This is a genomic window from Mesorhizobium sp. B3-1-9, assembly GCF_006439595.1.
GTDB lineage: Bacteria > Pseudomonadota > Alphaproteobacteria > Rhizobiales > Rhizobiaceae > Mesorhizobium.
The window spans coordinates 1-112,795 of sequence record NZ_VFTJ01000015.1 but is presented as its reverse complement, the minus strand read 5'-3'; the positions used below and the strand labels follow the sequence as shown (position 1 = coordinate 112,795).

The following is a 112,795-nucleotide window of genomic DNA, read 5'->3' as shown; positions in this document are numbered from 1 at the left end:
CGACGCATGGAAGGAAGCTGAAGTCGGCGGCAAGAAGATCTATACCGACGCCAAAGGCATGACGCTTTACACGTTCGACAAGGACAAGAAGGGTAAATCCAGCTGCTACGACAAATGCGCCGCCAACTGGCCGCCGCTGAAGGCCGAGGCCGGCGCCAAGGCCGACGATGAATGGACGATCGTCGACCGCACCGATGGCAGCAAGATGTGGGCCTATGACGGCAAGCCGGTCTATACCTTCGTCAAGGACAAGAAGGCCGGCGACATGACCGGCGAAGGCGTTGCCGGCGCCTGGCACGTCGTCAAGGCAGATTGAGTTTCTCCCACCGCTGGCATGCGGAAGACTGCCTGGCCGCCGAATTGGTTTGATTTGGCGGCCAGGGATCTTTCCGGGCGGGGCCAGCGCCTCGTCACTGTCCCTCGACTCGACTGGCCGGCACAGGCCGTCCCGGCGTGATACGAGGCGCGCACGCCTCCATCCCCAAAAAATGTGATCTTTGCCATACACTCTAAGAGTGTATTGCCGGCGGCCGCTTCCCAAATTGCCCGCCTCCCCTTGACCGATTGCAAAAGCGCGGCCATGTGAGCGACGAAAAGAGTGGGATTTCGTCGTGCATCGCGGAGTTCTTCCGCCACCTCACAGCTGATTAAGAGACCTCATGGACGTCGTCGTCGTCGAATCGCCGGCCAAGGCGAAGACAATCAACAAATATCTGGGCAAGAACTATAAGGTCCTGGCCTCCTTCGGCCATGTCCGCGATCTGCCGGCCAAGGACGGCTCGGTCCGCCCTGACGAGGACTTCGCCATGTCCTGGTCGGTCGACACCGCGTCGGGCAAGCGCCTCGCCGACATCGCCAAGGCGGTCAAGGATGCCGACGGGCTGATCCTCGCCACCGACCCGGATCGCGAGGGCGAGGCGATTTCCTGGCATGTGCTGGAAGTCCTGAAGCAGAAGCGCGCGCTGAAGGACAAGCCGGTCAGCCGCGTCGTCTTCAACGCCATCACCAAGGCCTCGGTGCTCGATGCCATGGCCAATCCGCGCCAGATCGACGCGCCGCTGGTCGACGCCTATCTCGCTCGCCGTGCGCTCGATTATCTCGTCGGCTTCACGCTCTCGCCGGTGCTGTGGCGCAAGCTGCCGGGCGCCCGCTCGGCCGGCCGCGTGCAGTCGGTGGCGCTGCGCCTGGTCTGCGACCGCGAATCCGAGATCGAACGCTTCATCCGCGAGGAATACTGGCAGATCGCTGCCATCCTCGACACGCCGCGCACGGACAGTTTCGAAGCGCGGCTGACCGCCTTTGCCGGCAAGAAGCTGCAGAAGCTCGACATCGCCAACAAGGCTCAGGCCGACGACATCAAGGCGATGCTGGAGGGCGCGACCTTCAAGGCGTTGTCGGTCGAGGCCAAGCCCACCAAGCGCAATCCCGGCCCGCCCTTCACCACCTCGACGCTGCAGCAGGCCGCCTCCTCCGGGCTCGGCTTCTCGGCCACGCGCACCATGCAGGTGGCGCAAAAGCTCTATGAAGGCATGGATGTCGGCGGCGAGACCGCCGGCCTCATCACCTATATGCGAACCGACGGCGTGCAGATGGCGCCCGAGGCGATCGAGGCTGCCCGCAGCGCCATCGTCAGCGAGTTCGGCGCGAAATACCTGCCGGAAAAGCCGCGTTACTACACCACCAAGGCCAAGAACGCCCAGGAAGCGCACGAGGCGATCCGCCCGACCGATTTCAACCGCACGCCTCAATCGGTCAGGCAGTATCTCGACGCCGACCAGGCCCGCCTCTATGAGCTGATCTGGAAGCGCGCCATCGCCAGCCAGATGCAGCCGGCCGAGATCGAACGCACCACGGTCGAGATCGAGGCGGTCAATGGCGCTCGCACTGCTGAGCTTCGCGCCGTCGGTTCAGTTATCCGCTTCGACGGCTTCATCGCCGCCTATACCGACCAGAAGGACGAGGACGCGGAGGACGAGGAGAGCCGCCGTCTGCCCGAGATCCGCTCCGGCGAGCAGCTCGCCCGCCAGGCGATCAACGCCACCCAGCACACCACCGAGCCGCCGCCGCGCTACTCCGAGGCGTCGCTGATCAAGAAGCTGGAAGAGCTGGGCATTGGCCGGCCGTCGACCTACACCGCGATCCTGAAGACGCTCGAGGATCGCGACTACGTCACCATCGACCGGCGCAGGCTGGTGCCGCAGGCCAAGGGCCGGCTGCTCTCTGCTTTCCTCGAAAGCTTCTTCGAGCGTTATGTCGAGTATGATTTCACCGCTTCGCTCGAGGAAAAGCTCGACGAGATTTCCGACGGCAAGCTCGCCTGGAAGGACGTGCTGCGCGACTTCTGGAAGGATTTTTCCGGCGCCGTCGACGACATCAAGGAACTGCGCGTCACGGACGTGCTCGATGCGCTCAACGAAGAACTGGCGCCGCTTGTCTTCCCGGAACGCGAGGACGGCTCCAACCCGCGCATTTGCCCGAAATGCGGCTCAGGCAACCTTTCGCTGAAACTCGGCAAGTTCGGCGCCTTCGTCGGCTGCTCGAATTATCCGGAGTGTTCCTACACCCGCCAGCTCGGCGACGCCGCCAACCCCAATGGCGAGAACGGCAATGGCGACGACGGCGTCAAGCTGCTCGGCAAGGATCCTTACACCGCCGAGGAAATCACGCTGAGGAGCGGCCGTTTCGGGCCCTATATCCAGCGTGGCGAAGGCAAGGAGGCCAAGCGCTCGAGCCTGCCCAAGGGCTGGACGCCCGAGTCGATCGACCACGAAAAGGCGCTGGCGCTGCTGGCCCTGCCGCGTGACGTCGGAAAACATCCCGAAACCGGCAAGATGATCTCGGCCGGCCTCGGGCGCTACGGCCCGTTCGTGCTGCATGACGGCACCTATGCCAATCTGGAAAGCATCGAGGACGTGTTCTCGATCGGTCTGAACCGCGCCGTCTCGGTGATTGCCGAGAAGCAGCAGAAGGGCAAGGGCGGCCGCAATGGCGGCACCGCCGCGGCGCTCAAGGAGCTTGGCGACCATCCCGACGGCGGCGGCAAGATCGTCGTGCGCGACGGCAAATACGGGCCCTATGTCAACTACGGCAAGGTCAATGCGACGCTGCCCAAGGGCAAGGATCCGCAATCGGTGACGATGGAAGAGGCGCTCACCCTGATTGCCGAAAGGGAGGCCAAGGGCGGAGGCGGCAAAAAACCCTTCCGCAGGGCGGCGAAGAAGGGATAGCGGGACGTGGCGCGCAGGATCTCCGGAAGAAGCCACGGCGATCCGCGCCACGCCGACACCAGGGCCAAGGTCAAAGACGACTACCGTCCCTCGCGTGACGAGGTCCTGCGCTACATCGCCGAAAATCCCGACCGCTCCGGCAAGCGCGAGATCGCCAAGGCCTTCGCGCTGCGCGGCGAGGACCGCATCTGGCTGAAAGACCTGTTGCGCGACCTGCAGGACGAGGGCCTCCTCAACAAGGAGCGCAAGCGACTCACCCGCGCGGGCGCCGTGCCTCATGTCGCGGTGCTCGACATTTTCGGCCGCGACGATGACGGCATGCTTCTGGCGCATCCGAACGAATACACTGGCAACGGCTCGCCGCCCGTCATCGCCATTCGCATTTCGCGCGGCGCCAACGGCCCGGTGCCCGGCATCGGCGACCGCGTGCTTGCCAAGACCTTCCCGACCGACGATCCGTCAGGCCCCGCCTATACCGGGCGGGTGATGAAGATCTTCGAGAAGCGCAGCGACGCGGTGCTCGGTGTCTTCCGCGTGCTGAAAGACGGCACTTTCCGCATCGAGCCGGTCGAACGGCGCCAGCCAGAGCTGATCGTCGACAAGGAATTCCAGAACGGCGCCAAAAACGGCGACCTGGTCGAGGTCGAGCCGGCGCGGGCATCCCGTTACGGACTGCCCAGGGCGAAAGTGCTGGCGGTGCTGGGATCGCTGAGCAGCGAGAAGGCTGTCTCGATGATCGCCATCCACGCCCACGACATTCCCCATGTCTTTCCGGCGGACGTGATTGCCGAGGCCGAAGCGGTGAAGCCGGCGACGCTCGATCACCGCGAGGATTGGCGCAACCTGCCGCTGGTGACCATCGATCCGGCCGACGCGAAGGACCATGACGACGCCGTCTTCGCCACGCCCGATGCGGACGAGAAGAATCCCGGAGGCGTCGTCGTCACCGTGGCGATCGCCGATGTCGCCGCCTATGTGCGCTATGGCACGCCGCTCGACCGCGAAGCCTTGAAGCGCGGCAATTCGGTCTATTTTCCGGACCGCGTCGTGCCGATGCTGCCCGAACGCATCTCCAACGATCTCTGCTCGCTGCGCGAAGGCGAGGACAGGCCGGCCATCGCCGTGCGCATGACCTTCTCCTCGGAAGGCCGCAAGCTCAGGCACTCCTTCCACCGCGTCATGATGAAGTCGGCCGCCAAGCTCGCCTATCCGCAGGCGCAGGCCGCGATCGACGGCGTGCCCGACGACAAGACGCGGCCGATCCTCGATGGCGTGCTGAAGCCGCTCTGGGACGCCTACGCGGTGCTGAAGCGCGGCCGCGACGCCCGCCAGCCGCTGGAGCTCGACCTGCCGGAGCGCAAGATCCTGTTGAAGCCCGACGGCACGGTCGACCGGGTCACCGTGCCGGAGCGACTCGATGCGCATAAGCTGATCGAAGAGTTCATGATCCAGGCCAATGTTGCCGCCGCCGAAACCCTGGAGGGCAGGAAAGAGCCGCTCGTCTATCGCATCCATGACGCGCCGTCGCTCGCCAAACAGGAATCGCTGCGCGAGTTCCTGCAGACGCTCAGCCTGTCCTTGGCGCGCGGCGCGCAGATGCGGCCTAGCCAATTCAACGGCATCCTGGAGCGGGTGCGCGGCGCCGACAACGAGGCGCTGGTCAACGAAGTGGTGCTGCGCTCGCAGAGCCAGGCCGAGTATTCGCCGAAGAATATCGGCCATTTCGGCCTCAACCTCAGGCGCTACGCGCATTTCACCTCGCCGATCCGCCGCTATGCAGATCTGATCGTGCACCGCGGATTGATCGCGGCGCTTGGTCTGGGTCCCGGCGGCTTGACGCAGCAGGAGGCGGACAGGCTGGAAGAGGCCGCCGCCCTGATCTCGGCCACGGAACGCCGCGCCATGGCCGCCGAGCGCGATACGGTCGACCGGCTGATCGCCGCCTATCTCGCCGAGCGCGTCAACGACACGTTCGACGCGCGCATTTCCGGCGTCACCAAGGCGGGCCTCTTTGTCCAATTGCCGCAGTACGGCGCCGACGGCTTTATTCCGGTGTCAACTCTGGGCGGCGACTACTATATCTATGACGAAACCGCCCGATCGCTGTTCGGGGAACGCACCGGCAAGGGCTTTCAGCTTGCCGACCGCGTCGAAGTCCGGTTGGTCGAGGTCGCGCCGATGGCCGGTGCGATGCGTTTCGAGATGCTGACCGACCCGAAGCCCCTGCCCGGCTCAAAGCGGTCGTTCCACAAGGCCAAAGGCCGCGCCCGCGCGTCGCAATCGCGCGTCGGTCCGCGCGGCAGGAGAAGATGATGCCAGGCGATTTGCGGGTGGAAGAACAGGTTTTCGGCGGCGAGCACCACTCAGGCCGCGGCGCGCGCCCGCTGTGGGCGGCGATCAAGCGCGGCATGCTCGGCCGTTGCCCGCATTGCGGCAAGGGAAAGTTGTTCCACGCTTTCGTGAAGCCCGTGGACAAGTGCGAGGTCTGCGGCGAGGAACTGCACCACCATCGCGCGGACGACCTGCCTGCCTATCTGGTCATCGTCATCGTCGGCCATATCGTGGTTGGCTCATTCATGGCGGTGGAGGCCGCCACCACGCTCTCGACCTGGCAGCACGCGCTGATCTGGGTGCCGTTGACCATCATTCTCGCGCTCGTGCTGCTGCAGCCGGTCAAGGGCGCCGTCATCGGCCTGCAATGGGCGCTTTATATGCACGGCTTCGGCGACGAGAAAGACGAATTCGAGAGCCATTGATAAGCCAGGTCGCGCCGCTGCCGGCCCTGGTGCAAAGGCCGCGACGCGCAAGCCACTTTCGCATCCGGGAAGTTTCCGCTAGGTCGAGCGCATGGAACGAATGACCAAGGCGGATGTCGACAAGCTCGATAAGGGCCTGGCCGTGCGCAACGGCCGGGCGCTGCGTCCGCGCGATGCCGCGACCCTCATTCTGCTCGATCGCCGGGGCAAGGACGTTCTGGTGCTGATGGGCCGGCGCCATGCCGGGCACGCCTTCATGCCCGGGAAATTCGTCTTCCCCGGCGGCCGCACCGATCCCACCGACAGCCGCATTCCCGTCGCCGCCCCTCTGCGCGGCGAAGAGGAGGAAAAGCTGGTCTCAGGCCCTGGCCGCGCGAGCGCGGCGCGGGCGCGGGCAATCGCCCTGTCGGCGATTCGCGAGACCTATGAGGAAGCCGGCCTGCTGATCGGCCGCAAGGGCGCCTTCTCGACCGCGAAGCACGACTGGCAGGGTTTCGCCGAACATGGCGTGGTCCCCTCGCTGGACGTGCTCCGCTTCATCGCCCGCGCCATCACTCCGCCCAATCGCGTGCGCCGTTTCGATACGCGTTTCTTCAGCGCCTGGCGCCACGACGTTGCCGTGGAATTGCCCGGCGGCGGCCCGACCAACGAGCTCGAAGAACTCGTCTGGCTGCCGCTTGCCGATGCCCGCAAGGCCGACATCCCAGACATTACCGGCATGATCCTGGAAGAACTGGAAAGTCGGCTTGCCGACGATCCCTTGCTTCGGCCGGGGGGCGCCGTGCCGTTCTTCCGGCTCGTCCGCAACCGCTTTGTCCGCGAAGTCCTTTAGAAGCAGAGCATTTTGATCCCATGACGGTCGATACCCAAGAACAGGGCGACGAACGCGTACACTGGCTGCCGATGATCGCGGCGATCTCCTCGATCAGCGTCGTCGGCATCGCCATCGGCCTCGGCATGCCGCTGCTCAGCGTCATTCTGGAAAGCCGCGGCCATTCCGCTTCGATGATCGGCCTCAACACGGCCGTCGCCGGTCTCGCCTCGATTGCCGGCGCGCCGCTCGCCACCCCGCTTGCCATGCGGCTCGGCGTCGCCTGGACCATGCTGTTGATGATTGCCATCGGCGCGCTCGCCTTTGTCGGCTTCCATTTCGCGCCGGATTTCTGGATGTGGTTTCCGCTCCGCGTCGCCCTGCACATCTCGCTGACGGTGCTGTTCATCCTGTCGGAATTCTGGATCAGCACCTCCGCCCCGCCGAACCGGCGCGGCCTTGTGCTTGGCATCTACGCCACCGTGCTGTCGCTCGGCTTTGCCGCCGGACCCTGGCTGTTCGCCCATCTCGGCAGCACGGGCTTCCTGCCGTTCGGCGTCACCATAGCGCTGGTGACGCTTGCCGCTATTCCGGTGCTGGCGGCCCGCAACGAGAGTCCGACCATCGTCGCCGACAGCGAGACCAGCCACTTCCTGCGCTATATCTGGCTGGTGCCGACCGCGACCTTCGCCGTGCTTGTTTTCGGCGCCGTCGAGACCGGCGGTTTCTCGCTCTTCCCCGTCTATGGCAGCCGTATCGGCTATTCGGAAGCCGACGCCGCGCTGCTCCTGACAATGATCGGGCTCGGCAATGTGCTTCTGCAGATCCCGATCGGCATGATCAGCGACCGCGTTTCCGACCGGCGCTACCTGCTGCTGGCCTGCGCCACGGTCGGCCTCATCGGCACGGTCTTCATGCCGTTCTTCGCACAGAACTGGCATCTGATGGCGGCCCTCCTGTTCGTCTGGGGCGGCGTCGTCGCCGCCATGTACACGATCGGCCTTGCCCATCTCGGCTCGCAGCTGTCCGGCCATGAACTGGCATCCGCCAATGCTGCCTTCGTGCTTTGCTATGGCGTCGGCATGGTGCTGGGTCCGCAGGCGATCGGCATCGGCATGGATGCCTTCGGTCCATCCGGCTTCGGCTGGTCGCTGGCCTTTTTCTTCGCTGCCTACATGGCTCTGATCCTGGTCAGGCTGGTGCGCAAGATTCTGTAGGCAAATGCCGCTGAAGCGTCGGGCATCCTGACATCACCGTGTCAGCAGCACCCCTGCTATACCCTGTTTCCAGCGCGAAGTAGGAGAATTGCGATGATCGACAGCGGCTTTGAAACCAAATCCCTCAGGATGGAACTGCTTCTGCTCGTCACATTCCAGGCGCCGGCCGCCGATGTCGAGCGCATCATGGAGGCGGTGGTGGCGATCACGCCGCTGCGCATGGGCAAATATGACAGCAACGCCTATCAGTCGGCGCAAGGCGTCGAGCGCTATCGGCCGCTCGAGGGCGCCGCCGCGGGCGCCGAGACGGAATTGCGCCGGCGGCCCGGCACCGTTGAAGTGTCGTTCGAGATCGCCGACGACCAGCCGCTCGCCGCTCGTGTCGTCGAGGCGATATTCCAGGCCCACTCCTATCAGGAGCCCGTCATCCGCATCCAACCGCTACTCGCCAGCCGTTCCAAGGGTCTTGACGACCATGCCAATCCCAACCGTTGGTGGAACACCACGGGCGACTGGAAAAAAACGGCTCAGCGGGTCGGCGAGAACGCCTGAAGCGGCGAGATCGGCCATGTCCAAATGGGGCAGGGAAGGCGCCCGGGCTTGACTTTCCGGGCGCGTTCTTTATGTGTCGCGCCAAGTTTCCCGCGTCCGGGTGTTTTCCCCGTGCTCCAGCGGCCAAAACTCCACGAACATTAACGGACGAAAATCATGGCCAAAGCCGCAAACATCAAGATCAAGCTTCTGTCGACCGCCGACACCGGGTTCTTCTACGTCACCAGCAAGAACAGCCGTACCAAGACGGACAAGCTCTCGTTCCGCAAGTACGACCCGGTCGCCAAGAAGCACGTCGAGTTCAAGGAAACCAAGATCAAGTAATCTGGTTATCCCGAGAAATCAAAACGCCGCCCCTCGGGCGGCGTTTTTGTTTTGGAGCAATTCCAGGAAAAGTCCGACACGGTTTCCCGGCAGACGGAAAGACCGAACGGCTGGGGAGCCTGCACGACTGTCTGCGCAAGCTTCCGATGTCGGTTTTTGAAAAAAGGGGGCCGGTCGGCGTTTGGCAGCGGTACGAGGAGGCCACTATGCGCCAGCGCCGGCCGGCCGACCCCACGGACCCAGGAGATGCGGCGGACCTGAGCATCATGGGGTATTTTTTGGATCGAGCCGGCTCGTCTACCCTCGCGCCGGCCTCGGCTTCTGTCTATGCATCGCAGATTTGCGCAAGACCTTATAAAAATCAACCATTTCTTAACCACCGCTCGCGAATCGCTTGGGTTAAGGTAAATTCGTAACCCTGTTGAGACGGCCGAGAATCGTCGCCTTTTTGCCGAGCATGTCTCCCGAGAGTGGAAACCGGTTTCGGGACAAAGACAGGCGCGTGCCGGGTGTGAAAGATCGCGACGCGTTTTTGGGATGTGTTGAGATTCAGGTCAGGCCGAGCCGAGAACGTTGGTTTCCGAGAACCGGAGCGGAGCGTACTTAAAGTACGTGAGCACCGGAAGCGCAGGAAACCATCGTTCGCAGGCCGGCATCACCTGAATATCAACACAGCCTAGGCGGCCTTGGCGACCACCCGGTTGCGGCCGCCGCTTTTGGCCTCGTAGAGCGCCAGGTCGGCGCGCTTCATCAGCGCGGCGACGCTGTCCGTCCCTTTCAAGACCGACGACACCCCGACGCTGACCGTGACCTCGATCATCTTGCCGTCGTTGCCGATCGCGAAAGGCGCCTGCGCGATCTCGGCGCGGATGCGCTCGGCGACCTTCTCGGCGACCGCGCCGTCGGTGTCCGGCATCACCACGACGAACTCCTCGCCGCCGAAGCGGCAGGCGAGATCGATGCCGCGCACATTCTTGCGCAGCCGCCGGGCGAACTCGCGCAGCACGTCGTCACCGCCGTCATGGCCATGGGTGTCGTTGATCGACTTGAAGCGATCGAGATCGGTGATCATCACCGACAGTGGCCGCCGCCGCGCCACGGCGCGGTCGAACAGCGTCTGCAGATGGCTGTCGAGGTAGCGCCGGTTGTGCAGCCCGGTCAGCCCGTCGATCACCGCCATCTCGATCGTCTGGGCGACGCTGGCCCGCAATTGGTCGTTGTAGCGCTTGCGCCGCACCTGCGTGCGCAGTCTCGCTGTCAGCTCGTGCTGGTCGATCGGCCGGATCAGGTAGTCGTTGATGCCGAGTTCCAGCCCGCGCAGGATGCGGCCCTCCTCGCCCTCGTCGGCGAGCAGCATGATCGGCAGGAAGCGGGTGCGGTCGAGCGAACGCAGCTGCGAGCAGAGCCTCAGCGCATCGAAATTCGAGAAGGCGGTCGACACCAGCACACATTCATACGCCGCCTCGGCCGCCTGGAAGAACCCGGCATTCGGATCGGTCGCGACATCCAGCTCGGCGCTGTTGCGCAGCATCTTCTGGATGCGTTCGACGGAAGATTTGCGCTCGTCGACAAGCAGCACCCTCGGCTTGGTGTCCTCGGTCGCGAAATCGCGGCTCAGAAGCTCTTCGATGCCGATATTGCGCGTCGTCGAGGCGCGCAGCCGTAATTCGTCGGTCAGCGACTTCAGCCTGACCAGGCTCTTCACGCGCGTCATCAGTTGCAGGTCGTTGACCGGCTTGGTCAGGAAATCGTCCGCGCCCGCCTCGAGGCCGCGCACCCGGTCCGACACCTGGTCGAGCGCGGTGATCATGACGACGGGGATATGCGAGGTCGCCGGATCGCTCTTCAGGCGCTTGCAGACCTCGAACCCGTCCATGTCCGGCATCATGACATCGAGCAGCACCACGTCGACCTTGCCGTTCTCGCAGGTCTCGATCGCATCCAGGCCGTTGCTGGCCGTCAGCACCTCGAAATACTCGGCAAGCAGCCGAACCTCCAGCAGCCGCACATTGGCGGGGATATCGTCGACGACGAGGATCCGCGCGGTCATCTCAACAAACTCCGGCTCTGCTGGTCTCGGGCATCAGGCGTCGCCCAGATAGGATTTGATCGTCTCGATGAAGCGCGGCACCGAGATCGGCTTGGAGATATAGGCCTCGCAGCCGCCCTGGCGGATGCGCTCCTCATCGCCCTTCATGGCGAAGGCGGTGACGGCGATGACCGGGATCGAATGCAATTCGTCGTCTTCCTTAAGCCATTTCGTCACTTCCAGGCCGGAGACTTCGGGCAACTGGATGTCCATCAGAATCAGGTCCGGCCGATGCTGGCGCGCGAGATCCAGCGCCTCCAGCCCGTTACGCGTGCGAACCGTCTCGTAACCGCTGGCTTCGATGAGGTCCCGAAAGAGCTTCATGTTAAGCTCATTGTCCTCGACGATCATGACCTTCTTAGCCATCAGTTTCCCGTCCCGACCGCCCTCGAAACCGAAGGCCGTCGCAATGCGTCCCCTACGGACCGCACCCAACCCTTTTCCACTCTAGCCCAATATGATTGACGAAACGGAAACCGGAGGTTGGAAAGCTGCACCAATTCCACCTTCGGACGTTGTACGGGAAAGAGCGGAGGCTTGCCGCAAGCGACGCTTGCCGTTACTGCGGAAGGAGACTCGAAAAAAAAATCCACCATTCCAAAGGTAATGATGGCGAACGCAGCGTCAATGCGCGAGGAAGCGGAAACCATTGCCGTCAGGGCTCTGGGCTTCGTCGCCGCCGATCCCGAACTTCTGCCCCGCTTCCTGGCGATCACAGGCATCGAGGCGAACTCGATCCGGAGGGCCGCCGCGGAGCCCGGCTTCCTTGCCGGCGTCCTGCAATTCATCCTCGCCCACGAGCCGACGCTGCTGCGCTTCGCCGAGGAGACCGGCACGCCGCCAGCCGCCGTCAGCAAGGCGCTGCGCGCGCTCCCGCTCGGCAACGACGACCACGAGCGTTCTACATGAGCGACGATCCCGAGACGGCGCGGCAGATCGAAGAGCTTGCCGCCGATGACCGGCCGCTGCTGGTGCTCGACGTCGACGACGTCGTGCTGGAATTCATCCGGCCGTTTCCGCACTACCTGAAGTCGCGCGGTTTCGGCCTGACGCTCGCTTCCTTCCGATTGACCGGCAACATCGCCGAGACGGCAACCGGCCGGCTGATCGAGCAACCCGAGGTGACGGCGCTCCTCGGCGAATTCTTCGATGCCCAGGCGGATTGGCAAAGCATCGCCGACGGCGCCGCGGATGCGCTGGCGATGCTCGGCCGAAGCGCCGAGATCGTCATGCTGACCGCCATGCCGCACAAGCACCGCGACGTGCGCCGCGCGCATCTCGATGCGCTGGGGCTCAATTATCCGCTGCTGACGACGGAAATGGCCAAGGGACCGGCAATCGCGAAACTGCGCGGCGTCAAGGGCCGGCCCGTCGCCTTCGTCGACGACCAGCCCTCCAACCTGATCTCGGCGCGCAATTCCGTCGCGGATGCGCACCTCTTCCATTTGATGGCCGACAACGCGCTGCGCGCCTTCTTGCCGCCAACGCCGCAAGACATCATCTCGGTCGAGGACTGGCGTGAGGCGGCGCCAAAAATCGCCAGCGCTCTCGGGCTTTAACCCAAGCGCTCAGGGCTGCAGCTTCGCTCCGGCCCCGCCATTGTCGCCGCCATCCGTATCGTCGCCCCCACTCGAATTGTCGGTTCCGTTCGAGCCGTCATCACCACCCGAGTCGTCCTGACCCGCGCTGTCGTCCTGGGCGGCATCCGGCCCCTTCAGCATGGCGCCGTTAACCTTGACCGAGCCGTCGGCTTTCGTGTCGATCACCCACTCCAGGCGGCCATCCGGCAATGTCTTGCCAAATCCCTTGACGGCCAGCGCAAATGGGAAGGCTTGCGCCATCTGCTCATCGCTCTTGGCCGCTTCCTTCAGGGCATCGACGATCTTGTCGTAGCCGGCGACGTCGATGGTCATGGTCGCGTCGGGCTTCTCGCCGGGAAAAGTCATCTCACCTTCCAGCGCGACCTCGATATCGCCGTTCTTCACCGTGCTGTGCCCGATCACGACCTTCGGATTCTTGGCCTTGAAATCGGCGACCAGAGCCTTGCCGAATTCATCCGACAGCGGCGGATTCTTATTGAGATCAAAGGCTTCGATCGCCTTTTTCGCCATCGTATCGAGATCGATATTGGTGCCGCCGAAGTTCAGATCGATGTCGGTTGGCAGCAATGGGACGGTCCATTCCGGCAGGGTCTGTCGCGGAATTGTCAGGCCGGCAGCCTTGATCTTGTAGTCGACCTTGCCGTTCTGGGAGACGCCGTCCATGCCGAATGCGGTGCTGAATTGCGCGGCCCCGAACTTGCCGACAGGGCTCTCCACCTCGAAATCCTTGAAGCCGTAGTTGCCGTCGACCCTTTCCCAGATGGGCAGCGCGGCCAGCATGAGCGATTTGAGCTCAGCCTGGTTCGCCTTGAGTTTGGCTTCGTCCTCGTTGGCCACGGCAAAGGCAAGCAGGTCGAGCAGTGGCTTCGTCCGCACGCCTTTGCCCTTTGCATCCACCGAAAGTTCCGGCGTTTTCAAGGTGAGCGGGAAATTCATTCCGCTGTTGGGATCGTCGATCTTGATCTTCTCGACGAAGTCCGAAACTTTCTGGGTGGCCGTGAAGTCGACGCCGCCATTGGCGGATTTGGTCGCCGTAACGGTGGCGGTGCCGGCGCCGGTCGAGACATCGGCCTGCTGCTTGGCTTCCCGGGACGTCATGGTCATCCCGGCCAACGAGCTGGTGGCATTGGTGAAGGCGGCAAGCGCCGGATCGTAGACGCTGGTCAGCTTACCGTCCTTGATCGTGAACTCCATGCTCTGACGGCCTTCCGGCCCATCGAACTCGAGGGACGCACCCTGCGAGAAATTCGACGAGACGTCCCAGGATCCGTCGCTGCGCGGCTTCACCATCAAGGCATATGGCGCCATGTCGAATTTGAGGAGCTTCTGCTCCGGCAGCGCATTGACGAGCGATTTGACGTCAAACGCGATCTTGTAGGCGTCGCCCTCGACCGAAACCTTGAGCACGCCCTTGTCGAACGCCTGCTTGCCGAAATAACGCGCCAGATTGTCGGACAGCTCCTTGGCGCCTTGATTGTCGACAGTCTGGGCAAAAGCCGGCGCGCTGAGCGCAAGGGCAAAGGCAAGTGGCAAAATACGCTTCACGTCGGTTCTCCGTGATCTCGGAAAGATGTGCTTCTGGTAGGCAAGAAGCGTTACAGCCGCAAGACGCCGACTGTAAGCCAAAAGCGCATCCGGCTAAAGCACCAGCCGCATCAGCGGCCGGCCGGGCTTGCGTTCGACAAGCCTCTGGAAGCCGGCCTTCTCGAACACCCGCGACGAGCCGACGAAAAGCCCGATCGAGCGCGAATCGCGCGACAGGTCGATCGGGCAGGCCTCCAGCAGCCGCGCGCCGTTCTCGCGCGCGAAGGCGATGCCGCCCTCGACGAGACGATGCGTGACACCCCTTCCCCTCGCCTTGACGCGAATAAAGAAGCACGAGATCGCCCACACGTCCGGATCGCCGGCATCGGCCGGATCGACCGGCGCCGAGCCCCTGCCCTGGTTGTTCCATTCGGGCACGTCGGCGCGCGGCCCGATCTGCATCCAGCCGACGGCCTTGCCGTCCTCGAGCGCCAAAAGCCCCGGCGGTGGGCCCGTTTCGATTCGCGCCTTGATGAGATCCTTGTTGCGCTCCTTGTCGCTGGCGCGCCGTTGCGCCGGCGCCAGCCGGAAATGCGTGCACCAGCACCCGTAACAGGCGCCCTGCTTGCCGAAGAGGTCCTCGAAATCGGGCCAGCGCTCGGGGGTCAGCGGTGCTATGGTCGTGCTCATGCGTTCTCCCCAGGCCAAGCTTGTTGCCAGCCTTGCGCTGTCGTACCATTGCATCTGTTCTCTTTATGTTCGCAGCGATGGCGGCTCCTGTCAACAATCCCGAACACGGTTTTTGCCGTGACTGCCTGGCTTTCCAGCGCTCCGAGACGCGTCGCTGCGATCGCTGCGGCAGCCCGCGCCTTGTCCGCCACGCCGAGCTCTACCGGCTCAAGATCGCCCATATCGACTGCGACGCCTTCTACGCGGCGATCGAAAAGCGCGACAACCCGGCACTGAAGGATAGGCCAGTGATCGTCGGCGGCGGCCGGCGCGGCGTCGTCTCCACTGCCTGCTACATCGCCCGCATCCAGGGCGTGCGCTCGGCCATGCCGATGTTCAAGGCGCTCGAACTGTGCCCCGAAGCGGTGGTGATCCCGCCCAACATGGAAAAATATGTCGGCATCGGGCGCGAGGTCCGCGCGCTGATGCTGGCGCTGACGCCGCAGGTCGAGCCGCTGTCGATCGACGAGGCCTTTCTCGACCTGGCTGGCACCGAGCGGCTGCACGGCATGCCGCCGGCGCTGGTGTTGGCGCGCTTCGCGCAGACGGTGGAAAAGGAGCTTGGCATCACCGTTTCGGCAGGCCTCTCCTACTGCAAATTCCTGGCCAAGATCGCCTCGGATTTCCGCAAGCCGCGCGGTTTTTCGGTGATCGGCGAAGCCGGGGCGCCAAGCTTCCTCGCCGCGCAGCCGGTGACGATGATCTGGGGCGTCGGCAAGGCGCTTGCCGCGACGCTGGAGCGCGACGGGATCCGCATGATAGCGCAACTGCAGCGCATGGAGCGCGGCGACCTGATGCGCCGCTACGGCGTGATGGGCGACCGGCTCTATCGCCTGTCGCGTGGCGAGGACGATCGCCCGGTCGACCCCGGCGGCGATGCCAAGAGCGTCTCTGCCGAAACCACCTTCGACGCCGATATCGCCGCCTTGGCGGAACTGGTGCCGGTGCTTCGCGGCCTGTCGGAAAAGGTCTCGGCGCGGTTGAAGAAATCAGGCATTGCCGGGCGCACCGTGGTGCTGAAGCTGAAGACGCAGGATTTCAAGCTCCGCACCCGCAACCGCCAGCTCGGCGACCCGACCCGCCTGGCCGACCGCATTTTCCAGACCGGGCTCGATCTGTTGCGCCGCGAGGCCGACGGAACAAAATTCCGCCTGCTCGGCATCGGCGTCAGCGACCTCTCCGACGACGAAAAGGCCGATCCGCCGGACCTGGTCGACATGCAGTCGCGCAAGCGCGCGCTGGCGGAAGGCGCGATGGACACGCTGCGCGACAAGTTCGGCAGGAAAGCCGTCGAGACCGGCTACACATTCGGCAAGGGCCGCGCCGCCAATCCGCCCGAGCCGCTGGAGGATTGAGGGGTCAGGTCCGCTTGAGGTCGATCCGGCTCGTCACCACCATCTTGCCGGTTGCCGGATCCATGTCGGTCACCGTCATGCGCATATTGTCCGGCCCGGTCTTCTCGACCGTCAGCTCCGCGTCGCGGTCGCCATTGACGATTTTCGCCCAATGGATGTCGAGGTTGATCGCATCGCCCTTGCGGCTTCCGCTGAGCCCGGCACGCCCGCTGCGCGAGCCGATATAGCTGCCGGTGTAGCTCTCCCCGCTGACCTTCAGGTCGGCGCGGATTTCGCGCGACATGATCAGCAGCGCGCGGCAGGTGCCGTCAAGCGACAGCGAGTCCGCCGTCGCGTCCGAGGTGAAGGTGCAATTGATGTTCATCACCGGCGTGTTCGTCCTGATCCTGACCGTTCCCTTGCCGGAGAACTTTCCCTGCAGCGAGCGCAGGAAAGCCGCCTCGTCTGCATGCGCGCCCGTCGAGCAGAAAAGACAGGCGGCGGCCAGCAAAGCAGCAGTCGATTTCATCAAGACGTCCCCTCTTGCGATCATAGCCTTCCGATGAAGCGTGGACTTAACGGGTGCCCAGGCGCCAGGTTCCGCCGCGGCGATGACGGTTTTTTTCACACCCGATCCGCTGGCCCAGTGGAATGACGCCACTAACGGTTGCGGCCCGGGTCCGGGCTTGCGACATAGGGCCCCAAATGGCGCCCGCTCCCTCGATCCCAAAAGCCGCGTTCTGGATGGCTCTGTCAATCGCCTCGATGCTGGCGATGTCGGTTGCCGGCCGCGAAACGACAGCCGAGCTCAACGTCTTCCAGGTGCTGGAGCTGCGCTCGGTGATCGGTTTCTTCATCCTTTTGCCGCTGGTGATGATGAGCGGCGGTTTTGCCGCGATGCGCACCGAGCGTCCGTTCGCCCATATCGCCCGCAACATGATCCACTATACCGGCCAGGCCGCCTGGCTCTACGCGCTGACGCTCATTCCGCTCGCCGTGCTGATCTCGATCGAGTTCACCACGCCGATCTGGACAGCGATCCTCGCCGTCAGCTTTCTGGGGGAAAGACTGTCCCGGTCGAAGCTCACGGCGATCGTGCTTGGTCTGATCGGCGTGGTCGTCATCGTGCGCCCAAGCGCCGGTTCGATGGACCCCGGCCACGTCGTCGTCCTGGGCGCCGCAGTCTGCTTCGGCATCTCGATGGTGCTGGTGAAGTCGATGACCAAAACCGAAAGCGTGGTGCGCATCATCTTCTGGATGCTGATCATCCAGTCGGTGGTTGGCTTGATCCCCGCTCTCTATAGCTGGCACAACCCTTCGCCAGGGCTCTGGCCGTGGATCTTCGTCATCGCCTTCACCGGCATGTCGTCGCATTTCTGCCTGGCGCGCGCTCTCACCCACGCTGACGCCACGATCATCTCGCCGATGGATTTTTTGCGCGTGCCGCTGACGGCGCTGGTCGGCTGGCTGCTCTATCACGAGCAGATCGACGTCTTCACCGCCGGCGGCGCCGCCCTGATCCTCGCCGGCAACTTGCTCAATTTGCAGCGCAAGACACCGCAAGTGGCAGAGGCGGAGGCGGCAACGCCCTGAGCTAGACCAACTCCACTTCCACCACGCCCTGCACCGCGCGCATGGCAGAGGCGATTTGCGGCGAGACGCGATAATTACCCAAGCCGATCTCAACCTCGCCCTGCGCCTCTCCCTTGAGAACGATGATGCTGACTTGACTGTCGCCACGCTGTTTGAGCTGCGATTGAATGATCGATGATGGTCCATCGTCTCTGACAAAAATGCGTAGCGCTTTCTGGATGCGGCTGGCTTCGTCGTCCAGTGATTGCACCGAGTTAATGCGCAGATTTACGCCCTCAGGCCTGTCTTCGGCTGCAACCATAATCACCACCGAACTGCCGGGCTCCAGCATGTCGCGATACTGCGCCAGGCCCTCGGAAAACAGCACCGCCTCATACTGTCCCGTCGTGTCGGAAAACTGCACGACGCCCATCTTGTTTCCGGTGCGGGTCTTGCGCTCCTGCTTGGAGGTGACCGTGCCGGCGAGGCGTCCGGCCGCGGCGCCACGTTTGACCGCAGCCGAGAATTCCGCCCAGTTCTGCACCCGCATCTTCTGGAGTGCCGCCTTGTACTCGTCGAGCGGATGAGCCGAGAGGTAGAAGCCCACCACCTGGAACTCGCGGTGCAGACGGTCCGCGGCAAGCCACGGATCGGTCGCCGGCAGGTTGAGCGCCTGCGATTGGCTTCCAAGCGATGCGCCGAAAATGTCGGCCTGGCCGGAAATGGCGTTCTGCTGCGCCAGCGAGGCCAGGCCCATCATGCGCTCGACTCCGGCCATCATCTGGGCGCGGTCGTGGCCGAAGCAATCGAGCGCGCCTGCCATGATCAGGCTTTCGAAAACGCGCTTGCCGACGATCTTCGGATCGACGCGCTCGCAAAAATCGGCAAGGTTCTTGAACGGCTTCTGGCCACGCTTCTCGACGATGTGCTCGACCGCCGCATCGCCGACGCCTTTGAGCGCCGCCAGCGAATAGAAGATCTTGTTTTCGCCGACCTCGAAGGGACGGAAACTCGACATCACCGACGGCGCCACCACCTCGATGCCGAGGCGCATGGCGTCCTGGCGGAAATCGGCCAGCTTGTCGGTGTTGCTCATGTCGAGCGTCATCGACGCCGCCAGGAACTCGACCGGGTAATGCGCCTTCAGGTAGGCGGTCTGGTAGGAAACGACCGCGTAGGCCGCCGCGTGCGACTTGTTGAAGCCGTAGTCGGCGAACTTGGCCAGGAGGTCGAAGATGAAATCGGCCTGCGGCTTTGAGACGCCGCGCTCGACCGCGCCGGAGACAAAGCGCTCGCGCTGCTTGTCCATCTCGGCGCGGATCTTCTTGCCCATGGCGCGGCGCAAAAGATCGGCTTCGCCGAGCGAATAGCCGGACAGCTCCTGCGCGATCTGCATCACCTGTTCCTGGTAGACGATGACGCCTTGGGTCTCCTTCACCAGATGGTCGATCTTGGGATGGATCGAGGCCATCTCCTCCTCGCCATGCTTTCTGGCGTTGTAGGTCGGGATGTTCTCCATCGGACCGGGGCGATAGAGCGCCACCAGCGCGATGATGTCCTCGATGCAGTCCGGCCGCATGCCGATCAGCGCCTTGCGCATGCCGGCACTTTCAACCTGGAACACGCCGACCACCTCGCCGCGCGACAGCATGGCGTAGGTGTCTGGGTCGTCGAGCGGGATCGTCGCGAGATCGATGTCGACGCCGCGCCGGCGGATCAGCTTCACCGCGGTCTCCAGCACGGTCAGCGTCTTCAGGCCGAGGAAGTCGAACTTCACCAGGCCGGCCTGCTCGACATATTTCATGTTGAACTGGGTGACCGGCATGTCCGAGCGCGGATCGCGATACATCGGCACCAGTTCCGACAAAGGCCGATCGCCGATGACGATGCCCGCGGCATGCGTCGAGGCGTGGCGGTAAAGGCCTTCGAGCTTCTGCGCCGTGTCGAGCAGCGTCTGCACGATCGGTTCCTTCTCCGCCTCCTCCGCAAAGCGCGGCTCGTTGGCGATGGCATCCGCCAGCTTGACCGGGTTGGCCGGGTTCTGCGGCACCATTTTGGAGAGCTTGTCGACCTGGCCGTAGGGCATTTGGAGCACACGGCCGACGTCGCGCAGCACGGCGCGCGCCTGCAGCGTACCGAAGGTGATGATCTGCCCGACCTGGTCGCGGCCGTATTTCTGCTGGACGTAGCGGATCACCTCCTCGCGCCGGTCCTGGCAGAAGTCGATGTCGAAGTCCGGCATCGAGACGCGGTCCGGATTGAGGAAGCGCTCGAACAGCAGCGAGAAACGCAGTGGGTCGATGTCGGTGATGGTGGTTGAATAGGCGACCAGCGAGCCGGCGCCCGAACCGCGGCCCGGCCCGACCGGAATGCCTTGCGCCTTCGCCCATTTGATGAAGTCGGCAACGATCAGGAAGTAGCCCGGGAACTTCATCTTCTCGATGATGCCAAGCTCGAATTCGAGCCGTTCGCGATATTGCTCGACCGTGTAGCCGGGCGTCGGCCCGTGCGCGGCAAGCCGCGCCTCCAGCCCTTCGCGCGCCTGGCGGGCGAGCTCGACCGCCTCCGCCTTCTCGGCCGCGTCCTTGTCTGCGGCGTCGGCGCCGGTGAAGCGCGGCAGGATCGGGCTGCGGTTCTTCGGGTAGTAGGAGCAGCGCATGGCGATCTCGACCGTGTTGTCGATCGCTTCCGGCAGGTCCGAGAAGAGCCGCGCCATATCGGCCTGGCTGCGCAGGAAATTGTCCGCGGCGAGCCGCCGGCGGTTGTCGGCGGCCACCACCGAGCCCTCGGCGATGGCGATCAAAGCGTCATGCGCCTCATAATCGTCGCGCTTGGAGAAGAACGCCTCGTTGGTGGCGACCAGCGGCAGTTCATGCGTGTAGGCAAGGTCGACCGTCGACTTCTCGACCATGCGGTCATAGCCGGCGACCCGTTCCAGTTCGACATAGAGCCTGTCGCCGAACAGGTCTTTGAGGAAGAGCAGCCGCTGTTCGGCGAGATCGCGCCGGTCGGCCTTCAGAGCGGTGCCGATCGGGCCGCGCGGCCCGCCGGTGAGGCAGATCAGGCCATCGCTTCTGCCTTCCAGCATCGTGCTGGTCAGGTGCACCGGCTCGCCGGGCGGCGTCTCCAGATAGACCTTGCTGATCAGCCGCACGAGATTGGCATAGCCGGCCTCGCTGGCCGCGATCAGCACGACAGGCGACATTTCCGGTCCATGCCGGCGGCGGTCTCGCTGGCCGTCGCTCGCCTCGCCGGAAAACGCGAGATCGACCTGGCAGCCGATGATCGGCTGGATGCCGTCCTTGACCGCCTTCTGGGCGAATTCGAGCGCCCCGAACAAATTGTTGGTGTCGGTGACCGCGATCGCCGGCGCCTCGTCCTTGACGGCATGGCCGACGATCGCGCCAAGCTGCAAGGCGCCTTCCAGCAGCGAATAGGCCGAATGCACGCGCAAATGGATGAAGGTCCGCGCCGGCGCTTCCGGCCGCGCGGCCTTCACGGCAGCTTCGCGCTGCAACGGGTCGCGAGGAAGTCGTTCATCCGCCATATTTTTTCGCGCCGTCCCAAAGACTCAAATCCATGCAGATGTATTGTCCCGGACGGGGCCATGCCAGTCCAGCACAATCGACCCACAGACCACAGGCTTGCGGCCCCGTATCGCCTCGTCTCAGGCGAACTCCATGATCACCGCATCGACCGCCAGGCTGTCACCCGGCTTAGCGTTGAGCTTGGCAATGGTGAGGTCGCGTTCGGCGCGCAGCACGTTCTCCATTTTCATGGCCTCGACCACGGCCAGCGTCTCGCCGGCCTTGACCTCCTGGCCCTCGGCCACGGCGATCGAGACGACGAGCCCAGGCATCGGGCAGAGCAGCATCTTCGAGGTGTCGGGCGGCAGCTTTTCCGGCATCAGCCTTTCGAGCTCCGCGGTGCGCGGCAGCATGGCTTGAGCCGTCACCGACATGCCTTTCCAGGCGATGCGCAAACCGTTCAGCATCGGGCGGATCTGGGCGGCGATGTTCTTGCCGCCAACCGTGCCCTGCCAGATCGCGTCGCCCGGCCGCCAGTCCGAAGCGACGGTCAGCGGCCTGCCGCCATCGATCGACAGATCGACCTCCATCGGGATGGAAACCATGCCGTCGACGATTTCGACCGGAAGATAGTCAGCGTCGATCTTCGCCACCCAATCGCGCTTGAGATGGCCGGAATGCGGCGCCAGCCGGCCGCTCAGGCGGTCGAGCCGGTCGCGGCGCAGCAGTTCGATCGCGGTTGCAACGGCGGCAAACACCGCCCTCTCCCCGCCATCGGGCTCGACCGGCGCGAAGCCGTCCGGATATTCCTCCGCGATGAAGCCGGTCGACAGCCGCCCCTCGCGCCAGCGCGGGTGCTGCATCAGCGCCGAAAGGAAAGGGATGTTGTGTTCGATGCCGTCGACGACGAAACTGTCCAGCGCCTCCGACATGGCGTCGATCGCCTCAAGCCTGGTCGGCGCCCAGGTGCAGAGCTTGGCCACCATGGGGTCGTAGAACATCGAAATTTCCGACCCTTCGGCGACGCCGGTATCGTTGCGGACCACGACATCGCCGAACGTGCCCTCCTCCGGCGGCCGGTAACGGGTCAGCCGGCCGATCGAGGGCAGGAAGTTGCGGAAAGGATCCTCAGCGTAAAGGCGGCTTTCCACCGCCCAGCCGTTGAGCTTCACGTCGCTCTGCTTGATGTCGAGCTTTTCGCCGGCGGCGACGCGGATCATCTGTTCGACCAGGTCGATGCCGGTCACGAGCTCGGTCACCGGGTGCTCGACCTGCAACCGCGTATTCATTTCAAGGAAATAGAAGTTCTTGTCCTTGTCGACGATGAACTCGACCGTGCCGGCGCTCTGGTAGTCGACGGCCTTGGCCAGTGCCACCGCCTGCTCGCCCATCGCCTTTCTGGTCTTGGCATCGAGGAATGGCGACGGCGCCTCTTCGACCACTTTCTGGTTGCGGCGCTGGATCGAGCATTCGCGCTCGCCGAGATAGAGCGCGGTGCCATGCGCGTCGGCCAGCACCTGGATCTCGATGTGGCGCGGGTCGACGACGAACTTCTCGATGAAGACGCGGTCGTCGCCAAAGGAGCTTTTCGCTTCCGAACGCGCCCGGTCGAAACCGTCGCGCACTTCGGCCTTGCTCCAGGCGATGCGCATGCCCTTGCCGCCACCGCCGGCGGAGGCCTTGATCATCACCGGATAGCCGATCTCGCCGGCAATCCGTTCGGCATGGTCGGCGTCTTCGATGACGCCCAGCCATCCAGGCACCGTCGAGACCTTGGCCTCGCTGGCGAACTTCTTCGATTCGATCTTGTCGCCCATCGCCTTGATGGCCTCGGGCTTCGGTCCGATGAAAGCGATGCCTTCCCTCTCCAGCGCCTCGCAGAAAGAGGCACGCTCGGACAGGAAGCCATAACCCGGATGCACGGCTTCCGCGCCGGTCTCCTTGCAGGCGGAGATGATCTTCTCAGGGACCAGATAGCTGTGTGCCGCCGGCGAAGATCCGATATGCACCGCTTCGTCGGCCATCTCGACATGCACGGCATCGCGGTCGGCATCCGAATAGACCGCGACGGTGGCGATCCCCATCTTTCGCGCCGTCTTGATCACACGGCAGGCGATCTCGCCGCGATTGGCGATCAGGATTTTCTTGAACATTCGGATGTCGTTCCTCCGGCGAAGCGGTCCTGTTCTATGGACAATTCCGGCCCGCCTCAAGTGCCCGGGGGCCACCTCCCACCGCTGGCGCCGATTGCGGAAACCGCGCCGAAAAACGTCGCAACAGACGTTGGCCGCCAGCGCGGAACTCGCTAAGCTTGCCCGTGACGCCGAACGGATGGCAGGCTGCCATTCGCCACGAACAGCTTGCCGTTAGCTGAAACTTACAGTTTGCCCTGGGAGGACTGCCTCATGAAAACGCGTGCCGCCGTTGCCGTTGCCGCCGGAAAGCCGCTTGAGATCATGGAGGTGGACCTCGAAGGGCCGCGCGACGGCGAGGTGCTGGTCGAGGTCAAGGCGACCGGCATCTGCCATACCGACGAGTTCACGCTCTCGGGCGCCGACCCGGAAGGGCTGTTTCCGGCGATCCTCGGCCATGAGGGCGCCGGCATCGTCGTCGATGTCGGCAAGGGCGTCACCTCGGTCAGGAAGGGCGACCATGTCATCCCGCTCTATACGCCCGAATGCCGGCAGTGCCCGTCCTGCCTGTCGCGCAAGACCAATCTGTGCACCGCCATCCGCGCCACGCAGGGCCAGGGCTTGATGCCCGACGGCACCTCGCGCTTTTCGATGGGCAAGGACAAGCTGTTTCACTATATGGGCTGCTCGACCTTTTCCAACTTCACCGTGCTGCCCGAGATCGCGGTGGCCAAGGTCAATCCCGACGCCCCCTTCGACAAGATCTGCTACATCGGCTGCGGCGTGACGACCGGCATCGGCGCCGTCATCAACACCGCCAAGGTCGAGCAGGGGGCGACGGCGGTCGTCTTCGGCCTCGGCGGCATCGGCCTGAATGTCATCCAGGGGCTTCGCCTTGCCGGCGCCGACATGATCATCGGCGTCGATCTGAACAACGACAAGAAGGCCTGGGGCGAGAAGTTCGGCATGACGCATTTCGTCAATCCGAAGGAGATCGACGGCGACGTCGTGCCTTACCTGGTCAACCTGACCAAGCGCGGCGCCGACCAGATCGGCGGCGCCGACTACACGTTCGACTGCACCGGCAACACCAAGGTGATGCGCCAGGCGCTGGAGGCCTCGCATCGCGGCTGGGGCAAGTCGGTCGTCATCGGCGTCGCCGGCGCCGGCCAGGAGATCTCGACCAGGCCGTTCCAGCTGGTCACCGGGCGCAGCTGGATGGGCACCGCCTTCGGCGGCGCGCGCGGCCGCACCGACGTGCCAAAAATCGTCGACTGGTACATGGAAAAGAAGATCCAGATCGATCCGATGATCACCCACACGCTGAAGCTGGAGGACATCAACAAGGGCTTCGACCTCATGCATGAGGGCAAGTCGATCCGCAGCGTCGTGGTTTACTGAGGAAAAACAAGCCGCCGACCTATGGCCAGCGACTGAAGTTGCACAGGTTCAACAAGGGAGGAACTCATGCCTGAAAAACTGCATCCAAAGATCGACAATGGCTTGCCGAGGGAGAGCGCGAGCTTTGCCGGCGGCACGCTGGTCTGCCTGTGCACCAGCAATCCGGTGAAGGTGAAGGTCAAGGGCCAGATCGCCCACAACCACGCCTGCGGCTGCACCAAATGCTGGAAGCCGGACGGCGCCATCTTCTCGGTGGTTGCCGTTGCCGGCAGCGGCGACGTCACGGTCACCGAGAATGGCGACAAGCTGAAGGTGGTCGATCCCTCAGCCCTCATCCAGCGCCATGCCTGCACAAGCTGCGGCGTCCACATGTACGGCCCGGTCGAGCGCGACCATCCCTTCAAGGGCCTGTCCTTCATCCATCCCGAGCGCTTCGAGGAGGACGGCTGGTCGCCGCCGGGCTTCACCGCCTTCGTCTCCTCGATCATCGAATCCGGTGTCGATCCGAGCCGCATGGACGGCATCCGCGCCCAGCTGAAGTCGATCGGGCTCGAGCCCTATGACTGCCTCAGCCCCGGCCTGATGGACTATATCGCCACCTGGACCGCCAAGAAGTCGGGCGCCTTGGCGGCCTGACAAATCCTGCGATTTCTGCCATGGGGCTGGCTGACACGCCGGCCCCATGTTTGTTTGGAAGTAACGATGCCCGCACCCGTTGTCTACGTCGATGCCGACGCCTGCCCGGTCAAGGCCGAGGTCGAGAAGGTCGCGGAGCGCCATGGCGTCATCGTCACCTATGTCTCCAATGGCGGCCTGCGGCCGTCGCGCGATCCGATGGTCCGCAACGTCGTCGTCTCCAAGGGCGCGGACGCGGCGGACGACTGGATCGTCGAGAATGCCAAGGCCAACGACGTCGTGGTGACGGCCGACATTCCACTTGCCGCGCGCACGGTGGCGCTCGGCGCGCATGTGCTTGGCCCCACCGGCCGCCCCTTCACGCCGGAAACCATAGGCATGGCGGTGGCGATGCGCGACCTCAAGCAGCATCTGCGCGAAACCGGCGAGAGCCGGGGGTTCAACGCCAGCTTCACGCAGAAGGACCGCTCGCAGTTTCTCGGCGAGCTCGACCGCATCTTGCGGCGGGCTTTGAAATCCGTCACACCGGACTGATCCAACGTCTTCAGGGGCCTCGGGCCATGGGTGAGGATCGCAACACGCCGATGCATCGGCACATGCAGTTCGCCCTCGCCGCGGCCATCGGCATCGTCGCGCTGCTTCTTGCCTTGTTGCTGCGCGCGCCGCTGCCCTACTCGATCGGCGCCAATGTGTTCTTCGCCAGCTATATCGCCCTGGTGCTGGCCCTGATGCCCAGCCTTACCGGGCGCTATCTCAGCAAGAACGCGCGCGCGACCGACCTGCCCGTCTTTCTGATCTTCGCTGTCACGCTCTTTGTCGTCGGCGCCGCCATCGTGTCGCTGTTCCTGCTCATCAACCAGAAGGATGCCGCTCATCCCCTGCAGCTCGCCTTCGCCATGCTGTCGATCCCGCTCGGCTGGTTCACCATCCACGCTATGGCGTCGCTGCACTATGCGCATGTCTATTGGAAGGATGGCGACGAGCTCGACGAGAAAACCCAGAAGAAGATGCCGGTCGGCGGCCTCGATTTTCCGGGCGGCAAAAGACCGGAAGGCTGGGACTTCCTCTATTTCGCGACGGTCATCGGCATGACGGCACAGACGGCGGACACGGCCATCACCACCTCGCAGATGCGGCTGGTCGTGCTCGTCCATTCGGTCCTGACCTTTTTCTTCAACACGGTGATCGTTGCCGCGGCGGTCAATCTCGCCGTCAGCCTGGGTTCTCCGTAATAAATCCGTGATCGCATGAAACAACGCTTTGCCTGACGGCGTATTGGGAGGAAGAACGCAAGCCGGTAAGCGGTGAGCGATGCAGGGCCGGAGACGAAGATGGAAGCCATTGCCAGGAACGAGCCGGTAGCAGAGGCCGATAAACCTGCGCCGAAAAATGGGCCGCTCATTTACCGGCAGTCGGGCTGGACCCGCCTTACCCATTGGCTCTGGGCTTTCTCGCTGTTCTTCATGCTGCTTTCCGGTCTGCAGATCTTCAATGCGCGACCGCAGCTCTATGTCGGCAAGCAGTCCGGCTTCGAGTTCAACAACACCATCCTCCAGATCGGCGCCGAGAATACCGCCAACGGACCGCGCGGTTTCACCGAAATCTTCGGCCATCGCTTCGACACCACGGGCGTGCTCGGCTGGTCGGGGCGGCCGGGACAAGAGACGCCGCGCGCCTTCCCGGCCTGGGCGACAATTCCATCCTATTACGATCTCGGCACCGCCCGCGTCGTGCATTTCTTCTTCGCCTGGATCCTGACCACAACGCTGCTCGTCTGGCTGATCGCCGGCCTGGTCAACGGCCATATCCGTCGCGATCTCGCCCCTCGCGTGTCGGACCTTCGCAAGCTGCCGCGCGACATCGTCGATCACGCCAAGATGAAGTTCCATCACACGCGCGAATACAACACGCTGCAGAAGATGGCCTATGGCGGCGTGCTCTTCGTGCTGCTGCCGCTGATGATCATCACCGGCCTGGCCATGTCGCCGAGCATGAATTCGGTGTTGCCCTGGCTGAATGAGATACTCGGCGGCAGGCAGACGGCGCGGACCATCCATTTCACCGTCATGGTGCTGCTCGTCCTTTTCTTCGTCATCCACATCCTGATGATTCTCGCCGCCGGCCCGATCAACGAGCTGCGCTCGATCATCACCGGCTGGTACCGCACCGACCCGCCCACGAAGCACGCCGAGCCGAGCGAGAGGAGCGCCTGACATGGCAAAATTCCAAATCAGCCGCCGCAAGTTCTTGACCGCCAGCAGCCTCGGACTGTCCGGGATCGCGCTGTCGGGTTGCGATGCCTTCGACAGCGGCCTCGGCATCGGTGGCGGCCTGCGCAGCTTCCTTGAGAACGCCAACGGCCTCACCTGGCGCGCGCAGCGCCTGCTTGCCGGCCGCGACGCGCTGGCGCCGGAATTCACCGAGGCCGATATCCGCCAGCCGCAGCGGCCGAATGGCATCACGGCGCCCGATGACGACACCTACAAGGGTCTGCTCGCCAACAATTTCGCCGACTGGCGCCTGGAGGTTTCAGGCCTCGTCGAAAAACCGCTGTCGCTGACTCGCGAGCAGCTCCAGAACATGCCGAGCCGCACCCAGATCACGCGCCACGACTGCGTCGAAGGCTGGAGCTGCATCGCCAAATGGACCGGCACGCCGCTGTCGTTGGTGCTGGACCAGGCGGTGGTCAAGCCGCAGGCCCGCTACGTCATGTTCCACTGCCTCGACACCATTGAGCAAAGCCTGTCCGGCAACATCAAATATTACGGCACCATCGACCTGATCGACGCCCGCCATCCACAGACGATTCTGGCCCATGGCCTGAACGGCAAGCCCTTGCCGGTCGAGAACGGCGCGCCGCTTCGCGTGCGGGTCGAGCGCCAGCTTGGCTACAAGATGCCCAAATACATCTACAAGATCGAGCTGGTCGACAGTTTTGCCAATGTCGGCGGCGGCCGCGGCGGCTACTGGGAGGACAATGGCTACGACTGGTATGGCGGGATTTGATGGTCCCTCGCCTGCAGGCCGAGCACGATCTGTCGCCCGTCGAATTGGCTGCCCTCGAGGAATGTCTCAACGGCGACAACCGACGCAAAACCGGCTGCGATGATGATCGGGGGTTGATCTTCGTGATCCGCGACGAGACCGGAGGCGTGATCGGCATTGCCGCCGGCTACTCGTGGGCAGGAACCGCCGAACTCAAATTGATGTGGGTCGATGAAGCCTATCGAGGCCGCGGCTACGGCAAGAAGCTGCTCGATGCTTTCACAGCCGAGGCCGCCAGCCGGGGCGTCGGGCGGGTATGGGTTTCGAGCCACGACTTCCAGGCGCCGGGCCTTTACGAAAAAGCCGGCTTCGAGCGCATGGCCGAGTTGCCGCAATGGCCCGAAGGCCATTCCAACGTCATCCTTTGCAAGACGATAGCCGCCCGGCATCGGCCGGGCGCGACGGAGGCTTAAGCAACCTTGTCGAGCAGCGGCCCCAGCGCCGGATGGATTTCCGGCGAAGCATGCTTGATCAGCGTCAGCAGCGCGCGCTCGTTGTCGCGCAGCGGCCGCCGGCCGCCGCCGACGCGCTCCGCCAGCCAGTTGGCCTCGCTCGCGTCGATCGTCTCGGCGCGGCGGGCAAGCGCTTCGGTGGCCCGGTTCCTGGCTTCCCATTCCGCCTCGATATCGCCGGGCGAATGGTAGGCTTCGAGGATTGCCGCGAACCCGCCCGAGACCATCCGGCTGAAGAAACCGCCAAGCGTCGGGCCTGCCTCGTCGAGGAAGGTCTCGTGGCGCAGCGCCACTTCCCGCGTCGGTGGCTCGTAGCCGGTCGAACACATGACATAGTTGGCGATCGCCTTGACGAAGAGGTCGTTCCAGGACGGATCGTTTTCGGCGGCCGCGGTCCGGTCGTTGATCCTGAACAGGACCTCCGCCTCGGCCTTGCTGATGGCGATGTTGCCGTCGCCGCCATAAGCATAGAGGATGCGCCGCAACAGATCGACCTCGGCCTTGGTGATCAGCCCAGGTACGAGATCGCCGAGCATCAACGGGCCTTTGCCGTCGATTACCGCATGCGCGACCTGTTCCAGCGCATAGGCCGAGAGCTGGCCGGGCGAGGATTTCGCTTCCTCCAGCACATGCACCAGCAGCTCCAGCTCGGTGCGGCTGTCGACCATGCCGTCGCGCGAGATCGTGGGGACCAGCCAGTCGGCATTCTGCTCGGAGATGTAGCCTTCCGGCTTTTCCTGGTGGACGATATAGTCGGTCACCGCCTCGACGAAGAACGGCGCCCATTCGCCGCATTTGTCTCGCGCCGTCTGGTCGAGCGCGAACAGCGCCTCCGCCTCGCCGCGACCCACCACGCCATCCGCGAAAACCTCGCGCCGCAGCATCGTCACGTCTTCGGCCGTGATCTTGTTCTTCGAGGTCAGCCCCGCCACCGGAGCGCTCATGATCAATTCGCCCATTTGCCGTCCCTGCCCGTCGCCCGCTGCCGGCGAACTCAGTGCATTACCCCACCGAGCTTTATCAGCATTGTCTTGAGAAACCGGCAAACGGCGTGGTTAGCGAAGCCTTGTCGGCCAATGCATATCGCCGAAACGCAGGGCACGCTTTAAATGTCGCTGGGAGGTGACAAGATGTCGCCGACGGGCTATGGATGGCGCGTCGGGGGCTCAGGCGACTGAGTCCTACCTGTTTGCGGGAGAGAGCAGCGCAAGCTGTCGCCGAAGGGGAAATCGCCCGAAATCTCTCAGGCAAAAGAACCGTAGACGGGAAAGACAACTCTGGAAAGTCGGGATTCGTCCCGCGCCGAAGGTGTAAGCGCTGCCGACAGAGTTACGGGGCGCGAGTCTCTCAGGCTTCAGACAGAGGGGCACGAATTAGGCCGCCACCGGCGGTCGATTGCGTGCGACTCTGGAGAAGACATGACAGGCGACGACACCAGACACCTACCCCTTGAGGATTTGCATCAGGCCGCGGGCGCGCGTTTCGGCGCCTTCGCCGGCTGGTCGATGCCGCTCACCTACCCGCCCGGCGTGATGAAGGAGCACCTTCACTCACGCGAGCATGCCGGCCTGTTCGACATCTCGCATATGAAGCTGTTCGAGGTCGGCGGTCCGGGAGCCATCGCATTGTTGAACCGCGCCTGCCCGCTCGATGCCGGCGCGCTGGACATCTCGCAGTCCAAATACACTTTCTTCCTCAACGAGGCGGCAGGCATCATCGACGACCTGATCGTGACCCGCCTGGGCGATGACCGGTTCATGGTGGTGGCCAACGCCGGCAACGCCGTCGAGGACGAGAAGCATCTGCGCGACCTCTCCGCCGATTTCGATGCCAAGGTCGACCCGCTTGACCGCGTCTTCCTGGCGATCCAGGGACCGGACGCCTGGGCAGCCCTTGCGCGGGCCGGCACCGAAACCGGCTCGCTGCTCTTCATGCACGGGGTCGAGCCCAGGCAAAACTGGTTCATGAGCCGTTCCGGCTACACAGGTGAGGACGGTTTCGAGATCGGCCTGCCGGAGAAGGATGCCCGCGATCTTGTCGCCAGACTCCTGGAAGACGAGCGCGTGCAGTGGATCGGCCTTGCCGCCCGCGACAGCCTGCGGCTCGAGGCCGGGCTTTGCCTGCACGGCCAGGACCTGACGCCGGAAATCGACCCGGCAAGCGCCGGACTGATGTGGGCGATTCCCAAGGAGGTTCGGGCCTCGGGTCATTTCATTGGCGCCGACGCGCTGCGCTCTGTCATCGAGCGTGGGCCGTCGCAGAAGCGCGTCGGCTTGAAGCCCGAAGGGCGTCAGCCGGTGCGCGCCGGCGCGGCGCTCATCGATGCCGACGGCAATCCGGCCGGCCACGTCACCTCGGGCGGCTTCGGCCCTTCGACCGGGCACCCCGTCGCCATGGGCTACGTCAACACCCCGCTGGCCAAGCCCGGCACGAAACTCTTCGCCGACGTCCGCGGGACGAAAATCCCGGTCGACGTCGCGTCCCTGCCCTTCACCCCACATCGCTACCGCAAAGGATAAGACCCAATGGCAAAGACCTATTTCACCGAAGACCATGAATGGCTGCGCGTAGAGGGTGGCGTCGCCACCGTCGGCATCACCGACTATGCGCAGGAACAGCTCGGCGATCTCGTTTTCGTCGAGCTGCCGGAAATCGGCCGCAAGCTTGCCAAGGGCGACACCGCCGTGGTCGTCGAATCCGTCAAGGCGGCGTCGGACGTCTACGCACCGGTCGACGGCGAGATCACCGAGGCCAACGCCTCGCTGTCGGCCGATCCCTCGCTGGTCAACTCGGCCGCGACCGGCGACGGCTGGCTCTGGAAGATGAAGCTCGCCAACGAAAACCAGCTCGACAGCCTCATGGATGAGGCCGGCTACAAAGCCCATATCGGCTGATATCAGGACATAAAGACATGACCGCAGCGCTTACTCCCTTCTCGGCCCGCCATATCGGCCCGGGCATCAACGATGTCAGAGCCATGCTTGCCGTGCTCGGCGTTCCGTCCGTTGAAACGCTGATCAGCCAGGCCGTGCCGAGATCGATCCGCCTCGACCAGTCGCTCAACCTGCCGGCTCCGGCCAGCGAAGCGGAAGCGCTGGCCGAACTGTCTGCGATCATGGCGAAGAACAGGGTGCTGAAAAGCTTCATCGGCGCCGGCTATCATGGCGTCTTCGTGCCGCCGGTCATCCAGCGCAACCTGTTCGAGAACCCGGCCTGGTACACGGCCTACACCCCCTACCAGGCCGAGATCAGCCAGGGCCGGCTGGAGATGCTGTTCAACTTCCAGACATTGGTGACGGAACTGACCGGCCTGCCGGTGGCGTCGGCCTCGCTGCTCGATGAAGCCACCGCCGTCGCCGAAGCCGTCGGCATCGCGCTGCGCCACCACCGCGACAAGCGCACCAAGGTGGCGCTTGCCGGCACGCCGCATCCGCAGACGCTGGACGTCGTGCGCACCCGCGCCGAACCGCTCGGCATCGAGGTCGACGGCGAGACGATCGACGACAACACCGCCGCCCTGCTCGTCTCCTGGCCGGACACGGTCGGCGTCTACGGCGACCACAAGGCGGCGATCGAGAAGGCCCATGCCGCCGGCGCGCTGGTCGTCTTCATCGCCGATCCGCTGGCGCTGACCCTCACCGACGCGCCGGCGAAGCTTGGCGCCGACATCGCCGTCGGCCCGATGCAGCGTTTCGGCGTGCCGATGGGCTTTGGCGGCCCGCACGCCGCCTACTGCGCCGTTTCCGACAAGCTGACCCGCCTGATGCCCGGCCGCCTGGTCGGCCAGTCGACGGACACCATGGGCCGCCCGGGCTACCGGTTGGCGCTGCAGACGCGCGAGCAGCACATCCGCCGCGACAAGGCGACCTCCAACATCTGCACCGCGCAGGCGCTGTTGGCCAATATGGCGACGGCCTATGCGATCTGGCACGGTCCTGCCGGCCTGCAGGCGATTGCCGGTCAGATCCACGGGTTGGCCGATCGCCTCGCCTCGGGCCTCAAGGCTGCAGGCGTTGCTGTGCTTGGCGCAAGCCGCTTCGACACGGTGACCGCGGAAGTGAAGGGCAAGGCCGCGGCAATAGAAGCTGCCGCTCAGAAGACCGGCCGGCTGTTGCGCGTCATCGATGCCGACTGCGTCAGTGTCGCCTTCGACGAGACTTCCACGGAAGCCGACCTCGAGGCGATCGCCGCCCTGTTCGGGGCCAAGCCCGGCGCGGCGGAAGGCGGCTCCATGCCTGGCAAGCCGCGCGGCAAGGAATTCCTCACCCAGCCGGTCTTCCACGACAACCATTCCGAAACCGAGATGATGCGCTTCCTGCGCAGGCTGGCCGACAAGGACCTTGCGCTCGATCGCACCATGATCCCGCTCGGATCCTGCACCATGAAGCTCAACGCCGCCGCCGAGATGATGCCTGTGAGCTGGCCGAGCGTCGCCAATCTGCATCCCTTCGCGCCGGCCGGCCATTGCGAGGGCTATCGCAAGATGGTCGGCGATCTGGAGGCCTGGCTGTCGGAAATCACCGGTTTCGACGCCGTCAGCCTGCAGCCCAATGCCGGCAGCCAGGGCGAATATGCCGGCCTGCTCGCCATCCGCGCCTATCACCGCGCGCGCGGCGAAGGCCACCGCACCGTTTGCCTGATCCCGTCCTCCGCGCACGGCACCAATCCGGCGAGCGCCGCGATGGCCGGCATGAGCGTCGTCGTCGTGCGTTGCCTGGACGACGGCAACATCGACATGGACGATCTGCGCGCCAAGGCCAACGAGCATTCCAAGAACCTCGCGGCGCTGATGTTCACCTACCCTTCGACGCATGGCGTCTACGAGGAAGGGGCGCGCCATCTCTGCGCGCTGATCCACGAGCATGGCGGCCAGGTCTATTTTGACGGCGCTAACCTCAACGCCTTGGTCGGCCTCGCCCGCCCCGGCGACATCGGCGCCGACGTCTGCCACATGAACCTGCACAAGACCTTCTGCATCCCGCATGGCGGCGGCGGCCCGGGCGTCGGCCCGATCGGCGTCAGGGCGCATCTGAAACCCTATTTGCCGGGCCATGTCACCGAAGGCTCGGCGCATGCCGTTGCCGCCGCGCCCTTCGGCAGTGCGTCGATCCTGCCGATCACGTGGATGTACATCCGCATGATGGGCGGCTCCGGCCTGAAGCAGGCGACCGAGACGGCGATCGTTTCCGCCAACTACGTGGCGACGCGGCTCGCGCCGCACTACCCGCTGCTCTACAAGGGCAGGAGCGATCGCATCGCGCATGAATGCATCCTCGACACGCGCGTGCTCAAGGAAAGCGCCGGCATCAGCGTCGACGACATCGCCAAGCGCCTGATCGACTACGGCTTCCATGCGCCGACCATGTCGTTCCCGGTTGCCGGCACGCTGATGGTCGAGCCGACCGAGTCCGAGCCCAAGCGCGAGCTCGACCGTTTTTGCGAGGCGATGATCGCCATCGCCGGCGAGGCGGCGAAAGTGGCGAAGGGCGAGTGGCCGTCCAGCGACAACCCGCTGGTCAACGCCCCGCACACCGCGGCGGAAGCGCTTGCCGGTGAGTGGAAGCATCCCTACTCGCGGCTGGAGGCGGCCTATCCGGCGGGCGACGCGGATCTGGCGGCGAAATACTGGCCGCCGGTCTCGCGCATCGACAATGTCGCCGGCGACCGCAACCTGGTCTGCTCGTGCCCGCCGCTGTCGGAATATCTCGGCGCCGCGGAGTAGCAGCCCAGGTTTTGCTCAGGCGGTTTTCAGGGCCGGCCCCACATCGGGCTGGCCCATTTCGGTCTGAGCGATGACGCGGTTGCGTCCTGCACGCTTGGCCGCATAAAGCGCGGCGTCCGCTTGCGCCAGCACCTCGTCGAGAGGGCGGCCGGCGGTCGAGCCGAATCCCACGCCGCCGCTGACGCTGCTGCGCAGCGGGCCGCGATGGGTCGCAACGATCTCGGTGCCGAAAGCGACGCCGATCCGGCTTGCCATGTCATGCGCCTTTTCCGGCGTCACGCGCGCCATGACGAGCGCGAATTCCTCACCGCCCAGCCGGAATGCGTCGACCCCTGCCCTGCCGTATTTCTTGATCACCGCCGCGAAGCGGCAAAGCACCTGGTCGCCGACGGGGTGGCCGAAGACGTCGTTGGTCATCTTGAAATGGTCGAGATCGAACATCGCGATCGCCATGAACGGACCGAAGCTGCGATCGCCGTAAAGCTCGGTGAGCGCCCTGCGGTTCATAAGGCCGGTCAGCGGATCGGTCATCGTCTCGGCCTTGAGTTCGATCTGCGCCTGCAGGTGGTGCAGCGAAAGCGTCAGCGCGCCGAGGCCGGTCATGCAGGCGACCGCGACGACGGAGTTCAGCCGTTCCGCCCAATTGTCGGGCGCGGCGCCCAGGACCCATTGCCCCTGGACGAGCAACACCGCGCCGCACAGCGCGAAGGACAGACCGCAGGCTCCGCTGAGGAAGGAGACGACCAGAAGGATCCGCCGGTCGTGATCCCCCTTCATCCAGAACATCGCCCCGATCGCCGCGAGCAGCGCCGTCACGGCCGCATAGGTGACCTGGAAGCCGATGCCGTCGAAGCCGAGATAGGTGACCAGAGCGCAGGCCGCCATCGCGGCCAGCGCCGGCACGATGGCGCGGCGGTAGTCGCGAAAGCCGAGATACTGCATGGCCGACAGGCAGATGATCAGGAAACCCAGGGTCAACAGCGCCAGCACGACCTGGCACAGCCAGGGATCGGCATCCTTGGCATAGCGCCAGAACGCGACGACATGGGCGACGAGCACCAGGGTGCCGCAGGCGACCGTGAGCACGAAGCGCGCCCGCGGCGTGGTGAGCCAGATTGCAAACATGGTGATGCTGAGGCATGTGCCCGACAGTGCCGCCGCGAGCAGGAGCGAACTGAAATCCAACATCCGTGAAGAACTGCCTCTAGCGTCTAACCGGTGCCCGTCCTCCAATGTAGGCTGACTGCGGCCGGCGCAAACCGTTTTCGGACAATGCCCAACGCTACCTCGACACAGGGTTTACAAAGCGTCGATATGTGAGGCGAAATCCCGTGACGATACACGGGAAACGAGAACCCGCAGACGGATCAGCCCTTGTCGAGCAGCGCCAGATTGGCGTTGACCACCGTCTGGTCGGCCATGCCGGCCTTGGCTTCGAGCAGCAGCGCGCGCGCCTTCTTCTTGTTGCCGCGCAGAAGCTGCGAATAACCCATATTGTTGACGATCTGCGGCTTGCGCCCGGCGACCTTCAACAGCTGCATGTAGGCGCGATCGGCGAAGTCGAAGCGGCCAAGCTCGTCATAGGACGCGGCAAGCCCCATCCAGGCCTCGGCATTGTCGGATTTGAGTTCTACCGCCTTGCGGAAATGCTGTTCGGCAAGGCCAAAATTCGCCTCGCGGAACTGCGCCTTGCCTTCAACGAGGTCGTCGGCGCTGACATCCTTGGCCACCGGCTGGATCGCCGTGGTCTTGGTCGTGTCGACGTTGTTGTTCGTCGTGCAGCCGGTAATCAACAAGACGGCCGCCAACGCCGCCGCTGCCCTGGGAAGTCTCTGACGCATGCCCCTGCCCCATCGCCCGATTTGCCGGGTCGTTCTTCAGGAAAAACCATACAGAAGAGCGATTAAGCTTCGGTGCCGAAATGCAGCTAAATTTTGGTTGCCCGCAGAGGATGCGTTAACCACGGTTGCCCGGATGCAGGTCAGGCCGAGCCGGAAGCGACGGGCCCCGAGAACCGGTCTACGCCGGCCGTACTTCATAGAGCGGAGACACTCACGAGCGCTTCGGCCGCCGAAGGCCGGAAGCGCAGGAGGCCGGCACTTGCAGGCCGGCCTCGCCTGAATCCTTAGTGCGCGGTCAGCTTCACGATGATCGGTATGATGGCGATCATCAGCACCACCGGCAGGATGCAGACCGTCACCGGGACCGACATCTTGGCCGGCAGGGCATGCGCCTTCTCCTCGGCCAGCGACATGCGCTTGTGCCGCATTTCGTCGGAAAAGACGCGCAGCGAGCCCGACAGGCTAGTGCCGAGTTCCTTGGATTGCTGCAGCAACGTCGCGAAGGAGCGAACCTCGTCGAGGCTGAGGCGGTCGGCAAGCGCCTTCAGCGCGTCGTCGAGGCTGCGCCCGGCCCGCAACTCCAGCGACACCAGGATCAGGTTCTGGCTGAGCGACGGATAGGTCCTGGCAAGCTCCCTGGAGACCCGCTCGATGCCGGCCTCCATGCTCATGCCGGCATCGGAGCAGACGATCATCAAATCCATGAAATCGGGAAAGCCGTTGCGGTATTCGCGCATCTTTTCCCGAACCTTCTGCGTCAGCACCAGGCCAGGCAGGAAATAGCCGCCGGCAGCCGACAGGATGATGAAGGTCCAGCGGCTGGTCATGGTCGACTCGGCGCTGGCCGCCCAGTGGTTGACCAGGAATGCGCCGAACGCAGCGCCGACCAGCGCGGCGAAACGGATCAGGAAGAACATGCCGACCGCGCGCGGCTCCATGTAGCCGGCCTGGATAAGCTTCAGGCGCAGCCGCGCGACATTTTCCGGATCGCTCTTGGCATAGAACTCCTGCGCCCGTTTCACCGCCTTCTCGCGCACGGCGTTGGTGCTCTTCTTGGGCGCCGGCTCCGCCTGCTCGGCCGGCTGCAAAATCTCCACCTTCAGCCGGCGCTTGACGTCGCCGCGATCGCCCTTGGCGAGCACCAGCGGCCAGGCGACGGCGCCGCCGCCCAGCACAAGGAGCAGCACGGCGACCGGCATCGGCGAGGTCGGCGCGAGCGAAGCGAGGAAGCGGATGACGTCTTCCATCTCAGAACCTGAAATTCGACATCTTGAACATGATGGCGTTGCCGAGCAGCAGCCAGATCACGGAGCCGCTCAGCATGTACCAGGTCTTCGGCACGTCCCAGACATCCTGGTAGAACTGCGGCATCAGCACCATGATGGCGGTGAACAGAAGCACGGGGACCGCAGTCAGGATGTAAGCCGACATGCGCCCTTCCGTCGAAATGGCGCGCACCTTGCGGCGCAGCTTGCCGCGGTCGCGGATCGTCGCCGACAGGCCGTCGAGGATCTCGCGCAGATTGCCACCCGAACTGCTCTGGATCGACACCGCCGTGACGAACAGCGGCAGGTCCTCATGCCCCACCCGGTCGAAAAGGTTGTTCAGCGCCGAGACCAGGTCGGAGCCATAGGTCACCTCGTCGGCGACGACGCCGAACTCGGTGCCGATCGGATCGGCCATTTCGCGCGACACCATGGCAATCGCCACCGGCACCGGATGGCCGGCCTTCAGGCCGCGCGTGATCAGCTCCAGCGCCTCGGGCAGTTGCATGCCGAACCGCTTGTGCCGGCGCTTGCGCAGGAAGCGCATGGCCATTACCGGCAGCACCGGCAACAGCAAGACAAACAGGATGAGGCCGAACAGGAGCGGCAGGCCCTTCCAGATGCCGACAAGCGCCAACGCCGCGGCCACGCCCGAGGTGATCGTCAGGAACTTCGGCAGCGGCGTGGTCATGCCGGACTGCGTGCGCAGGGCGCGGAAGCGGTCGAGGGAAAAGATGGAGCCGCCGCCGTCGATCCCGCGTTCCTTGCGCAGCTGGATCAGCACCTGCTCCTGGCTGATCTTGTTCTCCGCGAGCTTCATGCGGCGGTTGATGGCCGTGCGCTTGTCGCTGCGCCCGGCATAGAGCAAATAAAGGCCCTCGGCGATCATGATGCCGGTGAGCGCCGCCGCGGCGTAGACGACGTAGACCGGGCTGAATCCCTCGAACACCGGCCTAGTCCTGCGGCCGGCCGGGTTCGAAATACTTGCCCGGGAATTCGATGCCCATGTTGCGCAGGTCCTCGAGGAAGCGTGGCCGGATGCCAGTCGCTTCGAAGTGGCCGAGGATCTTTCCGTCCGCCTCCATGCCGGTGCGCACGAAGCGGAAGATCTCCTGCATCTGGATGACGTCGCCTTCCATGCCGGTCACTTCGGCGACGCTGGTCACCTTTCGCTTGCCGTCGGACAGGCGCGTCAGCTGGACGATGATGTCGATGGCGCTGGAGATCTGGCTGCGGATCGACTGCACGGTCATCGGCATGCCGGTCATGCCGAGCATCTGTTCCAGACGCGAGATGGCATCGCGCGGCGTGTTGGCATGGATGGTGGCCATCGAGCCTTCATGACCGGTGTTCATCGCCTGCAGCATGTCGAAGGCCTCCTCGCCGCGACACTCGCCGAGGATCACGCGGTCGGGGCGCATGCGCAGCGCGTTCTTGACCAGATCGCGCTGCTTCAATTCGCCGTGGCCCTCGATATTGGCCGGGCGCGTTTCCATGCGCGCGACATGCGGCTGCTGCAGTTGCAGCTCGGCCGCGTCCTCGATGGTGATCAAGCGCTCGTCTTCCGGAATGAAGGCCGACAAAGCATTGAGCATCGTCGTCTTGCCCGTGCCGGTGCCGCCGGAGATGATCGTGGTCTTGCGGGCATGCACCGCCGCCGCCAGCACCTCGGCCATGTTCTGGGTGATGGCGCCGAATTCGACCAGCTTGTGCAGGCCGAGCTTGTTCTTGGAGAATTTGCGGATCGACACCAGCGGCCCGTCGACGCCGACCGGGCGGATCGCCGCGTTGAAGCGCGAGCCGTCGAGCATGCGGGCGTCGACCATCGGCTGCGATTCATCGACGCGGCGGCCGACCGCCGCGACGATTTTATTAATGATTCGAAGTAGATGTGCCTCATCCTTGAACGGGATGTTGACCTGCTGCAGCTTGCCGCGCTTTTCGACGAAGCAGTTCTGGTGGCCGTTGATCAGGATATCGTTGATCTCGGGGTCCTTGAGCAGCGGCTCCAGCGGGCCGAGGCCTACCATCTCGTCGACGATGTCGTCGACCAGGGCGTCGAGTTCGGCGTTGTTGATCGCCATCCGCTCATTGCGCGTCTTTTCCGAGACGAATTCATGCACCTGCCGGCGCATTTCATCCCGGGGCAGCCGCTCCAGCGCCACGAGGTTGATCTCCTCGAGCAGCATGCGATGGATACGCACACGCGCATCGAGCACCTTGTTGGCGCTCTTTGCAGGCGCTGCTTCAGGCTTCGGCGGCGCCGGCTTGCGGGTCGTCGGGATGATCACTGCATTGTGCGTCACCGGCGCGGATTCGGGCGCCCGCTGCGGACGAACGTCGCGGCTCTGCAGGTTGGAAAAGCGGCTGTTCATCCTGCCTTCCTCTTCAGCAAGCCCTTGCCCAGGCCGAACAGCGACTTCGACTTGGCCATCATCTGGACGGCCTCCTCCGGCAGGATGATCTTCTTTAGGTCGTTGACGACATTGGCGTTGGGGTCGATGGCGTGCAGCGGCACGCCGCGGTCGACCGCCTCGCGCACGAGCCGGTAATTGTTGGAAATGCCGCCAACGAAATGCTCGCCGAGTATCTCCTGGACGTCGGCCTGCTTGATGCCGCTGTCGAACATCTTCTGCTCGAAGCGGTTGACGATGACATTGGGCTTCACTTCCTTGCCGGCGGTCTCATAGACGGCCTGGATGAGACGCTGCGTATGGCGCAGGCAGGGCACTGTCATCTCGGCGACGATATAGAGCTTGTTCGAACCGAGCAGCACCGTCTCGGTCCAGGGGAACCATGTGCGCGGCATGTCGATGACGACATTGTCGAAATAGGCCGCCACGAGGTCGAGCATGCGCACCACGACATCGGTCTTGAACGAGCGCATGTCCGACGGGCGCGTGGGAGCGGCAAGCACGCACAGCCCGCTCGCATGCTTGGACAGCATCACGTCAAGCAATTGCCGGTCGAGGCGCTCCGGCTGGTTCTCGATTTCCGTGATGTCGAAGCGCGGTTCGAGATCGAGATATTCGGCGCAGGCGCCTTGCTGGAAATTGAGGTCGACGACGCATGTCGAGGCGCCGCGCGTCACCGAATGATGCAGTTGGAACGCCGTCTGCAAGGCGAGCGTGGTGGTACCGACGCCGCCGGCGGCCGGCATGAACGTGTAGATGTGCGATTCGGTGTTCTCTTCCCGCCCCGGCCCTTGCAGCGCACGGATGACGGAACGCACGAGGTCGGCCGTGGTGATCGGCTTGACCAGGAAATCGGCGACCTTGAGCTGCACCAGGATACGCACCGCCGCCGCGTTGAATTCCTGGGTCACGACGATCACCGGAATGCTGCCTTCCAGCCGTCGCATGACGCGCTGCAGCGACTCGATTTCCTCGAGCTTGGCTGCATCCATGTCGACGATGACCGTGCCGAAGTCCGTCTCGAGGATCTCGCCGCGCAGCTCGTTGACACTCTTTTCCAGCGTCAAAAGCTCGATGACCTCGGAGGCCGCGAAAGCCGTCCGTGTGTCTTGCAAGAACGTCGTGTCCGTCGAAACGAGCAGGATCTTCTTGGTCTTGCTACCAGATGCCATCGTCGTCAGCCCATCAGTCCGATGTCGTTGATGATGTCGTCGGCGCCGACCCCGAGCCGGCCTTCGCACCGACGGCGATGCTCTCGGAACCCGGACGCTGGGCCGGCACGAGAAGCCGGGTGTTCTGCACGCCGTACTTCCACGGATCGACCATCTGCATGGCGGTGTTGGACGCCTGTGCGTTGCCGACTCCGAGCGTCACCCCTTCGGTGCGGACATAGTCGTCGCTGGTGCAGCCGCCGGCGAAACCGGCCAGGAGCAGAGCGATGCAAACGGGGATGCGCATGGCCTTAGTCCTTTGGCAGATCGAGGAAGTGGCCGGACGTGGCGGCAGCTATCGGGCGGGCGGCGCTGCCGTCCGCCAGCGTCACCGGACGCTTCGACGCCGAGGCGTCCACTTCCTCCGTGTTGTTCAGGAAATAGTCGGCGGGACTTGCCGGCTGGGTGCCGTCGGTCGGCTCGACCATCTTCTTCGAGGGATCGACCGGCTTGACCAGGTAAGGCGTGACGATGATGACCAGGTCGGTCTCGCGCCGCTGATAGGATTTCGACGAAAACAGCGGACCGAGCACCGGCAGCTTGCCGATCCCCGGTACCCGCGATGTCGTGATGTCGTTCTGCGACTGCAGGAGGCCGGCGATCATGAAGCTCTGGCCGTTCTTGAGGTCGACCGATGTCCTGGCGCGGCGCACGATGAAGGCCGGAATGGAAATGCCGCTGCTGACCTGGATGGAAGCGGACGGGTCGATCGAGGACACTTCCGGCGCGATGTCGAGGCTTACCAGCCCGTCCTTCAGCACCGTCGGCGTGAAATCCAGGCCGACGCCGTACTTCTTGTAGGTGACGCTGATCTTGCCATTGTCTTCGGAAACCGGGATCGGGAACTCGCCGCCGGCAAGGAAGCTCGCCGTCTGGCCCGAACGCGCAATCAGGTTCGGCTCCGCCAGCCGCCGCGCCAGGCCGCGTTCCTCCAGCGCCTTGATGGCGATGTCGATCGAAACGCCGTTCGACAGCAGGCTGCCGATGATCTCGCCTGTTCCGGCAGCCGTCAGGTTTCCCCCATCCGGGCTCAGCACGACTTTGCGGTTGCCGATGCCATAGGCGAAATTGGCGGCGTATTTGGCGCCGAGATCCTGACCGGCCTGGCGATTGATCTCGACGAAGCGGACGTTGAGCTGCACTTGCTGCGAGGACGAGATGTTGACCGAGTTGATGATTTCCTCGTTGCCGGAAAAGCGCGACGCGATCTTGCTGGCCTTGTCGGCGGCGACCGCATCGTCGGCCTCGCCCGACAGCACGACGCGGCCGTTCGCCGAACCGACCTTGATCTTGGCGTCGGGAACGCTGGCGCGGATGGTGCTGGCCAGTTGGTCTGTATCCAGCGTCACCTCGATGTCGATGGTGCCGACAAGCTGCTTGTTCTGGTCGAACAGGGCGATACCGGTGGTGCCCAGATTGTTGCCGAGCACGTAGAAGGACTTGTCGGTCAGCGGATTGACGTTGGCGATCTCCGGATCGCCGATGACGATCTGGTAGAAGGCGGCGCTTGTCATGATCGTCTTCGGCTTGCCCTTGGCCACCTTGATCGAGGCGTTCTTGTTCGCCGAGACATAGACGACGTCATTGCCAGCCCTTGCCGGCGCGGCGACGCCAAGCATTGCCGCCGCCAGCGCTATCGCGCCGAGAAGACGCCATCCCCCGGTCGTCCGAAATGCATCAAACCCGAACATCTTGCCCCGTCCCCGCCGGTCCCCACCGGCTATTGCTGCAGTTCCTGCGGCGGTTCCCGTGAAGGAACCTTGTATTCCTCGACCTTGTCACCACGCGTCACGATCACCGTCTTTAGTTTCGGCTCGCCCTGGTCCTTCGTCATCGCATTGACGAGCGAGGCGGCGCTCGCCTGCGCGTTTGCGGCAACCGAGCCGCCGAAGGACGAGATGGTCGTAAGCCCGCCATTGCTGGCGGTTGCGTCGGCGGCCGACCGCAGCGACAACGACAGCGTGCCGACGGTGCGGGCAAGCGCCACTTTCTGCGCCCCTTCGTTGGTGACTTCGAGGGTCACGGAATTGGCGATTTGCGGCTCGGTCTTGCGCTCGTCGGCGCCCTGTCCGACCGAAAGCACCTTGGCATCGGAGACGACGATCTCGGACGTGACGGTCGACCCGGCGGCGCCCTGCGCATTCTTGGACACTTCCTGGATATCGCCAGCGTCGCGCGTCAGCACGACGTCCACGCGGTCTCCCGGCGTGATGAAGCCGCCGACCCCGGCGATCTCATCGGTGCGGATGGTGACGGCCCGCATTCCCGGCGACAGCATGTTGGAAAGGGTGGCGCGGCCATTCGGCCCCGACAGCTTGGTAAGCAGCACCGGTTCGTTGACCTCGATCGGCGACAGCACGACCCGGCTGCCGTCCGCGAGCAGCTTGTCGATCGTCGGGAAAGCACCTTGCGGCAGGGAATCCTGCGGCCACGGAATCTCGGCGAGCTGCGGCCGTCCGAGCTCCATGCCGTAGCGCAGCGGCGCGCTTGCGACCACGATGGTCTTGAACTCGACCTTGGGCTGCTGCGGCGCCATGACGGAGACGACCTTGACCTCGGGCTGAGCCTTCGCCTGGCTCTTGACCCAGAAATCCGCCGCAAAGATCGAAATCGCGCCGAACACGGCGGCGATGCCGATCATGGTAATGGCCCTGCCCCTCACAACGAAACCCCTGACGCCCGTGGTCTTTTGTTGGTTGGGCCTCACGCTAGGCGTTAATGTTAAAGAATCGGGAATACCGGGGCACGCCGACCGCCCTATTTCGGCCGGCTTGGTTATCGAATGGTTTTAGAATAAGAGACAGTTTGATCCCTGAACGGAACAGGAACTCGTTCGCCCGCGAAAAGCGTGGCAGTATCGAGACGTGATTCGCTTTACCGGACGCTAGGCCCAGCATGGACGACAGCAACGACCTCTTCGGCAAGATGGAAAAGCCGGCACAGCCGGTGCGCGCGCCGTCGCGCCCGGCCGATCCGCTCGTGCAGGCCGCGAAGCGTTCGGCCCCCGCCCGCGACGGCAGCGAGGGCTACAGCGCCGCCGACATCGAGGTGCTGGAAGGGCTGGAACCGGTGCGCCGCCGTCCGGGCATGTATATCGGCGGCACCGACGACAAGGCGATGCATCACCTGTTCGCCGAGGTCATCGACAATTCGATGGACGAAGCTGTGGCCGGTCACGCCACCTTCATCGACGTCGAGCTTTCCGCCGACGGCTTCCTGACCGTCACCGACAACGGCCGCGGCATCCCGGTCGATCCGCATCCGAAATTCAAGAAGCCGGCGCTCGAAGTCATCATGACCACGCTGCATTCGGGCGGCAAGTTCGACTCCAAGGTCTACGAGACCTCCGGCGGCCTGCATGGCGTCGGCGTTTCGGTCGTCAACGCGTTGTCCGACCATCTCGAGGTCGAGGTCGCGCGCGGACGTCAGCTCTACCGCCAGCGTTTTTCGCGCGGCGTCCCGGTCAGCGGTCTTGAGCATCTCGGCGAGGTCCACAACCGCCGCGGCACGAAAACCCGCTTCCATCCCGACGAGCAGATTTTCGGCAAGGGCGCCGCCTTCGAACCGGCGCGGCTTTACCGCATGACGCGCTCGAAGGCCTATCTGTTCGGCGGCGTCGAGATCCGCTGGACCTGCGATCCGTCGCTGATCAAGGAAAAGGACCAGACGCCGGCCAAGGCGGAGTTCCATTTCCCCGGCGGCCTGAAGGACTATCTCAAGGCGACGCTCGGCGACGAATTCCAGGTCACGCGCGAGGTCTTCGCCGGCAAGAGCGACAAGCAGGGCGGCCACGCTTCGCTCGAATGGGCGGTCACCTGGTTCGGCGGCGACGGTTTCCTCAACTCCTATTGCAACACCATTCCGACCCCCGAAGGCGGCACGCATGAGGCCGGATTCCGCAACGTGCTGACGCGCGGACTGCGCGCTTACGCCGACCTCATCGGCAACAAGCGCGCCTCGATCATCACCACCGACGACGTGATGATCTCGGCCGCCGGCATGCTGTCGGTGTTCATCCGCGAGCCTGAATTCGTCGGCCAGACCAAGGACAGGCTGGCGACGATCGAGGCGATGCGCATCGTCGAGAACGCCCTTCGCGACCCGTTCGACCACTGGCTGGCAGACAATCCACAAGAAGCCTCGAAGCTTCTGGAGTGGGTCATCGCGCGCGCCGACGAACGCGTGCGGCGCCGCCAGGAAAAGGAAGTCTCGCGCAAGAGCGCGGTGCGCAAGCTGCGCCTTCCGGGCAAGCTCGCCGACTGCACGCAGAACGCCGCCGCCGGCGCCGAGATCTTCATCGTCGAGGGCGACTCGGCCGGCGGCTCGGCCAAGCAGGCGCGCGACCGCGCCAGCCAGGCGGTGCTGCCGCTGCGCGGCAAGATCCTCAACGTCGCCTCCGCCGGCAACGACAAGCTTGCTGCCAACCAGCAGATTTCCGACCTGATCCAGGCGCTCGGCTGCGGCACGCGCTCGAAATACCGCGACGAGGATCTGCGCTACGACCGCGTGATCATCATGACCGACGCCGACGTCGACGGCGCGCACATCGCTTCGCTGTTGATCACCTTCTTCTATCAGGAGATGCCGAACCTAATCCGCGGCGGCCATCTCTATATGGCCGTGCCGCCGCTCTATTCGATCCGGCAGGGCGGCAAGGTCGGCTACGCTCGCGACGACGCGCACAAGGACGAACTGCTGCGCACCGAATTCACCGGCCGCGGCAAGGTCGAGATCGGCCGCTTCAAGGGCCTCGGCGAGATGATGGCCGCGCAGCTCAAGGAGACCACGATGGATCCGAGGAAGCGCACGCTTCTAAGGGTCGACGTGATCGACGCCGAGCAGGCCACCAAGGATGCCGTCGACGCGCTGATGGGCACCAAGCCCGAGGCGCGTTTCCGCTTCATCCAGGAGCGCGCCGAATTCGCAGAGGCGGACGTGCTGGATATCTGATCGCCTGCCGGTCCATAACAGTCTCCGGCACGGAGAACCGATGTGACCTGGACGCGGTTGAAAGAGCTTGTCGAGACGCCCTTAAGCGGTTTGACGCAGCCGACCCGTTCGGATTGGATTTTTGCCCTGCGCACGGTTTCGGCCGGACTGATCGCGCTGCTTGTCGCCTACGCGCTGAAGCTCGACCATCCGCAATGGGCGATGATGACGGTGTTCATCGTCGCGCAGCCGGTCGCCGGCATGGTGCTGGCAAAGGGCTTCTACCGGCTGCTCGGCACGCTGGCCGGCGGCCTGGCGGCCGTCGGCATCACATCGCTGTTCGGCGCCAATTCCTGGCTGTTGGTGAGCGTGCTGGCGCTCTGGATCGGCGTCTGCATGCTGGTCTCGTCGCTATTGCGCAACCCGGAAGCCTATGGCGCCGCGCTTGCCGGCTATACCGCGATGATCATCAGCCTGCCGGCCCTCGGACAGCCGCATATTGTCGTCGACCTCGCCGTCGCCCGTTGCGCGGAGATCGCGCTCGGCATCGTCTGCGCCGGCGTCACCAGCCGGCTGATCCTGCCGAAACTCGCGGCCGACGCCATCATTTCCAGGTTGAAGCGCAGCATCCTCGACCTCGCCGAATATGCCGGCGGCGCCTTTTCCAACGGCGATCCGGCAAGCCTCGCCGCACTCCAACGCAAGCTGATCACCGATGCCCAGACGCTTGCCGAGATGCGCACCTATGCGCGGCTGGAAGCGCCGAGCTTCGCCACCCGCGCCCACCCGGTGCGGCGCACGATCGGTCAGCTTCTGTGGGCGCTTTCGGCGGCGCGCGCACTGCACAGCCACCGCAGGCCGAAGAACGCGGCGCTCATTCCCATGCGCAGCGAATTGAAGGCCTTCGTCGGCGAACTCGCGGCGACACCCGGCGCGCTCGACGACACCGGCCCCTGGGTGGCGCGGCTCGATGCGATCGCAAGCAAGGCCAGGGAGATGCCCGACCTGCCCAACGATGACGGCTCCAACGATACCGCCGAAGACAAGGTCGGCACCATCACCCGCCTGACCATTGCCGGCGATTTCGCCGAGGCGCTGAAGCAGGTGATGCGCGGCCTTGACGCGCTTCGCTCGCCCGTCTCGCGGAAGTCGAGCGAGCGAGCCCAGCCGGCGCTGGTCGTCCACCGCGACTACCAGGCCGCGTGGCGCAACGCCGTGCGCGCCGCGCTCGCGACGTTGCTCGTGGCGATCTTCTGGCTGACGACCAAATGGTCGGAAGCCGCCGGCACCGTCATCCTCGTCGCCGTCGTCTCCAGCCTGTTCGCGGCGCGCCCGGATCCGGTGCAGTCCGCCTGGGGTTTCTTCACCGGAACGCTGATCGCACTGCCTTTTGCCTTTCTGGTCGGCCAGGTCGCGCTGCCGGCGCTGCCGGGCTTCGGCTGGTTCACGCTCTTCGTGGTGCCGATCCTGGTGCCCGCGGCGCTCGGCATGGCAAATCCCCGCCATGTCGGCGTCGCCACCGCCTTCGCCATCAACTTCCTCGCCTTCCTCAGCCCGCATCAGCAGATGATCTACGATCCCGGGCCGTTCTTCGCCGGCTCGGCGTCGATCCTGGTCGGCATCCTGATTGCCATCGGCGTCTTCATCGTCGTGCTGCCCGCCGACCCCTGGGTCACCGTGGAGCGCATCTCGCAGGCGATGCGCGAGGATCTGGCGCGGCTTTGCCTGCATGAGCGCATACCCCGGCGCTCGGCCTTCGAAAGCCTCGCCTATGACCGGATCAACCAGTTGATGCCGCAGGTGCAGCAGACGGGCCGCAAGGGCGATCCCATTCTTGGCGGAAGCATTTCGGCCGTCACCGTCGGGCTGGAAGTGCTGCGGCTGCGCCACGCGCAACTGAACTCCGCCGTCCCGCACGAAACGGTCGAGTCCATCGGCAATTTCCTGCGCGGCCTGGCGCGCGAATTGCTGTTTAGACGGCCGGGCGAGCCGCAGACCGCGACCGTCGCGGTGGCGAGGCAATATGCGGCCAGCATCGCCCAACGCAGCGATCGGCTCGAAATGCTGCAGATCGCCGCCTCGCTGCGCATCATCGCCGCGGCGATGGAAGATTATCCGGATTTCTTTGCGAAGGGTCGCGCCTGAACAATTCGGAGCGTGCCCCGTTTCAGGTCAGACCGGTTCGGGAATGGTTCTTGTTAGGCTGGTCGAGACATCCTAGGTTGGACACATGGCGCTCAAACGGATGGACAACATAGGAATCGTCGTCGAGAACCTGGACGAGACGATTGAATTCTTCCGCGAGCTCGGTCTTGAACTCGAGGGACGGGCCATTATCGAGGGAGAATGGGCCGGACGTGTCACCGGACTCGGCGATCAGCACGTCGAGATTGCGATGATGCGCACGCCGGACGGTCATAGCCGGCTCGAGCTGTCCCGCTTCATCACACCGCCTGTCGTCGCGGATCACCGCAACGCTCCGGTGAACGCCCTGGGCTATCTCCGCGTCATGTTCGCCGTGGACGACGTCGACGAGACGCTTGAGAGACTCCGCAAGCGCGGCGCCGAGCTCGTCGGCGAAGTGGTCCAGTATAAGGACGCGTATCGGCTTTGCTACATTCGCGGGCCTGAAGGGCTTCTCATCGGCCTCGCCCAGGAACTCGGCTGAGACGTGAATATGCCCTAGGCCGCGGCGATGGCCAGCGCGTGCCCGCGCGCGTTTTCCCGCAAGGCATCGAGGTGGATAGACTTCACCAGCCCGGCAAGATCGCCCTCGGCGGGTTGGCCGCCGAGTTCCTTCAACATCAGCCAGCTCACTTCCTGTACGCCGGCGACACGCCGGCCGTTGGCGACCTCGCGCCAGATCTTAAGCGCACGCAGGATGATGGCATGCGTGGCCGGCGCAAGTCCGGCGCTGCGGAACAGCGCCTGCAGGGCCACGTCGTGCCCGCCGGCTAGAAGTGCCGTCACCCGCTGCTCGGACTGTTGGGCCAAAGCCACCAGCGTCGAGCCGAAGAAGTCCACCTTGCCATGCGCGATGGTGCGGATGATGAAGCTTGCCGTAAGGTCGCCGCGCAGCCTCAGATGCTCGATCAGCGCGGCATGTTCTTCCAGGCGCGTTCCCTCGATCAGCGTCACCGAGGCCTTCACGCAGGCGTCGCGCATCACGCGATCGGCGCGCGCCGCGCCCATCATCGCCAGCACCAGGGGTGAACCTTTCAGGGTCTCGCCGAGCTTGACCAGCAGCATGTGCCGGCAATCGGCGGGCAGGCGTTGATCGGCAATCAGCGCCTCGCGCACCAGCGGCAGGTGGCCGTGCCGCTCGGCCATGCGGCGGAAGCTCAGCGAAGCAATCTCGGCGCCGCTGTTGCCGACTAGCGCGGCGCAGGCCTCCGGTTCGCCGATCTCGGCGATCGCCGCCGCCAGCGACATCGAGACGACCGGACGGTTGGCGATCAGCTTCTGCGTCGCCTTCTGGCCGCAGGCGACGCGGTCGATCAGATCGGCATCGGTAAGCAGCGGCGAACGCGCCAGAACCAGCGCCGCGACTTCCGGCTGGTCGGCGGCCAACGCGCTGATCACCTGCGGCGGCGCGTGATGGCTCATCGACAGCGCCTCGGCGAGCGCCTGGCGAACCTTGGAGGAAGCGTCGTCCAGAAGCAGCGTGAGCGCCGCCTCGGCGGCGCAGCGATCCTCGAACGGCAGATCGGAATTGATATAGGCACGCGCCAGCGCGCTCGCGGCGGCGGCACGCTCGGAAACCCTTGCCGTATCAATCCATTTTAGAAAGTGCGAAACAACCATGCCGACCAGCTACGCCCTCGCCGGGATGTTCCCGGCCCCGTTGTCAACGGTAGGCTGGAAATGGTTTACGAACGGTTCACCATGTTTCTTAACCGGCTTGATGGAGGCGAGGCCAACGCCTATCAAGCAGGTGCATTGGAGGAGATCGAACCATGGCCGGGCTTTATCTGGAAGAGTTTGTCGTCGGCCACGTTTTCCATCACACGCTGCGCAAGACAGTGACCGAGAGCGACAACATGCTGTTTTCGGTGATGACGCTGAACCCGCAGCCCCTGCACATCGACTTCGACTTCGCCGCAAAGACCGAATGGGGCAAGCCGCTGGTGAATTCGCTGTTCACGCTCGGCCTGATGATCGGCATCTCGGTGAACGACATCACGGTCGGCACCACGGTCGCCAATCTCGGCATGAAGGAGACGGTGTTCCCGCATCCCGTCTTTCACGGCGACACCATCCGGGTCGAGACGACGGTCGTTTCCGTGCGCGAGTCCAAGTCGAAACCCGACCGCGGCATCGTAGAGTTCGAGCATCGCGCCTACAATCAAAATGCCGTTCTCGTCGCCAAATGCACAAGGCAGGCGATGATGCTGAAGAAGGCGGCCTGATGCGCTCGCTGCTCTTCGTACCCGGCGACTCCGAGCGGAAGCTGGAAAAAGGTTTTGAAGCCGGTGCCGACGTGGTCATCGTCGATCTCGAGGATTCCGTCGCCGCCGCGAACAAGGGGGCGGCACGCACGACCGCGGCCGGGTTCATTTCGAGCCAAAGGCACCGGACAGGTTCCGCCATCTATGTGCGGGTCAACGACCTGTCGACCGGCCTCACCGACGCCGATCTCGCGGTACTCGTCGCCGCGAAGCCCGACGGCATCATGCTGCCCAAGTCGAACAGCGGGCGGGACGTCCAGCAGCTGGCGGCGAAGCTCCGCGTGCATGAGGCCGAAAACGGGCTGCCGGACGGCGCCATAAGAATCCTGCCGATCATCACCGAGACCGCGGCGGGCGTGCTGGCGGCGGCAAGCTATGCCGGAACGAGCGCGCGGCTCGCCGGCCTGACCTGGGGCGCCGAGGACTTGTCGGCGGCGATCGGGGCGCGCTCGACCCGCGACGAGGGCGGCCGTTACACCGACCTGTTTCGCCTGGCGCGCACCATGACCATTCTGGCGGCCGGCGCGGCCGAAGTCGCCGCTGTCGACACCGTCTTTCCGGATTTCCGCGACATGGCCGCCTTCGAGAAGGAATGCCGCGAGGCCGAGCGCGACGGCTTCACCGGCAAGATGGCGATCCATCCGGCGCAGGTGCCGGTCATCAACGCCGCCTTCACACCATCCGCCGAAGCGGTCGGGCGGTCACAGGCGATCGTCGACGCCTTCGCGGCGGCGGGAAACCCGGGCGTCGTCGGCATCGACGGCAAGATGTACGACCGGCCGCATCTGCGGCTGGCCGAACGGCTGCTGGCTCGCGCTAGAGCAATTCCAGGAAAAGTGTGAGCGGTTTTCTGTCCGGAATTGCGTAAAAACAAGGAGATAGAGCATTTCACCGTTTCACGGAAACGGTGAAATGCTCTAGGGCGGCAGGCAGCTCCGCCTGACCGCTACCAGACCATCGGGATCAGTCTGTAGCGAACGCGCGCGGCGTAATCGTCATAGCCCCGCAGGCCGGTCCGCAAGGGCTTTTCCTCGATGAAGGTGCGGATGGCGAGCAGGACGATGAAGGCGGGGACCGATGCCAACCCCCACCAGGAACCAAGCAGCAGCGCCGTGCCGGCGAAATAGAGTATGGCGCCGGCATACATGGGGTGGCGGACATAGCCGTATGGACCGGTGGTGATCACCTTCTGCCCGCGCTCGTCCTGGATCTTCACGACAGGCGCCGCAAAGCTGTTTTCCAGCATCGTGAGATAGCAGATCCAGATGCCGACGAGCAGGACCAGCACGCCGACCACCTGCACCCATACGGGAGTTGCCGACCAGCGGAAGCGGAAGTCGAGCCCCATCAGGACCAGCCAGGCGAAAATGCCGATGAGCAATATGCTCAGCACGATCTTGTCGGCCGCGGTCTGGGTCTTCTGGATCGGCGGGCGGAGGCGCTCGTTCATCAGGCCTGGATCGCGCCGGGCGAGCGCCACGCCCATGGTCAGGCTCAGTCCGACCATCACGACTATGTACACCCAGGCTCCGGTCCAGTGCAGCGTGCCGGCCGACACGAACATCAGCGCGCCCATGATGCCGAACCATACGAATGTCTGGAAAACCAATCTCGAGACCATGACCAACCTTCCGTGACGTCCCCCGCCACTATTGGCCGCCCGCCGAGCCGTTCTGCGAAAATCCCAAAAGATCCTAACCGGCCCAGGGACCGGCGTAATCGGCATAGAGCTTCGCCGGATCGGGCCGTGGCCGCTCCGGCGCAGGCCCCTGATACGACCCGATATGGACGAAGCCGACGACGCGCTCCTGCGGCGACAGTCCGAGGATCGCCCTGCCCTCCGGAACGTCGGAATACCAGTTGCTGATCATGTTGGTGCCATAGCCCAGCGCGTTGGCCGCGATCATCAGGTTCATGGCCGCCATGCCGCCCGACAGGAACATCTCCCATTGGGGGATCTTCGGATTCTCCTTCGGCACCGACACGACGCCGATCACCAGAGGCGCGCGCGAGAAGCGCGCCAGTTCCTGGTTGCGCCGGCCTTCCGGCAATGGCCCCTCGCGCTGTTCGGCAAGCGCCGCCAGCTTCCGGCCGATCTCGACCCGCGCCTCGCCGCGATAGAGGATGAAACGCCAGGGCTCGAGCCTGCCATGGTCGGGCACGCGCGAGGCCGCCGCGATCATCATCGCGATCTCGGCATCGCTCGGCGCCGGCTCCTTGAGGTCGGGGATCGGCGCGGAATTGCGGGTGAGCAGGAAGTCGATGATCGGCGACGCCATGGGCGCAAGTCTCCTAAGCATTCAATAGCATTCAATTTTGAGCTGAAGCACGCCATCGGGAGGTCGGGCGGCTCGGGCGGTGGCGTTTTGCGCCGGATAAGAAGCTGCCGCGCCGGGGCGACGCGCTTCTAGAGTATGATGCCGAAAAGTGTGAAGCGGTTTTCGGACGACATCATGCTCTACTTCTTTGACTTAGAGCCGGATTCAGATTTCAGGTCAATTCGACCTGAAATCATCCGGCTCTAGGCCTTGAAATTGCCACCGCCTTGGGCTTCAACGCAAGCATGTTTGAGGGGTACCTGCGCCTTTTCGTGATCGCACTGGTCGCTGCGTTGTTCGCGGTGCCGGTTTCCTTCGCGCTCGCCCAGAACGCCAATGATGTCGGCAACATCAAACTTCCAGGCATTTCGAGCTATGCGACGCCAAAGACCGGGGCGCCGCTGGCGCTCGGCAATGGCGGCGCCATCACCCTGTCGGCGCAGTTGACCGACAAGGGCGCCGACATCACTCGCGGCATCGTCTGGCGGGTCTTCAAGCCGGAACCCGCCAGCGACGGCAAGCTGCCGATGGTGGCGTCCGCGCATGGCGGCACGGCCGTGTTCCAGCTCGACCCAGGCAGCTATCTCGTCCATGCCTCCTACGGACGCGCCGGCGCCACCAAGCGCATCACCGTCGGCAAGGAGGCCCGGCGCGAAAGCCTTGTGCTCGATGCCGGCGGCTTGAAGCTCGACGCGGTGACATCGGGCGGCGCGCCCATCCCGTCGAAGAAACTGCGCTTTTCGATCTATGAAGGCGCGGCCGCGGCCAATGGCGACCGGGCGCTGATCGCCCCCGACGTCGCGCCGAACACCGTGGTGCGGCTGAATGCCGGCACCTATCATGTGGTCTCCACCTATGGCGCGGTCAACGCCGTGATCCGCTCCGATATCCGCGTTGAGGCCGGCAAGCTGACGGAGGCGACCGTCGAGCACCGCGCCGCCGAGATGACGATGAAGCTGGTGCGTGAGCCCGGCGGCGAAGCCATCGCCGACACGTCCTGGTCGCTGCTCAACGAAAGCGGCGATCCGATCAAGGAAGCGGTCGGCGCCTTCGCCTCGATGGTGCTGGCCGAAGGCCAGTACACCATCATCGCCAAGAACCGCGACCGCATCTACCAGAAGGACTTCACGGTCGTTGCCGGCCAGAACCAGGAAATCGAGGTGGTGGCCAATGAGCAGTCCGCCATCGATCCGGAGGAAGGCGCGGACTGACCGGGTCCGGCTCTCAGTTGAAGTGGTAGTTCAGGCCGATGCGAACGGTCTGCTCGTGGAACTTGGCCGACACTTTGAAATCCACCGGAGCAGTCGCGGGAGCTGTAAAAGACCGACGCCCGAGATCAACATAGAGGTACTCGGCTTTGACGCTCCAGTTGGGCGCCAGCATCGTCTCGACGCCCGCTCCCAACGCCCAGCCCAACCGGGTGCTGTCGGACGAACTGTTTACGCAAATATCAACTTCGGAGCAGGGATTCTGCGCGGGTATGGAAGGCAAATTGACCGTGGTGAAGCCAATATTGGTCTTGCCGTAGGCCAAACCGCCAGTCGCGTAGACCAGCCATTGCGGATCGACGAGATAGCCGGCGCGGGCGCGCACGGTGCCATACCAGTCAACTTTCTTGCTGACGGTCGTATCTGTCTGGTCAAAAGACTGGGGGCTCCTTAGTTGCGTCTCCGAGCCCTTTATCCCCGACGCCTGAATATCCGCCTCGATGCCGACGACCCAGTTGGAAGGCAGCTGCCAGTTATAGCCAACCTGGCCCCCGCCAACGACGCCGCGCGCGGAGGGTGACATCGACGTTGGAAACGCACCGGCCTCGTTAAGAGCGTCTACAATCGCCTGAATGTCTTCGATAGGAAAATCAGGCGGTGCGTGTTCAGGCCCTGGTTTCAACAATAAACCCAAGTCGCCCGAATCCCAGCCATAGCCGATATTGGCGCCGATATAGGCGCCACTCCAAGAGGGGGCCGCATCGCCGGCCATTGCGGAGTTGATGCCAACTCCTGCGGCACCCAGGGCCAGTCCCGTCAATACAATAGTGTTGGCGATATTCATCGGCTCAGCTCCCACCCAGCCTTTGATAGCAAATCGCGCAACTTGTGACTGCGGCTATTGAGCCACAGTATGAATATCTATAAATTACTAAAGCAACAGCTAAAATAAGGCTATCAAGGGTGACTATGCCGCCAAGACGAAGCTTGTCCGTCAGGCGGCCTTGCGCATCCGCTTCGGCAGGAACGGCACACGTCCGCGTTGCGCAGCCGGGATCGCCAGGTCGAAGACCGCGCGGTAGAGTCGGTCGAGTAGCGCCTTGCGCTCGCGCAGCGGTTCGAGGTCGTTCCATCTCAGCACGTCGCCTACCCGCACCTCGATTGTCCTGCCTGACAGGCGGGCGAATTCGCGGATGAGCAGGGAAAGACGCAGCGTCAACGATGCCTTGCCGATGAACTTGGCCACGCGGTTGTCGCGCTCGGCCATGTTCATCGGACCGCTGACGAGGTGGAACAGACGCCCGTTCTGGCCGGAAAAGTGCATCGGGATGACCGAGGCCTTGGCCTCCTGAACCAACTTGGCCGGAAACATCTTCCATGGCAGATCGATGGCGCGGCCGAAGACCTTGGGCGCCGTGGCGACACCGCCAGCGGGGAAGATCACGATGGTGACACCGTCCTTCAACAGCCTCACGGCCTCATGGCGCACCGCCATATTGTTCTTCAGCGCTTCCTTTGTCTCGGAAAAATCGATCGGCAGCGAATAGGGCTCCATCTCGCGGATCCTGAGCAGGTCCTTATGGATCATGACCCGGAACGGACGGCCCAACTGCTCGACAAGCGAAAGCACGGCAATGCCGTCGCCGATGCCGAAGGGGTGGTTGGCGACGATGACCAGCGGCGTATCGGGCAGCGCCGCCGGCGGCCATTGCACGGCGTTGCGGACCTTGACGTCGATCAGCTCCAGCATGCGGGTGAACACGCGGTCGCCGGTGGGAACCACCTGGCGGCGCCAGAAGTCGTAGAGCACGGCAAAGCGGTCGCGACCCGACAGACCCTCGACGGAATGGATGAACCAGCGCGTCAGCACCGGTTGATGCGGGTTGGCGTAGGAGAGCTCGGGAAAACGTCTTTCCCGCAGTTTCAACTTGAGCATGGCGGCTCGTTACAAGGCTGGCGTGACAGGCATATGAAAATGGCGGTGGAGACGCCACCGCCATTCTAGGAAGTGCTGGTAGATCAGGCTGCGCGACGCTTGCGGTCGGGCGAGACCGCCTCGTTGGAAAGCTGCTTCACCGCTTCGTCGAGCTTCAGCGATTCCTGGTCACGGGAGCCCAGCCGGCGGACATTGACGGTTTCCTCTTCCGCTTCGCGCTTGCCGCAGACGAGGATGACCGGGACCTTGGCCAGGGAATGCTCGCGCACCTTGTAGTTGATCTTCTCGTTGCGCAGGTCGGCTTCGGCCAACAGCCCCGCCGCCTTCAGCCGTTCGACGACCTTGATGGCGTATTGGTCCGCATCCGAGGTGATCGTCGCCACCACCACCTGCAGCGGCGCGAACCACAGCGGGAAATGGCCGGAATAGTTCTCGATCAGGATGCCGAGGAACCGCTCCATCGAGCCGCAGACCGCGCGATGCACCATCACCGGCTGCTTCTTCTCCGAGTCCGAGCCGATATAGAAGGCGCCGAAGCGCTCCGGCAGGTTGAAGTCGACCTGCGTGGTGCCGCACTGCCATTCGCGACCGATGGCATCCTTCAGCACATATTCGAACTTCGGCCCGTAGAACGCGCCCTCGCCCGGATTGATCGAGGTCTTGATGCGGTTGCCGGAGCGCGCGCGGATCGTCTCCAGCACGTTGCTCATGATCGCCTCGGCATGGTCCCAGGCCTCGTCGGTGCCGACGCGCTTGTCCGGCCGGGTCGACAGCTTCACGCTGACCTCGTCGAAGCCGAAATCGGCATAGGTCGACAGGATCAGGTCGTTGATGCGCAGGCATTCGGCCGCGAGCTGCTCCTCGGTGCAGAAGATATGCGCGTCGTCCTGGGTGAAGCCGCGTACGCGCATCAGCCCGTGCAGCGCGCCCGACGGCTCGTAGCGATGCACATTGCCGAACTCCGCAAGCTTGACGGGCAGTTCGCGGTAGGACTTCAACCCGTGCTTGAAGATCTGCACGTGACCGGGACAGTTCATCGGCTTCAGCGCGAAGACGCGGTCGTCGTCGGTGTCGTCGCCGGCGACAGTCACCTTGAACATCGCATCGCGATACCAGCCCCAGTGGCCCGACGTCTCCCACAGGCTCTTGTCCAGCACCTGCGGCGCGTTGACCTCCTGATAGCCGTGCTCGTCGAGGCGGCGGCGCATGTAGTTGATCAGGTTCTGCACCATCTTCCAGCCCTTGGCGTGCCAGAAGACGACGCCCGGCCCCTCTTCCTGGAAATGGAACAGGTCCATCTCGCGGCCGAGCTTGCGATGATCGCGCTTCTCCGCCTCTTCCAGCAGCGTCTGGTAGGCCTCGAGCTGCGCTTGGTCGGCAAAGGCGGTGCCGTAGATGCGCGTCAGCATCGGATTGTTCGAATCACCGCGCCAATAGGCGCCTGCCACCTTCATCAGCTTGAAGGCATTGCCGATCTGCCCGGTCGAGGCCATGTGCGGACCGCGGCACAAGTCGAACCAGTCGCCCTGGGCATAGATCTTGAGGTCCTGGTCTTCCGGAATGGCGTCGATCAGCTCGAGCTTGTAGCGCTCGCCCTTGTCGGCGAAGACCTTCTTCGCCTTCTCGCGCGACCACACTTCCTTGGTGAACGGTTTGTTGCGCGCGATGATCTCGCGCATCTTCTTCTCGATCACCGGGAAATCGTCCGGCGTGAACGGCTCGTTGCGCGCGAAGTCGTAATAGAACCCGTTCTCGATCACCGGCCCGATCGTCACCTGCGTTCCCGGCCACAGCTCCTGCACGGCCTCTGCCAGCACATGCGCCGTGTCGTGGCGGATGAGTTCCAGCGCGCGCGGATCCTCGCGAGTGATAATCTCGACCTTGCCGGATGTGCCGAGCGGATCGGATAGATCGCGAACGGTGCCGTCGAGGCTATAGGCGACAGCCTTCTTGGCCAGCGACCTGGAGATCGATTCGGCAAGACCCGCGCCGGTCAGCGCCGCATCGTACTCGCGGACGGAACCATCGGGAAATGTCAGGGAAACGGAATTCGGCATCAGCGTTCTCCTATCCAGTCCCGCAAACGAGCGCGGGTGGTAAAATGCATGCCGCCGGATGCATTGCGGCAAGCAGAGGGTTAGCCGGAGGCGTCCGGCAGCGGCAGTCTTTTATGAGGAGTTTCCGCCGCCGTAAAGCCACAAGCCGTTCTATTTCATAGGCTGTTCTATTTGATAAGGCCGGGCAAATCCTTCAGGAATGCCGCCCGCGTCGCGAGGCCTTTCGGCTTATCGGTCCGTTTGGCATCGACGACCAGCCGGGCAAAGACGATGCGGCGGCCATTCTTCTCCGCCCAGCCGACGAACCAGCCGAGCGAGCGCTTGCCGTCCTGGCCGAGCCTGGTGCTGCCGGTCTTGCCTTGCACGGTCCAATCCCCTGCCGCGAAGGTCGGCAGGATCGCCCTGGTCATCTCATGCGCCTTCGCCGACGCCGGCATCTTGCCTGCGAGCAGTTGGCGCAGGAAAGCCGTCTGTTCGACCGGCGATATCTCGAGCGAGGAATTTATCCACGATTGCGTCAGCCCATTGTCCTTGCCCGCATCGCCCGAGACATCCTTGTTGCCATAGCCGAATTTCGACACGTAGAAGGAGAACTTCTCGGCGCCGAGACGCCGCGTGATCTCGCGCGAGTACCAGACGATGGAGTCGCGCTCCCAGATCGTCGGATCGACGGTCTTTTGGTCACGCTTCGCCGCCTTGAATTCCGGCTTGTAATCCCAGCTCGGCGTATGCCGATCGCTCAGGATGCCGGAATCGTAGCCGATCAGCGCAAGCGGCACCTTGAACGTCGAGGCCGGGCTGACGCGCTTGTCGCAGGCGCCGTCCTGGTAAAGCGTTTCGCCGCTCCGTGAATCCTGGATCAGCGTGCAGCGGATATCGTCAAGCGGCGCCGATTGCGCCCGCACCGGCAAGCCCAGCATCCATGCCAGAAGGAAGAGGACGATGGCGAAAATGAAGGGATAGCGGTCCATCTGGCGCATGGCGAAGTCACTCCGGAATGAGATTGCGGGAGCGGCTTAGCGAGGCGACTTGTCTCGATTTTGTCTCAAATTCGCAGTGTTTGTGCAGCTTCGCGTTAACCCTACCGGACGGTAAACAAAGCTTAGACGATGACAGGTCTGCGAACTGTCTTGCCCGGCTGCGGGTCGCCCTTCAAAACGCCTTTTGGCTGACCGGCAGGGCCGGCCGGATTTTCATTCACGGCTTTCGGCATATCGCGTGGCTGCGGCATCAGCCCGAGGAATTCAGGCCGCAGCCCATCGCCCCGCTTGGCGGCATGGGCGTGAATGGCTAGGAACAGCGACATCATGGGGAAACCTCGCATCTTGGAGGGCTCCAGTGTCGCTTCGGCCAGCGGGTGCCGCCACCCGTTTCCGGACAAGCCTCAGCTATTGGCTTCGCCGCGTTTCTTGCCGATCCGCCAGTAGCGCCAGGGCATGAACCAGACATAGCGCTGGGCAAGCGTCTCCGGCACGCGGTCGATGCCGTGCGTTCCGAACGGACCGCAGCGCAGGACCCGGAACAGGCCCATCCAGCCACCGGCCCAAAGGCCATGGCGAGCGATCGCCTCATGCGCATATTCGGAGCAGGTCGGCAGGTGCCGGCAGCTGTTGCCGACGAAGCCCGAGAGCGTCAGTTGATAGAGGCGCACGAGCGACGTGCCCAGGATGCGCCCAGGCGTCTTGCGCCATGGCCCCGGCCAGTTGCGCCCGCTCTGCACCGGCCGGACGCCATGGGTATGCCCGGAATGGTCGTCCATTTCTCCGCAGCCTGTTTCACTGCGCGATAGATGTGGGCTCCGGCGCTGAAACGCAATGCCCTCATGGCCTGGAGCTCCGGACCGGATGGCTGCCGGTCCACGGGCGATGGTGAGAGGGAAGATCGCGACAGTCATGATGGTGTCCGCCGCGCATGACTTCGCCGTGCCATTGGAAGGTCGCTATCCGTATCACGTCGCTGAAAATGGCCAGGAACTCGTTCATGGCAGGTCTCCTTTGAAACGGATTAGACTGCTGCTGGTCTTCCTGCTCAAACGAGTATAATTTCCGCTTTGAATAACTTGAGGTTATGCGAATGAAGCGAGGACGGCTGCCGCTGACGGCGCTCAGGAGTTTTGAGACGGCCGGCCGGCATTTGAGCTTCAGCCGGGCGGCCGAGGAGCTTTATGTCTCGCAGGCCGCGATCAGCCGTCAGATCCGCGAGCTCGAGACCTTCCTTGGGAGACCGCTGTTTCTGCGCCTCCATCGCCGCGTCGAACTGACCGATGCGGGACAAAGGCTGCTCGACCGATTGGTCAGAAGCTTCGACGACATCGACCGGGTGCTTTCGGAGCTCACGGCCTCACCGGCGCAAGCCGTCGTCCGTGTAAGCGTCGAACCGTCGCTTGCCGCCGTATGGCTGGTGCCGCGGCTCAATCGCTTCCGCCAATTACGGCCCGATATCGATGTGTCCCTCGAAGTCGATCCACGGCCGATCGAGTTCCGCAGCGATCAGCCCGAACTCGCCTTGCGTTTCAGCGCGCACGCCACGTCATGGCCGCGCAGCGAGGCCGAGCGCCTGGTCTCGACCGTCGATTCACCGGTTCTGTCGCCGGGGTTGTTGGCATCCGGCCCTCCCTTGGAGAAGCCGATCGACCTTCGCCATTACACGCTGCTGCATGAGGAAAACCGCCAGGGTTGGGCGCGCTGGTTCCAGGCAGCCGGCGTGCCCGCCGATGCGGTGCCCGCTCGTGGCCCTATGCTGGCCGACATCTCGCTTTCGAAACAGGCTGCGCTGCTCGGCCATGGCGTGGCGCTCGGCGATCTCCTCCAGGTCGGGGAAGAACTCGCGTCAGGCACTTTGATCAAGCCGTTCGGTATCGATGTCGCTTCCGGCGCCTACTGGCTGGTGGCCAGGAGCTTGGCGGATCTGCCGGAGCCCGCCAAGGCCTTCGCCGACTGGATCCGAAACGAATTCGCTGTGAACCGAAGAACTGCCTAAGTCCTATCCTTAGGCCGCCTGTCCGGCGCGCTTCTTCTCGATCTGGCCGATCGCATCGACCACCGCGTCGAAGGTCAGCATGGTCGAGGCATGGCGCGCCTTGTAGTCGCGCACCGGCTCCAGATATTTGAGGTCGGCGAAACGGCCTTCCGGCGGCGCGCCGTTCTCCTTGAGCATCTTCAGCATGGTTTCGCGTACAGCGCGCAATTCGTCGGCGCGGGCGCCGACCACATGCTGGGCCATGATAGACGACGAGGCCTGGCCGAGCGCGCAGGCCTTCACGTCATGGGCGAAATCGGTCACCACGTCGCCATCCATCTTGAGGTCGACGGTGACGGTCGAGCCACACAATTTGGAATGCGCCCTGGCTGTCGCGTCGGCATCGTCGAGCCGGCCGATCCGCCCTATGTTCCCGGCGAAACCGAGAATTTTCGCATTGTAGACGTCGTCGATCATATTTTTCCAATCCATCGCCGCCCAGCGAACAGGCTTTGCCGCTCTCGCGTCTTCCTTTCGCGCCGCCAGAACCATATATAATAATCGCAGTCGGGCATCGACAAGGCGACGACAAGCCGCTGTCCCTGCTCATATGTTCACGCCGCTTGCGGGATGGAAATGGGCGATTTTCCCCCAAAAGGTCGTGGTCCGTTCAACTCGTCCCACCTTTGAGTGGGACTACGGGAGACGCCTTTATGGATGCCGTCATCAAGAAAATCATGCCCCCGTCCGAATATCTGGACAAGCCTGTCACCGATCGTCCGAGCGAGGCCGAGGTCGAAGCCGCCGTGCGTACGCTTTTGCGTTGGACCGGCGACAATCCGGACCGCGAAGGCCTGATCGACACGCCAAAGCGTGTCACCAAAGCCTTCCGCGAAATGTTCAACGGCTATGACATGTGCCCGGCCGACGAGCTTGGCCGCACCTTCGAGGAAGTCGCCGGCTATGACGATCTCGTCATCGTCAGGGACATAAAGTTCCATTCGCATTGCGAGCACCATATGGTGCCGATCATCGGCAAGGCGCATGTCGGCTATCTGCCGGACGGCAAGGTCGTCGGCCTGTCGAAGATCGCGCGTGTCGTCGACATCTTCGCGCATCGCCTGCAGACCCAGGAGGCGATGACGGCGCAGATCGCCGGCGTCATCCAGGACGTTCTCAACCCGCGCGGCGTCGCCGTCATGCTCGAAGCCGAGCATATGTGCATGGCCATGCGCGGCATCCGCAAGCAGGGCTCGACCACGCTGACCTCGACCTTCACCGGCGTCTTCAAGGACACGCCCGAGGAGCAGGTCCGCTTCGTCACCATGGTGCGCGCCGGCTGATTTGCCGGCCCTCGCCGGCCCGAACATACAAGGACCGGCGATGTCGGCAGTCGAATTCCCAAAAGCTCCATCAGACAAGAAAGCGCTGGAGGAAGGCACCGTTCTTTCTCCGCGCTTCGATGCCGCGGGCCTCGTCACCGTCGTCGTCACCGATGCCGGCGACGGCATGCTCCTGATGGTCGCGCATATGAACGCCGAAGCGCTGGCGCTGACGCTCGAGACCGGGGTCGCCCACTACTGGTCGCGCTCACGCAACGCGCTGTGGAAGAAGGGCGAGACCTCGGGCAATTTCCAGCACGTCGTCGAGATGCGCACGGATTGTGACCAGGACGCGATATGGTTGCGCGTCAAAGTGTTGGGCCACGACGCAACCTGTCACACCGGCAGACGTTCCTGCTTTTATCGGACGGTGGGGCTGAACGACGGCAAGACGACGCTTGTCGACGACGGCAGCAGACCGCTGTTCGATGCGGACCATACGTATCGGAAGCCGGTGTGAACCATTCAATATTCACAAACCACTCATATTCACTATTCTCAAATATCCTTGCGGTAGAAGGGATATGGGACAAGGGAGATCGTGATGCTCGAATGGGCGTCATTGCGCAGCAGACCTGACGTTCGGGAGGCCAACGGCCCCGCATCGTCCGGCGGCGCGTCTGACCCGAAGCCAGACAGGAAAGCCGGTATCTCGCTGGCGCTCGGCGGCGGATGCGCCCGCGGCTGGGCCCATATCGGCGTGCTGCGCGCGCTTGACGAGGCCGGCATCGAAGTATCGATGATCGCCGGCACCTCGATCGGCGCGCTGGTAGGCGGCTGCTACCTTGCCGGCAAGCTCGACGAACTGGAAGAATTCGCCAGAAGCCTGACCAAGCGGCGCATTTTCGGCCTTCTCGATCTCAATCTTCGCGGCAGCGGCCTGTTCGGCGGCATGAGGCTCGATCAGCGCCTGCGCGAGCACCTCGACGGCGCCCGTTTCGAGGATCTGGCGAAGCCCTTCGTCGCCGTCGCGTCTGAAATCCGCACCGGCCATGAGATATGGCTGTCGAGCGGCTCGCTCGTCACTGCCATGCGCGCCTCCTATGCGCTGCCGGGCGTCTTCGAGCCGGTGGCCTGCAACGGCCGCATGCTGGTCGACGGCGCGCTGGTCAATCCGGTGCCGGTCTCGGTCTGCCGCGCCTATGAGCAGCCGCTCGTCGTGGCCGTCAACCTGCATTACGACCTGTTCGGCCGCGCCGCCGTCATCAAGCACAGCGCCGGCGAACTGCTCGTCGAGAACGACGCGCCGCGCCCCGGCCAGGTCAATCCCCAATCACACCAGACCCGCCTTGGTATCACCGGCGTCATGGTCGAGGCCTTCAACATCATCCAGGACCGGATTTCGCGCGCCAGGCTCGCCGGCGATCCGCCGGACATGTCGCTGCAGCCCAAGCTCAGCCATATCGGCCTGACGGAATTCCATCGCGCCGACGAGGCGATCAGCCTCGGCTACCAGGCGACGAAGTCCCAGATCAACGAACTGACCCGGCTGGAGACCGTTCTGGTCTGAATTCCCCCTATTGCGTCGTTAATGCATGTCGCGCAAAAGTGTGCAGCGGTTTTGCGACAACGACATGCATCAAGCAACGACCTAAAGCGCGTCGCCTGAATCCGCTTCAGCGCGACGCGCTTTAAGCCAGCGCCGCATCGCTGATGCGAAACTGCACCGTGCGGTTGCCGTTCCAGTAATTGCCCGAGAGCGAACCGGCGATATGCACGGTCCTGCCCCTGTTTTTGAACAGGAATTCACCGAGCGCGGTGTCGACGGCACGGAACGCCATGGCCTGGATTTTGCCGCCGCTTTGCGACTGCAGGTCAACGCGGATGTGGTTGGTGCCGATCGCGCGCGCGTCGGCCAGCCGATGGCGAGGCAGCACGAACACCGGTGCGATGTGTCCGGCGCCGAACGGCCCGGCTTTCTCCAGCGCGTCGAGCAGCGCGATGGTGGCGCCCTCGGCGGCCAAGGCGCCATCGATCGCCAGACTCTCCTCGTTCTGCAGCCGGAACACGTCGGCCGCGGCGCGCTCCTCGAAGAAGGCGCGCAGTTCGCCTAGCTTGGCGCGCTCGACGGTGATGCCCGCCGCCATTGCGTGGCCGCCGCCCTTGACGATCAGCCCGGCCTCGGCCGCCTCGCGGACCAGCCGGCCGAGATCGAAGCCGGTCACCGAACGGCCGGAGCCCGTGCCGATGCCGGTCGAATTGAACGCGATGGCAAAGGCAGGCCGGCGCGCATAATCCTTGAGCCGCGAAGCAATCAGCCCGACGATCCCCGGATGCCAGGTGTTGCTGGCGGTGACGATGACCGCCGGGCCGTTGCCGCCGGCAAGCTCCGCATCGGCCTCGGCGCGCGCCTGCGCCAGCATCTCCTGCTCCATCTGCTGCCGTTCCTGGTTCAGCCGGTCCAGCGTCTCGGCAATCCCTGTCGCCTCGACGGGATCGCCGGTGGCCAAAAGCCGGCTGCCGAGCGCGGCATCGCCGATGCGGCCGCCGGCATTGATGCGCGGGCCGATCAGGAAGGACAGATGGAAAGTGTTGATCGGCTCGCCGATGCGTGAAACCCGCGCCAGCGCCGCCAGCCCCTCGTTCTTCTGCTGGCGCGCCACCTGCAGCCCCTTGACCACGAAGGCCCGGTTGACCCCGGTGAGCGGCACCACGTCGCAGACCGTCGCCAGCGCCACCAGGTCGAGCATTGAAAGCAGATCGACCGGCGCGGCGTCCGGCAGCCTCGCGCGCAGCACCTTCGCCGTCTGGACAAGACACAGGAAGACGACGCCTGCGGCGCACAGATGCCCCTGCCCCGACAGGTCGTCCTCGCGATTGGGGTTGACCACGGCTTCCGCGGCCGGCAGCGGGCCGCCGACCTGGTGATGGTCGAGCACCACGACATCGGCGCCGGCCTCTCTGGCCGCGTCGATCGAGGTCGCGCTGTTGGTGCCGCAGTCGACGGTGACGATCAGCTTCGCGCCGCGCGAGATCAGCTCCCGCATCGCTTCCGGATTGGGTCCGTAGCCTTCGAAGATGCGGTCCGGGATGTAGATTTCCGACGGCACTGAAAAATGCGTGAGAAAGCGCTTGATGAGCGCCGACGATGCCGCGCCGTCGACGTCATAGTCGCCGAAGATCGCCACTTTCTCGCGGGCGACGATCGCACCGGCCAGCCTCGCCGCCGCTTTCTCCATATCGGTCAGCGATGCCGGGTTCGGCAGAAGCTCGCGAATGGTCGGATCGAGGAAACGCTCGGTCTGCTCCACGCTGACGCCGCGCCCGGCAAGCACCCGCGCCACGATGTCGGGCACGCCACGGCCTTGCGCGATCGCGAGCGCGGCCATGTCCTGCCGCTCGGTCAGCCGGTGTTCCCAGGAAACACCGGTCGCCGACTGCCTGACATCGAGGAAGAACCGTTTCTCGCCGGTCATGCGACGCGCCGTCTGCACATTATTGCTGCGCAGATATCAACATGCGACGTCCAGAGCAATTGCGGGGAAGCCAGCAACCCGGGGAAAGGTGTGGAACGTTTTCCCCGAATTGCGGCAAAAGCGCTCGGGCTAAGCGAGATCAGAACTTATCCAGATCCTGGTGCCTGGCCTTGATCTCGCGCACCGTGCGCGAGGACGAGCGCAGCACGATGGTGTGGGTGGTGATGAAGGTGCGGCCGAACTTCACCCCGTCGAGCAAATTGCCGTCGGTGACGCCGGTCGCCGCGAACAGCACGTCGCCGCGCGCCATGTCCTGGGCGCGGTAGATCCGCTTCGGGTCGGAAATGCCCATCTTCTGCGCCCGCGCCACCTTCTCCGGCGTATCGAGGATCAGCCGGCCCTGCATCTGTCCGCCGGTGCAGCGAAGTGCGGCCGCCGCCAGCACGCCTTCCGGCGCGCCCCCGGTGCCGAGATAGATGTCGATGCCGGTCTCGTCCGGATCGGTGGTGTGGATGACGCCGGCGACATCGCCGTCGCCGATCAGCCGGATCGCCGCACCCGTGGCGCGCACGGCGTCGATCAGCTTGGCGTGACGCGGCCGGTCGAGGATGCAGGCGGTGACGTCGGAAACGGCCACGCCCTTGGCCCTGGCCAGATTGGCGAGGTTCTCAGCTGGCGAGGCGTCGATGTCGATCAGGCCTTCGGGATAGCCGGGACCGATGGCGATCTTGTCCATGTAGACGTCCGGCGCGAACAGCAGGCTGCCCTTCTCGGCAATGGCGATGACGGCCAGCGCGTTGGGTAGGTTCTTGGCGCAGATCGTCGTGCCCTCGAGCGGATCGAGCGCAATGTCGACGGCCGGGCCTTTGCCGCTGCCGACCTCCTCGCCGATATAGAGCATCGGCGCCTCGTCGCGCTCGCCTTCGCCGATCACCACCGTGCCCTTGATGGCCAGCCGGTTGAGCTCCTGGCGCATGGCGTCGACCGCCACCTGGTCGGCTGCCTTCTCGTCACCGCGCCCGCGCAGCCTTGCCGCCGCGACCGCCGCCCGCTCGGTGACGCGCACGACTTCCATGGTAAGGATCCGGTCGAGACCAGCGGCGATGTTCTGGGCTATATTCATGAACAGGCATTCCTCGTGAAACTCAGCCTCCCGCCAGAGGCGCGCTTCTTCTGGCAAAGCTCCATGACAACGGCAAGACTTGCCCCGTCAATTTTTGAAACGACAGCAAAATCAATCGATTGAAGACGGAATCGGACTTGGCTATTCCGCCCGCTCGATGCGGATCACCTGCGGCTTGTCGGTCAGATGACCGTCTTTGGTGATGCCTTCCACGGCCTTGCGCACCGCCGCTTCCGTCGTCTCGTGCGTAACGAGGATGACGGTCTTCTGCGCCTGCGTTTCCGGGCCGGCCGCCTGCTGGACGATCGATTCCAGCGAGATGTCGTTGTCGGCCATGCGTTTGGCGATGGCCGCGAAGACGCCGGTGCGGTCATGCACGGTCAGCCGGATGAAATAGCCGCCGGCATGGCTGCGCATCCGCGCCTTCTTGTAGGGCTTCAGTTCCTTCGCCGGCCAGCCGAAGACCGGGCCGTGCTGGAAGCCCGGCCGGCTCTTGGCGATGTCGGCGATGTCGCCGACGACCGCCGAAGCGGTGGCATTGCCGCCCGCGCCCGGACCCGAGAGCAGGAGCTCGCCCAGGATGTCGGTCTCGATCGCCACCGCGTTGGTGACGCCATGCACCTGCGCGATGACCGAAGCCGTCGGCACCATGGTCGGGTGCACGCGCTGTTCGATGCCGCTGTCGGTGCGCTGCGCGACGCCGAGCAGCTTGATGCGGTAGCCGAGATCGCCCGCCGCGCGGATGTCGGCCTGGGTGATGTTGGAGATGCCTTCCATATAGATGTCGCCGGCGGCGATCCTGGTGCCGAAGGCAAGGCTGGTCAGGATCGACAATTTGTGCGCCGTGTCATGGCCTTCGATATCGAAGGTCGGATCGGCTTCGGCATAGCCGAGCCGCTGCGCGTCCTTCAGGCAGGCGTCGAAGGCGATGCCTTCGGCTTCCATGCGGGTCAGGATGTAGTTGCAGGTGCCGTTGAGGATGCCGAAGACACGGGTCACCGCGTTGCCCGCCATCGCCTCTCGCATCGTCTTGATGACCGGGATGCCGCCGGCCACCGCCGCCTCGTAGTTGAGCAGCACGCCCTTCTTCTCGGCGACCTCGGCAAGCGCCACGCCATGCTTGGCAAGCAGCGCCTTGTTGGCGGTCACGACATGGCGCCCGGCCTCGAGCCCCGCCTTCACCGACAGCCGCGCCGGCCCCTCGTCGCCGCCGATCAGTTCGACGAAGACGTCGATATCGGCCCGCTCGGCCATCTTGACCGGATCGTCGAACCATTTCGCGGCGCTCAGATCGATGCCGCGGTCGCGTTTCGGATCGCGGGCCGAAACGGCGGTCACGACGATGTCGCGACCGCACTGCCGGGCAAGCTCGGCCGCCTTGTCGCGCAGCACGCGTGCCACCGAGGCGCCTACCGTGCCGAGGCCGGCAATTCCAACGCGCAACGCTTCAGCCATGTCCGGCGACGCCCCTCAAACTTGCAAAAAATGTCAGGTGCAAAAAATGTCAGGCGACTCAACGATGAGCGGCTAAAGGCACCACATTGTTGGGCTGCTTGGCGGTGGTCGCGAGGAACTTCTTGATGTTGCGAGCGGCCTGGCGGATCCGGTGCTCGTTCTCGACCAGCGCCACGCGCACATAGTCGTCGCCATGCTCGCCGAAGCCGACACCCGGCGCCACCGCGACATCCGCATGCTCGATGAGCAGCTTGGAGAATTCGAGCGAGCCGAGATGGCGGAACGGCTCCGGGATCGGCGCCCAGGCGAACATCGAGGCCGCGGGCGCGGGAATGGTCCAGCCGGCGCGGCCGAAGGAATCGACCATCACGTCGCGCCGCTTGTGGTAGACCTCGCGCACCTCCTCGATGTCGGCGCCGTCGCCGTTCAGCGCATGCGCCGCCGCAACCTGGATCGGTGTGAACGCGCCATAGTCGAGATAGGACTTCACCCGTGTCAGCGCCGAAATCAGCCGCTCGTTGCCGACCGCGAAACCCATGCGCCACCCAGGCATGGAAAAGGTCTTCGACATCGAGGTGAACTCGACGCAGACATCCATCGCGCCCGGCACCTGCAGCACCGACGGCGGCGGATTACCGTCGAAATAGATTTCCGAATAGGCGAGATCCGACAAGATGATGATGTCGTTCTTCTTCGCGAAGGCGACCACGTCCTTGTAGAAGTCGAGCGAGGCGACAAGCGCCGTCGGGTTCGACGGATAGTTGAGGATCAGCGCCAGCGGCTTCGGGATCGAATGGCGGATGCCGCGCTCGACCGCCGGGATGAAGCCGTCATCGGGCTCGACCTGCAGCGAGCGGATCACCCCGCCCGACATGATGAAGCCGAAGGCATGGATCGGATAGGTCGGATTGGGGCACAGGATGACGTCGCCGGGCGCGGTGATCGCCTGTGCCATGTTGGCGAAGCCCTCTTTCGAGCCGAGCGTCGCCACCACCTGCGTGTCGGGGTTGAGCTTCACGCCGAAGCGGCGCTGATAATAACTCGCCTGGGCGCGGCGCAGGCCGGGAATGCCGCGCGACGACGAATAGCGATGCGTGCGCGGGTCGCGCACCACTTCGCACAATTTGTCGACGATGGCTTTCGGCGTCGGCAGATCCGGATTGCCCATGCCAAGGTCGATGATGTCGGCGCCGCGCGAACGGGCGCTGGCCTTCAGCCGATTGACCTGCTCGAACACGTAGGGCGGAAGCCGGCGTACCTTGTGAAATTCTTCCATTTCAGTTCCAGACGATCAAAAGGGGGCGCTTTCGGCGCGCGATATAAACCTAATTGCAACTAGGGTCGAGAGCAGGGTCGCATTTGCCCTCGATCTGCTTCAGCGTGTCGTCGCCATGCGTCTTGGCCAAGGTGCTGAGTGCCGCCGCATTCGCCGGTGCCTTGACGCCGCTGCCCTTGGCGATCTGTGCCTGCTCCTTGGCCTTGAGCTGGGCGAGGTTCGCGGCGGTCTCTTCCTTGGTGAGTTGCTTGGCGGCGACCGGCGGCGGGACATTGAGGTTCGGATAGGAGCCGGTGTCCTTCGGGCCTTCGGTCAAGGCCGTCGGCGCATTGTTCGTGCTAGTGCTCGTGCAGCCGCCGGCGGGCAGCAGCACGCCGACCAGCCCCGCCACGACCGCCATGCGGCAAATCGAACCCGCGTCGAGAAAAAAAGTCCGGCCAACATCAATCGTCATATTGTTTTCCTGGCAGCCGGGTTACAGCAAATTGGACCCGGTCAGATGTCCCATGGTAATATGTCAAGAAAACGCTCCGGGAGGAACCCCGCGAACCATGTCCAAACCTGACGATTCGGACAAAGCGGAAAATGGCGGACCTTCGGCCATCGAGCAATATCTGGTGAAGGATCCCGAGCGCTTCGCCCTGAACATGGCGCGCATGATCGAGCAGGCCGGCAAGGCGGCTTCCGCCTGGGCCGAACCGCGCGAGAAGGGTGAAGTGCGCGACCATGTCGCCGAACCGGTCGTCGACATGGTCAAGACCTTCTCCAAGCTCTCGGAATACTGGCTGGGCGATCCGCAACGCGCGCTCGAAGCGCAGACGCGACTCTTCGCCGGCTATATGACCGTCTGGGCGAACGCCATCCAGAAAGTCAACCCCAACGCCGAGGCGCCGCGGGACGCGGTTCAGCCCGAACGCGGCGACAAGCGCTTCCAGGACCCGGAATGGGGCCGCAACGCCTTCTTCGATTTCCTCAAGCAGGCCTATCTCGTCACCTCGCACTGGGCGAACGAGCTTGTCGAGCATGCCGAGGGCCTGGACGAGCACACCCGTCACAAGGCGAGCTTCTACGTCAAGCAGGTGTCGAACGCGATCGCGCCGTCGAACTTCATCTTGACCAATCCGGAGCTGTTCCGCGAGACCGTCGCCTCGAACGGCGAGAACCTCGTGCGCGGCATGAAGATGCTGGCCGAGGACATCGCCGCCGGCCGGGGCGACCTGAGGCTGCGCCAGGCGGATTACACGCCCTTCGAAATCGGCAAGAACATCGCCACGACGCCCGGCAAGGTCATCGGCCGCAGCGACGTCGCCGAGATCATCCAATACGACCCGGTGACGGAGACCGTGCTGAAACGGCCGCTGCTGATCTGCCCGCCATGGATCAACAAATTCTATATCCTCGACCTCAACCCGCAGAAATCCTTCATCCGCTGGGCGATCGAGCAGGGTCACACCGTCTTCGTCATCTCCTGGATCAATCCCGACGAACGCCACGGGACCAAGGGCTGGGAGGCCTATATCCGCGAAGGCCTGCAATTCGGCCTCGACATGGTGGAGAAGGCGACCGGCGAAAAAGAGGTCAACGCCATCGGCTACTGCGTCGGCGGCACGCTGCTTGGCGCCGCGCTTGCCCTGTTGGCGCAGGAGGGCGATCACCGCATCAAATCGGCCACCTTCTTCACCACGCAGGTCGACTTCACCCATGCCGGCGACCTCAAGGTGTTCGTCGACGAGGACCAGGTCGCAGCCGTCGAGCGCTCGATGAGCGAAAAGGGCTATCTGGAAGGCACCAAGATGGCGACCGCCTTCAACATGCTGCGCTCGGGCGACCTGATCTGGCCCTACGTCGTCAACAACTACATGCGCGGCAAGGAGCCCCTGCCCTTCGACCTGCTCTACTGGAATTCCGATTCCACGCGCATGGCGGCGGCCAACCACTCGTTTTATCTGCGCAATTGCTATCTCGAGAACAATCTCTCGCGCGGCGTGATGGAGCTTGCCGGGCGCATGGTCTCGCTGGCCGACATCACGATTCCGGTCTACAACCTGGCCACGAAGGAAGACCACATCGCGCCGGCGCTTTCGGTGTTTCTGGGATCGCAGTTTTTTGGCGGCGACGTCGAATATGTGATGGCGGGTTCCGGCCACATCGCCGGCGTCGTCAACCCGCCCGCCGCCAGGAAATATCAGTACTGGACCGGCGGCAAGCCGGTGGGTGACTTCAACGCGTGGCTCGCCGCGGCGCACGAGCATCCCGGGTCCTGGTGGACGCACTGGCAACACTGGATTGAGAACCAGGACGACATCCGCGTACCCGCCCGAAAACCGGGCAAGCGTATGAAAACCTTGGGGGATGCGCCGGGCACCTATGTCAAGGTGCGCGTGTAACAGACTGTAATGTCTGGTGAGTTGACGCCCCGCCCAAACAGGGCGAAATGGTGGCGTCAATCGTTCGGCGGCCTCAAATCGGCGTTCGACGCAGAATAATTCCGAGGCTTGCAGATTCGACACACGTCCCGTTCCGGTTGGGAACAGGAGGGTTATCGCGGCGCCGTTCTGGAGTGGCGCGGCGATAACGAACCGACCGGATACCGAGGGGGAATTTATTTTGAAATCAGTAGGTTGGCGTCTTGCACGAGGGGAAAGCCGCAGCATTGCGGCGGCGCTTTTCTCCGTGCTTCTGGCCTCCTGCACATCGACCGGCGACCCGACGATGTCGGTCGTTTCGCCCGCCTACAATTCGACCGCGACCGAAATGAGCGCGTCATCCAGCGCCAAGACCGCGGCTTCGGCCGATTCGTCGTTGCAGGCATCGGCGCCCACTGATCCGGCAGCGACCGTGATGAGCGAGAGCGATACGCCCCTGCCCGAGAAGGTCGCCTATGTGCCGGAGACGCGGCCGGACGGCACCTTCCCCATCGCCATCCCTGCCGGCGCCCAGGCCATTGCCGGAAGCACGCCGCAACCGCTGGTTCAGCAGGCGCAAACGGCGCAACAGACGCAAGCCGTCGCCCAGCAGGTCGCCGCCGGGGATGCCGCCGCCGTCGCGTCGAAGGCGCAGGCGACCACGCAAGCCATGAGCAACGGCGTCTATGTGACCGCCGGCGAGCCTGCGCAGCCGCAGATCGCCGCGCCGAAGAAGAGCCTGTTCGCCTCGCTTTTCAGCACCACGCCGGCTGCGGCCGCGCCCGCCCCCCTGATCAACAACGCGCGCTCCGGCGACCAGCCGGCGGCGCAGGCCAAGACCACGCCGCCGCCGGCCAAGCCGATCGTGACGCTGGCCTCGGCGACCCCGGCCGAGAAGCCGGTGCAACTGGCCTCGCTCGACGACCCGGCCAATCACATCACCGGCGCCGACGCTCTCCCCGGCGTGCGCCAGACGGCGCTGTTCGAGATCAAGCGCAAGTCCGGCATCGACGACGAGAGCGACGTCGACCTCAATGAGGACGAGGGCGGCGGTTCCTACCAGGTGGCGTCGGCCGCCGGCATGGCGAGACTCGCGCCAAATGGTCTTTTGAAGCAGAATGAAAGCGTCGACGTCGCCTGCCTCAAGCCTTCGCTGGTGCGGGTGCTGAAGACGATCGAGGGCCATTTCGGCCGCAAGATGATCGTCACCTCCGGCTATCGCGATCCCTCGCGCAACCGCCGCGCCAACGGCGCCAAGAACTCGCTGCACATGTACTGCGCCGCCGCCGACATCCAGGTGCCGGGCGTCTCGAAGTGGGAGTTGGCGAACTACGTCCGCACGATGCCGGGCCGCGGCGGCGTCGGCACCTACTGCCACACCGAATCCGTCCATGTCGACGTCGGCCCCGAGCGCGACTGGAACTGGCGCTGCCGCCGCCGCAGCGGCGGTGGCGAGGACGGCTGAGCCTGCCCGCCGTTCGTGCACGTCCGGCGCTTTTTTCGTCTAAAGCCACGCGTTTCACGGCGCCGTGAAAAATTGTCGCATATGGCTGCGGATGGGTTGCCGGTTGGCAACAACGCAATTATAAGCCGCTTCGTCTGAGCGCGCCCATCGTCTAGCGGTTAGGACACCGCCCTTTCACGGCGGTAACAGGGGTTCGATTCCCCTTGGGCGTACCAGTCTTTTCAAAGACATGTGAGGACCGTCGAGCGGCGATCAGGGGCCTAACGCTTGAGGATTATCTGAGGCAGAAGCTACCGACCGATCCGCTCACCAGCCAAATCGGCAGTTTCATTTCCTGTGTGCGATCGCTTCGATGAGCCTTTGGATAGCCTCCCCGGGGCGGCGCGCTGGAACTTCACCCCATTCCAATTGATGAAGCAGCGAGAAACCCTCCTGGTTACATCCGTGGTTAGGTTGGCAAAGGCCTGGCCACATGGCAGCCGGGCCATCGTTTCACTTGCGCAATTCATCAGGACTTCTTGTCGCCGTCGGGATTTGGTGCCGGTGCCTCTCGTACGTCTCGCGGTGGCTTGTCGACATGTTCAGGCTCTGGCGATCCTTCCTGATCGGGAACAGGTCCCTTTTTCTGGTCGGACTTCGGCTGCGGTTCTTTGACCTTGGTAGGCATATCGACGTAACTGGTTAACCCGCACTCTCGTTCCGCTTGCGGAGTGAAATTGCACGTACGGATGGCCGAGAAATGCCCATTGTACTCCCTCTCGGCGGAACAGGCCTCGGACGTCTTGTTCGCTTCGGATTGGCAACCGAGAGGAGGCGTCATGGAGCGCGGCCGGGTCTGGTTCATTGCGGCAGTCGGCGCGACAATGGGCTCTCGGGGGCAGAAACCCGCCATTAACGCCATTCACGGCTGACAGGGTGTAGACTCCCAACCGAAGGTGTAGCTTCTCCTCGTTCCCAACCGTGGAGGCAAGAATGAACTTGCTTCGGATAGCGCTGCCGTGCGCGGCGATGATTGGCCTGGCAGGCGCTTCGCCTGTTCGCGCCGACGATCAACCTGTCCAGCCGAATAGCCAGCCAGCGACGGAACCATCGCCGGCAATTCATTGCGAGGGGCAAAATTGCCTGCCCCCGGCCGAGGATCCGGTCCTCGACTGCAAGGGCCCGGATTGCACGCCGGCTCCGGCGACTGACCAGACGCCGGCCCCGGAGATGCAAAAGGTCAAGTAAATGGCATCAGCCGGCGTCTGGGATTACGTGCAAGCCGGGAAAGCGGCGCTGGCCGCCGATCAATCCGGAACCATGGGCGCCGGCTCTTCGCACCGATAAACCATGCACCGACCGTCGCTCGCCGGGACATAGTCGACCATCGGCACGTAAGGAGCATCGCACTCATTGCCGAATTGGCGGACGTAGCGATCATAGGTGTTCGCTCCGGTGCTCAGCACCGCTGCGTGGTGGCTCTGGATCAGCGCCTGGGTCTGCGCGCAGGTCATCTTGCGTGTGTCGGGCCTCGCATCGGCGAAATTTGTGGCGGCAACGATCATCGCTGCCGCGCAAAACGCAATCTTGCGTATGGGCATGGTGGCATCCTCGCAAAACATCGTATCGCCAAATTCGCATCCGGCGACGCCGTTCCGCAACGGTCGCGCTATCACGATGCGGCGAGCAAAGCCGACATCGCGTCGGACAGCGCAGGGACGAACGGGGCTGCCGAAACGCTAGACCGCCGCGAAAACCACCGTCTGCAGCAACCCTCCTCCCTGCCTGTTCTCCAGCGTGATCGTGCCGCCGTAGCGCTCGATGATCTCCTTCGCGATCGCGAGCCCCAGCCCAGCGCCCGGAATGAATTGCGTGCGCGCCGGATCGACTCGGAAGAACGGCTCGAAGGCCTTGTTCAACAGGTCCGGCGGAATGCCGGGGCCGCGGTCGGCGATGGTGAGAGCCGCTTGGCCGCCCCGCCCCGCGAGCGCGATGCTGCAGCTCTTGCCGTGCGTGGCGGCGTTGACGATCAGGTTGCGCAGCGCGCGGCGCAAGCCAAGCGCGCCGGCTTTGACCGATACGTGATCAAGGTGGTCGATCGTCACCGCGTGGCCAAGCGAGACCATCTCGACCTCGATATCGCGGACCAGCCTGTCCAGTTCCACCGGCTCGACCGCGTCCTGATTCACCTCCTCGCGCACCAGGCGGATGGCGCTGTCGGCGATGCGATCGAGCTCGTCGAGATCGCTCAGCCATTTTTCGCGGTCTTCGTCGAGGAACTCGGCCCTGAGCCGCATCCTGGTCATCGGCGTGCGCAGGTCATGACCCGCGGCCGCGACAAGGCGCATGCGGCTTTCCATCGCGGTCTTGAGCCTTTCCGACAGCTCGTTGAGCGCACGCGCCGTCGCCCTGACTTCGGCGGGTCCTTTCTCCGGCACAGCCGCCAGCACCCCATCCGATCCGATCTTGCTGACGGCGGCTTCCAGCATCTCCAGCGGCCGCACCAGCACACCGGTAAAGTAGATCGAGACCGGCGTGGCGCCGAGCACGATCAGCGCCATCCAGCCCGCCAGCCCATACCAGACATCGCGCGGCGGACCGAAATCGGGAACGTCGACGATCATCCAGCGATTGCCAGGCAGAGCGACCGAGGCGACCATGCCCGGCCCGCCGACGTTACGGGTGACGACAGCCGAAACATCGACGCCGTCATGCTGCAGGATATCGTTCAGCACGCGCGTGTGCTTGCGGTCCTCGATACCGGGGGCCGGACTGCCGCCGACGGTGATCGGCGCGTCGCGCGCGGTCTGCGCGTGGCCGGGAGCCAATTGCACCATATACTGGATCTGGTGGGCCAGCGGCCCCATGATCAGTTCGGGCGACGGACCGCCGAGCACCTTGACGGCAACGAATGTCGCGAGGCCCACGACACCGAGGATCGAAACGACGAGAAGGATGATCAGCCGCCGGCGCAGCGAGGTCATGTGCCCGCCTCCGTCGTCGGGGCGCGGTACTCCATCGTCTCGACGCGCGCGGTCAGCTGATAGCCGCCATTGCGCACCGTCTTGAACAGCGCCGCCTCGCCCGCTTCGGCAAACTTCTTGCGCAGCCGGCTCACCAGCACGTCGACGGAGCGCTCCAGCGGATCGCGCTCGCGGCCCTGCGTCAGGTCGAGCAGTTGGTCGCGCGACAAAAGCCGGCCGGGACGGTCGAGGAAAACCTGCAGCAGGTCGAACTCGGCGCCGGTAAGATCGATCAAGGCGCCATCGGCATCCATTACCTTGCGTGTGTCCGGCTCCAGCCGGTAGCCGGCGAACTGGTAGACGCGCACCTTGGGCGGAGCGGCCTCCTCGGGCGCCGAGCGCCTGAGCACGGCGCGGATGCGGGCCGACAGCTCGCGCGGGTTGAACGGCTTGCCGAGATAGTCGTCGGCGCCGAACTCCAGCCCGATGATGCGGTCGACATCCTCTTTCAGCGCCGTCAGCAGGATGACCGGGATGTGCGGCTTGCGGTCACGCAGGCTCCTGCAGATGTCGAGACCCGAGCCATCGGGCAGCATGACGTCGAGCACGACAAGATCGAACTGGCCGGCGCCCAGCTTCTGCTCGCACTCGCGCCTGTCCGCCGCCACCGAGACGCGAAAGCCCTGGCCGTCCAGATAGCGCCCGAGCAGCGTGCGGATCTCGCGGTCGTCGTCGACGACGAGGATGTGGGGTTGTGCCTGCATATCCGGCCCGTTTCACCTTGCCCGTTATCGTTGCCCGTCTGTCACTGCTTGTCCCTGATTATAGGAAGTGCCGCGCGCCAACGGCACGAAAAATTGCAACCGAACGTTTCCCGCAAGGCGCCGGAAACGTTCGGAAACAAATCTCCTTTTTGCGGAAACCTTCGGCAACACGCCGACGCGAAGCGGCAAAAGTCGCTTCCTATCCTCCCTGCATCCGAAGCATGCAGGAAAGGATAACGTCATGCGAAGCAGACTTTTGGCGCTCGGCCTGTTCTCGGTCGCGGCGATCCACCCGGTGCTGGCCGCCCAGCCCGAGCCCGGCGCACCGGCCGACCAGCCGCCGGCCTTCGATCGGCAGGACGATGCGGGCCCAGGCCCGATGCGCTGGCACGCACAGCACTGGGCGATGCGGCATGGACCGGAGGATTTCGGACCTCGTCGCATGGGACCGCCGCCCGAAATGCTCGCGGCGCACCTTTCGTTGCTCGAGACCCGCATCGGCATCCGCTCCGAACAGCTCGACGCCTGGCGCGATTACACCAGCGCGCTGCAGGCGGTGCTGGCGCCGCCGGCACGACCGGACTTCGGCCTGGGCGGCACCGGCGGTCCGGATCCCGACAGACCCGCGCCAGGTGCTGGCCGCGATCCCTTCGCGTTCCAGGAAAAGCTGGCCGACGATGTCACGACGCGCGCCAACTCGGCGGCCAAGCTGAAGGACGCGATCGCCGCGCTCCGCTCCAAGCTGACACCCGAACAGCTTGAAATCCTCGCTTCGGCGGATCGGCCGCATGGCCCGCCCCCCGGCCTGTGGGGTGATCCGCCGGATGCAGCCGGCCCCGGAGGTCTGCCCGATCACGGCGGACAGCTGGCGAGCAACTCTGACCGGCTGCGCCGGCCGGCCCCCTGACCCACCCGTTCAAGGGCCGGCCGGTACTTTCTGTGAGTTGCCGGACGCGTCCGCGCGACCGCCAACTCGCATGGAGCGCATTATGATGTGGGAAGCCCTGATGATGCTGCGGCTGCTTGCCTCCCTGGGCTCGCCCTTGACGACCCGCCCTGGCGCCAGCGCCAGGCAGCGGATCCTGTCGAAGCAGGCATTGCAGGGGGCGATCCGGCTGAGCTTCGCCGCCTACCGCCTGTCGCTTCCGATCTCGCCTTCGAACACCGAAAATCATGACCAGAAAATTGCGTAAAAGCCATCTTCTCCTCGTCGCCATACTGGTCGCGGCCGCTGTCGCCGCGATGCTGAAGGCCTATGGCCGCGGCGCGCCGGAGCCGGACGTCGGGAAAGCCGCGCCTGCTCAGGCTGCCACGCTCACCGTTTCGGTGGAGCGGGTCCATCCCGAGGCGGTCACGTCTTCCGTCAGCGCCACCGGCACGGTGGCAGCCTGGCAGGAAGCGACGATCGGCGCGGAAGAGAGCGGCCTGCGCCTGACCGAGGTCCTGGCAGCCGAGGGCGACCGTGTGAGGGCCGGCGATGTCATCGCCCGGTTGGACGACTCGCTTCTCAAAGCCCAGCTTGCCGAGCAGAAGGCGGCTGTCGCCCAGGCGCAGGCGACGCTCGACTCCGCGCTGTCAGCCGCCGCGCGTGCCGACAAGCTGCTCGCCAGCAATGCCGTCAGCGCGGAGACCGCCGAGGAAAAGGCGACCGCGGTGAAAACCGGCAAGGCAGGTGTCGAGCAGGCCGAGGCCGCCGCAGACAGGTTGCAGGCCGAGCTCGACAGGACGACTATCCGCGCACCGTTCGACGGCATCGTGTCCAGCAAGCCGGCCGTGACGGGCTCCATCGTCCAGGCCGGCACTGAGTTGATGAAGATCATCCGCGACGGCAGGCTGGAGATCGGCGTCCTCGTCCCGGAAAAGGATCTGGCGGCCATCTCGGTTGGCCAGGCGGCGAACATCGTCGACGCCTCGGGCCGCGCTTTCTCCGGCAGCGTTTCCTCGATAGCGGAGACGGTTAATGCGACCACCCGGCTCGCCACCGTCTATGTCGCGGTCGGCGAAGGTTCCGGGCTGAAGCCCGGCATGTTTGCCCGCGTCACGATCGAGACGGCGTCGTCCCGGCGGCTTGCCGTCGCCGAGACGGCCCTGGTCTGGCATGACAGCAAGCCGGCCGTGTTCGTCATTGACGGTGAAAGCAAGGTCAGCGCGCGTCCCGTCGCGACCGGCACGCGCCAGAACGGTCGGGTCGCCATCGAAAGCGGCCTGTCGGAAGGCGACCAGGTCGTCGTCGCCGGCGCCGGCTTCCTCAATGACGGCAATCTCGTGCGCGTCGCCGCCGGCGAAGCGACGGCCGCCGATGCCGCAAGCGCGGCGGAGCAGACGCAATGAACGCCATCTCCTCCTGGTCGATCCGCAATCCGGTGCCGACCATCGTGCTGTTCCTGTCGCTGGCCATCGCCGGCGCCTATGGCTTCATGCAGCTGCGCACGAACAACATGCCCGACATCGACCTGCCGACCGTCACCGTCACGGTGGCGCAGCCGGGCGCGGCGCCGAGCGAAATGGAAGTCCAGGTCGCGCGGGTGATCGAAAATGCCGTGGCAACCCTCGAAGGCGTCGACGACGTCTCGACCTCGATCAGCGAGGGCTCATCCGTCACCACGGTCGAATTCACCCTCGGCACCGATCCCGAGACCGCCACCAACGATGTCCGCAACGCGGTCTCGGGTGTGCAGTCCAGCCTGCCGGCCGCAGCCCAGACGCCAGTCGTGGCGAAGGTCAACGCGACCGGCAATTCGGTGCTGACCTTTGTCGTCGAGGCGCCCGCTATGTCGCCGGATCAGCTGAGCTGGTACATCGACAACGACGTCGCCAAGGTGCTGCTCGGTGTCGATGGCGTCTCCAAGATCACCCGTTCCGGCGGCGTCGACCGGGTCATCCGCGTCGAGCTCGATCCCGACCGCCTGGCGGCGCTGGGCATCAGCGCCGGCGATGTCAGCCAGACGCTGGCTTCCAACAACGTCAACCAGCCGGGCGGCCGCGCCAATATCGGTGGCCAGGAGCAGTCAGTGCGCACGCTCGCCAGCGCCACGACGGTCGAGGCGCTGGCCGACACCCGCATCGCGCTCAATGGCGCCGGTGACGTCAAGCTGTCCGATCTAGGCACCGTCGTCGACAGCTGGGAAAAGCCGCGCCAGGCCGCCTATCTCGACGGCAGGCAGGTCGTCGCCTTCAATGTCTACAGATCGGTCGGTTCGAGCGAGATCGACGTGGTCAAGGCCGCCCGCGCCGCGATCGCCGACTTGGGGGCCAGGACCACGACGGCGAAATTCACCGAAGTCACCTCCTCGTCCGGCTTCGTCCAGGAAAGCTATGATGCCGCCCTCGAGGCGCTCTGGCTCGGCGCTCTGCTCGCCGTCGGCGTGGTCTGGCTGTTCCTGCGCGACATCAGGGCAACGCTGGTGTCGGCGGTAGCCATGCCGCTGTCGCTGATCCCGACCTTCGCGGTGATGGCGGCCTTCGACATCTCGCTCAACAACATCACTTTGCTCGCGCTGTCGCTGGTCGTCGGCATCCTTGTCGACGACGCCATCGTCGAGATCGAGAACATCGTGCGCCACATGCGCCAGACCGGTGTCAGCGCCTACCAGGCAGCGATCGAGGCGGCGGACGAGATCGGCCTCGCCGTGGTTGCGACCACAGCCACCATCGTCGCCGTTTTCCTGCCGGTCGCCTTCATGCCCGGCATTCCCGGCAAGTTCTTCTTCTCCTTTGCCGTCGCTGTCTGCGTATCCGTGCTGTTTTCGCTGCTGGTGGCGCGCATGCTCACCCCGTTGATGGGCGCCTATCTGGTGCGCGCCGGCGGCCACGACGAGGACGATCTGCCTGCCTGGGTGCCGACCTATCTGTGGCTGCTGCGCAAGGCGCTCGACCACCGCTGGATCACGCTGTTGGCAGGCATTGCCTTCTTTGCCGGCTCGATGGCGCTGGCAACGAAACTGCCGACCGAATTCATGGCGGCGGCGGATCGCGGCCGCTCGATGATCTCGGTCGAGCTGCAGCCCGGCTCGACCATCGAGCAGACCACGGCTGTGGTGCAGGAGATCAACAAACGGCTTCAGAAGGAGCCGGCCGTCGACAGCGTGTTTGCCAACATCGGCACGGCCGTCTCGTCAGGCGGCGGGCCGAACCAAAGCTCGAGCTCGGCCGAGGTGCGGACCGCGACCGTCACGGTCAACCTGAAGCCGCGCGCCGAGCGCACCATGAGCCAGCAGCAATTCGAGGCCGAGGCTTCGCCGAAGCTCAACGGCATTCCAGGCGCCCGCATCCAGTTCGGCGCCGACGGCTTCGCCGGCGCCAAGGTGTCGATCACACTGGTCGGCGACGACGGCGCGGCTCTCGAAAAAGCGAGCAACGCGCTGATCGAGCAGATGAAATCCGTGCCGGGCCTGATCAACCCGACCTCGACGGCCGCCACCACCAAGCCCGAGCTGATCGTGCGACCCGACAGCGCCAGGGCTGCCGAGCTTGGCGTCACGCCGACAGAGATCGCCGCGACGGTGAAGATCGCCACCATCGGCGACACCGACACCAGCCTGGCGAAATTCAATCTCGGCGATCGACAGGTGTCGATCGTCGTCACTCTGCCCGACGGCGCCATCGACCATCCGGCGAAGCTTGCGGTGTTGCCGCTGGCCGGCAGCAAGGGCACGGTGCCGCTCGGCGCCGTCGCCGCCATCGGCTTCAGCGCCGGACCGAACAGCATCACGCGCGTCGACCGCAGCCGCAGCGCGACGATAGAGGCCGACCTCTCCGGCCTGACGCTTGGCCAGGCGACCACAGCCATTCGCGCGCTGCCGATCATGAAAAGCCTGCCCCAGGGCGTGCACGAGCTGGCGCGCGGCGATGCCCAGCGCATGCAGGAGTTGTTCACGGGCTTTGCCACCGCGATCGCCGCCGGCATCATCCTGATGTATCTGACGCTGGTTTTGCTGTTCCGCAGCTTCGTGCAGCCGGTGACCATCCTAGTGGCGCTGCCGCTGTCGGTCGGCGGCGCGCTTGGCTTCCTGCTCGTCACGGGCAAGGCACTTGGCATCTCGCCGTTGATCGGCATACTGATGCTGATGGGCATCGCGGCCAAGAACTCGATCCTGCTCGTCGAATATGCCCTGGTCGCCGAGAAGGAGCATGGCATGAGCCGCTTCGAGGCACTGCTCGACGCCGCCCGCAAGCGAGCCCGGCCCATCGTCATGACATCGATCGCCATGGGCGCCGGCATGTTGCCGATCGCGCTTGGCATCGGCGCCGACGCCGAGACCCGGGCGCCGATGGCGATCGCCGTGATCGGCGGTCTCATCTCCTCGACCGTGCTCAGCCTCGTCTACGTGCCGGTGGTCTACACTTTCATGGACGACATCCAGGGCTTCCTCGCCCGCCATCTCGGCAAGCTGTTGGTCGAAGCGCCCGGCGCTACCGGCCAAGCGGGAACCGCAACTCCAGCGAAAGATCCAGCCAATGCATATCAAGCCTGATCGCTCTCTGTTGCTGGCGAGGCCTCGCCGCCTGTCTCCCTGGGCGGGAATTCTGTGCGCCGCGCTTCTCCTGGCGGCCTGCTCGCAGGAAAAGAGCCAGGTGCCGGCCGGCATGGGTGGCGTCGGCAGGCCCCAGGTCGGCGTCGTCACGCTGCATCCGCAATCGGTTGCGATCACCGCCGAATTGCCGGGCCGCACGGCTGCCTCTCTCATTGCCGAGGTGCGCCCGCAGGTCGACGGCATCATCCAGCAGCGCCTGTTCCAGGAAGGCGCCGAGGTGGTGGCGGGACAGCCGCTCTACCTTATTGACCCGGCGAGCTATCAGGCGGCCTATGACAGCGCCGTCGCCACCCAGCAGAAGGCGGAAGCCGCGGTGCCCACCGCGCAGGCCAAATTCGATCGTTATTCCGGGCTGCTGAAGCAGAACGTGGTCTCGAAGCAGGATTACGACGATGCCGCCGCGACGCTGGCGCAGGCCCAGGCCGATGTCGCGTCGGCCAAGGCCAGCGTCGAGACCGCGAAGATCAGCCTCAACCGCACCTCGATCACCGCGCCGATCGCCGGCCGGATCGACAAATCGTCATTGACGCCGGGCGCGCTGGTCACGGCCAACCAGGAGACGGTGCTGACCACCATTCGCTCGCTCGACCCGATCAATGTCGACGTCACGCAATCGAGCACCAACCTGCTCAATCTGCGCCAGGCGATCAACGAAGGCCGGCTGAAGTTCAGCGGGGCCAATGTCAGCGTCAAGCTGAAGCTCGACAACGGCACCATCTACGCAGAGGACGGCAAGATGGAATTCGCCGGCGCCAATGTCGACCAGTCCACCGGCACCTTCGCGCTCAGAGCCCAGTTTCCCAATCCCGACCGCCTGCTCTTACCGGGCATGTACGTGCGCGCCATCGTCGAGGAAGGCGTAGCCCAAAACAGCTTCCTGGTGCCGCAGCGCGGCGTCACCCGTGATCCCAAGGGCCAGGCGACGGCCATGGTGGTCAATGCCCAGGGCAAGGTCGAGCAGCGTACGCTGAGCGTGCGCAACAGCGTCGGCAACAACTGGCTGGTGGATTCCGGCGTCGGCGACGGCGACCGCGTCATCGTCGAGGGCCTGCAGCTGGTGCGCGCCGGCGGCGACGCGACGGCGGTCGAAGTGACGATCGACGAAACGACCGGCGAGATCAAGGACCGCGAGCAGAACTCCGCCTCAGCCGCCCCCGCCAGCGGCAATGCCGCCGGTGCCGCAAAGCAGCCGGCCTCCGGCGCAACCGGGAACTAAAGCGATGTCGGGTTTCTTCATCAACCGGCCGATCTTCGCCTGGGTGATCGCCATCGTGATCATGCTGGGCGGCCTGCTCGCGCTGCAATCGCTGCCGATCTCGCAATATCCGCAGATCGCGCCGACCACCGTCAACATCAGCGCCACCTATCCCGGCGCCGATGCCCAGACCGTCGAGAACTCGGTGACCAAGGTCATCGAGCAGGGCATGACCGGCATCGATAATCTCGATTACATGACGGCGACGTCGACCTCGACCGGTCAGGCTTCGATCACGCTGACCTTCACCAGCGCCGCCAACGCGGACACGGCCCAGGTTCAGACGCAGAACAAGCTGCAGCTGGTGCAGTCGCAGCTGCCCCAGGTCGTCCAGAGCAACGGCATCACCGTCTCAAAATCCTCGACCGGCTTCCTGATGGTCATCGGCTTCGTCTCCAGCGACGGCAAGATGAACTCGACCGATCTTGCCGATTATGTCGACAGCACCGTCAACGACACCCTGAAGCGCGTCGAAGGCGTCGGCTCGACGCAGCTCTTCGGCTCCGGCTATGCCATGCGCATCTGGCTCGACCCCGACAAATTGGCGCAATATGCGCTGATGCCGAGCGATGTCGCCACCGCCATCGAGGCGCAGAACACGCAGGTTTCGGCGGGCCAGCTCGGCGGCTTGCCGGCGCGCAAGGGCCAGCAGCTCAACGCCACGGTGACGGCCAAGAGCCGGCTGCAAACCGCCGAACAGTTCCGCAACATCATCCTCAAGAGCAATACCGACGGCTCGCTGGTTCGGCTGAACGACGTCGCCAAGGTCGAGATCGGCGCCGAAAGCTACACCACGCAGGCCCATTACAACGGCAAGCCCGCCGCCGGCGTCGCCATCAACCTGGCGACCGGTGCCAACGCCATCAGCACCGCGGAGGCGGTACGCGCGACGATCAATCGCCTGAGCTCGACCTTCCCGCAAGGCGTCGAGGTCGTCTACCCATACGACACCTCGCCCTTCGTGCGCCTGTCGATCGAGGAAGTGGTGAAGACGCTCGCCGAAGCGATCGTGCTGGTTTTCCTGGTGATGCTGCTTTTCCTGCAGAACCTGCGCGCCACCATCATCCCGACGATCGCCGTGCCGGTGGTGCTGCTCGGCACATTCGGCGTGCTTTCCTTCTTCGGCTATTCGATCAACACGCTCACCATGTTCGCCATGGTTTTGGCCATCGGCCTGCTCGTCGACGACGCCATCGTCGTGGTCGAGAATGTCGAGCGCGTGATGCAGGAGGAAGGCCTGCCGCCGAAAGAGGCGACGCGCAAATCGATGCACGAGATCACCGGCGCGCTGATCGGCATCGCAACCGTGCTGTCGGCCGTGTTCGTGCCGATGGCCTTCTTCGGCGGCTCCACCGGCATCATCTACCGGCAATTCTCCGTCACCATCGTCTCGGCGATGGTGCTCTCGGTGCTGGTCGCGCTGGTGCTGACGCCGGCGCTATGCGCCACGATCCTGCGCCCGGCCAAGAACCATGCGACGCAGAAAGGTCCGTTCGGCTGGTTCAACCGCGTCTTCGATCGCAGCACGATCGCCTATCGCGACGGCTCGCACGGCATCATCAACCGGTCGTGGCGCTTCCTTGCCGTGTTCCTGGCCATCGTCATCGCCATGGGCTGGATGTTCGCCCGGCTGCCGAGCTCGTTCCTGCCGGACGAGGATCAGGGCATTCTGATCACCAGCGCATCGCTGCCGGTCGGCGCGACGCAGGATCGCACCGAGCGCGTGCTGGCCGAGGTGACGAACCACTATCTGAACGAGGAGAAGGACGCGGTCGAAGGTGTGTTCACCGCTTCCGGCTTCGGCTTCGGCGGTGCCGGACAGAATGTCGGCATCGCCTTCGTGCGGCTGAAGGATTTCGACCAGCGCAAGACGCCGGCTCTCGCCGCCTCGGCGGTGGCCGGCCGCGCCATGGGCGCCTTCTCCAAGATCAGGGATGCACAGGTCTTCGCGCTCGCCCCGCCCGCCATCCAGGGTTTCGGCAACACCAACGGCTTCGATTTCTACCTGCAGGACGTCAATGGCACCGGCCATGAAGCGCTGATCCAGACACGCAACCAGCTGCTGGGCCTGGCCGCGAAGAGCACGCTGCTCGCCAACACCCGTCCCAACGGCCAGGAGGATCAGCCGCAATTCTCGGTCGATATCGACCAGGAAAAAGCGAGCGCGCTGGGCATCAGCCTTGCCGACATCAACAACACGCTGTCGACCGCCTGGGGCAGCGACTACGTCAACGACTTCATCGATCGCGGCCGGGTGAAGCCGGTCTATCTGCAATCGGACCCGGACTTCCGCATGCAGCCGGAAGACCTCGACAAATGGCAGGTCCGCAACTCCGGCGGCGCCATGGTGCCGTTCTCGGCCTTCGCCTCCAGCCACTGGACCTACGGATCGCCCCGGCTCGAACGCTACAACGGCTCGGCCGCGGTGGAGATCCAGGGCGCGGCGGCGGCGGGCCAAAGCTCCGGCGCGGCGATGGACGAGATCGACAGGCTGGTCGCGCAACTGCCGGCCGGATATTCGCATGAATGGACCGGGCTATCGCACCAGGAGAGGCTTTCCGGCAACCAGGCGATGTCGCTCTACGCGATTTCGGCGCTGGTCGTCTTCCTCTGCCTTGCCGCGCTTTACGAGAGCTGGTCGATCCCGTTCGCCGTCATGCTGTCGGTGCCGATCGGTATCTTCGGCGCGCTGGCGGCGGCAAGCCTGTTCGGGCAGACCAACGACGTCTATTTCAAGGTCGGGCTGCTGACCACGATCGGTCTTGCCGCCAAGAACGCCATCCTCATCGTCGAGTTCGCCATTGAGCGGCAGTCGGCCGGAATGGGATTGGTCGAGGCGACGCTCGAGGCGGCGCGACAACGCCTGCGGCCGATCCTGATGACGTCGCTGGCCTTCATCCTCGGCGTCACGCCGCTTGCGATCGCCAGCGGCGCCGGCTCCGGCGCGCAGAACTCGGTCGGCATCGGCGTCATGGGCGGCATGATCGCGGCGACCGCGATCGGCGTCTTCCTCGTGCCGCTGTTGTTCGTCACGGTGCGCCGCATCTTCAGGGGCAAGGCGGCCAAGCAGGATATGGGCGGGACACAAGCCACAGCCACTCCGGAATAAAGGTTTCTCTCAAATGTTTGATTTTGAACGCGGTCTCGCGACCGCGAAGGGGCTTTTTTTGCCCGCGTTTGCCACTGCCCTGCTCTCGGGATGCGTCGTCGGTCCGGATTACCAGAAGCCTCTGCTGGCAATGCCGGCGAACTGGAGCGGGCAGAAAGCGGCGAACCCGGCCAAGCCGGCGCAATTGTCGAAATGGTGGCAGCGCCTGCGCGACCCCGAGCTGAACGCGCTTGTCGACGAAGCGGTTGCCGGCAATCTCGATGTCGCCACCGCCAAGGCCAAGATCCGCGAGGCGCGGGCGAGCTACCGCCAGTCGGTAGGCACATTGCTTCCATCCGCCGACGGTTCGGCCTCGGCCACCCGCAACCGGGTCTCGGCCGCCAGCGCGGGAACGACGGCCAGCGAGACCTACAGCCAGTATCAGGCAGGCTTCGATTCCAGCTGGGAACTCGACCTCTTCGGCGCCAACCGCAGGGGCGTCGAGGCGGCGAGTTACGGACTGGACGCCTCCGAAGAAGAACTGCGTTCAACCCTTCTCACGCTGGTTGGCGACGTGACCTCGAACTACGTCCAGGCACGCGGCTATCAGGCCCGCATAGCGCTTGCCCGGCGCTCTGCGGCGTCGCAGCGGCAAACCGCCCAGCTCACCCGCACGATGGCTCTGGCCGGCTCGGCGACCGCGGCGGACGTCGCCAAGGCGGATGGACAGGCCAGCGGCACGGAAGCCGGCGTTCCGAGCCTGGAAGCGAGCTATGCCGAGGCTGTGCATCGCCTTTCCGTGCTGACCGGGCGGCCGCCGGCGGCGCTCACCGAGCGCTTGAAGCGCGCCGGACCGATCCCGGCGCCGCGCCTGCCGATTCCGACCGGCATCCCGGCCGACATCCTGCTCACCCGTCCGGACGTGCGCTTGGCCGAGCGGCAATATGCGCAGTCCACCGCCAAGATCGGCCAGGCCGAGGCGGCGCGTTATCCGAGCGTCAGCCTGACCGGCGACATCAGCACCACGGCCCTCAAGCTCGGCGATCTCGGCAAGAACTCCACCATCGGCTGGTCCTTTGGCCCCACGCTCAGCATGCCATTGTTCAACGCCGGCCAGCTGCAGGCGGCCGTGGACGTCGCCAAAGCCCAACGCGATCAGTATTTCGTCGCCTACAAGTCCGCCGTGCTGACGGCTCTGGAAGACGTGGAAAACGCCACGGTTTCGCTGTCGCAGGAGCGCATCAGAAACGGCAAGCTCGCCTCCTCCGCGAAGTCCTATGGCGATGCCGCGCGGCTTGAAGGAACGCTCTACAAGGCTGGAGAGACCAGCCTTCTCGATGTGCTCGATGCCCAGCGGTCGGCCTATTCCGCCGACGACTCCGTCCTGCAAAGCCGCGTCTCGATCGCCACCGATTATATAGCCCTCAACAAGGCGCTCGGCGGCGGCTGGAACGGCGCGATCGACACCGCCAGACCCGAAATCATCGATGTCCGCACCGGTCCGCGGCTGGCATCGAAGACGCAATGACCGGTGAGCCGCGCTGTCCATCCGTCACGAACGGCCCGAACAAATTCCCGTGAGCCATGCCCGCAAGCAATATCCCACTATATACCCACTACATAACAGCGTCGTTGAGGTAATGAGATGTCAGGCGCCTACGATCTGGGAACCAATCTGGTCCGCCGCATCTATGAGAAGCGCATAGATGCACCGGCCATTCTTGATGCCGGCACGCATTTTTCCAATGCCGCGAAGTTCACCGCCGCCTGGCGGGATATCCGCGACGAGGCGCTGGCGGCGAAGCTGAACAACGCGCCGCGCTTCCACGACATCATGCCGGAGCAGGCCGATATCTCGGCCAACGACGGTCTCGACTGGCGCATGTTCGTGCTCAAGGCCTATGACATGACGGTCCCGGAAAACCTCGCGCGCATGCCGGTCCTGAGCCGGCTGCTTGCGGAGTGCCCGGAGGTCAAATCGGCAGCTGTCTCATTCCTGGCCCCGCGCAAGCACATCCCCGCGCACCGCGGACCTTTTCGCGGCATCATGCGGTTCCATCTTGGCTTGGTCATCCCGAAACAGCCGGACGGCCGTCCGGCAACGATCATGATGATCGATCACGAGGAACGGCGCATCGCCGACGGCGAGTGCATGCTATGGGACGACACGTTCGAGCACGAGGTTATGAATAACTCGGATCAGCCCCGCGTCGCTCTCCTCCTCGACGTGTGGCGTCCGCAAATGCCGCTGGACATGGAAATCCTGTCGCGCGTGATCGTGCGCGGCGTGCAGGTGGGGATGCGCTATCGTGGCGTGTCGTTCGGCGGCTGAACCAGTTGCAAAGGCTCAAAGCACGCCGCGCTTTAAGCGCGCGCCTCGCGATACGTCCCTGTCGCGCTGCCACGCTTGCCGGGGAACATCGCGTCCCTCGCCAGCAATCCGCTGACGCGGCAGAACGCAGCGAACGCGCGGCAGGCTTCCTCGGCGCTGGCCACGTCGACCGTCGCGCCGAAACAGGCGTTGAACGCGGCTTCGAAGACCTTGCCCTGCCGGCGCTTCGGCCAATCCTGCAGGAAATCGAGCGCCTGCTCGACGCTGTAGACTTCCTCGACCGGCAGGCCGGGCGCGGGCGTGATGCGCACCGGCACCTCGAATTGCAATCTGTCCATTCCCTGTCTCCCGAACTGGCGTAGCCGGAGCAACGCCGCTCGATGTGAAAAGTTGCTTTTGCGGCCTTCTGACTCGCAAATGTGACCTCAGTGCGATGAAGAGTCGGTGCGGCGGATCGGCGTCAGTCCGGATCGATACCGGCTGCATTGCCAATGCCGGATTTCCACCGTATTGCCTGCCATCACAGCTGCCGCGGGCGAAAAAATGAGCGAAATCCGGGTCGAGTCTCTGGTCAAGCGCTATAGCGGCACCACCGCGCTGGACGGCGTTTCGCTGGCCTTTCCGCAGGGATCTTTCACGGCGCTGCTCGGCCCTTCCGGCTGCGGCAAGACGACGATGCTGCGGTTGATCGCCGGCCTCGAGGCGCCGAGCGAAGGCCGCGTTTTCCTTGGCGATGCGCTTGTCGCCGACCCGAAGCGGCAGCTGCCGCCGGAGGCGCGCAATGTCGGCGTCGTTTTCCAATCCTACGCGCTGTGGCCGCATATGGATGTCGCCGAAAACGTCGCCTATCCGCTGAAGGCCAGGCATGTTCCCTCCGCCGCCATCCCTGCCCGCGTCGCTTCGGTCCTCGATATCGTCGGCCTCGGCGGTTTCGCCAAGCGCCGCATCGACGAGTTGTCGGGCGGTCAGCGGCAGCGCGTCGCGCTGGCCCGCTGCCTGGTCGCCGAGTCAGGCATCATCCTGTTCGACGAGCCGCTCGCCAATCTCGACATGCATCTGCGCGCGGCCATGGTCGACGCCTTCCGCGATATCCATCGCCGCACCGGCGCGACCATCGTCTATGTCACGCATGACCAGGCCGAGGCCCTGGCGCTTGCCGACCGCGTCGCCGTGATGAGCAAAGGCCGACTGCTGCAGGCAGCACCCCCGCGGGAAATCTATCGCTCTCCCGCCGACGCCGCTGTCGCCGGTTTCGTCGGTCGCGGCAGCCTGGTCTCAGGCAACACCGTCGGCCATTCGGACAAAGCCTCGATCATCGATATCGCCGGCCACCGGCTCACGGCGCGCAGCCACGACAAACCGGCCGGTGCGGTCAAGGTCCTGCTACGCCCGGAAGCCTTGCGCATCGCGGCCGAGGGACTGCCCGCGACGGTGCTGGACAGCGTCTACCGCGGGCCGGTGCATGAAGTGCGGCTGGCGCTCGCCGAGCCCGGCCAGCACCTGCTCGTCGACAGCGCGGAGGCACTGGCGGCGGGACAGCGCGTGCATGTCGCCGTGTCGGACGCTTGGGTGGTGCCGAGGGCCTGATTTAGCGCCAGGGCAACACGCCGGCCGGCAAGCGGCGCCCGAACCGATCAAGCGCCAGAAGCAGCGCGATCACCACGACGATCGTGGATACCGCGATTGCCGCTGCCTGCGTGCCGAGCCCCGCCTCCTCCAGGCTGAACAGCACGACGCCGAGCGTTTCCTTGCCGCTCGACCACAGCAGCGCCGAGACCGTCAACTCGTTGAAGGCACTCATGAACACCAGCAGTCCGCCCGCCACGGCCGCGGGCGCCGCGAGCGGCGCGGTGATCGTTGCGAGCCGCCGGAACGGACCGGCGCCGGACACCGCCGCCGCCTCTTCGAGATCGCGCGGAATCTGCCCGACGGCCGTCGTCACCGGTTTCATTGCCAGCGTCAGGAAGCGCATCGCATAGGCTACCAGGATGATCGACGCGGTCGCATAGAGGCTGCCGATCAGCGGCAGCGGCCGCAAGAACAAAAGGATGCAGGCGATCGCCAGCACCACGCCGGGGATCGTGTAAGGCAGGTCGACGATGCCGCCGAGCACACGCCGCCAGCGCTTGTCGAAACGTTCGAGCCGCGCGGCCATCGGAATGACGCCAAGGGCGAGGATAAGCGCCGCGCCGCCGGCAAAGAGCAGTGAATTGCGGAAGGCCCGCGCCGTGGACGCCTGCCGGACAAGCACTTCCACATAGTTGGCGATCGTTGCCGTCCGCGGACTGAGCGGCACGCCGAAGGACGGCACCAGCGACGTCGCCAGCAACGCGCAGGCCGGCAGAATGAGGATCAGGCCGATGACCAGCCAGCCCGCGCCGGCGAGCGGCATGCGCAAGCCTCCAAGTTCGAATTGCGCCGGCGTGCCGGCAACGATGCGGTGCCCGGCGCCGCGCAGCGCCAGCGACTGGAAGACCATGCCGGCCAGCGCCAGGGCGCCGACCAGCACCGACAGCGTCGCGATCTGCGGCAACACGCTCGGGCCAAAACTCGACAGGTCCTGATAGATCAAAGTTGGCAGCGTCAGATAGTTGACGGGCATGCCAAGCAGTGCCGGTATGCCGAAATTGCCGACGCCCGAGACGAAGGCAAGCGCCGCGGCGGCCACCACATACGGCCGCACGACGGGCAGCACGATGGTCCGCAACACGGCGACAGGCCTGGCGCCGCAGGATCGCGCCGCCTCGACCAGATCGCGCGGCATCCGCGACAGCCCTGCCCGCATAGTGATGAAGACGATCGGCGCATGCTGGACGCCATAGAGAAGGATGATGCCGCCACGGCCAAGCATGGGATTGCCGGTGCCGGGCGCAGGCGCCAGCCCAAGCATACCGAGCAGCGTGCTCGACGGGCCGAAGAGATGCAGCCAGGCGAGCGCGGTGACCTGCGGCGCGATCATCAGCGGCAAAAGCAGAAGAAACCCGAGGATCTTTCGTCCCGGCAGATCGGTCATCGTCACCGCGACGGCGAACGGAATGCCGAGGCAAAGCGCCAGCAGCGCGCCGAAAAAAGCCGTGTCCAGCGTGTGCCACATCGCCTTGAGCGCGGCAGAGCTGGCAAGCCGCCCAGCGAAGGCGGCGAAATCGGCCTCGCCGCCCGGCGCGATCGCCGCAAGCACGAGACGCGCCATCGGCAACAGGCAGAGCACGGCGATGACCAGCAGGACGGCCAGCGCCGACAGACGCTGGCCGAATATCGGGCCTGACACCGTGAAGCCGCCGGCCCGCGGCGGCGCCACGCCCCGCCTGGCGATGTGATGTTCCGCGGAGGCCAAAGTTTCCCTTCCGGGCCGCTTACTGGCTCATCACCGCGCTGAACTTTTCCTTGTTCTGGGCATCGTTGGCGAGCGCGGCCGCCGCATCATAGTCGAGCACCTTGATCGAGGCGCGGTCCGGATAGCCGGCCGGCAGCGCGACGTCGGCGCGCGCCGGGATGTAGCCCATCTTGGCCGCCACTTCCTGCCCGTCCTTCGACAAGAGGAAATCGACGAAGGCCTTGGCGGCTTCCTTGTTCTTGGCGGTGGATAGGATAGCGACCGGTTCGGTGACGGCGGACACGCCTTCCTTCGGGAAGACGAACTCTACCGGCGCGCCCTTGGCCTTCTCGCGGATCGGCATGTAGTCGACGATCATGCCGAACAGCTTGTCGCCGCCGCTGACGGCCTTCAGCACGTCGCCATTGCCGCCGCTGGCCTGCGCGCCGTTCTTGGCGAGCGCGCCATAATAATCCCAGCCCTCCGGCAGCTTGCCGGTCAGCGTCACCGTGTGGATCATCGCCGCGCCCGAGGTCAGCGGACTGGGCATCGCGATCAGGCCCTTGGCTTCCGGCTTCTTCAGGTCTTCCCAGCTTGTCGGCACGAAAGGCGCCTTGGTGTTGTAGACGATGCCGGTGGTGATCAGCTTGGTCGAGAAATAGGTCTTGTCCTTGTCGTAGAGCGCCGCGTCGAGGCCGTCGACCTTGGCCTCCGGATAGGCGAGCAGCCGGCCTTCCTTCTTCAGGCCCTCCATGGTCACGACATCGGCGATCAGCAGCACGTCGGCCTGCGGCTGGCCGGCCTCGATCTCGGCATGCAGCTTGGCCAGGATCTTCGGCGTCCCGTCGCGCACCCAGTCGACCTTGATCCCCGGATTCTTCGCCATGAAGGCGTCGACGGTCTGCTGGGCGTCGGTGTTCGGCTGGCTGGTGTAGAGCACCAGCGTGCTGTCGGCGGCGGCGGCTCCCGCTACGGTGGATGCCAGCAACATGGCGGCGAAAACGATCTGGCGCATGGAAATACCTGTTGTTGATCAAGGCTGGGCGAGGTCCGGCAGGCGCCGGGGCTGGAAAACCTGAGTAAGGCCGCAGGATAACCATTGTGTGACAGGGCAACGCAACTCGCATCGCCCTGCCTTGCCCCTGCTCCGTATCACAGGTGCTACTGGTTTGCCGGGTCAGTCTCGGCATCATAGGCCATGCGGGTAACCACCATCAGCACATAGGCCGACGGCAGCGCGAAGATGGCGCCGAGCATGATCGCCGCCGTTCCTTCCATGCGAAGGGTGGCGGCAACGGCCCAGTAGACGGTGCCGATGCAGATTACCGCCTGGACTGCCAGAAAAGAGGCCGCGGCAGCCGCGCGGGTAAGCGTCTTGAACGTCTTGATGCGTTGCATTGAACGGAATCCGAACTGACGCGCACGCAACCGGCGGACGGCCGGCGGCCGTCGCCGGATCGCGACGCGAAGGAATGTCTTTGATTTGAATGCCGCGCTCGGCGGCCAAGGCCTTACGCGGCGGGCGGCGCGCGTGGCTGGTTGGTGCGCGAAGCTGCTGCGCTTGCCGATACCGGAGCGACGCCCATTTCGGCCGGCAATACATGGCCGATAAGCAGGAAATCGGATGCGGGCGCGAGCACGCCGGGATTGCCGCTGACGAGCTTTATCGGCAGTGGCCGGCCGGCCCGGATTTCAAGCGCCTGCGCCTTGCCGGTCGTTCTGAGCAGCGCGATCGTGTCGCCCTGGCGAGCGGCGCTGACGCTGGAACCGCCCGGGAGCGAAACGGCCGACGCGGAGATTTCGGCCTGCGCGAAGCCCAGCAGCGCGAGCATCAGCAGCGCCATCAGGCCCGCGCAGGCGGTCCTGACCGGCAACGGCATCGGTCTTTCGCGTTCAGGTGCCGTCAAGGCAATCTCCGGACATCAGGACGGACCTAACCGATGGAATGGCCGAAGGAAAGCCGCAATGGACGCCGCAATCGCACTTCGTCCTTGAACCTTGCGGCTTCCGGTGCCAAATCTGGAGCAGATTTTCGCATTCGGCTCCTTTGGAGCCAACGCCGGCAAACGGACAAAAATGGTTACCTATCTCGACGCCTCCACGGCCCCCCTTCGAAACACCGGCCAGATCCGCCTTTATGGCGAGGAAGGTTTTGCCGGCATGCGCAAGGCCTGCGACCTCACGGCGCGCTGCCTTGACGAACTGGTGCCGATGGTGAAGCCCGGCGTGACGACGGAAACGATCGACCGCTTCGTCTTCGAATTCGGCATGGACCACGGCGCGCTGCCGGCGACGCTCAATTATCGCGGCTACACCAAGTCGTCCTGCACCTCGATCAACCATGTCGTCTGCCATGGCATTCCCGACAACAAGCCACTGAAGGAAGGCGACATCGTCAACATCGACGTCACCTATATCCTCGACGGCTGGCACGGCGATTCTTCGCGCATGTATCCAGTGGGCACGATCAAGCGCGCCGCCGAGCGCCTGCTCGAGGTGACCTATGAGTGCCTGATGCGCGGCATAACCGCGATCAAGCCTGGCGCCCGCACCGGCGCCATCGGCGCCGCGATCCAGACCTATGCCGAGGCCGAGCGCTGCTCGGTGGTCCGCGATTTCTGCGGCCACGGCGTCGGCCAGCTTTTCCACGACGCGCCGAACATCCTGCATTACGGCACCGTCAATGAAGGCGTCGAGATGCGGCCGGGCATGATTTTCACGGTCGAGCCGATGATCAATCTCGGCCGCCCGCATGTGAAGGTGCTGTCCGACGGCTGGACGGCGGTCACGCGCGACCGCTCGCTGTCGGCGCAATACGAGCACACGATCGGCGTCACCGACACCGGCTGCGAGATCTTCACGCTGTCGCCGAAAAAGCTCGACCGCCCCGGCCTGCCGGGTTAGAGCGGTTCCATCGTTTCATGGAAACGATGGAACCGCTCTATCCTCTTGTTTCACGCAATTCCGAACGGAAAACCGCTTCACACTTTTCCTGGAATTGCTTTAGGTTTCAGCCGAGGCCTGAGGGGAGCGGGCGAGGATGGGGAAAGTCGAGGACGAGCGGGCGTTCTTTTCCGAAGGCTGGATCGAGCCGCCCAAGACGGCGCCGAAAAAGGCCACGGCAGCAGAAAAGCCCCATTATCACGGCCATCGCGACCGTCTGCGCGAACGCTTCGTCGCCGGCGGACCGGACGCCCTGCCCGACTATGAACTGCTCGAACTGCTGCTCTTCCGGCTGATCCCGCGCGTCGACACCAAGCCCATCGCCAAGGCGCTGATCGCCCGCTTCGGCTCGCTGGCCGAAGTGCTCGGCGCGCCGGCACCCTTGCTTGAAGAAGTCAAAGGCATCGGGCCGACCGTCGCGACCGATCTAAAAGTCATCGCCGCCACCGCCCAGCGCATGGCGCGCGGCGAGGTGCGCGGCCGCGAAGTCCTGTCCAACTGGACGCAATTGCTCGACTATTGCCGTTCGGCCATGGCCTTCGAGGCCCGCGAACATTTCCGCATCCTGTTCCTCGACAAGAAGAACGGGCTGATCGCCGACGAGGTGCAGCAGACCGGCACCGTCGACCATACGCCGGTCTATCCGCGCGAGGTGGTGAAGCGGGCGCTCGAACTCTCCGCCAGCGCCGTCATCCTGGTGCACAACCATCCTTCGGGAGATCCCACACCTTCCCGCGCGGACATCGAGATGACCAAGCAGATCATCGATACGGCCAAGCCGCTCGGCATCGCCGTGCACGATCACATCATCATCGGCCGCAAGGGCAACGCCTCGATGAAGGGCCTGCTTTTGATCTAATGCATGTCGCGCAAAAGTCTGCAGCGGTTTTGCGATAACGACATGCATGAAAACAAAGGCTTAAAGCGCGTCGCCTGAATCCGCTTCAGCGCGACGCGCTTTAAAGCCCCCCGCCGATCGCCCGAGGATCCGGGCGCAAAAGCAACGTTTTGCCGATCAAGATAGTCGGCTCTGGAATTTCAACCGGAAATCGAGCATGATGCACTTTGGTAATTCGGACGCTTCGTGCGCCCGGCAATACCGGAGGAACGGGACATGGCCGTTGTGCTTGTACTCGTTTTAATCGTCGTGGGCTCAGTGTTGTTCCACTTCCTGAGCCCATGGTGGTGGACTCCGATTGCCTCGAACTGGGACTATATCGACCACACCATCATCATCAGCTTCTGGATCACCGGCATCGTCTTTGCCGCTGTCGTCCTCTTTATGGCTTATTGCGTCTTCCGCTTCCGGCATCGGGAAGGCAATCGCGCGGCATACGAACCGGAGAACAAGCGGCTCGAATGGTGGCTCATGGTCGTCACCGCGGCAGGCGTCACTGCCTTGCTGGTTCCCGGCCTGTTCGTCTGGAGCCGCTTCGTCACCGTTCCAAGCGATGCGACCGAGATCGAGGTCGTCGCCCAGCAGTGGCAGTGGAGCTTCCGCTTGCCCGGCAAGGACGGCAAGCTCGGTACTTCGGACACCCGCGACGTCACCGCCGACAATCCGTTAGGCATCGCCCCCAAAGATCCCAACGGCCAGGACGATATCGTGGTCGAGGCCACCGACCTGCATCTGCCGGTCGGCAAGCCGGTCAAGGTGCTGCTGCGTTCGATCGATGTCCTGCATGATTTCTATATCCCGGAATTTCGCGCAAAGATGGACATGATCCCGGGGTCGGTCACCTATTTCTGGTTCACTCCGACAAGGACCGGCACTTTCCAGGTCTTGTGCGCCGAACTGTGCGGCCAAGGACATCCGCTGATGCATGGCGTGGTCATGGTCGACGCCGAGCAGGATTATCTGTCCTGGCTCGGGCAGCAGCAGACTTTTGCGCAATTGTCGACGCCCAAGCAAACAGGCTGGGCGAGCCAACCGTCAGGAAAGACGATGGCGTCCGGTTTGGACGTCGCGGCAAACTCGAAACTCTCGAGGTCCGCAGAATAGGGCACGGAGGTGCTCCGATGGTCGACGTCACACCCGCAGATGCCGTTCCGCCCGCCGAAGTTGGGGAAGTGGAACTCTACCATCCGCACAACTGGTGGACCAAGTATGTCTTCTCGCAGGACGCGAAGGTCATCGCGGTTCAGTACTCGGCAACGGCAACGGCGATCGGCCTTGTGGCGCTGGTTCTCTCCTGGCTGATGCGCCTGCAGCTCGGCTTTCCCGGCACGTTCGACTTCATCACTCCGGAGGCCTACTACCAGTTCATCACCATGCACGGCATGATCATGGTGATCTACCTGCTCACTGCGCTCTTCCTCGGCGGCTTCGGCAACTACCTTATCCCGCTGATGGTCGGCGCCCGCGACATGGTCTTCCCCTATGTCAACATGCTGAGCTACTGGATCTATCTGCTGGCAGTACTCGTTCTGGTGTCGAGCTTCTTCGCGCCGGGTGGGCCGACAGGCGCCGGGTGGACCCTCTACCCGCCGCAGGCCATCATGTCCGGAACGCCGGGCGGGCAGGACTGGGGCATCATACTGATGCTCACTTCGCTCATCCTGTTCATTGTCGGCTTCACCATGGGCGGCCTGAACTATGTTGTGACGGTGCTGCAGGGCCGCACGCGCGGCATGACGTTGATGCGCCTGCCGCTCACCGTCTGGGGCATCTTCACCGCCACCGTCATGGCGTTGCTCGCCTTCCCGGCGCTGTTTGTCGCGTGCGTGATGATGCTGCTTGACCGCGTGCTCGGCACTTCCTTCTTCATGCCGGCGATTGTCGAGATGGGCGAGCAACTTCAGCACAATGGCGGCAGCCCGATCCTTTTCCAGCACTTGTTCTGGTTCTTCGGCCACCCGGAAGTCTACATCGTCGCTCTGCCGGCCTTCGGCATCGTCTCCGACCTGATCAGCACCCATGCGCGCAAGAATATCTTCGGCTACCGCATGATGGTCTGGGCGATCATCGCCATCGGCGCCCTGAGCTTCGTTGTCTGGGCGCACCACATGTATGTGAGCGGCATGGACCCCTATTTTGGCTTCTTCTTTGCGACCACGACGTTGATCATTGCCGTGCCGACGGCGATCAAGGTCTATAACTGGGTGCTGACGCTGTGGCGCGGCGATATCCATCTCACCCCGCCGATGCTTTTCGCGCTCGCCTTCATCGTCACCTTCGTCAATGGCGGCTTGACCGGACTGTTCCTCGGTAATGTCGTTGTCGACGTGCCGCTGTCGGATACGATGTTCGTCGTCGCCCATTTCCACATGGTCATGGGCGTCGCGCCGATCCTGGTGATCTTCGGCGCAATCTATCACTGGTATCCGAAGGTCACTGGACGGATGCTGGACGACACACTCGGCAAGTTCCACTTCTGGGTAACCTTCCTCGGCGCCTACCTGATCTTCTTCCCCATGCACTATCTCGGCCTGATGGGCGTTCCGCGACGCTACGCCGAGCTGACCGACATGACCATAATGACGGAATCGGCCCGTCATCTGAACTCGTTCATCAGCATCATGGCCTTCATCGTCGGCTTCGCGCAGATGGTTTTCCTGTTCAACCTGATCTGGAGCATCCGCCATGGCCGCGAGGCCGGCGGCAATCCGTGGCGGGCGACCACACTCGAATGGCAGACGCCGCAGACACCGCCGGCGCACGGCAATTTCGGCAAGGAACTCCCGATCGTCTATCGGTGGGCCTATGACTACAGCGTGCCAGGGGCCAAGGAGGATTTCATCCCGCAAAACGTGCCGGGCACCTTCGCCCCCTCAAGGGAGCAGGCATGAGCGTCATCCTGGTCTTCTTGGCTGTGATCGCCGGCTTTGCCGGCTGGTGGCTTTCGCACCAGCGGCTGACATCCAAGCCATGGCTGGAGCAAGGTCTGGCCGGGGATTTCGTCGGCACCAGCCGGTCGTCCCTGCCCACCGCCAAGATCGGTCTCGGCGTCTTCCTCGCCGTCGTCGGCTGCCTGTTCTCGCTGTTCACCAGCGCCTATTTCATGCGCATGGGCCTGCCGGACTGGCAGCCGCTGCCGCTGCCCCGCCTGCTCTGGCTCAACACCGGCGTGCTGGTATTGAGCAGCGTCGCGCTGCAATGCGCGGTGGTTGCCGCGCGCAAGGGCCAGATCGACAACGTCCGGTTAGGCCTTGCCACGGCAGGGCTCACCGCGCTTGCCTTCCTTGTCGGGCAGTTGATGGCATGGCGGCAACTGACCGGGGACGGCTATCTGCTGGCATCCAACCCGGCCAACAGCTTCTTCTATCTGATCACCGGCATGCATGGCCTACACATACTGGGCGGTCTGTTCGGCCTTGGCAGGACGAGCATCGGTGCCTGGAGCGGAGCGCGGCCGGAGCGACTTCGTCTCAGCGTCGAGCTCTGCGCCATGTATTGGCATTTCCTGCTTTTCGTCTGGCTCGGCATCTTCGCCCTTCTGGCAGGTTGGGCGGCGACGTTCATCGAAATTTGCCGACAATTGCTGACCTAGGAGACCGGCGATGGCCGAGACGACCATGACACATACCAGCCAGATGGAGCCTCGGCCCGCCGGTTGGCGCGGCATTACCGCCGACTGGGCCTCGGATCAGCGCGCGTTCAAGAACGTGTCCTGGGGCAAGGCCATGATGTGGATCTTCCTGCTCAGCGACACCTTCATCTTCGGCTGCTTCCTGCTCTCCTATATGACCGCCCGCATGTCGACACGCGTGCCCTGGCCGAATCCGAGCGAGGTCTTTGCCTTGCGCATCGGCGGCCAAGAGATCCCGCTGATCCTTATCGCCATCATGACCTTCGTGCTGATCTCGAGCAGCGGCACCATGGCCATGGCGGTCAATTTCGGCTACCGCCGCGACCGCCGCAAGACCGCGATCCTGATGCTGTTGACCGCTGCGCTTGGCGCAACGTTCGTCGGCATGCAGGCCTTCGAATGGACCAAGCTGATCACCGAAGGGGTACGGCCCTGGGGCAATCCCTGGGGAGCCGCGCAGTTCGGCTCATGCTTCTTCATGATCACCGGTTTCCACGGCACGCACGTGACGATCGGCGTGATCTTCCTCATCATCGTGGCGCGAAAAGTCTGGCGTGGCGACTTCGACACGGGTCGTCCCGGCTTCTTCACCAGCCGCAAGGGCCGCTACGAGAATGTCGAGATCATGGGCCTCTACTGGCACTTCGTCGACCTGGTTTGGGTGTTCATTTTCGCCTTCTTTTATCTTTGGTGAGAGGCAGTCCCTGTTGAGAGGAAGCTATGGCTGAAGCAACCGCAAACGGTCTCGGACAACACGCGCTGCACACCGCCCATGCGCAGGATGCGGCCGCGACAGCGGTCGCTCACGCCGAGGTTCATCAGGAGCACCCGATCAAGCTCTACCTGGTCGTCTGGGCGTGGCTGTTCATCCTCAGCACCTGCTCCTACCTGGTCGACTATTTCGGTATCCACGGCTATCTCAGATGGTCGCTGATCCTGATCTTCATGATGCTGAAGGCGGGACTGATCGTCGCCGTCTTCATGCACATGGCCTGGGAGCGGCTGGCGATGATGTATGCGATAATCCTGCCGCCGATACTGGTGCTGGTCTTCGTGACGATGATGGTCTTTGAGGCCGATTACACGCTGCTGACACGTATCGCGTTTTTCGGGCCCGGCCCCTGATACGCATTTCGAACTCGTCCGCAGCGAGGCCAACCGGAACTGCAGTGGCGGGTGCCTCGAAACAGCAGGACGCCGGTCCATTTGGTTTGGCGCATGCGCCGTGAACTCAAGCAAAGGACGCGGACAATGACGATGGCAAACAGACTGAAGGATTTTATCGACGGCAAGGAAATTCCGTACGACACCGTCGAGCACCATCGAACTGCCACCAGCAGGCAGGCCGCTATCGCCGCGCATGTGCCCGGCGGCATCATGGCGAAGTCCGTGGTCGTTCACCACGAGCTCGGCTATGCGCTGGCCGTGGTCCCAAGCACCCACAGGATCGAACTCGGCAAGCTGCAGGACGTCATGGACAGGCGCCTCGGGCTCGCTTCCGAGGATGAGGTGGTGTCGCTCTTCGACGATTGCGACATCGGCGCCGTACCGCCGATCGGCGCGGCCTATGACGTGCCGGTCATCCTGGACGAAAGCCTGCGCGACGCCGCCGATATCTATTTCGAGGGCGGCGACCACAAGACGCTCGTGCATGTCAGCGGCAAGGATTTCCGTAACCTGACGGCGGGCGCGCGTCAGGCGCGGTTCAGCCACCCGGCCTACTGAGCGCGCCGGCACTGTCGCCGGTGCTCATGACAGGCCTGGCTCAGTTCGCCGGTCTTGGGGCGGCCTGCGGTTCCACCACCTTGCGGTACACGTGCCAGGTGGCGTGGCCAAGGATTGGCAGCACGACCGCCAGCCCCGCGAACACAGGCAGCGAGCCGATGATCAGCCCAATGGCGACGATAAGTCCCCAGATGGCCATCACGATCGGATTGGCCAGAACCACGCGCACCGAAGTGTGGATAGCTTCGTAGGCGCCGACGTCGCGATCGAGCAGCAGCGGGAAAGCGACCACGGTGGTGCACAAAACCACCACGGCGAATACAAACCCGATCGCATGACCCAGTACGATCAGCGTCCAGCCGCTCCCGGTGGCGAATATCTCGGTTATGAAACTGGACAGTGACGCCGGCGGCTCGGGCCCGAACAGATACTCGTAGAAAAGCTTTGCGGTCAAAAGCCATGTGATGAAGATTGCAAACAGCATGATGCCGACGGCGGCGATGGCCGGCAGCGCCGGAGAATTCCTGACCTCGAAAGCATGTTTCCAGGAAGCATCCAGCCCGGCTTCCCGCCGGCGGCTGATCTCATAAAGGCCGATCGCCGCGAGTGGCCCGATCAGCGCAAAGCCTGACACCAGTGGAAATAACAGCGGCAGCGTGTTTGCTCCCGATGTCCAGGTGGCAAGCACCACGCCAACGAGCGGATAGATCATGCACAAAAACACGATGTGCGAGGGTTTGACCATGAAGTCGTCGACACCGCGCCTGAGCGCATCGAAAAGATCGGAAACGCCGATCTTTCTCACTTTGGTATGCTCCAGCGTTTCGCTGGCGCCTGCAATCACGTGAAAGCTTGCCATGACCGTTCCTCCAGATCAGGTCCGGCAAGGTCGCGGATTTCACGGTGCTAACGCTCTGCGTGACTGGCCACGCAAAACCGCGACCTGCACCTGCGCCAACATACTCCTTTACGCCCGATTTGTCGCCCTCTGTCGACGCCGGGTAGTGTCTCAGTTTGAAATTTCGGCGGCTGCTTTTTGCAGGGCCCGCGCTTGACAGTGTCGGCTTCCTCGCCTGCACATGGCGCGGACGGCATTGCCGATCACATCGGCGGGCGCTTCTGGCCTTTAGGTCCGGTGGGCATCTAGGCTTGTTCTCCAGGCGGTCGATATTTAATCGACGATGCCTTTTGCAGTGCTGCAAGCGTGTCCTCCACGGTCAGGAGGACGGTCGTCTGTATGGAACTCAGCGCTCCGCCCGAGCCGATCGCGAGCGCCGTGGCCGCCATCGACACGTTGTCCGGAGCCTCCCACAAGTTATAGCCGTCGTGCTCACCAAAGGCGTACCAGAATCCGTGCAGCTTTCCGCCAACCGATTCAATGTACTGCTTCGCCGCCTCTCGGCGGTCCTCTGGGTTCTTGATAAGCTTAGCCCATGTGGCCGGCGTGTAGCTGAACCGGGTCAGGTATAGTGGCATGGTCTTATCCTCCCTGCTTTCCGGTAAGCATATAGGAGTTCGCCGGCTGGCGCGACAGCGGCGTCAAGGCCGCCGGATTTCAAACTGACACACTACCCGACGCCGGCCAATGGCCAGCCGCGGCAGCGTGCTGGCTCCACAGGTTCTTTTTCGGTATTCTCAAGATGCGAAGGTGAACGTCATGGATACGCGGACGCTTCTCATACTCGGCCTTGGCATAGCCATCCTACTGCTGTTGGGGTTCTTTGCGCTGCCGGCGTAGAGGCACGGCGCGCGACATCTCAACAGCGCAATTGCCGACCCTCTTCCTTCAGCGGGCGACCACCTAATGGGGCTCGCGACGGCCGCTACTTGGAATACTGTTTCAGGTAAGCGACGACGTTGGCTATGTCTTGGTCATCCTTCAGACCGGGGAACGCCATCTTCGTCCCTTTGACCATCGCCTTGGGATCGTGGAGATATTTGGTGAGCGTGGGTTCGTCCCATTTGATGCCGGATTTTCCGGCCGCGATCATGGCCGCGGAATAGGTGAAATCGGGGTGTGTGCCCGCGACGCGCCCGATGACACCGTGCAGGGACGGGCCAATCTTGTTCTGGTCCTGGTCCGCAACGTGGCAGACCTTGCACTTGGTAAAGACCTTCTCACCCGCGGCGGCGTCCTGCGCCTGCGATGGGCTCACGAAGAAGGTCGTCGCGGACAACACGATGAAAAGCGCAATTGCACGCATCGCATTTCCTCCCTGATGGTCATTTACGTCGGACGGATCCGCTCCACACCGGCCTCGCGCTGTTGTGCCCTGGACGGCACAGCGGATTGTTCGCGTCTCTTCAGTGGAATTGCGGCACCTGCATACCACAGAATTACCCCAATGGATAGAAAAGCCGGCCTTTGCGAAGGTTCTGGGCCATGAGCGACAGGCGGATGGCCCACGGCCATTTCGACCAGATTTATGATAAAGGGCACCTGGCCGCCATCAAACGACAGGAAGACAGCAATGCCTCAGCACGGCAACGAACCATGGCCGTTCGACAAAGAACGCGCCGCCCTGCTGGTCATCGACATGCAGGGCGACTTCGTCGATGAAGGCGCGGTGATGGAAGTCGCGATGGCGCGGCATCGCATTCCCGTTATGCGGCAGGTGGTCGAATTGTGCCGCGCGACTGGTGTCCCGGTGGTCTACACGCAGCATGTGCTCAGCGATCATTTCAACATCTCGCCGCTCGAGACCGCCTACCAGCCAAGACTGAAGGCCAAAGGCATGCGGGAAGGCAGCGCCGGCACCAGGATCGTGGCGGAACTCGCTCCCTTGCCGGGCGAGGTGATCATCAAGAAGCACCGCTACGATGCGTTCCACAACACCCAATTGGAAACGGTGCTGCGCAACATCCGCGGCGCCGGCCAGGTCGACACCATCATCATCATCGGCACGGTGACGAGCATCTGCTGCGAATCGACGGCCCGCAGCGCCTTCATGCGCGACTACAAGGTGGCTTTCGTCAGCGATGCCAATGGCGGGCTGGACGAGGCCTCGCACAACGCGACGCTCGCCATCATCGGCAAGGTGTTCGGGCGCGTGATGACGGCCGCAGAACTGGAAAGCCTGTTTTAAGCGGTGGGATCAGGGCGGATCGGTTTTGCAGCTTGCCGCGATCTGTCCGATCGCTTCGGAGAGGCCCGCGAGTTCGAAATCGGCCTCGCCGCGTCCGGACAGGAGGCCGAAGCGCCACGACAGCGTCAGCCGGTTCGCTGAAGCCAGACGCTTGATGCCGTCGTTCCCGTCCCTGACCAGCTGTCTGCCGCGCGGGCCGACCGACCAGCTTTCATCGGTTTTGCCGCCGCCGTCGACCACGACGGAGATGGTGATCTTGCGGCTGGCGGAAACGGCATCGTTGAGCTGCAGCCATTCGCTCCAGCGCGGTTCGCCACCTGGCCGGCAAGCAAGGGTCAGCACCGGGCTGTAACCCAAGGCCCCGCCGCCGGTGATCAGCTTGTTGCTGGCATGCAGCGATGCCGTGATCTGGCCGTCGTCGCCGGCGCCAACGCTCCAGTTGCCGAGATCCGGCTCGGCCCGGGCGACACCTGCGGCCGCGGCAAACAAGAGCGCCGCGGCGACGACCACGTCCCTCATCATGAACCCCAGCCTCACCAATGCCTCCAAACAGCCGCGGATGCGATGAAGCGCAGATAATGTTCAACGCTCCGTATCGCCAGCGGTGGGCCATCAAGACAAGTTGTCAGTGTTGCCGCGCCGCCACAATGAAGTACCTCACAACGAAAAAGGCCGCCCGGAGGCGGCCTTTCGAAATCGATGGATTGGAAGCTATTACTCGGCTTCCTTGGCGGTTTTCTTTTTCGGCGCGGCCTTCTTCTTCGGCTCTTCCGCCTCGTCGGCGGCTTCGCCCGCCTTTGCCTCGGCCTTCTTCGAAGAGGCCTTCTTGGCCGGCTTCGCCTTGGTCGCGGTCTCGGCCTCCTCGTCGTCGGCCATCAGCTCATCCTTGCCGACCTTGACGTCGTCGACCGAGATCTGGCCGAGCAGGTAGTCGACGACCTTCTCCTCGAACATCGGCGCGCGCAGCGCGTTGATGGCTTCCGGGTTGCTGCGATAATACTCGAAGGCTTCCTGCTGCTGGTTTGCCGGGAAACGGCGCACCTGCTCGAACAGGCCGCGCTGCAGTTCCTCGTCCGACACGGTGACGCCGGCCTTCTCGCCGATCTCGGCGAGCACGAGGCCAAGGCGCACGCGGCGCTCGGCAAGACGCATATATTCGGCGCGCGCCTCTTCTTCCGTCGTCTCCTCGTCGGCGAAGGTCCGGCCGGCGGCTTCGAGGTCGCGGTTGACCTGGGCCCAGATGTTGTTGAACTCGGCCTCGACGAGCTTGGAGGGCGCTTCGAACGAGTAGGACGCGTCGAGCTGGTCGAGCAGCTGGCGCTTCACCTTCTGGCGGGTCATCGAGCCGAACTGGTTCTCGATCTGGCCGCGCACGATCTCGCGCAGGCGCTCCAGCGATTCCAGGCCGAGATTCTTGGCCGTCTCGTCATTGACCTCGAGCGCGCCGGGTGCCGACACCTCCTTGACGGTGACGTCGAACGTGGCTTCCTTGCCGGCCAGGTGCGCCGCCTGGTAGTTTTCGGGGAAAGTGACGGTGACCTGCTTCTCATCGCCGGCCTTCGCGCCGATCAGCTGGTCCTCGAAGCCGGGGATGAACTCCTTTGAGCCGAGCACCAGCGGCTGGTCGGTGCCGGCGCCGCCGGCGAAAGCCTCGCCGTCGATCTTGCCGACATAGTCGATGCTCACACGGTCGCCTTCGGCGGCCTTGCCGGTCTTCGGCTCGTAGCTGCGCGCCGATTCCGCAACGCGCTTGACCTGGTCGTCGACTTCCGATTCCGGCACGTCATAGACCTGACGCGTCACCTTGATGTCGGAGAAATCCTTGATCTCGATCGGCGGGATGACTTCGTAGTTGAGGCTGAATTCGAAATCGGCGCCGCCGGCCAGGATCTTCTCGGCCTCCTTCTCGTCCTCGGTCATGATCACTTCGGGCTGCATGGCGGCCTTTTCGCCGCGCCCCGAAATGATCGAACGGGTCGAGTCGTTGAGGATCTCGTTGACGACCTCGGCCATGAACGACTTGCCGTACATCTTGCGCAGGTGCTGCACCGGCACCTTGCCCGGGCGGAAGCCGTTGATGCGCACCTTGTCGCGGGCGTCGGTCAGCCGCGCCATCAGCTTGGCTTCCATGTCACCGGCCGGCACGGTGATCTTGATCTCGCGCTTGAGACCGGAGTTGAGCGTTTCGGTGACCTGCATCCTAGAACCTTTGTTTTCAACAATGAGACTGCCAAACGGTTCTTAGCCGTTTACAGCCTGCCGGTATGATCTTGCCGGAAATGGCTTTTGGGACGGAACCTGGCGATTTGACCGCTAATGCGGTTCACATCTTCCTGAACTGCGCCTTGCCAAATGCGAATAAGTTCTTGTTTTTACTATAACTTTTCGCACCTTGCAGAGGCGGAAATTCACATTCCGTCACATTCGACACGCCTTTTGTCACAGGCTAGGCTAATTTTCAACCATCTTCGCTTCAATGCATGCCGCCCAAAAGTGCGCGGCGTTTTTGGCGAATGGCATGCATCAAAAGACTTAAAAGCGCGTCACCTGAAACCATTTCGACGCGACGCGCTTTAACGGATAGCATGACTTGGGCGCCGACATTGACAGAATGATGGCTACATGGGATTGCCGGGGAAAGCGGATGTGGCGGAATTGGTAGACGCCCTGGATTTAGGTTCCAGTGCCGAAAGGCGTGGGGGTTCGAGTCCCTTCATCCGCACCATCCTTCGCTCTTCGAGCTTCGGATGGCAGGCCACCACCTGAGGCTCGAAGAGCCGAAGGTGTCCTCCGAAGCCTTGGCGAAGGAGGACCGGCGCTGTCAGTGCCAACCCAAGGCGCTAATAAAGCGGCTCCTCGAACAGCGTCTTGTCACCGTCCATCAGCGCCTTGATCTGTGCCGTGCCGTCGGGTGCGAGCGCGAGCTTGATGCCGAACGGCCGCACGCGCATGTCGTTCTGGATCGCCATTCCTTCGCCTTCCGGCACATAGAAGCGATCGATCCCGTAGTCCGGCGCGATCGTCATGTCGGGGCTGCGAAGATCCCAGCCCGCGGCGACATGTCCGACGATGTCCGCCTCGTCCACGCCCGTCGGGGCCGGCGCTTTGCCGAACCAGGCCGCTGTCGGCTGCCAGTAACCATCCGCGCCCTTCTTCAATCGCACCGCGATCGAACCGTCGTCGCTGGAAAAAGCGCCTTGCGGAATGTCGGCGATCAGCTTCACCGGAATCCGCGAAATGTTGTTGTTGAGCGAGACATAGTCGCCGCGCATGAGATCGCGCGGATCGACGGGCTCGACTTTCAGAAGCACTTCCTTGCCGTTGCGCAGGATTGCGGCGCGGCCGGCGATGATCCAGCTGAGAAAGCCGATCTGGACAAGCGCCAGCACCAGCGCCGCGATGATCAGTTTCTTGCCGGTCATACCGTTGCTCCTGCCTTGGCGGGCGCCCTCATGCGTTTCTCGACGCGGATGATGATCAGCGCCAGGATGCCGAGCAGCACGGCGGCGGCCAGGAAGAATCCGGCCGTATCGAGCATCGACCGCAAGGTGACGCCATAGATGATGGCGAGTTCGAAGGCGAAGCCGGCATAGGCCAGCCAGCGCAGCCCCCTGCTCTCGCGGCCGGCCAGCATGATCGCCGCCACGATGCCGGCAAGCGCCACGATCGAGGCGACGGCGAAACCGCTGTTGTAGGTGCTTTCATCCGCCAGCTCGACCTGGACGATCGCCATGCCGGTGAGGAAGCCGAACAAGGCGTGCAAGGGCAGCCGGCCGCCGAGTTGAAGGATCCTGTCGATCGGATCGCCCGTAAAGACCGAAGCGGCAAACAGCAGCGCCGATACGACGGCGAGCGAAACCGCCACCGGCAGCGTGTCGTGATCCGTCGCCAGCAAAACCAGATAGAAAATGACAGACAGAATGATGAGGTGGCGCGCGGCCCGGCTGCGCGTCCAGAACGAAATGGCGAACAGCACGACCGCCATGACGATGAAGAGATGCGGGATCCCCGCGCGCCAGTAGAAGCCGAACCCCTTCAGGACCAGCCAGGCGTCGGCGATGCCGACCGCCGCCACGGTCAGCGGGTTGGAACGCAGCGCCACCGCCGCCAGCGCCGTGCCGGCGCACCATGTCAACAGCGCCGAGGCCTCGTCGCCCGAGAGGTGATACATCTGGCCGATGAGTGCGATCGAGCCGCCGAAGGCGGCGGCGGCGACGATCCACAGCGCCTCGCCGACCGCGGCATGGTCGCGCGTCTTCAGCACCGCACCGCCGACATAGCCTGCGAGGATGACGGCAAACAGGGCCGCCACGCGAACGAGGCGCGGGATGGCCTCCCAGTTGGCGGCGACGAAAATCAGGATCGCCGCGCCGAACAAAAGCGCCGCCATCATCGCCAGGATGGAGCCGAAACTCAGTGACGCCCGCTCGTTGGCGGCGACGTCGCGTGTCAATGCCTCCGCCGTGGCGGGATCGATCAGCCCGGCCTCCCGCCATCGCGCGATATCCGCCCTAACCTGTGTTGCATAGCCCGCCATGCTTTCCCCCAAAGCCTGGTCATTTCCTTAGCCGGGAACAGCCAAGCCATTGACGCGGCGGCATTTTCCGATTCGGTCTTCTTTGTGACGCAGGCGTGAATGGCCGTTAATGTTGCATTGCACAATTTGCATTGCTGCCATGCGCCAACGGCACTTTTAAACCGATATGATCCCACCTATTTTCTGTTCGTACGCAAACGGAATGATCCGAAGCAAAGACGAAACGAGAACTACCATGAACCTGATCCGCAACTACCGCAACTGGCGCCGCTACCGGGACACCGTCTCCGAGCTGAGCCGCCTGTCGAACCGTGAACTGACCGACCTCGGCATCAGCCGCAGCGACATCCACTACGTCGCCCGCAAGGCGGTCTAATCCGCTTCGGACCGCAAATGGTCCGAACCAGTTTTTGAAGAGAGTAACGACAATGAACCTGATCCGCAGCTATCGTAACTGGCGCGTCTATCGCGACACCGTTACCGAGCTGGGTCGGCTTTCGAACCGCCAGCTCCATGATCTCGGCATCGTTCGCGACGAGATCAAGATGGTCGCCCGCAAGGCGATCTAAGGAATTTCGCCAGGGTCGACCTCCTCCCCGACCCTGACGGATACGGTCAACCTTCACCTCCTCCCGAGGGTTGACCACTGAAACGGCGCCCGCCGGACCTCCTCCCCCGGCGGGCGTTGTTCCAGAAGCGAACGTAGTTCGTCTTCGAAGGTTTCGCCCCTTCTCAAAGGCGAAAAGAATTTTCGTCCTCAAGGGCGATAAGGAATTTCGTCAAAGCCGACCTCCTCCCCGGCAATGGCGAATAAGGTCGATCTTCACCTCCTCCCGAGGATCGACCCCCAAAACGACACCCGCCGGACCTCCTCCCCCGGCGGGTGTTGTTGTTTTTGGCGCAGGCTTCCCACTTCGCCCGTTGCTGGCCGGCAATTGCAATCGTGCCGCCAAGCGACTATTGCGGCGCTCATGAGCAAAAATCCCGTCCATATCATCGGCGGCGGCCTCGCCGGTTCCGAGGCCGCATGGCAGATCGCTGAGGCCGGCGTTCCGGTCGTGCTGCATGAAATGCGCCCGGTGCGCGGCACCGACGCCCACAAGACCGACAGTCTGGCCGAGCTCGTCTGTTCGAACTCCTTCCGCTCCGACGACGCCGAAAACAATGCGGTCGGCCTGCTGCATGCCGAAATGCGGCTTGCCGGCTCGCTGATCATGAGCGCCGGCGACGCCAACCAGGTTCCGGCCGGCGGTGCGCTGGCGGTCGACCGCGACGGCTTTTCCGATGCGGTCACCGCGAAGATAGAGGCGCATCCGCTGATCGCCATCCAGCGCGAGGAAGTGCCGGGACTGCCGCCCAAGGATTGGGACCAGGCGATCATCGCCACCGGCCCGCTGACGGCGCCTTCGCTGGCACAGTCGATCGCCGAGGCGACCGGCGCCGATGCGCTCGCTTTCTTCGACGCCATCGCGCCGATCGTGCATTTCGACACGATCGACATGAACACGGCCTGGTTCCAGTCGCGCTACGACAAGGTCGGGCCCGGCGGCACCGGCAAGGACTACATCAACTGCCCGATGGACAAGGACCAGTATCTCGCCTTCGTCAAGGCGCTGCTCGACGGCCAAAAGACCGAGTTCAAAGAGTGGGAAGGCACGCCCTATTTCGACGGCTGCCTGCCGATCGAGGTGATGGCCGAGCGCGGTGTCGAGACCCTGCGTTACGGGCCGATGAAGCCGATGGGGCTGACCAACGCCCACAACCCGACGGTCAAGGCCTATGCGGTGGTGCAGCTTCGCCAGGACAATGCGCTGGGCACGCTCTACAACATGGTCGGCTTCCAGACCAAGCTGAAGCATGCCGAGCAGGTGCGCATCTTCCGCACCATCCCCGGCCTTGAAAACGCGGACTTCGCGCGTCTCGGCGGCCTGCACCGCAACACCTACATCAACTCGCCGACGCTGCTCGATCCGTCGCTGCAGCTCAAATCGCGGCCGGGCCTGCGTTTCGCCGGCCAGATCACCGGCTGCGAAGGCTATGTCGAAAGCGCCGCCATCGGCCTGCTCGCCGGCCGCTTCGCCGCCGCCGAGCGGCTCGGACAGATGCCCGCCCTGCCGCCGCCGACCACCGCCTTCGGCGCGCTGCTCAACCACATCACCGGCGGCCATATCGTCTCCGACGACGAGCCCGGCAAGCGCTCCTTCCAGCCGATGAACGTCAATTTCGGTCTGTTCCCACCCGTGGAAGCACCGAAGACCGAAGGCAAGCGTCTGCGCGGCAAGGACAAGACCGTCGCCAAAAGGCACGCCATCACCTCCCGCGCCCTGGCTGAATGCAGGGCATGGTTGGGGCTGCCGGGCAGAGCTGAGGCAGCCGAATAAGCTTTTCTGTCCCATTGGCCATGCATATAAAGTAGGATATCATCCCACTTTATATGCATGGAGCGATGTCAATGGAATCTGCCGAGAAACTATCCATCACCGTCACGCCTGCCATGGCTCGCATGATCCGCGAGAAAGTCGAGGACGGGTCTTTCGGCTCCGCCAGCGAAGTCGTCCGCGCAGCGCTCCGCGCCTTCCAGCGCGAAGAGGAAGAGCATGCCGAGCGAATGGCATCGATCCGGGCGCGGGTGAAGGCTTCGATCGAGGACAAGAGGCCGAACCTTTCAGGAGAACAGGTGCGCGCTCATCTTCAAGGGCTGTTTGCCGAGTATTCGAGCCCCGACGATGATTCAGCGGCTTGAAGTCGAATACAGCCAAAGCGCGAGAGATGATCTCGCTAATATTTTCAGACACATAGTCGAGGCTAGCGGAAACCCTCACGTCGCGTTGAAATTCGTTCTGCGCATCGAAGACCGCTGCCAGAACATCGGCAACGCCCCTCGCGGCGGACGAACTCGCGACGATATCGTACTAGGCGGTGGTGACGATTTAACTATTTGAGCCAGATGGCGATAGCGGCGAGTTTGACGAAGCCCATGAAGTTGGCG

At 64.1% G+C, this 112,795-nt stretch carries 104 protein-coding genes, 2 tRNA genes and 1 riboswitch (1 of these 107 cut by a window edge); of the genes, 59 read left to right on the top strand and 47 right to left on the bottom strand.

Going from position 1 to position 112,795, the window contains the following annotated elements; all coding sequences use genetic code 11:
* The 8 genes from FJW07_RS23215 to rpmG all read left to right on the top strand — a co-directional run.
* Positions 1-316, top strand: the 3' portion of a protein-coding gene (locus FJW07_RS23215; RefSeq protein ID WP_140858908.1) for a hypothetical protein. 62 nt of this gene lie to the left of the window's left edge; the window shows 316 of its 378 coding nt (coding positions 63-378); its start codon lies beyond the left edge, outside the window; it ends in the stop codon at positions 314-316.
* A gap of 343 nt (positions 317-659) precedes the next feature.
* Positions 660-3,227, top strand: a complete 2,568-nt coding sequence (topA, locus tag FJW07_RS23210; protein WP_140651170.1) for a type I DNA topoisomerase — start codon at positions 660-662, stop codon at positions 3,225-3,227.
* 6 nt (positions 3,228-3,233) lie between these two features.
* Positions 3,234-5,540 (top strand): ribonuclease R, encoded by a 2,307-nt coding sequence (gene rnr, locus FJW07_RS23205; protein WP_140858907.1) that lies wholly within the window; start codon positions 3,234-3,236, stop codon positions 5,538-5,540.
* A complete protein-coding gene (locus FJW07_RS23200) occupies positions 5,540-5,983 on the top strand; it encodes a DUF983 domain-containing protein (protein WP_140783238.1) in 444 nt (147 codons plus the stop codon). The genes rnr and FJW07_RS23200 overlap by 1 nt, the downstream gene beginning before the upstream one ends.
* Before the next feature lie 91 nt (positions 5,984-6,074).
* Entirely contained in the window at positions 6,075-6,815 is a 741-nt protein-coding gene (locus FJW07_RS23195) for an NUDIX domain-containing protein (protein ID WP_140858906.1), read from the top strand.
* A 20-nt stretch (positions 6,816-6,835) separates the two neighbouring features.
* A complete protein-coding gene (locus FJW07_RS23190; protein WP_140709625.1) occupies positions 6,836-8,011 on the top strand; it encodes an MFS transporter in 1,176 nt (391 codons plus the stop codon).
* Positions 8,012-8,104: 93 nt separating this feature from the next.
* On the top strand, positions 8,105-8,563 hold the full coding sequence (locus FJW07_RS23185) for a hypothetical protein (RefSeq protein WP_140858905.1): 459 nt from the start codon (positions 8,105-8,107) through the stop codon (positions 8,561-8,563).
* Positions 8,564-8,719: 156 nt separating this feature from the next.
* Positions 8,720-8,887, top strand: coding sequence for a 50S ribosomal protein L33 (rpmG, locus tag FJW07_RS23180; RefSeq protein WP_006201775.1), 168 nt, complete (start codon positions 8,720-8,722; stop codon positions 8,885-8,887).
* Between the two features lie 676 nt (positions 8,888-9,563).
* On the opposite strand, the gene FJW07_RS23170 is transcribed toward rpmG, so the two are convergent.
* Together FJW07_RS23170 and FJW07_RS23165 are read right to left on the bottom strand one after the other, a co-directional pair.
* A complete protein-coding gene (locus tag FJW07_RS23170; protein ID WP_140709623.1) occupies positions 9,564-10,937 on the bottom strand; it encodes a PleD family two-component system response regulator in 1,374 nt (457 codons plus the stop codon).
* A 33-nt stretch (positions 10,938-10,970) separates the two neighbouring features.
* Positions 10,971-11,342: a response regulator gene (locus FJW07_RS23165; RefSeq protein WP_027166515.1), complete on the bottom strand. Its 372-nt coding sequence runs from the start codon at positions 11,340-11,342 to the stop codon at positions 10,971-10,973.
* 243 nt (positions 11,343-11,585) lie between these two features.
* Between FJW07_RS23165 and FJW07_RS23160 the strand changes: the two genes are divergently transcribed.
* Positions 11,586-11,885 (top strand): DUF3572 domain-containing protein, encoded by a 300-nt coding sequence (locus tag FJW07_RS23160; protein ID WP_140858904.1) that lies wholly within the window; start codon positions 11,586-11,588, stop codon positions 11,883-11,885.
* On the top strand, positions 11,882-12,535 hold the full coding sequence (locus tag FJW07_RS23155) for a hypothetical protein (RefSeq protein WP_140858903.1): 654 nt from the start codon (positions 11,882-11,884) through the stop codon (positions 12,533-12,535). Before FJW07_RS23160 ends, FJW07_RS23155 begins: the two co-directional genes overlap by 4 nt.
* 9 nt (positions 12,536-12,544) lie before the next feature.
* On the opposite strand, the gene FJW07_RS23150 is transcribed toward FJW07_RS23155, so the two are convergent.
* Positions 12,545-14,122, bottom strand: coding sequence for a hypothetical protein (locus tag FJW07_RS23150; RefSeq protein ID WP_140858902.1), 1,578 nt, complete (start codon positions 14,120-14,122; stop codon positions 12,545-12,547).
* Between the two features lie 93 nt (positions 14,123-14,215).
* Positions 14,216-14,791 carry a GNAT family N-acetyltransferase gene (locus FJW07_RS23145; protein ID WP_140651184.1) on the bottom strand — a complete coding sequence of 192 codons (576 nt, stop codon included), beginning with the start codon at positions 14,789-14,791 and terminating at the stop codon, positions 14,216-14,218.
* A gap of 65 nt (positions 14,792-14,856) precedes the next feature.
* On the opposite strand from FJW07_RS23145, the gene FJW07_RS23140 reads away from it, so the two are divergent.
* A complete protein-coding gene (locus FJW07_RS23140; protein WP_140858901.1) occupies positions 14,857-16,185 on the top strand; it encodes a DNA polymerase IV in 1,329 nt (442 codons plus the stop codon).
* 4 nt (positions 16,186-16,189) lie between these two features.
* On the opposite strand, the gene FJW07_RS23135 is transcribed toward FJW07_RS23140, so the two are convergent.
* Positions 16,190-16,693, bottom strand: a complete 504-nt coding sequence (locus FJW07_RS23135) for a hypothetical protein (protein WP_140858900.1) — start codon at positions 16,691-16,693, stop codon at positions 16,190-16,192.
* A 176-nt stretch (positions 16,694-16,869) separates the two neighbouring features.
* On the opposite strand from FJW07_RS23135, the gene FJW07_RS23130 reads away from it, so the two are divergent.
* Complete coding sequence (locus FJW07_RS23130) at positions 16,870-17,757, top strand: DMT family transporter (RefSeq protein ID WP_140858899.1); 888 nt, start codon at positions 16,870-16,872, stop codon at positions 17,755-17,757.
* Between the two features lies 1 nt (position 17,758).
* On the opposite strand, the gene dnaE is transcribed toward FJW07_RS23130, so the two are convergent.
* Together dnaE and FJW07_RS23120 are read right to left on the bottom strand one after the other, a co-directional pair.
* The gene (gene dnaE / locus FJW07_RS23125; protein WP_140858898.1) at positions 17,759-21,283 is read right to left on the bottom strand and encodes a DNA polymerase III subunit alpha; all 3,525 of its coding nucleotides are present in this window, start codon (positions 21,281-21,283) and stop codon (positions 17,759-17,761) included.
* A 120-nt stretch (positions 21,284-21,403) separates the two neighbouring features.
* Positions 21,404-23,416: an acetyl/propionyl/methylcrotonyl-CoA carboxylase subunit alpha gene (locus FJW07_RS23120; RefSeq protein ID WP_140858897.1), complete on the bottom strand. Its 2,013-nt coding sequence runs from the start codon at positions 23,414-23,416 to the stop codon at positions 21,404-21,406.
* 252 nt (positions 23,417-23,668) lie between these two features.
* On the opposite strand from FJW07_RS23120, the gene FJW07_RS23115 reads away from it, so the two are divergent.
* From FJW07_RS23115 to FJW07_RS23085, 7 genes are all read left to right on the top strand, one after another.
* Positions 23,669-24,796, top strand: a complete 1,128-nt coding sequence (locus FJW07_RS23115; RefSeq protein WP_140651193.1) for an S-(hydroxymethyl)glutathione dehydrogenase/class III alcohol dehydrogenase — start codon at positions 23,669-23,671, stop codon at positions 24,794-24,796.
* A gap of 66 nt (positions 24,797-24,862) precedes the next feature.
* Positions 24,863-25,432 (top strand): S-(hydroxymethyl)glutathione synthase, encoded by a 570-nt coding sequence (gene gfa, locus FJW07_RS23110; protein WP_140640289.1) that lies wholly within the window; start codon positions 24,863-24,865, stop codon positions 25,430-25,432.
* Between the two features lie 66 nt (positions 25,433-25,498).
* On the top strand, positions 25,499-25,966 hold the full coding sequence (locus FJW07_RS23105) for a YaiI/YqxD family protein (RefSeq protein WP_140647814.1): 468 nt from the start codon (positions 25,499-25,501) through the stop codon (positions 25,964-25,966).
* 26 nt (positions 25,967-25,992) lie between these two features.
* Positions 25,993-26,664, top strand: coding sequence for a DUF1345 domain-containing protein (locus FJW07_RS23100; protein WP_140858896.1), 672 nt, complete (start codon positions 25,993-25,995; stop codon positions 26,662-26,664).
* A 99-nt stretch (positions 26,665-26,763) separates the two neighbouring features.
* Positions 26,764-27,645, top strand: a complete 882-nt coding sequence (locus FJW07_RS23095) for a cytochrome b/b6 domain-containing protein (RefSeq protein WP_140858895.1) — start codon at positions 26,764-26,766, stop codon at positions 27,643-27,645.
* A 1-nt stretch (position 27,646) separates the two neighbouring features.
* Entirely contained in the window at positions 27,647-28,438 is a 792-nt protein-coding gene (locus FJW07_RS23090) for a molybdopterin-binding protein (protein ID WP_140858894.1), read from the top strand.
* Positions 28,438-28,890, top strand: coding sequence for a GNAT family N-acetyltransferase (locus FJW07_RS23085; RefSeq protein ID WP_140858893.1), 453 nt, complete (start codon positions 28,438-28,440; stop codon positions 28,888-28,890). Before FJW07_RS23090 ends, FJW07_RS23085 begins: the two co-directional genes overlap by 1 nt.
* Here the strand turns inward: FJW07_RS23085 and FJW07_RS23080 are convergent.
* Positions 28,887-29,888, bottom strand: coding sequence for a hypothetical protein (locus FJW07_RS23080; protein ID WP_140858892.1), 1,002 nt, complete (start codon positions 29,886-29,888; stop codon positions 28,887-28,889). The genes FJW07_RS23085 and FJW07_RS23080 overlap by 4 nt on opposite strands.
* Before the next feature lie 223 nt (positions 29,889-30,111).
* Positions 30,112-30,198, top strand: a riboswitch (glycine riboswitch).
* A 149-nt stretch (positions 30,199-30,347) separates the two neighbouring features.
* Here FJW07_RS23080 and gcvT point away from each other — a divergent pair.
* The 3 genes from gcvT to gcvP are packed head-to-tail and all read left to right on the top strand — an operon-like array spanning position 30,348 to position 34,651.
* Positions 30,348-31,448 (top strand): glycine cleavage system aminomethyltransferase GcvT, encoded by a 1,101-nt coding sequence (gcvT, locus tag FJW07_RS23075; RefSeq protein ID WP_140858891.1) that lies wholly within the window; start codon positions 30,348-30,350, stop codon positions 31,446-31,448.
* 6 nt (positions 31,449-31,454) lie between these two features.
* Positions 31,455-31,823, top strand: coding sequence for a glycine cleavage system protein GcvH (gcvH, locus tag FJW07_RS23070; protein ID WP_140858890.1), 369 nt, complete (start codon positions 31,455-31,457; stop codon positions 31,821-31,823).
* A gap of 17 nt (positions 31,824-31,840) precedes the next feature.
* Positions 31,841-34,651: an aminomethyl-transferring glycine dehydrogenase gene (gcvP, locus tag FJW07_RS23065; RefSeq protein ID WP_140858889.1), complete on the top strand. Its 2,811-nt coding sequence runs from the start codon at positions 31,841-31,843 to the stop codon at positions 34,649-34,651.
* Positions 34,652-34,666: 15 nt separating this feature from the next.
* Here the strand turns inward: gcvP and FJW07_RS23060 are convergent, their stop codons facing one another.
* The 9 genes from FJW07_RS23060 to cpaB all read right to left on the bottom strand — a co-directional run bounded on the left by FJW07_RS23060 (position 34,667) and on the right by cpaB (position 44,023).
* The gene (locus tag FJW07_RS23060) at positions 34,667-35,839 is read right to left on the bottom strand and encodes a GGDEF domain-containing protein (protein WP_140858888.1); all 1,173 of its coding nucleotides are present in this window, start codon (positions 35,837-35,839) and stop codon (positions 34,667-34,669) included.
* Between the two features lie 179 nt (positions 35,840-36,018).
* Positions 36,019-36,492, bottom strand: coding sequence for a hypothetical protein (locus FJW07_RS23055; RefSeq protein WP_140785980.1), 474 nt, complete (start codon positions 36,490-36,492; stop codon positions 36,019-36,021).
* A gap of 284 nt (positions 36,493-36,776) precedes the next feature.
* Positions 36,777-37,739: a type II secretion system F family protein gene (locus FJW07_RS23050; protein ID WP_140652345.1), complete on the bottom strand. Its 963-nt coding sequence runs from the start codon at positions 37,737-37,739 to the stop codon at positions 36,777-36,779.
* A 1-nt stretch (position 37,740) separates the two neighbouring features.
* Positions 37,741-38,706, bottom strand: a complete 966-nt coding sequence (locus tag FJW07_RS23045) for a type II secretion system F family protein (protein WP_140647825.1) — start codon at positions 38,704-38,706, stop codon at positions 37,741-37,743.
* 4 nt (positions 38,707-38,710) lie between these two features.
* Positions 38,711-40,132: a CpaF family protein gene (locus tag FJW07_RS23040; RefSeq protein ID WP_140647826.1), complete on the bottom strand. Its 1,422-nt coding sequence runs from the start codon at positions 40,130-40,132 to the stop codon at positions 38,711-38,713.
* Positions 40,129-41,343: a response regulator gene (locus FJW07_RS23035; RefSeq protein ID WP_140647827.1), complete on the bottom strand. Its 1,215-nt coding sequence runs from the start codon at positions 41,341-41,343 to the stop codon at positions 40,129-40,131. Before FJW07_RS23035 ends, FJW07_RS23040 begins: the two co-directional genes overlap by 4 nt.
* Positions 41,344-41,356: 13 nt before the next feature.
* Complete coding sequence (locus FJW07_RS23030) at positions 41,357-41,629, bottom strand: hypothetical protein (RefSeq protein ID WP_140858887.1); 273 nt, start codon at positions 41,627-41,629, stop codon at positions 41,357-41,359.
* A 4-nt stretch (positions 41,630-41,633) separates the two neighbouring features.
* Positions 41,634-43,001 (bottom strand): type II and III secretion system protein family protein, encoded by a 1,368-nt coding sequence (locus FJW07_RS23025; protein WP_246680852.1) that lies wholly within the window; start codon positions 42,999-43,001, stop codon positions 41,634-41,636.
* 101 nt (positions 43,002-43,102) lie between these two features.
* Entirely contained in the window at positions 43,103-44,023 is a 921-nt protein-coding gene (gene cpaB, locus FJW07_RS23020) for a Flp pilus assembly protein CpaB (RefSeq protein ID WP_140785977.1), read from the bottom strand.
* A gap of 254 nt (positions 44,024-44,277) precedes the next feature.
* Between cpaB and parE the strand changes: the two genes are divergently transcribed.
* The 3 genes from parE (at position 44,278) to FJW07_RS23005 (ending at position 48,979) form a co-directional block, all read left to right on the top strand.
* Positions 44,278-46,332 carry a DNA topoisomerase IV subunit B gene (gene parE / locus FJW07_RS23015; RefSeq protein WP_140785976.1) on the top strand — a complete coding sequence of 685 codons (2,055 nt, stop codon included), beginning with the start codon at positions 44,278-44,280 and terminating at the stop codon, positions 46,330-46,332.
* Positions 46,333-46,374: 42 nt separating this feature from the next.
* Positions 46,375-48,456 (top strand): FUSC family protein, encoded by a 2,082-nt coding sequence (locus FJW07_RS23010; RefSeq protein WP_140858885.1) that lies wholly within the window; start codon positions 46,375-46,377, stop codon positions 48,454-48,456.
* Positions 48,457-48,541: 85 nt separating this feature from the next.
* Positions 48,542-48,979, top strand: coding sequence for a VOC family protein (locus FJW07_RS23005; protein ID WP_140858884.1), 438 nt, complete (start codon positions 48,542-48,544; stop codon positions 48,977-48,979).
* 14 nt (positions 48,980-48,993) lie between these two features.
* Here the strand turns inward: FJW07_RS23005 and FJW07_RS23000 are convergent, their stop codons facing one another.
* On the bottom strand, positions 48,994-50,115 hold the full coding sequence (locus tag FJW07_RS23000) for a DUF2336 domain-containing protein (RefSeq protein WP_140652357.1): 1,122 nt from the start codon (positions 50,113-50,115) through the stop codon (positions 48,994-48,996).
* A gap of 152 nt (positions 50,116-50,267) precedes the next feature.
* Between FJW07_RS23000 and FJW07_RS22995 the strand changes: the two genes are divergently transcribed.
* Together FJW07_RS22995 and FJW07_RS22990 are read left to right on the top strand one after the other, a co-directional pair.
* Positions 50,268-50,720, top strand: a complete 453-nt coding sequence (locus tag FJW07_RS22995; RefSeq protein WP_140647835.1) for a MaoC family dehydratase — start codon at positions 50,268-50,270, stop codon at positions 50,718-50,720.
* Complete coding sequence (locus FJW07_RS22990) at positions 50,720-51,601, top strand: CoA ester lyase (protein ID WP_140652359.1); 882 nt, start codon at positions 50,720-50,722, stop codon at positions 51,599-51,601. The genes FJW07_RS22995 and FJW07_RS22990 overlap by 1 nt, the downstream gene beginning before the upstream one ends.
* A gap of 104 nt (positions 51,602-51,705) precedes the next feature.
* On the opposite strand, the gene FJW07_RS22985 is transcribed toward FJW07_RS22990, so the two are convergent.
* Together FJW07_RS22985 and FJW07_RS22980 are read right to left on the bottom strand one after the other, a co-directional pair.
* Entirely contained in the window at positions 51,706-52,380 is a 675-nt protein-coding gene (locus FJW07_RS22985) for an isoprenylcysteine carboxylmethyltransferase family protein (RefSeq protein ID WP_140858883.1), read from the bottom strand.
* A 73-nt stretch (positions 52,381-52,453) separates the two neighbouring features.
* A complete protein-coding gene (locus FJW07_RS22980) occupies positions 52,454-53,038 on the bottom strand; it encodes a nitroreductase (protein ID WP_140858882.1) in 585 nt (194 codons plus the stop codon).
* A gap of 284 nt (positions 53,039-53,322) precedes the next feature.
* Between FJW07_RS22980 and FJW07_RS22975 the strand changes: the two genes are divergently transcribed.
* Entirely contained in the window at positions 53,323-54,288 is a 966-nt protein-coding gene (locus FJW07_RS22975) for a hypothetical protein (RefSeq protein WP_140647839.1), read from the top strand.
* A 13-nt stretch (positions 54,289-54,301) separates the two neighbouring features.
* On the opposite strand, the gene FJW07_RS22970 is transcribed toward FJW07_RS22975, so the two are convergent.
* The 6 genes from FJW07_RS22970 to yidD form a co-directional block, all read right to left on the bottom strand.
* A complete protein-coding gene (locus FJW07_RS22970; RefSeq protein ID WP_140858881.1) occupies positions 54,302-55,129 on the bottom strand; it encodes an outer membrane protein in 828 nt (275 codons plus the stop codon).
* A 150-nt stretch (positions 55,130-55,279) separates the two neighbouring features.
* On the bottom strand, positions 55,280-56,221 hold the full coding sequence (locus FJW07_RS22965) for a GNAT family N-acetyltransferase (RefSeq protein ID WP_140858880.1): 942 nt from the start codon (positions 56,219-56,221) through the stop codon (positions 55,280-55,282).
* 83 nt (positions 56,222-56,304) lie between these two features.
* On the bottom strand, positions 56,305-58,278 hold the full coding sequence (gene thrS / locus FJW07_RS22960; RefSeq protein WP_140858879.1) for a threonine--tRNA ligase: 1,974 nt from the start codon (positions 58,276-58,278) through the stop codon (positions 56,305-56,307).
* A 167-nt stretch (positions 58,279-58,445) separates the two neighbouring features.
* The gene (blaOXA, locus tag FJW07_RS22955; protein ID WP_140858878.1) at positions 58,446-59,258 is read right to left on the bottom strand and encodes a class D beta-lactamase; all 813 of its coding nucleotides are present in this window, start codon (positions 59,256-59,258) and stop codon (positions 58,446-58,448) included.
* 122 nt (positions 59,259-59,380) lie between these two features.
* Positions 59,381-59,587, bottom strand: coding sequence for a hypothetical protein (locus FJW07_RS22950; RefSeq protein ID WP_140858877.1), 207 nt, complete (start codon positions 59,585-59,587; stop codon positions 59,381-59,383).
* Between the two features lie 75 nt (positions 59,588-59,662).
* Complete coding sequence (gene yidD, locus FJW07_RS22945; RefSeq protein WP_140858876.1) at positions 59,663-60,037, bottom strand: membrane protein insertion efficiency factor YidD; 375 nt, start codon at positions 60,035-60,037, stop codon at positions 59,663-59,665.
* A gap of 314 nt (positions 60,038-60,351) precedes the next feature.
* Here yidD and FJW07_RS22940 point away from each other — a divergent pair, with 314 nt between their 5' ends.
* A complete protein-coding gene (locus FJW07_RS22940) occupies positions 60,352-61,257 on the top strand; it encodes a LysR substrate-binding domain-containing protein (protein ID WP_140858875.1) in 906 nt (301 codons plus the stop codon).
* 9 nt (positions 61,258-61,266) lie between these two features.
* On the opposite strand, the gene FJW07_RS22935 is transcribed toward FJW07_RS22940, so the two are convergent.
* Positions 61,267-61,713, bottom strand: coding sequence for an iron-sulfur cluster assembly scaffold protein (locus FJW07_RS22935; RefSeq protein ID WP_095815273.1), 447 nt, complete (start codon positions 61,711-61,713; stop codon positions 61,267-61,269).
* A gap of 236 nt (positions 61,714-61,949) precedes the next feature.
* On the opposite strand from FJW07_RS22935, the gene folE reads away from it, so the two are divergent.
* From folE to FJW07_RS22920, 3 genes are all read left to right on the top strand, one after another.
* Positions 61,950-62,579 carry a GTP cyclohydrolase I FolE gene (folE, locus tag FJW07_RS22930; RefSeq protein ID WP_140648134.1) on the top strand — a complete coding sequence of 210 codons (630 nt, stop codon included), beginning with the start codon at positions 61,950-61,952 and terminating at the stop codon, positions 62,577-62,579.
* A gap of 40 nt (positions 62,580-62,619) precedes the next feature.
* Positions 62,620-63,078 (top strand): phosphoribosyl-AMP cyclohydrolase, encoded by a 459-nt coding sequence (gene hisI / locus FJW07_RS22925; protein ID WP_140707981.1) that lies wholly within the window; start codon positions 62,620-62,622, stop codon positions 63,076-63,078.
* An 84-nt stretch (positions 63,079-63,162) separates the two neighbouring features.
* Entirely contained in the window at positions 63,163-64,128 is a 966-nt protein-coding gene (locus tag FJW07_RS22920) for a patatin family protein (RefSeq protein WP_140858874.1), read from the top strand.
* A gap of 121 nt (positions 64,129-64,249) precedes the next feature.
* On the opposite strand, the gene recJ is transcribed toward FJW07_RS22920, so the two are convergent.
* From recJ to FJW07_RS22895, 5 genes are all read right to left on the bottom strand, one after another.
* Positions 64,250-66,034 carry a single-stranded-DNA-specific exonuclease RecJ gene (recJ, locus tag FJW07_RS22915; protein ID WP_140858873.1) on the bottom strand — a complete coding sequence of 595 codons (1,785 nt, stop codon included), beginning with the start codon at positions 66,032-66,034 and terminating at the stop codon, positions 64,250-64,252.
* 139 nt (positions 66,035-66,173) lie between these two features.
* A complete protein-coding gene (glpX, locus tag FJW07_RS22910; protein ID WP_140858872.1) occupies positions 66,174-67,157 on the bottom strand; it encodes a class II fructose-bisphosphatase in 984 nt (327 codons plus the stop codon).
* A 141-nt stretch (positions 67,158-67,298) separates the two neighbouring features.
* Positions 67,299-68,612 (bottom strand): homoserine dehydrogenase, encoded by a 1,314-nt coding sequence (locus tag FJW07_RS22905; protein WP_140652387.1) that lies wholly within the window; start codon positions 68,610-68,612, stop codon positions 67,299-67,301.
* A 58-nt stretch (positions 68,613-68,670) separates the two neighbouring features.
* Positions 68,671-69,888, bottom strand: coding sequence for an LL-diaminopimelate aminotransferase (locus tag FJW07_RS22900; protein ID WP_140783877.1), 1,218 nt, complete (start codon positions 69,886-69,888; stop codon positions 68,671-68,673).
* 49 nt (positions 69,889-69,937) lie between these two features.
* A complete protein-coding gene (locus tag FJW07_RS22895; RefSeq protein WP_181182704.1) occupies positions 69,938-70,342 on the bottom strand; it encodes a hypothetical protein in 405 nt (134 codons plus the stop codon).
* A gap of 97 nt (positions 70,343-70,439) precedes the next feature.
* Here FJW07_RS22895 and phaC point away from each other — a divergent pair, with 97 nt between their 5' ends.
* From phaC to FJW07_RS22880, 3 genes are all read left to right on the top strand, one after another.
* On the top strand, positions 70,440-72,275 hold the full coding sequence (gene phaC, locus FJW07_RS22890) for a class I poly(R)-hydroxyalkanoic acid synthase (protein WP_140652389.1): 1,836 nt from the start codon (positions 70,440-70,442) through the stop codon (positions 72,273-72,275).
* 325 nt (positions 72,276-72,600) lie between these two features.
* Positions 72,601-73,758 carry a YcbK family protein gene (locus FJW07_RS22885; protein ID WP_181182005.1) on the top strand — a complete coding sequence of 386 codons (1,158 nt, stop codon included), beginning with the start codon at positions 72,601-72,603 and terminating at the stop codon, positions 73,756-73,758.
* A 140-nt stretch (positions 73,759-73,898) separates the two neighbouring features.
* Positions 73,899-73,973, top strand: a tRNA-Glu gene (locus tag FJW07_RS22880).
* Between the two features lie 1,071 nt (positions 73,974-75,044).
* Here the strand turns inward: FJW07_RS22880 and FJW07_RS22875 are convergent.
* The 3 genes from FJW07_RS22875 to FJW07_RS22865 form a co-directional block, all read right to left on the bottom strand.
* Positions 75,045-75,338 carry a hypothetical protein gene (locus FJW07_RS22875; protein WP_140858871.1) on the bottom strand — a complete coding sequence of 98 codons (294 nt, stop codon included), beginning with the start codon at positions 75,336-75,338 and terminating at the stop codon, positions 75,045-75,047.
* Positions 75,339-75,476: 138 nt separating this feature from the next.
* Positions 75,477-76,721, bottom strand: coding sequence for an ATP-binding protein (locus tag FJW07_RS22870; RefSeq protein WP_140858870.1), 1,245 nt, complete (start codon positions 76,719-76,721; stop codon positions 75,477-75,479).
* Positions 76,718-77,464, bottom strand: coding sequence for a response regulator (locus FJW07_RS22865; protein WP_140647622.1), 747 nt, complete (start codon positions 77,462-77,464; stop codon positions 76,718-76,720). The genes FJW07_RS22870 and FJW07_RS22865 overlap by 4 nt, the downstream gene beginning before the upstream one ends.
* Before the next feature lie 241 nt (positions 77,465-77,705).
* Between FJW07_RS22865 and FJW07_RS22860 the strand changes: the two genes are divergently transcribed.
* The 8 genes from FJW07_RS22860 (at position 77,706) to FJW07_RS22825 (ending at position 89,673) form a co-directional block, all read left to right on the top strand.
* On the top strand, positions 77,706-78,371 hold the full coding sequence (locus FJW07_RS22860) for a hypothetical protein (protein WP_140858869.1): 666 nt from the start codon (positions 77,706-77,708) through the stop codon (positions 78,369-78,371).
* 82 nt (positions 78,372-78,453) lie between these two features.
* Positions 78,454-78,657: a hypothetical protein gene (locus FJW07_RS22855; protein ID WP_246680851.1), complete on the top strand. Its 204-nt coding sequence runs from the start codon at positions 78,454-78,456 to the stop codon at positions 78,655-78,657.
* On the top strand, positions 78,638-79,795 hold the full coding sequence (locus tag FJW07_RS22850; RefSeq protein ID WP_140858868.1) for an efflux RND transporter periplasmic adaptor subunit: 1,158 nt from the start codon (positions 78,638-78,640) through the stop codon (positions 79,793-79,795). Before FJW07_RS22855 ends, FJW07_RS22850 begins: the two co-directional genes overlap by 20 nt.
* On the top strand, positions 79,792-82,938 hold the full coding sequence (locus FJW07_RS22845; protein ID WP_246680850.1) for an efflux RND transporter permease subunit: 3,147 nt from the start codon (positions 79,792-79,794) through the stop codon (positions 82,936-82,938). The genes FJW07_RS22850 and FJW07_RS22845 overlap by 4 nt, the downstream gene beginning before the upstream one ends.
* Positions 82,922-84,214 (top strand): efflux RND transporter periplasmic adaptor subunit, encoded by a 1,293-nt coding sequence (locus FJW07_RS22840; protein WP_140858867.1) that lies wholly within the window; start codon positions 82,922-82,924, stop codon positions 84,212-84,214. The genes FJW07_RS22845 and FJW07_RS22840 overlap by 17 nt, the downstream gene beginning before the upstream one ends.
* Positions 84,215-84,218: 4 nt before the next feature.
* Positions 84,219-87,362: an efflux RND transporter permease subunit gene (locus tag FJW07_RS22835; protein WP_140858866.1), complete on the top strand. Its 3,144-nt coding sequence runs from the start codon at positions 84,219-84,221 to the stop codon at positions 87,360-87,362.
* 13 nt (positions 87,363-87,375) lie between these two features.
* Positions 87,376-88,869, top strand: coding sequence for an efflux transporter outer membrane subunit (locus FJW07_RS22830; RefSeq protein WP_140858865.1), 1,494 nt, complete (start codon positions 87,376-87,378; stop codon positions 88,867-88,869).
* Positions 88,870-88,986: 117 nt separating this feature from the next.
* Positions 88,987-89,673, top strand: a complete 687-nt coding sequence (locus tag FJW07_RS22825; protein ID WP_140647628.1) for an aspartyl/asparaginyl beta-hydroxylase domain-containing protein — start codon at positions 88,987-88,989, stop codon at positions 89,671-89,673.
* 32 nt (positions 89,674-89,705) lie between these two features.
* Here the strand turns inward: FJW07_RS22825 and FJW07_RS22820 are convergent, their stop codons facing one another.
* Positions 89,706-90,011 carry a DUF982 domain-containing protein gene (locus FJW07_RS22820; protein ID WP_140858864.1) on the bottom strand — a complete coding sequence of 102 codons (306 nt, stop codon included), beginning with the start codon at positions 90,009-90,011 and terminating at the stop codon, positions 89,706-89,708.
* A 205-nt stretch (positions 90,012-90,216) separates the two neighbouring features.
* Between FJW07_RS22820 and FJW07_RS22815 the strand changes: the two genes are divergently transcribed.
* A complete protein-coding gene (locus FJW07_RS22815; RefSeq protein WP_140858863.1) occupies positions 90,217-91,260 on the top strand; it encodes an ABC transporter ATP-binding protein in 1,044 nt (347 codons plus the stop codon).
* A 1-nt stretch (position 91,261) separates the two neighbouring features.
* Here the strand turns inward: FJW07_RS22815 and FJW07_RS22810 are convergent, their stop codons facing one another.
* The 4 genes from FJW07_RS22810 to FJW07_RS22795 form a co-directional block, all read right to left on the bottom strand.
* On the bottom strand, positions 91,262-92,863 hold the full coding sequence (locus FJW07_RS22810; protein ID WP_140858917.1) for an iron ABC transporter permease: 1,602 nt from the start codon (positions 92,861-92,863) through the stop codon (positions 91,262-91,264).
* A gap of 163 nt (positions 92,864-93,026) precedes the next feature.
* A complete protein-coding gene (locus tag FJW07_RS22805; RefSeq protein WP_140652410.1) occupies positions 93,027-94,001 on the bottom strand; it encodes an ABC transporter substrate-binding protein in 975 nt (324 codons plus the stop codon).
* A gap of 146 nt (positions 94,002-94,147) precedes the next feature.
* Positions 94,148-94,384 carry a hypothetical protein gene (locus FJW07_RS22800; protein WP_140647632.1) on the bottom strand — a complete coding sequence of 79 codons (237 nt, stop codon included), beginning with the start codon at positions 94,382-94,384 and terminating at the stop codon, positions 94,148-94,150.
* A gap of 113 nt (positions 94,385-94,497) precedes the next feature.
* The gene (locus FJW07_RS22795; protein ID WP_140858862.1) at positions 94,498-94,893 is read right to left on the bottom strand and encodes a hypothetical protein; all 396 of its coding nucleotides are present in this window, start codon (positions 94,891-94,893) and stop codon (positions 94,498-94,500) included.
* A gap of 169 nt (positions 94,894-95,062) precedes the next feature.
* On the opposite strand from FJW07_RS22795, the gene map reads away from it, so the two are divergent.
* From map to FJW07_RS22755, 8 genes are all read left to right on the top strand, one after another.
* The gene (gene map / locus FJW07_RS22790; RefSeq protein WP_140858861.1) at positions 95,063-95,890 is read left to right on the top strand and encodes a type I methionyl aminopeptidase; all 828 of its coding nucleotides are present in this window, start codon (positions 95,063-95,065) and stop codon (positions 95,888-95,890) included.
* Between the two features lie 136 nt (positions 95,891-96,026).
* Positions 96,027-96,788 carry a DNA repair protein RadC gene (radC, locus tag FJW07_RS22785; protein ID WP_140858860.1) on the top strand — a complete coding sequence of 254 codons (762 nt, stop codon included), beginning with the start codon at positions 96,027-96,029 and terminating at the stop codon, positions 96,786-96,788.
* A 255-nt stretch (positions 96,789-97,043) separates the two neighbouring features.
* Entirely contained in the window at positions 97,044-97,931 is an 888-nt protein-coding gene (locus FJW07_RS22780; RefSeq protein ID WP_140652472.1) for a cytochrome c oxidase subunit II, read from the top strand.
* Between the two features lie 17 nt (positions 97,932-97,948).
* On the top strand, positions 97,949-99,718 hold the full coding sequence (gene ctaD / locus FJW07_RS22775) for a cytochrome c oxidase subunit I (protein ID WP_140858859.1): 1,770 nt from the start codon (positions 97,949-97,951) through the stop codon (positions 99,716-99,718).
* Complete coding sequence (locus tag FJW07_RS22770; protein ID WP_140858858.1) at positions 99,715-100,419, top strand: cytochrome c oxidase subunit 3; 705 nt, start codon at positions 99,715-99,717, stop codon at positions 100,417-100,419. The genes ctaD and FJW07_RS22770 overlap by 4 nt, the downstream gene beginning before the upstream one ends.
* Before the next feature lie 10 nt (positions 100,420-100,429).
* Complete coding sequence (locus FJW07_RS22765) at positions 100,430-101,152, top strand: heme-copper oxidase subunit III family protein (RefSeq protein WP_140646729.1); 723 nt, start codon at positions 100,430-100,432, stop codon at positions 101,150-101,152.
* Positions 101,153-101,178: 26 nt separating this feature from the next.
* On the top strand, positions 101,179-101,583 hold the full coding sequence (locus FJW07_RS22760) for a cytochrome C oxidase subunit IV family protein (RefSeq protein WP_140858857.1): 405 nt from the start codon (positions 101,179-101,181) through the stop codon (positions 101,581-101,583).
* A 126-nt stretch (positions 101,584-101,709) separates the two neighbouring features.
* A complete protein-coding gene (locus FJW07_RS22755; protein WP_140858856.1) occupies positions 101,710-102,183 on the top strand; it encodes an aminoacyl-tRNA deacylase in 474 nt (157 codons plus the stop codon).
* Positions 102,184-102,223: 40 nt separating this feature from the next.
* On the opposite strand, the gene FJW07_RS22750 is transcribed toward FJW07_RS22755, so the two are convergent.
* The 3 genes from FJW07_RS22750 to FJW07_RS22740 form a co-directional block, all read right to left on the bottom strand.
* Entirely contained in the window at positions 102,224-103,042 is an 819-nt protein-coding gene (locus FJW07_RS22750; RefSeq protein ID WP_140858855.1) for a DUF2189 domain-containing protein, read from the bottom strand.
* Between the two features lie 284 nt (positions 103,043-103,326).
* The gene (locus tag FJW07_RS22745; RefSeq protein WP_140646725.1) at positions 103,327-103,659 is read right to left on the bottom strand and encodes a GYD domain-containing protein; all 333 of its coding nucleotides are present in this window, start codon (positions 103,657-103,659) and stop codon (positions 103,327-103,329) included.
* Positions 103,660-104,006: 347 nt separating this feature from the next.
* Complete coding sequence (locus tag FJW07_RS22740) at positions 104,007-104,387, bottom strand: cytochrome c family protein (protein ID WP_140858854.1); 381 nt, start codon at positions 104,385-104,387, stop codon at positions 104,007-104,009.
* Positions 104,388-104,654: 267 nt separating this feature from the next.
* Between FJW07_RS22740 and FJW07_RS22735 the strand changes: the two genes are divergently transcribed.
* Complete coding sequence (locus FJW07_RS22735; RefSeq protein ID WP_181182703.1) at positions 104,655-105,269, top strand: isochorismatase family cysteine hydrolase; 615 nt, start codon at positions 104,655-104,657, stop codon at positions 105,267-105,269.
* 9 nt (positions 105,270-105,278) lie between these two features.
* Here the strand turns inward: FJW07_RS22735 and FJW07_RS22730 are convergent, their stop codons facing one another.
* Both FJW07_RS22730 and tig read right to left on the bottom strand, forming a co-directional pair.
* Positions 105,279-105,791: a hypothetical protein gene (locus FJW07_RS22730; RefSeq protein ID WP_140646765.1), complete on the bottom strand. Its 513-nt coding sequence runs from the start codon at positions 105,789-105,791 to the stop codon at positions 105,279-105,281.
* Between the two features lie 192 nt (positions 105,792-105,983).
* The gene (gene tig, locus FJW07_RS22725; RefSeq protein ID WP_140652484.1) at positions 105,984-107,468 is read right to left on the bottom strand and encodes a trigger factor; all 1,485 of its coding nucleotides are present in this window, start codon (positions 107,466-107,468) and stop codon (positions 105,984-105,986) included.
* A gap of 441 nt (positions 107,469-107,909) precedes the next feature.
* Between tig and FJW07_RS22720 the strand changes: the two genes are divergently transcribed.
* Positions 107,910-107,994 (top strand) — tRNA-Leu (locus tag FJW07_RS22720).
* 115 nt (positions 107,995-108,109) lie between these two features.
* Here the strand turns inward: FJW07_RS22720 and FJW07_RS22715 are convergent.
* Entirely contained in the window at positions 108,110-108,691 is a 582-nt protein-coding gene (locus FJW07_RS22715; RefSeq protein ID WP_140858852.1) for a GDYXXLXY domain-containing protein, read from the bottom strand.
* Positions 108,688-109,806: a DUF2157 domain-containing protein gene (locus FJW07_RS22710; protein ID WP_140858851.1), complete on the bottom strand. Its 1,119-nt coding sequence runs from the start codon at positions 109,804-109,806 to the stop codon at positions 108,688-108,690. Before FJW07_RS22710 ends, FJW07_RS22715 begins: the two co-directional genes overlap by 4 nt.
* 235 nt (positions 109,807-110,041) lie before the next feature.
* Between FJW07_RS22710 and FJW07_RS22705 the strand changes: the two genes are divergently transcribed.
* From FJW07_RS22705 to FJW07_RS22685, 5 genes are all read left to right on the top strand, one after another.
* Positions 110,042-110,182, top strand: a complete 141-nt coding sequence (locus FJW07_RS22705) for a DUF1127 domain-containing protein (protein ID WP_006335194.1) — start codon at positions 110,042-110,044, stop codon at positions 110,180-110,182.
* A gap of 52 nt (positions 110,183-110,234) precedes the next feature.
* A complete protein-coding gene (locus tag FJW07_RS22700; protein WP_084508100.1) occupies positions 110,235-110,375 on the top strand; it encodes a DUF1127 domain-containing protein in 141 nt (46 codons plus the stop codon).
* A gap of 402 nt (positions 110,376-110,777) precedes the next feature.
* Positions 110,778-112,187 (top strand): methylenetetrahydrofolate--tRNA-(uracil(54)-C(5))-methyltransferase (FADH(2)-oxidizing) TrmFO, encoded by a 1,410-nt coding sequence (trmFO, locus tag FJW07_RS22695; RefSeq protein WP_140858850.1) that lies wholly within the window; start codon positions 110,778-110,780, stop codon positions 112,185-112,187.
* 71 nt (positions 112,188-112,258) lie between these two features.
* Positions 112,259-112,549, top strand: coding sequence for a type II toxin-antitoxin system ParD family antitoxin (locus FJW07_RS22690; RefSeq protein WP_140646717.1), 291 nt, complete (start codon positions 112,259-112,261; stop codon positions 112,547-112,549).
* Positions 112,533-112,748, top strand: coding sequence for a type II toxin-antitoxin system RelE/ParE family toxin (locus tag FJW07_RS22685; RefSeq protein WP_140858849.1), 216 nt, complete (start codon positions 112,533-112,535; stop codon positions 112,746-112,748). The genes FJW07_RS22690 and FJW07_RS22685 overlap by 17 nt, the downstream gene beginning before the upstream one ends.
* Positions 112,749-112,795 lie beyond the last annotated feature (47 nt).

What these genes read in the sequence shown, in the direction of transcription:
- topA (WP_140651170.1), top strand. Translation starts at nt 660, where the DNA reads ATGGACGTCGTCGTCGTCGAATCGCCGGCCAAGGCGAAGACAATCAAC.
- parE (WP_140785976.1), top strand. Translation starts at nt 44,278, where the DNA reads ATGGACGACAGCAACGACCTCTTCGGCAAGATGGAAAAGCCGGCACAG.
- folE (WP_140648134.1), top strand. Translation starts at nt 61,950, where the DNA reads ATGGATGCCGTCATCAAGAAAATCATGCCCCCGTCCGAATATCTGGAC.
- FJW07_RS22740 (WP_140858854.1), bottom strand. Translation starts at nt 104,387, where the DNA reads ATGCGTGCAATTGCGCTTTTCATCGTGTTGTCCGCGACGACCTTCTTC.
- FJW07_RS22810 (WP_140858917.1), bottom strand. Translation starts at nt 92,863, where the DNA reads ATGGCGCGTCTCGTGCTTGCGGCGATCGCGCCGGGCGGCGAGGCCGAT.
- FJW07_RS22715 (WP_140858852.1), bottom strand. Translation starts at nt 108,691, where the DNA reads ATGACCGGCAAGAAACTGATCATCGCGGCGCTGGTGCTGGCGCTTGTC.
- FJW07_RS22970 (WP_140858881.1), bottom strand. Translation starts at nt 55,129, where the DNA reads ATGAATATCGCCAACACTATTGTATTGACGGGACTGGCCCTGGGTGCC.
- FJW07_RS22900 (WP_140783877.1), bottom strand. Translation starts at nt 69,888, where the DNA reads ATGGAAGAATTTCACAAGGTACGCCGGCTTCCGCCCTACGTGTTCGAG.
- gcvP (WP_140858889.1), top strand. Translation starts at nt 31,841, where the DNA reads ATGACCGCAGCGCTTACTCCCTTCTCGGCCCGCCATATCGGCCCGGGC.
- gcvT (WP_140858891.1), top strand. Translation starts at nt 30,348, where the DNA reads ATGACAGGCGACGACACCAGACACCTACCCCTTGAGGATTTGCATCAG.
- FJW07_RS23005 (WP_140858884.1), top strand. Translation starts at nt 48,542, where the DNA reads ATGGCGCTCAAACGGATGGACAACATAGGAATCGTCGTCGAGAACCTG.
- FJW07_RS23080 (WP_140858892.1), bottom strand. Translation starts at nt 29,888, where the DNA reads ATGGGCGAATTGATCATGAGCGCTCCGGTGGCGGGGCTGACCTCGAAG.
- FJW07_RS23120 (WP_140858897.1), bottom strand. Translation starts at nt 23,416, where the DNA reads ATGTTCAAGAAAATCCTGATCGCCAATCGCGGCGAGATCGCCTGCCGT.
- FJW07_RS23060 (WP_140858888.1), bottom strand. Translation starts at nt 35,839, where the DNA reads ATGTTGGATTTCAGTTCGCTCCTGCTCGCGGCGGCACTGTCGGGCACA.
- FJW07_RS23085 (WP_140858893.1), top strand. Translation starts at nt 28,438, where the DNA reads ATGGTCCCTCGCCTGCAGGCCGAGCACGATCTGTCGCCCGTCGAATTG.
- recJ (WP_140858873.1), bottom strand. Translation starts at nt 66,034, where the DNA reads ATGACCGGCGAGAAACGGTTCTTCCTCGATGTCAGGCAGTCGGCGACC.
- blaOXA (WP_140858878.1), bottom strand. Translation starts at nt 59,258, where the DNA reads ATGCGCCAGATGGACCGCTATCCCTTCATTTTCGCCATCGTCCTCTTC.
- FJW07_RS22750 (WP_140858855.1), bottom strand. Translation starts at nt 103,042, where the DNA reads ATGGCAAGCTTTCACGTGATTGCAGGCGCCAGCGAAACGCTGGAGCAT.
- FJW07_RS22700 (WP_084508100.1), top strand. Translation starts at nt 110,235, where the DNA reads ATGAACCTGATCCGCAGCTATCGTAACTGGCGCGTCTATCGCGACACC.
- FJW07_RS22820 (WP_140858864.1), bottom strand. Translation starts at nt 90,011, where the DNA reads ATGGACAGATTGCAATTCGAGGTGCCGGTGCGCATCACGCCCGCGCCC.
- FJW07_RS22685 (WP_140858849.1), top strand. Translation starts at nt 112,533, where the DNA reads ATGATTCAGCGGCTTGAAGTCGAATACAGCCAAAGCGCGAGAGATGAT.
- FJW07_RS22875 (WP_140858871.1), bottom strand. Translation starts at nt 75,338, where the DNA reads ATGCCCATACGCAAGATTGCGTTTTGCGCGGCAGCGATGATCGTTGCC.
- FJW07_RS22730 (WP_140646765.1), bottom strand. Translation starts at nt 105,791, where the DNA reads ATGATGAGGGACGTGGTCGTCGCCGCGGCGCTCTTGTTTGCCGCGGCC.
- FJW07_RS23165 (WP_027166515.1), bottom strand. Translation starts at nt 11,342, where the DNA reads ATGGCTAAGAAGGTCATGATCGTCGAGGACAATGAGCTTAACATGAAG.
- cpaB (WP_140785977.1), bottom strand. Translation starts at nt 44,023, where the DNA reads ATGATCGGCATCGCCGCCGTGTTCGGCGCGATTTCGATCTTTGCGGCG.
- FJW07_RS22825 (WP_140647628.1), top strand. Translation starts at nt 88,987, where the DNA reads ATGTCAGGCGCCTACGATCTGGGAACCAATCTGGTCCGCCGCATCTAT.
- FJW07_RS22690 (WP_140646717.1), top strand. Translation starts at nt 112,259, where the DNA reads ATGGAATCTGCCGAGAAACTATCCATCACCGTCACGCCTGCCATGGCT.
- ctaD (WP_140858859.1), top strand. Translation starts at nt 97,949, where the DNA reads ATGGTCGACGTCACACCCGCAGATGCCGTTCCGCCCGCCGAAGTTGGG.
- FJW07_RS23025 (WP_246680852.1), bottom strand. Translation starts at nt 43,001, where the DNA reads ATGCTTGGCGTCGCCGCGCCGGCAAGGGCTGGCAATGACGTCGTCTAT.
- FJW07_RS23090 (WP_140858894.1), top strand. Translation starts at nt 27,647, where the DNA reads ATGGCAAAATTCCAAATCAGCCGCCGCAAGTTCTTGACCGCCAGCAGC.
- FJW07_RS22935 (WP_095815273.1), bottom strand. Translation starts at nt 61,713, where the DNA reads ATGATCGACGACGTCTACAATGCGAAAATTCTCGGTTTCGCCGGGAAC.
- FJW07_RS22830 (WP_140858865.1), top strand. Translation starts at nt 87,376, where the DNA reads ATGTTTGATTTTGAACGCGGTCTCGCGACCGCGAAGGGGCTTTTTTTG.
- FJW07_RS22940 (WP_140858875.1), top strand. Translation starts at nt 60,352, where the DNA reads ATGAAGCGAGGACGGCTGCCGCTGACGGCGCTCAGGAGTTTTGAGACG.
- FJW07_RS23035 (WP_140647827.1), bottom strand. Translation starts at nt 41,343, where the DNA reads ATGGCATCTGGTAGCAAGACCAAGAAGATCCTGCTCGTTTCGACGGAC.
- FJW07_RS22845 (WP_246680850.1), top strand. Translation starts at nt 79,792, where the DNA reads ATGAACGCCATCTCCTCCTGGTCGATCCGCAATCCGGTGCCGACCATC.
- radC (WP_140858860.1), top strand. Translation starts at nt 96,027, where the DNA reads ATGGGGAAAGTCGAGGACGAGCGGGCGTTCTTTTCCGAAGGCTGGATC.
- FJW07_RS22780 (WP_140652472.1), top strand. Translation starts at nt 97,044, where the DNA reads ATGGCCGTTGTGCTTGTACTCGTTTTAATCGTCGTGGGCTCAGTGTTG.
- phaC (WP_140652389.1), top strand. Translation starts at nt 70,440, where the DNA reads ATGTCCAAACCTGACGATTCGGACAAAGCGGAAAATGGCGGACCTTCG.
- FJW07_RS22865 (WP_140647622.1), bottom strand. Translation starts at nt 77,464, where the DNA reads ATGCAGGCACAACCCCACATCCTCGTCGTCGACGACGACCGCGAGATC.
- FJW07_RS22860 (WP_140858869.1), top strand. Translation starts at nt 77,706, where the DNA reads ATGCGAAGCAGACTTTTGGCGCTCGGCCTGTTCTCGGTCGCGGCGATC.
- FJW07_RS22985 (WP_140858883.1), bottom strand. Translation starts at nt 52,380, where the DNA reads ATGGTCTCGAGATTGGTTTTCCAGACATTCGTATGGTTCGGCATCATG.
- FJW07_RS22895 (WP_181182704.1), bottom strand. Translation starts at nt 70,342, where the DNA reads ATGACGATTGATGTTGGCCGGACTTTTTTTCTCGACGCGGGTTCGATT.
- FJW07_RS23095 (WP_140858895.1), top strand. Translation starts at nt 26,764, where the DNA reads ATGGAAGCCATTGCCAGGAACGAGCCGGTAGCAGAGGCCGATAAACCT.
- map (WP_140858861.1), top strand. Translation starts at nt 95,063, where the DNA reads ATGGTTACCTATCTCGACGCCTCCACGGCCCCCCTTCGAAACACCGGC.
- trmFO (WP_140858850.1), top strand. Translation starts at nt 110,778, where the DNA reads ATGAGCAAAAATCCCGTCCATATCATCGGCGGCGGCCTCGCCGGTTCC.
- glpX (WP_140858872.1), bottom strand. Translation starts at nt 67,157, where the DNA reads ATGAATATAGCCCAGAACATCGCCGCTGGTCTCGACCGGATCCTTACC.
- FJW07_RS22745 (WP_140646725.1), bottom strand. Translation starts at nt 103,659, where the DNA reads ATGCCACTATACCTGACCCGGTTCAGCTACACGCCGGCCACATGGGCT.
- gfa (WP_140640289.1), top strand. Translation starts at nt 24,863, where the DNA reads ATGCCTGAAAAACTGCATCCAAAGATCGACAATGGCTTGCCGAGGGAG.
- FJW07_RS22920 (WP_140858874.1), top strand. Translation starts at nt 63,163, where the DNA reads ATGCTCGAATGGGCGTCATTGCGCAGCAGACCTGACGTTCGGGAGGCC.
- FJW07_RS23055 (WP_140785980.1), bottom strand. Translation starts at nt 36,492, where the DNA reads ATGCGTCAGAGACTTCCCAGGGCAGCGGCGGCGTTGGCGGCCGTCTTG.
- FJW07_RS23130 (WP_140858899.1), top strand. Translation starts at nt 16,870, where the DNA reads ATGGCGCCCGCTCCCTCGATCCCAAAAGCCGCGTTCTGGATGGCTCTG.
- FJW07_RS22760 (WP_140858857.1), top strand. Translation starts at nt 101,179, where the DNA reads ATGGCTGAAGCAACCGCAAACGGTCTCGGACAACACGCGCTGCACACC.
- FJW07_RS23200 (WP_140783238.1), top strand. Translation starts at nt 5,540, where the DNA reads ATGCCAGGCGATTTGCGGGTGGAAGAACAGGTTTTCGGCGGCGAGCAC.
- FJW07_RS23195 (WP_140858906.1), top strand. Translation starts at nt 6,075, where the DNA reads ATGGAACGAATGACCAAGGCGGATGTCGACAAGCTCGATAAGGGCCTG.
- FJW07_RS22765 (WP_140646729.1), top strand. Translation starts at nt 100,430, where the DNA reads ATGGCCGAGACGACCATGACACATACCAGCCAGATGGAGCCTCGGCCC.
- FJW07_RS23000 (WP_140652357.1), bottom strand. Translation starts at nt 50,115, where the DNA reads ATGGTTGTTTCGCACTTTCTAAAATGGATTGATACGGCAAGGGTTTCC.
- FJW07_RS23160 (WP_140858904.1), top strand. Translation starts at nt 11,586, where the DNA reads ATGGCGAACGCAGCGTCAATGCGCGAGGAAGCGGAAACCATTGCCGTC.
- FJW07_RS23140 (WP_140858901.1), top strand. Translation starts at nt 14,857, where the DNA reads ATGTTCGCAGCGATGGCGGCTCCTGTCAACAATCCCGAACACGGTTTT.
- FJW07_RS22850 (WP_140858868.1), top strand. Translation starts at nt 78,638, where the DNA reads ATGACCAGAAAATTGCGTAAAAGCCATCTTCTCCTCGTCGCCATACTG.
- FJW07_RS23185 (WP_140858905.1), top strand. Translation starts at nt 8,105, where the DNA reads ATGATCGACAGCGGCTTTGAAACCAAATCCCTCAGGATGGAACTGCTT.
- FJW07_RS23170 (WP_140709623.1), bottom strand. Translation starts at nt 10,937, where the DNA reads ATGACCGCGCGGATCCTCGTCGTCGACGATATCCCCGCCAATGTGCGG.
- FJW07_RS23100 (WP_140858896.1), top strand. Translation starts at nt 25,993, where the DNA reads ATGGGTGAGGATCGCAACACGCCGATGCATCGGCACATGCAGTTCGCC.
- FJW07_RS23155 (WP_140858903.1), top strand. Translation starts at nt 11,882, where the DNA reads ATGAGCGACGATCCCGAGACGGCGCGGCAGATCGAAGAGCTTGCCGCC.
- FJW07_RS22995 (WP_140647835.1), top strand. Translation starts at nt 50,268, where the DNA reads ATGGCCGGGCTTTATCTGGAAGAGTTTGTCGTCGGCCACGTTTTCCAT.
- thrS (WP_140858879.1), bottom strand. Translation starts at nt 58,278, where the DNA reads ATGCCGAATTCCGTTTCCCTGACATTTCCCGATGGTTCCGTCCGCGAG.
- FJW07_RS22870 (WP_140858870.1), bottom strand. Translation starts at nt 76,721, where the DNA reads ATGACCTCGCTGCGCCGGCGGCTGATCATCCTTCTCGTCGTTTCGATC.
- FJW07_RS22800 (WP_140647632.1), bottom strand. Translation starts at nt 94,384, where the DNA reads ATGCAACGCATCAAGACGTTCAAGACGCTTACCCGCGCGGCTGCCGCG.
- FJW07_RS23050 (WP_140652345.1), bottom strand. Translation starts at nt 37,739, where the DNA reads ATGGAAGACGTCATCCGCTTCCTCGCTTCGCTCGCGCCGACCTCGCCG.
- FJW07_RS23030 (WP_140858887.1), bottom strand. Translation starts at nt 41,629, where the DNA reads ATGCGCATCCCCGTTTGCATCGCTCTGCTCCTGGCCGGTTTCGCCGGC.
- FJW07_RS23115 (WP_140651193.1), top strand. Translation starts at nt 23,669, where the DNA reads ATGAAAACGCGTGCCGCCGTTGCCGTTGCCGCCGGAAAGCCGCTTGAG.
- FJW07_RS22840 (WP_140858867.1), top strand. Translation starts at nt 82,922, where the DNA reads ATGCATATCAAGCCTGATCGCTCTCTGTTGCTGGCGAGGCCTCGCCGC.
- FJW07_RS23135 (WP_140858900.1), bottom strand. Translation starts at nt 16,693, where the DNA reads ATGAAATCGACTGCTGCTTTGCTGGCCGCCGCCTGTCTTTTCTGCTCG.
- tig (WP_140652484.1), bottom strand. Translation starts at nt 107,468, where the DNA reads ATGCAGGTCACCGAAACGCTCAACTCCGGTCTCAAGCGCGAGATCAAG.
- rpmG (WP_006201775.1), top strand. Translation starts at nt 8,720, where the DNA reads ATGGCCAAAGCCGCAAACATCAAGATCAAGCTTCTGTCGACCGCCGAC.
- FJW07_RS22950 (WP_140858877.1), bottom strand. Translation starts at nt 59,587, where the DNA reads ATGATGTCGCTGTTCCTAGCCATTCACGCCCATGCCGCCAAGCGGGGC.
- FJW07_RS22835 (WP_140858866.1), top strand. Translation starts at nt 84,219, where the DNA reads ATGTCGGGTTTCTTCATCAACCGGCCGATCTTCGCCTGGGTGATCGCC.
- FJW07_RS22905 (WP_140652387.1), bottom strand. Translation starts at nt 68,612, where the DNA reads ATGGCTGAAGCGTTGCGCGTTGGAATTGCCGGCCTCGGCACGGTAGGC.
- FJW07_RS22975 (WP_140647839.1), top strand. Translation starts at nt 53,323, where the DNA reads ATGTTTGAGGGGTACCTGCGCCTTTTCGTGATCGCACTGGTCGCTGCG.
- yidD (WP_140858876.1), bottom strand. Translation starts at nt 60,037, where the DNA reads ATGGACGACCATTCCGGGCATACCCATGGCGTCCGGCCGGTGCAGAGC.
- hisI (WP_140707981.1), top strand. Translation starts at nt 62,620, where the DNA reads ATGTCGGCAGTCGAATTCCCAAAAGCTCCATCAGACAAGAAAGCGCTG.
- FJW07_RS22965 (WP_140858880.1), bottom strand. Translation starts at nt 56,221, where the DNA reads ATGCTCAAGTTGAAACTGCGGGAAAGACGTTTTCCCGAGCTCTCCTAC.
- FJW07_RS22885 (WP_181182005.1), top strand. Translation starts at nt 72,601, where the DNA reads ATGTCGGTCGTTTCGCCCGCCTACAATTCGACCGCGACCGAAATGAGC.
- gcvH (WP_140858890.1), top strand. Translation starts at nt 31,455, where the DNA reads ATGGCAAAGACCTATTTCACCGAAGACCATGAATGGCTGCGCGTAGAG.
- FJW07_RS22770 (WP_140858858.1), top strand. Translation starts at nt 99,715, where the DNA reads ATGAGCGTCATCCTGGTCTTCTTGGCTGTGATCGCCGGCTTTGCCGGC.
- FJW07_RS23040 (WP_140647826.1), bottom strand. Translation starts at nt 40,132, where the DNA reads ATGAACAGCCGCTTTTCCAACCTGCAGAGCCGCGACGTTCGTCCGCAG.
- dnaE (WP_140858898.1), bottom strand. Translation starts at nt 21,283, where the DNA reads ATGGCGGATGAACGACTTCCTCGCGACCCGTTGCAGCGCGAAGCTGCC.
- FJW07_RS22815 (WP_140858863.1), top strand. Translation starts at nt 90,217, where the DNA reads ATGAGCGAAATCCGGGTCGAGTCTCTGGTCAAGCGCTATAGCGGCACC.
- FJW07_RS22980 (WP_140858882.1), bottom strand. Translation starts at nt 53,038, where the DNA reads ATGGCGTCGCCGATCATCGACTTCCTGCTCACCCGCAATTCCGCGCCG.
- FJW07_RS22755 (WP_140858856.1), top strand. Translation starts at nt 101,710, where the DNA reads ATGACGATGGCAAACAGACTGAAGGATTTTATCGACGGCAAGGAAATT.
- FJW07_RS22855 (WP_246680851.1), top strand. Translation starts at nt 78,454, where the DNA reads ATGATGTGGGAAGCCCTGATGATGCTGCGGCTGCTTGCCTCCCTGGGC.
- FJW07_RS22990 (WP_140652359.1), top strand. Translation starts at nt 50,720, where the DNA reads ATGCGCTCGCTGCTCTTCGTACCCGGCGACTCCGAGCGGAAGCTGGAA.
- FJW07_RS22805 (WP_140652410.1), bottom strand. Translation starts at nt 94,001, where the DNA reads ATGCGCCAGATCGTTTTCGCCGCCATGTTGCTGGCATCCACCGTAGCG.
- FJW07_RS23105 (WP_140647814.1), top strand. Translation starts at nt 25,499, where the DNA reads ATGCCCGCACCCGTTGTCTACGTCGATGCCGACGCCTGCCCGGTCAAG.
- FJW07_RS22705 (WP_006335194.1), top strand. Translation starts at nt 110,042, where the DNA reads ATGAACCTGATCCGCAACTACCGCAACTGGCGCCGCTACCGGGACACC.
- FJW07_RS23190 (WP_140709625.1), top strand. Translation starts at nt 6,836, where the DNA reads ATGACGGTCGATACCCAAGAACAGGGCGACGAACGCGTACACTGGCTG.
- FJW07_RS22710 (WP_140858851.1), bottom strand. Translation starts at nt 109,806, where the DNA reads ATGGCGGGCTATGCAACACAGGTTAGGGCGGATATCGCGCGATGGCGG.
- FJW07_RS23145 (WP_140651184.1), bottom strand. Translation starts at nt 14,791, where the DNA reads ATGAGCACGACCATAGCACCGCTGACCCCCGAGCGCTGGCCCGATTTC.
- FJW07_RS22735 (WP_181182703.1), top strand. Translation starts at nt 104,655, where the DNA reads ATGCCTCAGCACGGCAACGAACCATGGCCGTTCGACAAAGAACGCGCC.